The following is a 115,343-nucleotide window of genomic DNA, read 5'->3' as shown; positions in this document are numbered from 1 at the left end:
AAATGCTGATGAGTTGATAGTTTATCAAGTGGGTTCAAATAGCTATTTAAGATATAAATTTAAAAAAGGTATTGGCGGTAAAGGTTACGGTGACAATTATGAACTTATGCGTTTACATCAAGTCAAACCAATGGCAGACGTGATTACTTATGTTGATGCATCAAAAACTAAAAGCGGTACTGTTACACCAACGTGGGACTTCTCAGGTCCATCGAGTATTGAGCGTTCGGTTTTAGAAAACAAAGATTACAACAAAGAAGATCGTGATGCTTCAAAAGGTTCACGAGGTTTACAAGTCTATACATTAAAACCGGGTCAATCCGTTACTTATTCTGTGAACTTAAAAAGTAATAAAGATATGAACGTTGCTTTCTTTGCACGTTCTGGATACACAAATGCCGAAACTTTTGAGGTTCTTGTAGACGGAGCTAAGGTTTTTGAAGATACGATTACACAAGCCCCTAATCATTCTTACAGACGTTTTCCATTTAAAGTAGGTGAACGTAATGGAGATAATGACATTACTATTAAAAACACCTCTTCCAAAGATGTATATTTAGGCGGTATCAATGTCTATCACTTGAATGAGTATAATGGACAAGATTTTACAGACTTTGTAGCTTACGGAATGAATGATACCGTACCTTTCATTAACAGCGCAGGTGCTAGCGATTACGCTTTTAAGAACTTAGAAAATGGCTTGCAATTTGGGTCGTATCATGGAGGCGAAGTAGTTGATGATTTCAAATTAGATTACGCTCCAGTTTATTCAACATATGGTACTGAAATGTTAGCTTACTGGTCAGCAATTGATAATGGAAAAATTTGGGCATTAAAAAATTTCTCTATGCGTCAGATTTCTACATTGATTGATCGTGCTAATATGCTCTCTGACTTTTCGTTTAATAGCAACGGAACGCTTAATATGGATTTTAGTTACAACGTAATAGACGGAAAGGAACCTGTTCTTTTTGAAAACTTTTGGACGGCATTAACTTGTGGCCATCTTGCCCTAAAACGTATATTAGTACCTAAATTAATTACGTTTGATACAGAGGCCTCTGGAAGTCACAAATATTTTAAATCTACCCGTGGTTATGCCATTCAAGGCACATTAGATACAAAACAAGAAATGCATATAAGACATAATAGATTTGATGATTTACATGTTAATTCTCCAGAGGCACAATCATTCAGTGATCAGCCACAATACTGTAAATACTATTATGCACCGATTCGACAAAATAACGATGCAAATGTGGCTCCGACAGCTCTACAATTCGGTAAATCACTTGATTTCTATGTTAGATAACGAGGTGATGAAATGGCATTAGTTTTAACCGACACACTAGGTAATACTCATATGTTAGAAGCTGTTACAGAAGAAGAAGAAAATTATAACGCTGATGGCATGTTGAAATTTAAAATAATTGAAAACGAACAAACTGAAAATTATATAAAAGATGTTAAGCAATTGTGGACTGTTCAGAATATCACTGGACAGTCTACAGGTGCTTCAGATAGACGTGAGTATGTAGTAATTCTTGTAGAACCTTCTTTATGGAAGAATAAATTGGTTATAAGTGTTACAGCAAGATTGAAACATTTTGACTTTTTAGCTACACACCGTGTTTACGATGACATTACTGGAAGTTATACGAACACAGAATTTTTTAATAAAGTTTTTGAAAACACACCATACAATTACACATTTATAAACAACGCATATGCTAAGGAATTTGAAAATTCTGGTCAAGGTGAGACTAAATTAGATATGTTTTTAAAAGGCTGTGAACGATACGGGTATGATTGGAGATATGAATATCATTCTAAACAGTTTATATTATCTTCTAAAATTGAGCGCCGACCAGCATATTATTTTAGTAATAAACTAAATGCTAACAACGTAAAATTGGAAACAGATGCTACTGGTTTTTACACGTATATTAAGGGTTTTGCTGATTACAAAGATGATGAATCAGGATATACAAAAGCTAAAATCAAACGTGAATACCCGGCTAATGCAGAAAGTCCAATGATTGATTTATTTGGTATTCGAGAAGCACCGCCTATAAAAGATGGCAGAATTAAGCACATTGAAACTTTAGATAAGAAGATGAAAGAAACAGTCGAAAACTCCCTAAAATTTAGTATTGAATTTGATTTTGTAACATTGATCAACGAATATCCGTTTGCACAAGTAGAATTGGGAGATGTAGTACCTTTTAACATAAACAAATTAGGTGTTATACGAGATTTAAGGGTAGTTGGCGTTAAAACAAAACGAGACGCTAAACACCAAGTATTGAGCGTTAAGTTAACAATTGGTGATATATCAAGAGCAAAAAGGTACAAAAAGCAACAAGCAGGCGTTACTAAGGATATTAACCTATTTTAAATGGTACTGCTAAATTGCCATATGATGTGTTACCGCCAGCTATTAAAGAGTCATCTAATATGTTGTTAAGCACGCAATCTGAAATAGGTTGGACTGAAAACGGGTTGGTTTTAACTGATAAATCTAATCCAAATTACGTAACGCTTATCAATTCATCTGGTATTGGCGTTAGTAAAGATGGTGGGCAAACTTTTGAAGAAGCTATAAGACGTGGTGCCATTAACGCCAATCTTATAACAGCTGGTGCAATGAATGCCAACTATATTAGAGCTGGTAAATTAAATGCTGACTTAGTAGAAGTTGTAGGTGCTAAAAGTAGCGTTAGATTAAATTCATCAGGTTTACACATAAAACGTGGGCAGATTGATATACAACGTCCCGATGGTGCGACTTGGGTTCAAAATGGTATACCGAAATTTAGTTTAGCGGTTCAACGTAATCAATTCATGAGCCCGGACGTCGGTTTTTCAGGTCAAAGCTACTCAATACCTTCAGCATTCTTTTTAACTTATGAGAATTTCTATGTTTTCCATGATGCGCGTTATCTTGTCGTGTCGTTCGCTTGTGGTGTTGTTGATGCCGTTTCTGCTTGGCAAAGTATCCCGATTGAGTGCCGTGTCCTTGAGTTCGGTAAGAGTAGCGGCAATGCACAAGCAAGAACAACTATAACAGCCTATCAAAATAGTTCATCAAGTTTTGGTAGCGTAACGCTTGATTTAGGCGTGCCGACATACGAGCCTAGACAATTCTATTTACAAGCACGCGTCGCAAGTCAAGAGGCCGTGAAGCACAATACGGGATATGTAAGGACCAACCGCGTACACATGAAAGGGTGATTAGATAAATGAAATGGCTATTATTTTTAGTTAAGCAAGATGACAAATACTTTATAGAACAAGCAGGTATCGGAATTGTACCTGATAAAGCTTATGATAAAGTCTTACCAACAACAGAACAAATAGCTAGACAACCTGAAAAAGTCTACTTTGATGGCGAACGACTTAGGGTGAAAACAGGCGAAACACTATATAGTATCGAGAAATTAGACGAGTTAGATAATGCTTCTATCCCTTTAGAAAATAAAGGTGCTATAGATGACGTTCAAATTTACGATGTTGATTAAGTCACTATTAAATGCTGACATTGATATGCTCAATTCAATTGCCAGAGAGAGAAAGAGGGTGGCTTCATGAATGATGAGCGATACGACACTACTAACATGCGTTTGCGGCGTCTTGAAACTAAAACTGACGAATTGAAAGAAGATATAAATAGCATCAAAGATAAACAGCAATCTCAAGAAATAGTTAATCTAAAAATGAATTACACGCTTGAACAAATTGATGATGAAAGAAAGGAACGTAGAAATACATTCGGAAAATATAAATTCGGTTTGTATACCGCCTTGCTTTCATTATTAGGTACATTCATTTGGTCGCTTATTCGCATGATTACAGGCATTTAAGGGAGGTGATAGCCATGTTATTCGCACGTTTAGCAAGAGGTGCAGATATTTGGACATGTTTCTGGTTTGGCGAATGTAAGTAATATTTAGTTAGGCGTTACTACCATGTGTAGTAGCATCTTTTTAATTTGATTAAAGGAGATAAAGCAATGAATAAAATAAATTGGAAAGTCAGATTAAAGAGAAAATCGTTTTGGGTCGCTATTATTTCGGCATTAGCTCTATTTGTGAATAACATCACAGGTGCGTTTGGTGTCGATTATTCGCAACAAGTGGAACAAAGCGTTGATATTGCTTCAAGTGTACTAATTTTATTAGCTGGTTTAGGTGTCATCATTGACCCTACTACAAAAGGGGTTAAAGATAGCGCTATTGTTCAAACTTATGAGCATCCACGTGATGATAAGAACCCACACGATCAAGTAACTTACATTAAAAACGATGGAGGTAATGAACATGAATAAATTAAATGAAACAGAAGTATTAGAAGGCATTGGGGAACTTCCACAAGAAGATATTGAGTTACAAGAAACAGAAGATAACGTAATTGAGGCTTTAGAAGCAGATGAAGAGGTAGAACATGTACAATTAGAGGAGGTAGAATAATGTGGCTTACAAAATTGTAAATATGTGGACACCGCAGTCCTTATACGCGTTTAAATGCCCTTATGCCATGCAGCCAACGATGATTGCGGTTCATAACACAGGAAATAGCGCATCAGCACGTAATGAAGTTGCTTATATGAACAGTAATAGCAATTATGTATCGTTCCACGTTGCAATTGACGATAAAGAAGCAGTACAGGCCATCCCGTTTAGTCGTAACGCGTTTCACACAGGCGATGGTACGGCAATTGGTAGTGGGAACCGTAACGCGATCGGTATTGAAATTTGTTATTCATTAGACAACGGTTACGGTGGGCAAAAATCAGACCGTTATATTCAAGCAGAAAAGAACGCCGCTTTATATATTGCTTATGTATTACATGTTTACGGTTGGGGTACTGATCGTATGCACCCGCACCACTGGTACAGTGGCAAAGACTGCCCACACAAAATGCGTGCAACTGGAACGTATAATGATTTCGTTGTAATGGTTGAAGATTACCTAACAGACATTAAAGCAGGTAATAAACCAACTGTTAACACTAAAAAGTACAAGAAACAACCAGTCAAGAAGAAAGCGCCTCAAGGTTTCCAACGTAACAAATACGGCACATTATGGAAAAACCACCGCGGAACGTTTAAAAATGGTAACCAATCTATCCAAGCAAGATATGTTGGACCGTTCTTATTAACTAATAATAAGGCAGGTCGTTTACCAGCGGGAGCAGTTATTGAATACGATGAAATTTTATTCCAAGATGGTTATAAATGGATTGGTTACACGGGTTACGATGGTAAGCGTATCTATTTACCAGTTGGAACATGGAACGGTAACAGTGAATTAAAAGTTAGCGAATTATGGGGGACTATGTTATAGTTCAAATATCTTTCCCCATAAGAGATCATACTCGACATCATAATATTTTTTGTCGTTGGGCAGGCGTTTACATGCGTTTGCCCGTTTTTTTTAGGAGTATTCAAATTAAAGAGTTGACTCATCCATTTTACTATGATAGTTTGATAAAAGTCCCCACAGTATTTATATTAATTACAAAATAAAAAGGTATAATATTGCCAATTTTTAAAAAAATGTGATAAGTTATATTCATACCCTTGAAACACTGGTTTTAGTTATCATGCCCAAAATCCTTTTACGGACATACGCTTTATTGCGTTTGTTCGTTTTTGATTTTAAGTTAATTATGGTATGTTAACGTACTTATCAAATGTTTGTTGAAATTTTCATCAAATAGAGTTTAAGGTCTAACAAATGGGGTATGTGCTAAATAGTGTTCCGGAATCACTCTCTTTAATTCTAACTCTTAAAAAGGCTTGATGTAAAAAAATTACATCAAGCCTCGTTTTTTATATAAGAAAATCCTCTCACCACAAGATTAGAGGAAAAGATTCATATGTTTGATTAAGTTAATTGCATAGAATTCTGTATAATAATTGAGAGGAAAATTATTATAATGTAATTATAAATAATTTTAGCACGGAATTACAAATCTCATCCCTCCTTAAAAAGTGAGGGATGGTTAGACATATAATGAACATTTCTGTGGAGTGATCGTCAACAACATACACATTAGCATTAGCAATAATTCAGAATAGCAAAAGCCCCATAAAAAGGGGCCCTAGGAATTCGAAGTAAGTGTAGGTACTAAACAAATCAACTCCCACACAATCACTATAACAAAAAGGTGTTTAAACTTCAATGGTTTTAATTAGAATTTATTATCTTTTAAATCTTCTTTATATAACGCCATTAACCGATTGTGATTTTGTGTTATGTAACTGTTTAAATGGTAATTCTTAACCATGTAGTCATTTATTTGCTGGGTATCATTAGAATATTCAGGGAAATACCTATCTTTCTCAAGTGTGCGTGCCACATCTCCAAAGGGAGTCAAATCTTTATTGTATTCTTTAATATAAGTGTAAAATGTCATTATGATACCACCTTTTTTTAGTATAATCTTACATTAAAGTATAATTGTAAATTTTCAAACAATTTTCTATTAAAAAATTAAATAATACAACATAAAAGTACAGATAAACTAACGATGTTTTAAATTATTGACAAATGGTAAAATAAAATTAGACATTGAACACTCTCTTAACTATAAGCTTACATGTTTTATTGAGGGCAGGCACTATAAGTGTCTGCCTTTTTGGATAAAATAGCCCCAGAAAGGGGCTAGACTAAGAATGTGTCATAACAAATAGGCTGGGGAACAGGAAAATTATTTTATATAATTTCCCTAGTAATAATATAAAATACATCTAGAGCGATATCAACCATAACCCCCCCTAACCAAGAGGGGGAAAGAGGTCAAGTAGTATAACATTGAAAAAATTAATAGTCTTGGAGTTATAAGTGACTCCACATTTTTAAATTAACAGATACAAAAAGAATTATCAATAAATTTGTTAGGTTAAATTCTTTGATTTATTTTCATTCAGCTAGTACATTCGATATTAGAGGTTGAACACCTCTTCTTAATTTTTTTCATTAGAGTTTCTCACTTTGTGTGAAGGCTGGCGTTAAAAGCTGGCCTTCTTTTTTTTATAAAAAGTTAGTGCATTCAATATTGCACTAACCCTTCTCATTGACTAGTTTTAGATTATTAAAAAAATTAAAAAACTTAACAGTTTTTTTGATTAAGTCGATGAAGAATATTTTAATCACCTCTATTTATAAACTTATATTTATTATAAAATGAATATAATATAATTATATTTTTTTTCTAAATAATTAATATTAACTTCTATGTGTTAATTTATGGGTCAAATATAAAATTCATATGCCTAACTGTCTGTTAAATATAAATTTTGATACTATTTTATTTTATAGTCATGTTTCAGCTTAATTAAAATAAGGTTTTATTGATACCACTAATGATACCATTTTGATTTTAAAACAAAGAATTCAGAAAAATGCAATTGAGTTAAATGCCGTCATATCAACGTTTTGACTTTTGTGAATCCTGTGAATTGACATTTTTAATCGAAATGGAAGGTTCAATCGGTTAATAGATAGCGTGAGCGCTATTAAATATAGAAGCGGTATCGACAAACTTGTGTCGGTATCGCTTTTTATGTAGTCGAAAGTGTTTGTATAATTTCACACGACAAGGGCTAACAATGACTCAATTACTTTTTACATGTTAAGCGGTCGTGGTATAGTGAATACAAATCAAGGTAACGATGGAGGCTAAATATGTGGCATAACAATCGCGTAACTGAACGTTTAAAGATAGACTATCCAATATTTCAAGCAGGTGTGGCTGGGTCAACGACGCCTGAACTCGTTGCGGCGGTAAGTACGGCAGGTGGTCTTGGCCAAATTGGCGCTGGCTATATGGACGGTGACAAGACTAGGCAGGCTATAACTGACGTACAACGTTTAACCGACAAACCTTTTGCGGTTAACTTATTTATATCAGAGTATCCTGAAGCGACGGAAGACGAAATAACAAGCATGAGCCGTAAACTCAACCCTTACCGTGAGCAGGTAGGACTTGAAACTTTTGATGACGTACCTGAATTATCCTTTGATACAACGAAACATTTCGATGAACAAATTGATATTTTAATTGATATGAACGTGCCGATTTGTAGTTTTACTTTCGGTGTTCCGAGTGATGCGACAATCAGTAAATTGAAACAAGCACACATTACCCTTATTGGAACGGCGACGACTGTCAAAGAAGCTATTGTTCTTGATGAGAAGGGTGTCGACATCATTATTGCGCAAGGTAGTGAGGCAGGTGGTCATCGAGGAACCTTCTTAGGAAAAGCCCATGAAGGGCTTATCGGAACGATGTCGCTTGTACCTCAAGTTGTCGATAACGTTAGTGTGCCTGTTATAGCAGCAGGCGGCATTATGGATAGTCGTGGTATCGTCGCTAGTCTTTCGTTAGGTGCAGAAGGTGTTCAATTGGGGACAGCCTTTCTAACTTTAAACGAAAGTGGTGCTAAAGACGTTCATAAGTCTGCCATTTTAAAAGCCACGGAAGATGAAACGACTGTTACTAATGTATTTAGCGGTAAGTCTGCCCGTGGTATACGTAACTTATTCATTAACGAGATGTCTAAAGCTGACATCGACATATTACCTTACCCACTTCAGAATCAACTTACAAACCCGATTCGAAAAGCTGCAGGTGCTAAAGGCAATGTAGATATCTTACATTTATGGTGTGGGCAATCTCCAAGATTGAGTCAACGTGACTCAACAGAGCATTTTATGGAGAAACTGATTAAAGAAGTAAACGAAAAGATGTAATCATTTAATTAACGAAAGATGTGATTGAAATGGTATATCTATATCAAGACCATCTAGGTCGAATCTATACAGACCATTATTTTGATGGTGACATAACGACTTATGATGCATGCAACGGAAATGATGTGCTTATAGGCGAATTTAATGATCAAGCCACTTTATATCGCTTACTTGATCAAATTGAATATCACGAAGATCGAGCACGTTTATGGCATGGTATCAAGCAAGCTGAACAATTATAATAGATATAAAGAAGCGGGTTAGAAGTCTTTGAACTTTTAACCCGCTTTAATGTGTTTAATGTTGTATCCAATCAAGCATATCTTTCATGTGGAATGATTCAGGATTGATGCATTCTAAATGAGGCAACAACTTGTAGCCATATAAAGTGATGTTATTTTGGTCTTTCAAGTTCTTTGAAGCGTACGTTAATGTCGTTTCCATATGGACCTTTTCATCGTCAAACCCATGAATAATGAGTGTTTCGCTTTGAACTGGCGTTTGATGAATAGGTGACGCTTCTTTTAAGACATCGTCTCCTGCGTCTTTAAAGTATGCTTCAGCCGCACCATCGCCTAAATCGTGTTCCTTTGTATAAGGTACGTCTGTTACTGGAGCTAAAGCAATCGTACGGTCAACTTCGTTTGATGCTAGTAACGCAAGCTGGCCGCCTACTGAATGTCCGATTGAAATGAGTGTCTCATCGTAGTAGAAATCTGAGTCTTTAAATGCTTGAATTGCACTTGTCACGTCCTCAATAGGTGCAGGCCATTCAAACGTACCACGTCGATATTCAACGTTCACGACACTATAACCCTCATGTAACAGCGCGTTTAAGAACGTATCTAACATTGATTTCGAGAATTTTTGTCTCCAATAGCCACCATGAATTAAGATCAACCAAGTATTCGGTTTCTCCTGGTCCTCATTATGATAAATATCGATATGTTGATCTTCATGTTCGCCGTACTTAATTTGTTCCATGTTTACGCCTCCTTCATTAAAATACCATTTAAGTCTCAATAGCCTTTTTAAGGGCTTTTCACACATGACACATCTCACATAAAATACTGTGATACAACCAAGTTAAGTCATTATGAGTGCTTCAACCCGATGACATTGCTAAACACTTTGCCTTTAGACAATCATAAGCCTAAGCCATGAAGTGAGTAATTACCATGTGGTAAAATTAACATGGTGATTCAAATGATAAATATAGGACTTACAGGATGGGGCGACCACGATACATTATATGAAGATATTAAACAGAAATCGGATAAATTGAGTGTGTATGCAGGCCATTTTCCAGTTGTGGAACTCGATGCATGTTATTATGCGATCCAACCAGAACGTAATATCCGTAAATGGATTAAAGATACACCAGATTCGTTTAAATTCGTTGTGAAAAGCCATCAAGCTTTAACGCTTCATGCAGACTATAAAGATTTTGACGAGACACGTGAAGGGCTTTTCAAGAAGTTTAGAGAAATGGTGACGCCTTTAAAAGAGGAAGACCGCTTAGCGATGATTCTTGTACAGTTTCCGCCGTGGTTTGATTGTTCAACGAAGAATATTAATTATATGCGCTATGTGTTTGAGCAATTGAAGGGTTTCCCAATTTGTGTGGAATTTCGGAATAACACGTGGTTTACGGATGAGATGAAAGAACATACGTTGTCGTTTCTTACGGAGCAAGGTGTCATGCATTCGGTTTGTGATGAACCGCAAGTTGGCGAAGGGTCTGTGCCGTTTGTGAATCGAATTACGACGCGTAACGCGCTCGTACGCTTTCATGGACGTAATCGACATGGTTGGACGAAGAAAGATATGTCTGATCAGGAATGGCGCGACGTACGTTATTTATACAATTATAATGATGAAGAGCTTGAACAGCTTGCGTCATACGTTAAGATTCTCGATCAAAAGGCTAAAGATGTGTATGTCCTATTTAATAATAATTCAGGTGGGCATGCAGTCGATAATGCTAAACGATTTCAAGAAATCCTAGGCATTGAATATGAAGGTTTAGCACCTCAACAATTAAAACTCTTCTAGAACGATACGACATTCATCGTAACAATAACCAGGAGGTAACACATTGAGTATTCTTATTTTAGTCCTCGTCGGTCTTTTATCCGCAATTATAGGTGCGCTCGTCGGCATAGGCGGTGGCATTATTATTGTTCCGACGCTGATTTATTTCGGCATGGATATGGGTATCTTAAAGGGGATTACCCCGCAAATTGCGATTGGAACATCATCCGTAATCTTAATTGCGACAGGTTTATCCTCAACGCTAAGTTATATTAAAACGAAACAAGTGGATATCAAGAACGGGTCCATCTTCTTATTTGGTGTGATACCTGGTTCGTTTATAGGTGCGTTCTTAAGCAACTTTTTAACGATTGATTCATTTAATTTATATTTCGGTATCTTTTTAATATTTGTCGCGATCTTGCTTATGGTTCGTAACAAGATTAAACCGATTTCTTATTTTCAAAAGGAAAAGTACCTTAAATCCTACACAGATGCTAATAACGAAACATATCATTACGGTGTACCACCGATAGTCGCTATCATTTGTTCCTTTTTAATAGGTATTATTACAGGGCTTTTCGGTATTGGAGGCGGTGCTCTGATGACGCCGCTCATGCTAATTGTATTTAGATTTCCGCCTCATGTTGCGGTTGGTACGAGTATGATGATGATTTTCTTCTCAAGTTTAACGAGTAGTTTCGGTCATATTTTACAAGGCCATGTCGACTGGTTTTATGCACTCATCCTGGTCATCTCAAGTTATATCGGCGCTAAAATAGGCGTTAGAATTAATCGCGCTGTGAAATCAGATACGGTAGTATTATTACTACGAACAGTTATGATTATGCTAGGTATTTATTTAATCGTGAAATCATTTTTCTAAAAGGGAGGGCATTATATGAAAGTAACGTTATATCATACAAATGATATTCATAGTCACCTTCATGAATATCAGCGTTTAGTCCAATATATGCACGAACATAGACCAAAGCTTTCACATCCATCTCTATATTTAGATATTGGTGATCATGTGGATCTATCACTCCCTGTAACTGAAGGTACGTTAGGTAAACGTAATGTTGAACTATTAAATGATGCGAATTGTGATATCGCGACGATTGGTAACAACGAAGGCATGACGTTACCGCATGATGCTTTAAATACGTTATATGACGATGCTGATTTCGTGGTAACGTGTGCGAATATTTTCGATGAGGATGGTTATCCGCCGAACCGCATTGCGATGAGTTATACGAAAGATATTGAGGGTGTTAAATTTCTATTTATCGCAGCGACTGCGCCGTTCACCCCGTTCTACCGTGCGCTCGATTGGGTCGTTGTTGATCCCCTTGAAGCGATTAAAGATGAAATCGCGAAGCATAAAGGTCAGTACGATGTCTTAATCGTAATGAGTCATGTGGGCATCTTCTTTGATGAGCGTTTATGTGATGCGTGCCCTGAAATTGATGTCATCTTTGGTAGTCATACGCATCACTACTTTGAACGAGGTGAATATCGTAACGGCGTCTTAATGGCTGCTGCAGCGAAATATGGTTGGTACTTAGGCGAAGTTACGCTTGAAATTGAAGATGCTCAAGTACGTCACAAAGAAGCGGTCATTCATCCCCTTGAAGACATGCCGCAAGTCGAAACGGCTTTTGATGAAGAGGGCAAAGAGATTCTGAGCACCCCCGTTATGGAAAAGTCCATTCACCTAGAACGAAAGACAGATGTCGTTACAGAAACGTCTTATTTACTAGCTGAAAGTATTAACGAATTTACTGGTGCCGATTGTACGTTGATCAACGCTGGCCTTATTGTAAAAGACATTCAAAAAGACGTTGTCACTGAATATGATATCCATCAAATGTTGCCGCACCCAATTAACGTTGTGCGAGCAAATATTAAGGGTCACGTGCTTAAAAGGATTATAATGGAGAGTAGAAAACAAGAATATTTGAATAAACACGCGCAAGGATTAGGCTTTAGAGGAGATATCTTCGGCGGTTACATATGGTATCAAGCAGGTTACATTGAGTTAGAAGAACGCTATTTCGTAAATGGCGAAGAAGTCATCGATGACAAAACGTATACACTTGGTACTGTAGATATGTATACATTTGGCCGATATTTTCCTATACTGAAGGAACAACCTTTAGAATACGTGATGCCAGAATTCTTGAGAGATATATTTAAAAAGAAATTATTAAGTATGTAAATATGCTTTAGTGGATTTTAATTTTTATTAAAGTTCGTTATAATATATGGAGATTGAAATTACAGGAGGGTAAGCTTGGTATGGCTACAAAAAATGAAGAAATCCTACGTAAACCGGATTGGTTGAAAATAAAGCTTAATACTAACGAAAACTACACTGGCCTTAAGAAAATGATGCGTGAGAAAAACTTACACACAGTATGTGAAGAGGCTAAGTGTCCAAATATACACGAGTGTTGGGGTGAAAGAAGAACTGCAACATTCATGATTTTAGGTGCCGTTTGTACACGTGCATGTCGATTCTGCGCAGTTAAAACTGGTTTACCAAATGAACTTGATTTAGAAGAGCCAGAACGCGTAGCTGAATCAGTAGAACTTATGAACTTAAAACACGTTGTAATCACAGCGGTTGCTCGTGATGACTTACGTGATGCAGGTTCAAATGTATACGCTGAAACAGTACGTAAAGTACGTGAGCGTAATCCATACACAACTATCGAAATTTTACCATCTGACATGGGTGGTGACTATGAAGCATTAGAAACATTAATGGCTTCTAAACCGGATATCTTAAACCACAATATTGAAACAGTACGTCGTTTAACACCTAGAGTTCGTGCGCGTGCGACTTATGACCGTACGTTAGAATTCTTACGCCGTTCTAAAGAGTTACAACCAGATATCCCTACTAAGTCTAGTATCATGGTAGGTCTTGGTGAAACAATCGAAGAGCTACATGAAACGATGGACGACTTACGTGCTAATGACGTAGATATCTTAACAATTGGTCAATACTTACAACCATCACGTAAGCACTTAAAAGTACAAAAATACTACACACCACTTGAATTTGGTAAATTAAGAAAAGTAGCTATGGAAAAAGGATTTAAACATTGCCAAGCTGGTCCATTAGTCCGCAGTTCTTACCACGCAGATGAGCAAGTTAACGAAGCGGCTAAAGAAAAACAACGCCTTGGTGAAGAGCAATTAAAGAATAATTAATAAGGTGAACGCCATGATTAAAGTAGGAGAACAACATTTTGAACTTATCGAAGAATATAAAGACGGTTTCAACGAAGAGGACTTCGTAGCCCGTTATTCAGATATTCTTGATAAATATGACTTTATCGTCGGTGATTATGGTTATGATCAACTGAGACTGAAAGGTTTCTATAAAGATACGAATAAAAAGTCAGATATTAGTAAACGTTTTTCTACGATCCAAGATTATCTATTAGAATACTGTAACTTCGGTTGCCGTTACTTTATATTACGAAAGCTAACGAAAGACGAAGTTAAACAGTACTATCAAGAAGATTTAGATGAACTTAAAAGTGATAAACTACGTGACGTTAAAATAAAACCTTCTATTAATAATTAAAGAGAAACCGTGCTATCGTGTGATAGCGCGGTTTTTTCGCATTGAGGGGGGGTACGAGTTCTCTTTTTCGTATTGAGAGGGGGTACGAGTTCTCTTTTTCGTATTGAGAGGGGGTACGAGTTCTCTTTTTCGCATTGAGAAGGGGGTACGAGGGGGTGGGTGATAGCGTGAAAGCGTGGCGTATTTGTGTTAGGTGGATATGTGGGGCTTTAATATGGGGTGTTAGTTTAAAGTGGAATTTTAGCTATATGTGATAGTGCTAATTTATCGGCATAAGAGGGCTATAGAGATAAGTGATAGTGTGGATTTTTCTAGATTCAGGTGGGAAATACGTGAAAGGTTAGAGTGCGTTTCTTTGTTTTAAAAGGGCTATAGGAGATGGTGATTGATATATTGGGTTTGATTGCGTGTTGTAGCCAAGTGGAGTGGCGACATGGCTCTTATGATGGATTAGTAGCCAAGTGGAGTGGCGACATGGCTCTTATGATGGATTAGTAGCCAAGTGGAGTGGCGACATGGCTCTTATGATGGATTAGTAGCCAAGTGGAGTAGTGACATGGCTCTTATAGTGAATTAGTAGCCAAGTGGAGTAGTGACATGGCTATTATAATGGATTAGTAGCCAAGTGGAGTAGTGACATGGCTCTTATAGTGAATTAGTAGCCAAGTGGAGTAGTGACATGGCTATTATAATGGATTAGTAGCCAAGTGGAGTAGTGACATGGCTCTTATAGTGAATTAGTAGCCAAGTGGAGTAGTGACATGGCTCTTATAATGGATTAGTAGCCAAGTGGAGTAGTGACATGACTCTTATAGTGAATTAGTAGCCAAGTGGAGCCGCGACATGGCTCTTACAGTAGTTTTTCAACCAAGTGATTAAATAACATGGTTCTAATAAATAGTTATAGTATTTTAAAAATCATGAGTTACCAACTTGTTATGTAACGACAAGTTGCTAAGAGAGCCGTTACCAACTAGTGGAGATATCACAAGTCGTTAAGGGCGGTCTTATTCCTGCAAGTATTTAATAAGATTGTATTTATTTCAGCGGTATGTACTACCGAAACCGACGCTAGAACTGAATAGCGTCGGAATGAGCAAACGAAACCGACGCAATTCGGACCCATAATTACAACCCCTAAAATTAAAACGCCGAAGCGGTAACTTAACCTAACTTCGACGCTGTTATAATCTAATATTTTAACCGAAATACCCGAGGTTTATTACTAATCTAGATCGCATATTAGCGCTAAGAACGCCTAATATATTAGTTCGCCAGGAATGAAATTAGAGCTAGACCCTTTAAGCCGACCGAGCCCGCTAATCCAGCCACTATCGCTAGGCCCGTTAAGCCTACTAAGCCCACCTGCCCGTTAGTTAGCTAGAAACGTAGATCCTAGTAAGCCCACTAAGTCCTAACCATCATTCCTATTGAATAACCTCTGATAAATATTCCTTGATTTCGTCGGCTTCTTCGTCTGAAACCCCTAAAATATAAGCAATATAGCCTTCTTCCTCCATATCGTCCGTACCGATAATACCGAATTTATTCGTCTGCGTATTTAATACTAACGTTTTACCGAAATGGCGATCCGTCTGTAACAGTACTAAATCATAACGGCTGTGTTCGCCAACGAATCCCACAAATCGGACTTGAGCTGGGTCTACATCATCGTATAAAAACATATCTATCATAACCAAATACTCCTTTTCAAACGTAACTTTATCGACTTAATTCAGTATAACTAGAAATGAATCTAGACGCAAAATTGTGATATGATAAAGGTATTGAGGGGTGACAGCATGTATTTTGTAAATAAAGAACAATTATCCACAAAATTAAATTATTTATATCAATTAACTGAAGATTATTCAAGTCAACGCGATAATAAATATGCTTTCGAACGTATCGCGCATATGTTAATTGAAATTTCTGTCGATATCGGCAATATGATTATCGATGGTTTTATTTTAAGAGATCCAGGTAACTACAAAGATGTTATCGATATTTTAGAACTTGAAGGTGTCATTTCTAAAGAGACACAACAAGCGATTAACCGAACAGTTGAGGTTCGTAAGCAATTTGTGCATGATATTGTCGCACTGAACGTCGATGAACTTAAACCGCTTTTCGATGAGGCGCTACCGAAATATCGTCAATTCATTGATGAGGTTATGAACTTCCTTAAGAACGAGAACGTTCCCGTGACTGCTTTTGGAAAAGGAGAAGCTTAATGGTTAAACATTACAAAGGTTATTTAATCGATCTTGATGGCACGATGTATAAAGGATCAGATGAAATCGATGGTGCGAAACAATTCATCGATTACTTGAACGCGAACGATATTCCGCACTTATTTGTCACAAATAACTCGACTAAAACGCCTGAAGAAGTTACTGAGAAGCTTAAAGCATTCGATATCGAAGCGAAACCGAGCGAAGTCGTGACGTCTGCGATGGCGACTGCCGACGAAGTTTACAAGATGAATCCTAATGCACGCGTTTATATGATTGGTGGAAAAGGCCTTGAAACAGCACTCACTGAAGCAGGCCTTACACTGAAAGACAATGAAGACGTAGACGTTGTGACAATTGGGTTAGACGAACACATCACTTATGAAAAGCTCGCTATCGCGACGCTTTCTGTACGTAACGGCGCTACATTTATTTCAACGAATAAAGACGTATCAATTCCGAAAGAGCGCGGATTCTTACCAGGTAACGGTGCTTTAACGAGCGTTATCTCTGTATCAACAGGCGTAGCGCCTAAATTCATAGGTAAACCTGAAAGTGCCATTATGAATAAAGCGATGGATTTAATCCAGCTTGATAAAGCGGATGTTGCCATGATTGGGGACCTTTACGATACAGACATCCTTTCAGGCATTAATGCAGGCATCGATACCATTCACGTTCAAACAGGTGTCTCTACTAAAGATGATGTTTTAGGAAAAGACGTGCCACCGACATATAGTTATAAAGATCTCAACGAATTAAAGGAACAGCTAGAAATGGAGTGATACCTATGACAAAGGTATTAATTACACGTAAGATTCCAGATCGTTTTGTTAATGATTTGGAACAATTTGCAGAAGTAGAAATGTGGCCACACGACTTAACACCGATGCCGAGAGATCAATTCTTAGCTTCTATTAAAGATGCAACTGCCTGTATTACAACGTTAAGCGAGACGATAGATGAGACTGTATTAAGCCAAGCACCTCATTTAAAAGTTATCGCGAATATGGCAGTAGGTTACGATAATATTAACTTAGAACTTACGCGCACGCATAACGTCGTTGTTACGAATACGCCACACGTCCTTAGCGAAACTACCGCTGAGCTTGGCTTTTCATTAATGTTAGCTGTCGCAAGACGTATTGTAGAAGCGGAGAAGTATGTTAAAGACGGCAAATGGCAAAGTTGGGGACCGTATCTATTTGCGGGCAAAGACGTGTTTCAGTCTAAGGTTGGTATCTTCGGCATGGGCGAAATCGGTCAGGCCTTTGCGAGACGCTTGCAAGGTTTCCATTCAGACGTGTTGTACCATAACCGCTCACGTAACTTAAAAGCTGAAAAAACACTCGGCGTGCATTACACAGATTTCGATACGTTAATTTCTGAAAGTGATTTCGTAATCTGTACCGCACCGTTAACGCAAGAAACAGAGCGTCGATTTAATAAAGACGTATTTAAGAAAATGAAGCGCGATGCGATATTCATTAACATTGGTAGAGGTCCGATTGTCGTTGAAAAGGACTTAGTCGAAGCACTCAAACAAGGTGAGATATTAGGTGCTGGGTTAGACGTCGTGACAGAAGAACCGATAGATATGAACCACGAATTTCTAAAGCTCGACAACGTTGTCGTGGTACCTCACATCGGAAGTGCTACAGTTGTGACGCGAAATCGTATGATTCAGTGCTGCGTTGAAAACGTAAAAGCGATTCTGAATGATAAACCTCCTAAGACACCCGTTGAACTTTAGAAAACTTAAATCAATTATCGTATTAAAATGCTAACAGTTTACTGTTGGCATTTTTATTTTGTCGAAAAATTGACATGTGCGATAGATTTGTTTCATTTTTTGATTGTAAATATATATGAAAAAGATTATAATAAATTGAAATTATAACGAGGTGGTGCAGAATGCAACAAAAAGAGATACAAATAACCAAGCTTTGTCTTCAAACCGTCTTATACATCGTGATATTTATCGCGCTTTATCTCATCTATGGTTCTGGAGATACGCAAAACAATTTTATTTATAATGAATTTTAACTATAGGAGTCGAACATGAAAGAATTAATTTCAACTTTAGCTAAGTATGCTAATGCAAAGCCCGACTTCATTGCAGTGAAACATGAACAAGAAACATTGACATATCATTTATTAGAAACGTACTCCAATCAATTACGGTATCAATTAGAAGATAGTCAACGTCCGTTAATCGTATACGGTCATATGTCACCGCTAATGTTAGTAGGTATGATTGCATCAATTAAAGCCGGTTGTGGCTATGTTCCAATTGATATGGGGCTTCCAGAAAGTCGCGTCAAAGCTATTATTGATAAAGTACAACCACATTATATTTGGAATACATCGAACGATTTACTTAATTACGCATCATATGAAGAAATTCAACTAGACGATATACTTAAACATCCAACTACATCTAAAACATGTAACATGAAACCATCCGATTGTGTTTATACGATATTTACTTCGGGATCAACAGGCGAACCTAAAGGCGTTCAAATCGCTTATGACAGCTTACTCCAATTTACAAATTGGATGCTATCGCTTCATAAACTTGGGCAACATAATACTTGGCTCAACCAAGCGCCATTTTCATTTGATTTATCTGTAATGGCCATTTACCCATGTCTCATGTCAGGCGGAACATTACAACTTGTTGATAAAGATATGATTTATAAACCGATTCGCATCTACCAAATGCTTGAACGAGCGTCAGTTGATGTATGGGTCTCAACGCCATCGTTCATGGAAATGTGCTTACTATTACCAAACTTTAACATCGACACGTTCCCATCGCTAAGAGAATTCTTTTTCTGTGGGGAGATTTTACCTCATAAAAAGGCCAAGATGCTTAAGCAGCATTTCAACGCTGCGACGATTTACAATACGTACGGTCCAACTGAAGCCACAGTAGCCGTTACCAGTGTTGAAGTAACCGAAGCACTATTAGAGAAGTATGAAACGTTGCCAGTAGGAACGCCACAACCTCAAGCAACACTTACGACAACGGAAGAATCAGAACTTGTAATCGCAGGGGATTGCGTAAGTTTAGGTTATCTAAAGGACGAGGCTCGTTCTCGAAAAGTATTCAAAGCTATTGATAACACTCGAGCTTATCATACAGGTGACAAAGCTATATTAAAGGACAATTTATGGTTCATCACAGGGCGTATCGATTTCCAAATTAAACTAAACGGTTACAGAATGGAAATTGAAGAAATTGAAACGCATTTAAGAGATATTAAAGGTGTACGTGAAGCACTCGTCGTGCCGATATATAAACTCAATAAAGTTACACATCTACATGCAGCTATCATTTTAGAAGAGCAATCACAAGATCAATCCGTTAAAACAATTAAAGACGCTTTAAAAGAACGCTTACCTGAGTACATGGTGCCAAAGAAAATCACATTTATGGATCACTTACCTATGACGCTGAACGGTAAAGTCGATCGACATAAAGTTAAAGAGGCGCTTAACTCATGATTCCATACGGTGAATTTCAGTTCTTCTACATCGCATTAGGATTAATGATACCCGTTATAGTTCTAGGGCTTTTCGGTAAAAGAAGCCTCATATATAACGCTATCATCACGTTTATTATGATTGTACTCATCTTCTCAGATGAGACATTTAACTTATTTCAAATACCTTGGCTTAGCATTCAACTGATCAGTTTTATCATGTATGTTCTATGGCAACTCGGGCTCATTTACTATTACGTTCACGCGGTTAAACGCTCGAATACATTTCTTAAATTCGCGGCGGTTATCACGTTATCAATTCTGCCGCTCATAGTTGTTAAAGTACTACAGAGTTCGTGGCTAGGGGAGCACCAAATTCACTTACACGGACACAAACTTGTAGAGTGGGTTGCGTTCCTTGGTATTTCATATTTAACATTTAAAAGCGTGCAACTACTAATGGAAATTCGAGACAAATCGATTAAAGAAGTGGATATGTTAAAGGTGCTACAATTTATCACATTCTTTCCAACGATTTCGTCAGGACCCATTGATCGCTACAAACGTTTTATTAGAGACGATAAGAAAGTCCCGTCATCTGCGGACTATCAAGTTTTACTGCATCAAGCCATTCATAAAATCATGCTTGGCTTCTTATATAAATACATCATCGCGTACCTTATTAACCAATATGCGATCGTTCAAATGAAATACGATTACACGAAAGTACTCGATTTATGGCTTTATATGTATGCCTATAGCTTCTATCTCTTCTTTGATTTTGCAGGCTATAGCTTATTTGCGATTGCATTTAGTTATTTATTTGGTATTAAAACGCCAGAAAACTTTAAACAACCGTTTAAAGCGAAGCATATAAAGGACTTTTGGAATAGATGGCACCTCAGTCTATCATTCTGGTTTAGAGATTGTATTTATATGCGATTTCTATTCTTCATGTCTAAGAAGAAATGGATTAAAGATACGCTTGTATTATCGAATCTAGCATTCTTCATCAATTTCTTTATTATGGGCATTTGGCATGGTTTAGAGGTATTCTACATTGTTTACGGGCTTTACCATGCGGCGCTATTTATTCTATATGGCTACTATGAGAAGTGGCGTAAACAACATCCACCTAAATGGAATAATAAATGGACGCAAGCGTTGAGTATTATCATAACATTCCATTTCGTTGCGTTTGGCTTTTTAATCTTTTCAGGAAAATTAATTTAAGGAGATAACAATATGGACTTTAAAGCACAAGTTTTAGATATTTTAGAAAATGTAACTGAAGATGATCGTGTCAAAACGAATCCTGATATCGAATTATTTGAAGAGGGGATTATCGACTCATTCCAAACAGTAGGTTTATTACTTGAGATTCAAAACGAGCTCGACATCGAAGTTTCGATCATGGATTTTGATAGAGAAAAGTGGGCGACACCTAATAAAATTGTGGCAGCCCTCGACGAATTACGATGAACTTCAAATTGTTTCTACCCATTATCATTAGTGGGTGCGTGTTTATTATTTTCCTACTTCTACCAAGCTCCCTCTTTGAAAAGCCCCTTAAGGCTACAGACATTAAAGAGCGTCGGTTAAGTTTGGATGACGAAGTATTAAAAGGTACTTCAATTCAGAATCGCATGTGGGCATCAGATGCATACTATCCGATCTTTGGGTCTAGTGAACTTGAAAAGGACGACCCATTTAGTCCAGGTATTGTACTCGATCAACGACAAACGGGTTACACACCGTTCTTAGTTGGAGCAGGTGGGTCCACAGATTTAATTCAAATGATGTCTATCGGTGCACAGTATGACCAGTTAAAGGGGAAGAAGTTAGCGATCATTATTTCGCCTCAATGGTTCACACGAAAGGGTTTAACGAACGTGAACTTTGATGCAAGACATTCAAAACTTCAAATGAATCAGTTGTTTCAACAAGATAAGATGCCACTTGAACTAAAAATTCGTTTCGCTAAGCAAGTTTCACGTTTCAAAGCTATGAAAGATAATGATTATCTTCAAAGTTTAATTGAAACGAAGACCTTGCCAGAGGAACCATTCTTATCTTCGTTTGAAGCACACAATTTAAATAAGATTGATGCGATCAAGTCGAACTTTACGATTCATAATCAAAAAGCACCTGTTATGAAAGTTGAACCTGTTACAACGAAAGATATGCCTTATAAAGAGATGCAGCAACTTGCAGAAGATTATGGTCAAAAGCAAACGTCCTCGAACGCATTTAAAATTCGAGATGAATATTGGGATTTAATTAAAGCCAATAAACGTAAAATTAATCGTAATCATGAATTTCGTACGAAGTCCAAAGAATACGATGATTTAGCGTTACTCGTAGATACACTACATGAAGCTGAAGCGGATGCATTATTCATCGTCATTCTGACTAATGGTAAATGGTATGATCACATTGGGATTAAGAAAGAACGACGTGATAAGGTGTACGATAAAATTACATCTACGATTAAGAAACATCACGGCAAAGTCTATGATATGACCGATAAAGACTATGAGCCGTATGTAGTGAGCGATGCCGTACATATTGGATATAAAGGTTATGTATATATCAACGAACGCATCGAACAACATATGAAAGAAAAATAAAGAGGTAATATTTAAAGAAGGCATAAAAAATAAGGGTTTAGGACGAGTTACTCAATGTCCTAAACCCTTTAATCTATTTAGAATACTTGTTCAACTTCTACAACTCCAGGTACTTCCTCAACTAACGCTCTTTCGATACCTGCTTTTAACGTAATCGTAGAGCTAGGGCATGTACCACAAGCGCCATGTAATTGTAATTTAACGATACCGTCTTCCACGTCTACTAACGAACAATCGCCACCATCACGTAATAAGAACGGACGTAGCTTTTCAATAACAACCGCAACTTGATCATACATTGTTGTATTTTCAGTAGGCATATAAATGCCTCCTTTCAAGTAAAATATTTCAGTTTATGCTTATTAATTTATTATAATAGATACGTAAGAAAAAATCTATCATTCAAAAGGGGGAACTGTCATTGACTAAAGTGAGCGTCGTCGTATATGGTGCGGATGTCGTTTGTGCGAGTTGTGTAAATGCACCTACATCAAAGGACACATACGAATGGATTCAACCCGTTTTAGAGCGTAAATATCCTGACATTCAATTTGAATACACGTACATTGATATTCAGAAAGATCATGAACAATTATCTGACCACGATGTGCAATATATTGAACGAATCGAAGAGGACGAACTGTTTTATCCACTGATAACAATGGATGATGAATATGTAGCGGATGGGTATATTCAACTTAAGCAAATTACGAATTTCGTGGATCAACATTATGCCAACGCATAAAGCGTTTCTTTTTTTAAAAGGCCTTTTAAAATAACTCGCTAAATTATGCTTTAATCAAATTCAATAGTTTTAGGTTAGACTTTTACTAAATTTCCTCAACAGCATGCTTTCCTGTAAAGTTCAACTCGAATTTTTAATTCGTTAGTTGAACATACAAAGAAGCCAGAGCTTCTTTGCTCATAATATTGAAAGCCCCAGCTTGCATAGCTTGATAATTTGCTATCGCAAATTTCTATGCCGGGGCCCCACCCCTAGGAGTCAGCTGTTAGGAAATTAAGTTTTGTAAATTTATTTATAAGATATGTTAAACAAGGCACTTTTAGGAAGGTAGATTTAAGTAAATCTTTAGCTTTCTATAAGTTAGTTTTATCCTTAATTACTATCATTAAAATAATGAAATTAAAAACCTGATGTATGGTAAAGTTCTCTAATAGAACCGCAATACATCAGGTTATTTTTATATTCGAATTAACCGTTATGGTGTTTGTATAACCATAATACGCCGGATTTCAAGATTGAAGCTAAACGACCTGTAACTGTCGTATCCATCATGTAAGCGAAACCTTTCTTCTCGCCTAAAGAACCTAAGAAACCAGGAATTTTGATTTCAGGCATCTTATCAGGTAAAGCTTCACCTTTCCAAGTCTTTTTCATAACGTCTGAAATTTGATCAGCTTGAATTTCAGCAAGTTGCGCACTTGGCGCATGAGGTAATTCTGCACAGTCCCCAACTACATAGACGTTCTTATATGTTGGAATTTGATGATATTGGTTAACGATAACACGGTTACTCTTACTAATATCAACTGGTAAGTTACGTACAAGTTCAACAGGTTGAATACCTGCAGTCCAAACGATAAGGTCAAGTTTCTCAGTGTCCTCATTATTATGGATAAGACCTGGCTCAACTTTAACGATGTCTGAGTTAGGTACTACTGTAACATCATGTTTCTTAAACCATTTTTCAACGTAATCACTTAACTTCTCTGGGAAGTTTCTTAAGATACGTTCACCGCGATCATAAAGAATCACATTTAAGTCTGAACGACTCTCACGTAACGCACTCGCAAGTTCGATACCACTTAAACCAGCCCCTACAATACCTACTGATGAGTTCATCGGTAAGTTACTAATATCATGGTAAGTGTCTCTTGCTTTTTGAAGTGTTTGAATACTACGCGTATGTTCTCTCGCGCCTGGTACGTTGTGATACTTATCTTCACAACCTAAACCAATAACAAGCTCGTCATAATCAATGCGATTATTGCCAACTGAAACAATTTGTTGATCTAAATCAATGTCTGTAATCTCGCCATAAACGACGTTAATACGTTTTGAATCTGGAAATTGAACACGTACTTCTTTATCCGACTTAGAACCTGCAGCTAGTGCGTAGAACTCTGTTTTTAAGCCGTGATAAGGCATACGATCAATCAATGTAACACTATAATCCTCTGGCAATTCATCTGGCAAAATGCGCGATAAAATACGCATGTTACCATAGCCCCCGCCTAAAAGAACTAAATTTTTCATGTTGACTCCCCTTTATTAAACAGTTTCTAATGTGTACAAGACGTACAAATCAATGAACTTATTCATTTAATATTATAGAGCCTTTTGAATTAAACTACAATAAAAGTTGTAAATCTTATGTGTGTGGAACGACACGTTTACTAAGTCATGAGCATATGAAAAGCCCTTTAAATTTGTTATAATGTGGTCATTAAAACGACATGAGAGGGTGGACTATGAATCCAATAGTTGAATTCTGCATTTCTAATCTTGCACGAGGTGGCGATGTAGTTTTTCAAAAATTAGAGAATGATCCCAACGTAGATGTTTTAGACTATGGATGCCTGCAAAATTGCGGCATGTGTTCAAGTGGATTGTACGCCTTAGTTAATGGTGATATTGTTGAAGGTGAAACGCCTGACGACTTATTACAAAACATCTACCGTCATATAGAAGAAACATGGATATTTTAAGGAGGTAATATAATGCCAACAGTTATTTTAACAGAAGCAGCAGCTTACGAAGTCAAAGATATGCTTGAAAAGAACGGAATGCCAGATGGCTACCTAAAAGTGAACGTTAACGGTGGTGGCTGTACAGGTTTAACTTATGGTATGTCTGCAGAAGAAGAACCTGGTGAAAAGGACGAAGTCTTAGAATATTATGGACTTAAAGTATTAGTAGACGAATACGATAAACCGGTATTAGACGGCACAACAATTGATTTTAAACAATCACTTATGGGCGGCGGATTCCAAATTGACAATCCAAATGCCATTGCATCTTGTGGTTGTGGAACGTCATTTAGAACTGCTAAGGTAGCAGGTAATCCAGAAGATTGCTAATAACTCAAATCCCGAACAATGAAGCAACGTGTTAATCTACACGTTTGCTTGAATTGTTCTTTAAAAAACTATAAAATTAATATTGGATGATCATTGTCTCATTGTATATTATCGTAAGTTTAGGGTATACAAGAAGAAAGACATATAGGTACTACAAATATATGAAAGTATAGGTGAATAAAATGGCTCAAGATCGTAAAAAAGTTCTTGTATTAGGTGCAGGTTATGCTGGCTTACAAACTATTACAAAACTACAAAAGTTAATTTCAGCAGAAGATGCAGAAGTTACACTTATCAACAAAAATGATTACCATTATGAATCTACATGGTTACATGAAGCTTCAGCAGGTACGATTAACTATGAAGAGTTACTTTACCCAATTGAAACAGCAATTGACAATAGTAAAGTAAACTTCGTTAAAGCAGAAGTAACTAAAATCGATCGTAATGCTAAGAAAGTAGAAACTGACTCAGGTATTTATGATTTTGATATTTTAGTAGTTGCTTTAGGTTTCATTTCAGAAACATTCGGTATTGAAGGCATGAAAGATTATGCTTTCCAAATCGAAAACGTATTAACATCACGTAAACTATCTCGTCATATCGAAGATAAGTTTGCGAACTATGCGTCTTCAAAAGAAAAAGACGAAAATGATTTAGCTATTTTAGTTGGTGGTGCTGGCTTTACAGGTATCGAATTCTTAGGTGAACTTGTTACACGCATCCCTGAATTATGTAATAAATACGGCGTAGACCAAGAGAAAGTTCGCATCACTTGTGTTGAAGCGGCTCCTAAAATGTTACCAATGTTCTCAGACGAACTTGTTAACTATGCAGTTAGCTTCTTAGAAGACCGTGGTGTTGAATTCAAAATTGCGACACCAATCGTTGCAGCTAACGAAAAAGGTTTCGTAGTTAAAGTTGACGATAAAGAACAACAATTAGAAGCAAACACAGCTGTATGGGCTGCTGGTGTTCGTGGTAGTGAATTAATGGAAGAATCATTCGAAGGCGTTAAACGTGGCCGTATTGTTAACGAATCAGACTTAACAATCAAAGGTTACGACGATATCTTCGTTATTGGTGACTGCTCAGCATTCATCCCAGAAGGTGAAGAACGTCCATTACCTACAACAGCACAAATTGCTATGCAACAAGGTGAAGCAACTGCTAAAAACATTGCAAACATCTTAAATGGTAATCCAACAGATAAATTCGAATACATCGACCGTGGTACAGTTTGCTCATTAGGTGCACACGATGGTGTAGGTGTTGTATTCGGTAAAGATATCGCTGGTAAAAAAGCTTCATTCATGAAGAAAATTATCGATACACGCGCTATCTACAAAATTGGTGGATTCGGCCTAGCATTCAAAAAAGGTAAATTTTAATCTCAACCAATTTAAATCATTATAATTACTTATAAAGGGTCTAAGACTTATGACGATTCAATGATCAGATTGAATTGAACTTGTTTCCTTGAGAGCTCGCCAGTAAGTAACTGGCGAGCTACTAAGAAACAGGATAAATGTCTTAGACCCGTTATTTATATCAACAAAGGGGAGCGATATAAGTGAAATATTCTATCGATCAAATATACAATATTAAGACAGAAACGATGATTATTGGGATTCCAACGCATCTAAATCAAATGCCTCATTACGACGACATCAACGCTTTATTCGAAACATCCCTTCAAGATTTAAAACAACATCATGTGATTGAATCAGAATTAGGCCAGGTACGATCAACCATCGCGAAAGTTAACGATAACTTGGTTCGTTTGATTTCGGTTGGTGTAGGTAATCGTAATCACTTAACATATGCCGACTACTTAAAAATCTTTGGATATTTATTCCAATATCTTAAGGATAATCGCATCTCGTCTTACGATATCTTCTTCGATACTTTCTTATCCAACCAAGTTCCTGATGAAGAGGTAGCGGCGACGTTTGGCTTACAAAGCGAACAAGCGATTTATGAATTCGATAATTACAAATCAAATAAAAAGCCACCATTCAAAATGGATGTACATATTGCGTCAGAAGCGCGTAACCTAAGTGCTTCTATTGAAGAAGGAAAAGTCATCGGTGAATCTATTAATATTGCACGTAATTTCAGTAACATGCCGCCAAATATCCTTACACCGGACTACTTTGCCGAAGAGGTGAAAGGGCTTTTCAAAGGAGGAAATGTTGAAGTTGATATTAAGGATGAGCACGCGATTGAACAAGAAGGCTTCGGATTACTCCAAGCAGTGGGCAAGGGTTCCATTAACCCGCCTCGATTGGTGACGCTCACATACAAGGGTGCGAAAGACGACGTTGCACCTGTTGCCTTAGTAGGTAAAGGGATCACATATGACTCAGGTGGCTACTCGATTAAATCGAAACAAGGTATGCCTACGATGAAATTCGATATGTGTGGTGCGAGCAATGTCATCGGCATGATGAATGCGATCGCTAAACTCGAATTACCGATTAACGTTGTCGGCGTTATTGCGATGGCTGAGAACATGATTAGTAACCGCGCTATGAAGCCAGACGATGTGTTTACGGCATTAAGCGGTGAAACAGTTGAAGTGCCGAATACAGACGCTGAAGGGCGCTTAGTCTTAGGTGACGCCGTATTCTATAGCAATCAGTTTCAACCTCGTCTCATTCTAGACTTTGCGACGTTAACGGGCGCGTCAGTAGTCGCACTAGGTAGTGACAAGGCAGCTGTTATGAACCATCAAGCTCAAAACGAACGCGATGGCATTTTAAAGGAAGCCGCGTATCGCGATGAATTCTTATTCGAACTGCCGATTACATCAACAGAGCGCCAAGCGATTCGTCGTTCTGATGTAGCAGATTTAACCAATCACGTTAATGCCCATGGAAAAGCCCTGTTCGCGGCAGCCTTTGTAACGCACTTTAGTGGCGAGACGCCGCATTTACACTTTGATATTGCAGGTCCAGCTACTACTTCAAAAGCCTCTCATAAAGGTCCTAAAGGTCCAACAGGTTACTTAATTCAATTGGTTGTAAATTGGATAAAAAATGAAAGCCAACAGTAATCAAAAGGTTTATATTGAAGCACGGCGAGTGTCGGAGTCCAAGCGACTTCACACTCGCCTTTTTTAATAAAAAATCGAAGTTGACAGGTTGCTTGTAAATTGGTAGGATAAATCATAACGCTTTAGTACGATAATGAATTAAAGGAGTGGGCGTATGATCAATGCGGTTGTCATAGCCGTAATTTTAATGATTGTACTGTGTCTACTGCGCATCAATGTAGTGATTAGTTTGTTTATAAGTGCGTTAGTTGGCGGTATGATTTCAGGCTTAAAGATAAATAAAGTGATTGAAGTATTTAGTAAAAATATTGTCGATGGAGCAGAAGTGGCGCTAAGTTATGCCTTACTTGGTGGGTTTGCGGCGCTGATTTCATATAGTGGCATCACGGATTACCTTGTACTTAAGGTGATTCAATCGATTAAAGCAAAGGATAATAAAGCATCACGTATTAAAGTTAAAGTGAGTATTATCATTGCTTTACTCGCACTTAGTGTTATGAGTCAAAACGTGATACCCGTACACATTGCTTTCATCCCAATTGTTGTACCACCATTATTAAGTTTATTTAATGAACTTCAAATTGATCGTCGTTTAATTGCGATGATTATTGGATTTGGACTTTGTTTCCCATATGTACTCCTACCATTTGGGTTTGGTCATATTTTCCACGAAATTATCACAAAGGCTTTTCATAAAGCGAACCATGACATGAACATTACAATGGTTTGGAAGGCGATGTTAATCCCTTCTCTCGGTTATATCGCGGGGCTTATCATGGCGTTCTTTGTCTTTAGAAAGAAGAGAACGTATCACCAGAATGATGACAAATTAGATACGACGAATATTTCGCTGAAACCTAAAGTGATTGTGACAACTGTAGTTGCGATTTTAGCGACGTTTATTACGCAAATGTTGACGGATTCTATGATCTTCGGTGCGCTTGCAGGGGTGTTAATCTTCTTCATCTCTGGGGTGTACAAGTGGAAAGACTTAGATGACGAATTTATCAAAGGTATTCAGCTAATGGCGTATATTGGCGTGGTTATCTTAACTGCGAATGGCTTTGCGGGGGTTATGAATGAGACTGGCGATATTGATGATCTAGTAAAAGCCCTTACGACGTTATCAAGTGGAAATAAGTTATTTAGCGTTGTGTTGATGTATGTTATCGGATTAATCGTGACATTAGGTATTGGTTCATCCTTTGCGACGATACCGATTATTGCGGCATTATTTATTCCGTTCGGTGAATCTATTGGTTTAAGTACCATGGCATTAATCGCGTTAATTGGTACGGCGAGTGCGCTTGGTGATTCAGGTTCACCTGCAAGTGATTCGACGCTAGGGCCTACAGCAGGTTTAAATATGGATGGTCAGCACGACCATATTCGTGATACATGTATTCCGAACTTTGTATTTTACAATATCCCTTTAATTATTTTTGGTACAATAGCAGCGATGGTACTTTAAAGGTATATGTGAAATCAGGAGGACTTAAATATGGATTTTTTAAAGGCTTTTCAAATAGAAGTTGTGGAACAAGAAAGCGGATATATCAAGCTTAAGATGCCGATTACAGATATGGCGAAGCAACCTTTCGGATATCTACATGGCGGTGTGTCTATGGCACTTGGTGAAACGGCTTGTTCAATGGGATCGTTGAATATGATCGATTCAAATCAATTTATTCCCTTAGGTCAAGAAATGAATGCGAACCATATTAAGTCTGAACGAGAAGGTTATATATATTGTACTGCGCGCATTATTCATGAAGGACGCACGCAACATATTTGGGATATTCAAATTATGAATGAGGCTTCTGAATTGTTATGTGTGATGCGAGGCACGATTATGATTAAACCACTTCGAAAAGGACAATAAGCAACTCAATTAACTAAAAAAATTCCCGGTTTCAAGGCACGTCTCAAGCGTGCTTGTGAAACCGGGATTTTTCTTATTGGGCTTGAGATACATACCACACAATTCCCTTAAAACAGCATGCTTTCCTGGGGCGTGGCTGGAGCCTGTAGTCTCCAGACTCACGCTACTCCCCTAGGAGTCAGCTGTTTTAATAAATTGTGTATGTTAAAGCTAAATGCTCTATTTCACAAGTTATATCTCAAGCGCTTTAATCTTTATCTTTAATTTCGTCTAATTTAGTACGTTTGGTATAAGGTGTGCCTAGGTTATAAGCTGCTTTCATAACCAAATGGCTTGATAGTGGTCCTGTTATAAACACGAAGAATAAACCAATCAGAATTTGGAAATTCACGTAGCCTTCTTCGCCGATAAAGAATAAGAAGACACCGAGTAATAACAGCATTGAACCAAGTGTTGAAGCTTTACCTGCAGCGTGACTTCTAGAATATACGTCAGGGAGGCGAAGTAAGCCTATAGCTGAAAATGCGCTGAATAACGAACCTAAAATAACTAAGATAATTACGATACTAATTACGATCGTTGCGATCATTTTCAATCACCTGACCTTTCTGCATGTATTTGGCGAATACGGCTGTTCCTAAGAAGGCTAAGATACCGATTAACAGTATGGCTACAATCATATGGTGCGTATCGAGTAATATCGAGAATAAACCAACTGTAGCCATTAACTGAATACCGAGTGCATCTAGTGCTACGACGCGGTCGGCTAGGGTAGGACCAAGAATAACTCGAACTAAAATTGCTAACATGGACAGTGCAACAATAATCAATGCGATAACAATAAAAATTTTATAATCCATTATAGTTCGCCTACCTCTCTCACCGCTTTTTCAAGCGATGTTTTAATTCCTTCGACTTCTTCTTCCTTAGTACTAAAGTCTACGCAGTGAATATACAGTTTCTTGCGGTCATCACTAACGCCTAATACGACGGTACCTGGTGTTAACGTGATGAGGTTTGCAAGTAACACGATTTCCCAATCTTTCTTTAATTCAGTTTCATATTCGAAAAATGCGGGTTCGTTTTGAATCTTTGGTTGAAAGATGATACGTATTACATCGACATTTGCCTTTAATAGCTCAAGTAAGAATATCAAGATGAGCTTAAAGATGCGATATAACGTAATCATGTAAAAGCGTCCGGGTAAAATATGGCGCATTAGATACACAAATGCTAAAGAGAACAGGAATCCTAATACAAAGTTATTGAGTGTATAACTGTCTGATAAGAACATCCAAAATACAGCTAAAAAGATGTTAATGACGATTTGTATGGCCATATTATTTCACCCCCATTATGCTATCAATATATGATTGTGGATCATAGAATGATACGGCTGCTTGTTCAATAAGTGGATACAATAAGTCTGCACATAATCCAAATGCGACAGTAATCACAACGGATAGAACACCAGCTGTTAAGAGCCCTTTATAATGTAAGTTTGGATTAACCTTATAACCCCTTGGTTCTCCAAAAAAGCTCGCTAAGAATATGCGCATCACTGAATATAAAACGATTAAACTTGATAGTAAAATAATGATACCACTTACGTAAAAGCCTTTTTCAAAAGTGGCCTGAACGATATAGAATTTACCGTAGAACCCACTGAACGGTGGAATACCAGCTAAACTTAAAGCTGCGATAAAGAATGCCCAGCCGAGTAACGGATAGTGTTTGATCAGTCCACCTGACTTACGAATATCTGTAGATTTCGTAATCTTATACATGATACCGATTAAGAAGAAGAGTGATGCTTTAACTAACATATCATGAAGTGTGTAGTAAATGGCACCAATCATACCACTTTCGTTCATCATCGCGACACCGACTAGTATAACGCCAATCGCAATCATAATGTTATAAATGATAATCTTCTTCGTATCATGGTAAGCTACTGCACCAACACAACCGAATATGATTGTGAGTAGGGCGAGTGCCAATATTGTATAGTGTGAAAATGATACTGTCGTATCAAAGAATAAACTTAACGTTCTAGCAATCGCATAAACCCCAACTTTAGTAAGTAAGGCACCAAAGAATGCGATAATCGCAAATGGTGGTGCGTAATAAGCACCAGGTAACCATACGTACATTGGGAATACGCCGGCCTTCGTAGCGAATACAAATATAAATAAAATGAATACGATGCTTACAAGGCCTTTTTCATGTTGAGAAAGCTCGATTAAACGTTCACTAATATGTGCTAAGTTTAACGTTCCAACTACTGAGTAGAGGATACCTACACCAATAACGAAGAATGCGGATGACACAACGTTTACGAGTAGGTACTTTACACTTTCTTGAAGCTGAATTTTAGTACCACCAATCACAAGTAAGGCATATGATGACATTAGGAATACTTCGAAGAATACGAATAGGTTAAAGATATCGCCTGTCATAAAGGCACCAATGATACCTGTTAACATAAACATAACTGCGAAATAGTAGTAATAAGTCTCCCTATGTAACCCGATGGATTGGTATGAGAATAATATGATGAGGATTGTTACTAAAATACTTGTAACGATGAGTAATCCACTAAATAAATCAACTGCAAATACGATACTGTATGGTGCTTTCCAAGAGCCAAGCTCGAGCTTAAGCGTACCATTTTGATAAACGTTAATGAGATTCCAAATTGAGAATAGGAATGTAATGAGCGTACCAAGTAAGGCAACGTAACGTTTAACAAAAGGGCGTTTACCGATGAATATGAGTATAATTGCTGTAAACATCGGTACGAGTAATGTCATGATAAGCAAATTCTCTTTAATCATCATCTTGAGGCACTCCCTTCATTTTCTCTACGTTGTCGGTACCAAGCTCTTTATAACTTCTAAAAGCTAAAACTAAGAAGAAGGCAGTAACCGCAAATGAAATTACAATTGCTGTTAAAATCAGTGCTTGTGGAATTGGATCGACATAATCGGATGTATGTTTATCATAAATCGGCACAGCACCGTCTCTTAAACTTCCCATCGTAATTAAGAATAAATTCGCTGCATGTGACAATAGTGTCGTACCAATAACAATACGAATTAAACTCTTAGATAGAATGAGGTAAACGCTAATTGAAGTTAAGATACCGCAAACGAAAATCATTAATATCTCCATTACTCATTCTCTCCAATCGTTAATATTATTGTCATTACAGTTCCGACTACCGCGAATAAGACACCTAAATCAAAGAATACAGCTGTGTGTAAGTGCATAGGTTCAAGTATGAATAATGGTATGTCGAAAGATTTATGTGTAAAGAAGTTTTTGTTAAATGTGAAACTTACTAGTGGTGTTGCGACACAAAAGAATAATCCAACACCGATTAACTTCTTAAAGTCCCAAGGGAAGATTTTACGTAGTGTTTTAACATCAAATGCGACTGCAATCATGACGAGTGCACTTGAAACAAGTAAACCACCAATAAATCCGCCGCCTGGAGTGTAGTGTCCGGCTAGGAATAAAGAGAAACCGAACAGCATAATTAAGAAGAAGATTAATATGGAAGAAAATTGGAATATCATATCATTCTTCTGGTTGTTCATTTCTCTCAATCCTTTCATAGCCATTTTTATGCTTAGCCCGAAGACGAATAAGTGTGTAAATACCTAATCCTGCAATACCTAATACAGATGATTCGAATAACGTATCGGTACCACGGAAGTCAACGAGAATAACGTTAACCATATTTTTACCTTCTGCTAAGTCATAGACGTGCTTTTGGTAAAATTCTGCAATAGATGGGAAATGCTTATTGCCGTAAGCAATTAAACCAAGTATTGTTACGACTGCACCGACACCTATTGAAATGAGTGCATTTACCACTTTAAATGAACGATCTTCGTTGTAACGACTTAAGTTTGGTAAATGATAGAAACATAATAAGAATAGTGCAGTTGAAATCGTTTCAACGACAAACTGCGTTAATGCTAAGTCAGGTGCGTTAAAGAAGATAAAGAATATCGCAACTGAGTAACCGACCGCACTTAGCATAATGATACTGAATAGTCTTGAACGTGCAAATACAATCATGATACTAGCAATTGTAATCATGACAACTGTGATTGCTTCGAACGTTCTTACTGAACTTACCTTTTCAAAATCAAGTGAAAAGTCCACGAAAATTAATGTAACTGCAGTAATTAAGATCAGCATACTGAAGATGATCACTAAGTTGTTACGAATAAAGCCAGTCATGTATGTTCGTGTAAGTTTTGTTGAATAGAATGGTGTATATCTACCGATTTGATCATACCAATTGTTCAACATGAAACGTTCAGGGTGCTTGTGTAATTTACCAACCCATCTATGAAATGTAAGAATTAACAGAATACCAAGTACGTAAATAAATAATGTTGAGAAAAACGCTGGTGTAAATCCATGGAATAAATGGAATTCTGCGTGTGCTTTGTCTGAGTGAGATATAGCGTTAGCTGCCGGTTCAATGATTGGTTTAGATAAAATGTTTGGAAATAAACCAAAACCGATAACTAAGATTGATAAGATGGTTGGTGATAAAAGCATTAACCATGATTCTTCATGAGGCGTATTAGGTAGTTTGTCTGGTTTATATGAACCTAAGAAGATACTTCCTACAAATCGAATCGAATATACAAATGTGAATACACTACCAAGAATTGCGGCAATTGGAATAAGTAATCCAATTGTATTTAAGCTAAATAATGGTGCTTGAGTAACATGAATCATTGATTCTAAGAAACTTTCTTTAGATAAGAAACCGTTGAACGGTGGTACACCTGCCATACTTAAAGCCGTAATAATTGAAAGTGTAAATGATATCGGCATGATTGTAACTAATCCGCCAAGTTTCGTAATATCTCTCGTACCACAAGCATGGTCGACAGCACCCGTAATCATGAATAGGGCACCTTTGAATGTGGCATGGTTGATTAAGTGAAAGATAGCTGCCGTGTATGCTGCTAAGTAGAGTTGACTTTCATCGCCTTGGAAATGATAGCTTACTGCACCAATTCCAAGCATGGACATAATCATACCTAACTGTGAAACTGTTGAAAAAGCTAAGATACCTTTTAAATCTTGTTGCTTTGTCGCATTGAGTGAACCCCAGAATAAAGTTACAAGGCCAAACGCCGTTACGGCCCATATGAATCCTTGTGAGATTGCGAAAATTGGTGTTACACGAGCAATTAAATAGATACCAGCTTTAACCATTGTGGCTGAGTGTAGGTAAGCACTAACTGGAGTAGGTGCTTCCATAGCATCTGGTAACCAGATGTAAAATGGGAATTGTGCTGATTTAGACATCGCACCGATAATCACAAGTACCATTGCCATGATGAATGTAGGTGAATTGTGAATCTTATCAGCATTTGCGATTAATTCAGAAACACTTAACGTCTTGCCTGCAAGTGCAAGTAAGATAAATCCACCAAGTAAACATAATCCCCCAAATACTGTAATTAACATCGACTTTTGAGCACCATATAGTGATGCTTTCTTCTCTCTCCAATAAGAAATGAGTAAGAAACTTGAGAATGATGTTAACTCCCAAAATAAATATAAAACCATTAAATTATCCGATAAAACTACCCCTAGCATTGCACCCATGAATAAGAGCAAATAACAATAGAAATTGCCAAGTTGTTCTTTTTGACTTAAATAACCGATCGAATAAAGTACAACGAGGGCGCCAATACCTGTTATCAATAGTGTGAAGAGAAAACTTAAACCGTCTAGATGAACGGCGAAGTTCATACCAATTTGTGGCATCCATTTCGCTGTTTTCTCAATCGATTGACCTGACATAATATTTTGAATATAAGTAAGAAAATATATAAATAAAATGACAGGGACAGGTAAAACAAACCAACCTAAATGTATCCGCTTATAAAACCGATACAAAATAGGAATAATGAGGGCAAATAATAACGGTAGCAAAACTGCAATATGTATTATTCCCATTATGTGTCCTCCCTTTTACTTGTATTAATTTCATTATACATGATTAATTAACTTGATAAAAACACGAATTTAATCGATAATGATTATTTAAAAAGATTTGTTAAATAGGTAGAAAGTAGAAATGAGAAAGGTAAAATTTATTTGAAACTTTTTATATTTTCTCATTAAAACTTACGATTTGATAAAAGGTTGTCTGTCTATGTGTTCATTTAACTTACTAATTTGATGACTGAAACGATGAGAGTAATGAAGCAAGTCGCGATTAAAAGATATATCGTTATCGCTTGAATGACCTCAAAGTTGCCTACAACACTGACTGCATGGTGTTCCGGTTGGTATTTAGTTAGTACATTTGTAATTTTCTTTTTACAAGAACGTCGCGCGACACTGATATAAATTAAAGCAATGATGTTGATTAAACTCGTAATAGCTAACACGATGCCGCTATTCTTGTAATCAAAGATAACTGGTAACAATAAAGTAATGGATATTACTAAAAGTAATAAGGTATCAAAGCCTTCATATTTGTTGATTTGTTTTTTAAGTATTTGTTCATCCGCATAGGGGTATTGCTCGGGTTTAAGATCACTGATATTGATGTTTTCTTTCATGTCCTATCCTCCGTTGTTAAGCGTGAAGCATTGTCTTATTTAAATTCAGTCTTGTATTGACGACCATAATCTTCCTTTAAAGTATTTAAACATTTTAAAGAAAGCGCGCTATGTTCGGTGTCTTTAGTTTTAAGTTTATCTTCAAGCGCTGTTATCGCGTCTTGAAGTGACGCTGTATACGACTGCTCTTCACCTTCAAATGGTTTAAGTCGTGACTTTGGTGTATATCGCTTTTCAAATTGGCTTAAAGCACGACGTTCATGAAAGAATACACCTTCAACATCGTTCGGGTTGTGTAAGTCACCTTGTTTCGGGTGCTTTACAACTTGCTCAATCTGAACCAATGTTTGATCAGCCTTTTCCTCTACGATAGATACAGCGTATGTACCTGTTTTATGGCTAAATTGATATAACATGTTATAAACTTCCTTTCATAAATTATGTTAGAATAGTTAATACATTAATTTTATCATGAATGGAGAATGAAGATGACAAACTTTCCTCAGTTAAGTAAAGAAATCAAAGACAACGAAATTAAAGTTGTTATGCATACAAACAAAGGTGATATGACATTAAAATTATTCCCTGATATTGCACCTAAAACAGTAGAGAACTTTGTTAAGTTATCTAAAGATGGTTATTATAACGGAATCACGTTCCACCGCGTAATCAACGACTTTATGATTCAAGGTGGCGACCCTACTGGTACTGGTATGGGTGGCGAAAGTATTTACGGTGGTTCATTTGAAGATGAGTTCTCTATGAATGCGTTTAACTTATACGGTGCTTTATCTATGGCTAACGCAGGTCCAAATACGAATGGATCTCAATTCTTCATTGTTCAAATGAAAGAACTTCCAGGTCAAATGTTAAGTCAATTAAAAGATGGCGGTTGGCCTGAAGAAATCGCGGATGCGTATAAAGAGAAAGGCGGTACACCTTGGTTAGACCAAAAACATACAGTATTCGGTCAATTAATTGAGGGTGAAGATGTCTTAGAAGATATCGCTAGTGTTAAAGTAGGCCCAAATGACAAGCCTATGTATGACGTTGTCATCGAATCAATCGATATCGACGCATAATTTACGATTGAAGGAGTTTATTTATGAATAATAATGATTTAAACATCGAATTATATAAACTCATCGCAAATTGGAATCCAATGAACTTTGATGATCCTACGCTAGGTGACGCGGAAGTGTACGAAGTGATGGATCAGGTTCATCAGCTTGGTGAACCAGATAAGATTGCTCATGAGATTCAAAACATTTACCAATTCTCGTTTGAAACGACGATTCCTTATGAACGTTGTAAAGCAATTGCAGATCAAGCGGTTGCGTTAAAAAGTAGTTGTAAGGTTAATTAATTGTAACGTCCTAACTATCATAGCTTGTATAATTGCTATGTGCGTTAGGACTTTTTTCTTTCTTGAAAAGCCCTATAAGATGGAAGTGTTTGTTTTAGTGAATACGTCTTCCGCGGATGCAAAGTCTTGAAAGTAGAATACAAAATGAGCACTTATTAAATAATGCACTTTAACTAGCTTGCTTTTATAGGGACGTGGCTTTTACAAGAAAATTTGAATCAAGGTATTTAAATAAAAAATATATAAAGGCTTCTAAGCAAACGAAACCTGGCGTGGCTTTTAAAAATAGGGAAAAATAGAAAGCTGGTGAAATGGGAAGATGTTGTAAACAAATTTAATTATTAAATCATAATAATTACGATTTAAATTATTTCATTATAAATCAATATCGACTTAATAAAGATATGTTACAATTGTAATTAACAGAAAATTCAGACACATAATCAATTTAAAACTTTAGTAGGGGGAATTTATTATGCCAAAGAAGTTATTTAACGTTGATTTAAACAAAACTATGGACAAACAGGACCATCCAGGACATAACCGTTGGCACCCGGATATTCCAGCGGCGTTCTCAGTAGATCCAGGTGAGTCATTTAGAATGGAATGTTTAGACTGGACTGACGGTCAAATTTCTAACAATGACGACCCAAGTGATATCAAACACGTTAACTTAAATCGTGTACACGTATTAAGTGGTCCAGTTCATGTTAACGGTGTTGAACCAGGTGATTTATTAGTTGTAGATATCTTAGACATTGGTGCTTTCGATGAACATAAATGGGGCTTCAATGGTATCTTTGATAAAACTAACGGCGGTAGTTTCTTAGTTGACCATTATCCAAATGCGGCTAAATCTATTTGGGACTTTAACGGTATCTATGCGACAAGCCGTCACGTACCAGGCGTTGAATTTGCTGGTATTATTCACCCAGGTTTAATTGGTGTTGCACCATCTCAAGATATGTTAGATGAGTGGAATCGTCGTGAAAAGGCACTTGTAGATAAAGATCCTCACCGCGAACCACCTTTAGCTAATTTACCTGACACTGATGCAGTTGTTGCAGGTACTTTAAAAGGTAAAGACTTTGAACGTGTTGCTAAAGAAGGTGCACGTACGGTTCCGCCACGTGAAAATGGTGGTAACTGTGATATCAAAAACTTATCTAAAGGTTCACGCGTTTACTTCCCAGTATTCGTTGATGGTGCTAAATTATCAGTAGGTGACATCCACTTCTCACAAGGTGATGGTGAAATTACATTCTGTGGCGGTATTGAAATGCCAGGTTGGATCGAATTACGCGTAAACGTGATCAAAGGCGGCATGGATAAATACAACATCAAACGTAACCCAGCGTTTAACCCAGGTCCAGTTATGCCAAACTATCAAGATTACATCGTATTCGAAGGTATCTCAGTTAATGAATTTAGTGGTGATCAAACATACTTAGATGCAAACACAGCATACCGTAATGCTTGTTTAAATGCGATCGAATTCCTCAAAACACGTGGCTTTACAGGTGAACAAGCTTACATGTTACTTGGTTCTGCGCCTATGCAAGGTAACGTTGCAGGTATTGTTGATATTCCGAACTCTTGTTGTACAGTTGCTTTACCTAAAGAGATCTTCAATAAAGGCGTATTACCTGACATGGAGCCAGATGAGTAATGCCAAGTTACACATATGAATGTGCGAACTGCGGTTCATTTAACTTACGTCAGTCTATAAAGGATAACCACGAAGTTGCGAAGTGCCCGAATTGCGACGAAATGGCGAAACGTGTCTTTGTGCCTTTTCAGACGTATTCAATGGACCAAAATCTTAAAAAGCGTATTGAACGCGGTAAGACACCACGCGTCGTTAGTGGTGATAAACTGATGAAGAATAAGCCACGACGTAATAATAATGCGCAACGACCTTGGATGACAGGTCATTAAACCACTTCTTGAAAAGTAAAGCAATAAAAAGATTAAGATAAATTCAACGTATTCGTTCGTACTGCCTACTAATTTATGCTATGATTATTGTGTTAACATATCAAACGAGTTTAAGGGGTTATATTGTTGAATAATCAGTATAAAGTAGGTCAACATGTAAAAGTACGTGTTACTGGTGTTCAACCCTATGGTGCTTTTGTTGAAACCCCTGACAATACTGAAGGTTTAATTCATATTTCTGAAGTTATGGATGATTACGTCCATAATATTAAAAAATTATTGTCTGAAGGACAAATTGTAAAAGCTAAAATTCTATCTATTGATCATGAAGGAAAACTGAATTTGTCTCTTAAAGATAACGATTACTTTAAGAACTATGAACGTAAGAAATCAAAACGTTCAGTGTTGGAAGAAATCGAAGAAACTGAAGTTTATGGGTTTCAAACGTTAAAAGAAAGATTACCGAAATGGGTTAAACAATCAAAACAGCAGTGACATTAAAGCACGAAGATAAACCACTTACGTAGAGGAAGCGTAAGTGGTTTTTTTGTGTTTAATACAAAAATGCATGTTAAATAACTTTTCTTAGAGAAAACTTTATGCGTTATATGTAATGTATAGTAAGTATTTTCTTAATTAAATTTGAAGATTAAATCAGGGGAGTACTAGTTTAGAATAATGTAGTAATTAATAAAATCTCATATGAGGTTTTGCTTCTTTATAATATTTTATTCTATCATCAAGAGTCCCTGTGTGTAGTTCTAATTTATGACCATCAGGATCCGTAAAATAAATAGATTTCTTATCACGCTCGTCTCTTGTTCTTCCTTCAAGAATATTTACTTCGTTTTCAACTAACCATTCATACCATTCTTCAAAAGCATTTTCCTCAATTGAAAAAGCTATATGCGTATAAGAATACTTTATTTCATCGCGAGGTATGTCTTTTTCTTCATTCAATGCTAACCATATGCCTGCTAAATCTAAATATGCTGAGGAATGACCTTCTACTATCAATTTGGCTTTTAAAATGTGATTGTAAAAATAAATAGAGCGCTTTAAATCAGATACTGAAAACGTAATATGATTGATACCTTGCATAAGAAACTATCCTTTCTTAAGTAGATTCCAGGGTAGGTTAAAAAGTTATACTTTAAGATTGATAGTTTTAATGTATCACATAAATCTATGCGTTTAAGCCTCTAAATGATTTACACCTAAAAATACAATTTGCTCATTATTTGTCATATTAAGGTGATGTAGGTGTGTAATTTAACCCGATTTTTAAATCATTTAAATTTTCTGTGTTTTTCGCTTTTAATCGCTAATATTATATGTCATTATAAGTATGTAAGGGTTTTCCTAAAATAAAACAAGGGGGATTTAATAAATGATTCCATATAAACATGAACCATTCACAGATTTCACGAAACAGGAGAATCGTGAAGCCTATGAAAAAGCTTTAGAAAAGGTTAAGCAAGAACTTGGTAAAGAGTATCCATTAATCATTAATGGTGAACGTATCTATACTGATGACAAAACACGTTCTTACAACCCATCTAATAAAGAAGAAACAATCGGTTATGTTTCTAAAGCGAGTGCAGAGCATGCAGATAAAGCTGTTGCAGCTGCAAAAGAAGCTTTCCAAACTTGGCGCACAGTAGATCCTAAGACTAGAGCTGACATTTTATTCAGAGCGGCAGCAATTACACGTCGTCGTAAACATGAATTCTCAGCTTTATTATCTTTAGAAGGCGGTAAGCCATGGAAAGAAGCAGACGCAGATACAGCTGAAGCTATTGACTTTATGGAATATTACGGCCGTCAAATGCTTGAATTAAAAGACGGTAAGAAAGTTGAATCACGTCCAGGTGAATATAACCAATTCGATTACTTACCAATCGGCGTAAGTGTTGTTATCTCTCCATGGAACTTTGCTTATGCAATCATGGCTGGTACGACTGCAGCTCCAGTTGTAACTGGTAACACTGTAGTATTAAAACCATCTTCAAACACACCAGTAATATCTTACAAATTCATGGAAGTGTTAGAAGAAGCAGGATTACCTAAAGGTGTTGTAAACTGGGTACCAGGTTCTTCAAGAGATATTGGTGATGTATTAGTTGAGCATAAAGATGTAGGTTTAATCTCATTCACAGGTTCTAAGAAAGTCGGAACTGACATTATGCAAAAAGCTTCTAAAATCCAAGACGGTCAAGCTCACCTTAAGCGCGTAATCGCTGAAATGGGTGGTAAAGATACAATCGTTGTAGATAGCGAAGCAGACTTACAAGTCGCTACAGATGCGATCATCTACTCAGCATTTGGCTTCTCTGGTCAAAAATGTTCAGCTTGTTCACGTGTTATCGCTGACGAAAAAATCTATGACGAGTTAGTAGAAAAAGTTAAAGCTGAAACTGAAAAATTAACAGTTGGTGACGCTTCAAGCTACGATAACTTCATGGGTCCTGTTATCGATGAAAAATCAATCAACAAAATCAAAGAATACATTGAAATCGGTAAACAAGAAGGTCGCTTAGTTGCAGGTGGTAACACTGACGAATCTAAAGGTAACTTCGTTTACCCAACAGTATTCGCTGACGTTAAACACGATAGCCGTATCATGCAAGAAGAAATCTTCGGTCCAGTTGTAGGTTTCTCTAAAGCAAAAGACTTCGACCAAGCTATCGAATTTGCTAATGATACTGAGTACGGTTTAACAGGTGCTGTAATTTCAAACAACAGAATGAAATTAGAACAAGCGCGCCGTGACTTCATGGTAGGTAACTTATACTTCAACCGTGGTTGCACAGGTGCAATCGTTGGTTACCAACCATTCGGTGGTTTCAAAATGTCTGGTACAGACTCTAAAGCTGGTGGACCAGATTACCTTGTTCTTCACTTACAAGGTCGCACAGTTTCTGAAGCACTTTAATTTTAAATTAGAATTTACTAAACATTGTTGAATAGATAAATGACGTAGGGTAAATAAGCATTTAGAACGTCCTCGATTGTATCGCTGTAAATTTAAATTTGTAGTGGTACAATTGTGGTAACGTTCCAATAGGGTGTGACATTTACCCTACAATTTTGTAAAGGGGAGATATAATGACTAAGTCAGAACAAATTATTGAACAAACAAACCATTTTGGTGCGCACAACTACTTACCGCTACCAATCGTAATTTCAGAAGCTGAAGGGGTTTGGGTTAAAGACCCAGAAGGCAATAAATACATGGATATGTTATCTGCTTATTCTGCAGTAAACCAAGGACATAGACATCCTAAAATTATCCAAGCACTTAAAGATCAGGCTGAAAAAGCGACACTTGTTTCACGTGCTTTTCACAGTGACAACCTAGGTGAATGGTATGAAAAAATCTGTAAAATCTCTGGTAAAAACAAAGCATTACCAATGAATACAGGTGCTGAAGCGGTTGAGACTGCACTTAAAGCAGCACGTCGTTGGGCTTACGAAGTTAAAGGTATCGAGCCAAACCAAGCAGAAGTTGTAGCAATGAACGGTAACTTCCACGGTCGTACTATGGCTCCAGTTTCTTTATCTTCAGAAAAGGAATACCAACGCGGTTATGGTCCTTTATTAGAAGGTTTCGTTAAAGTTGACTTCGGTAACATCGATCAATTAAAAGAAGCAATCAACGAAAACACTGCAGCAGTACTTGTTGAACCTATCCAAGGTGAAGCTGGTATCAACATTCCACCAGAAGGTTACTTAAAACAAATCCGCGAATTATGTGATGAGCATAATGTATTATTCATTGCGGACGAAATCCAAGCTGGTTTAGCACGTTCTGGTAAATTATTCGCTACAGATTGGGATAACGTTAAACCTGATGTTTACATCTTAGGAAAAGCCCTAGGCGGCGGTGTACTTCCAATTTCTGTAGTATTAGCAGATGAAGAAGTACTAGGTGTATTCTCTCCAGGTTCTCACGGTTCTACATTCGGTGGTAACCCATTAGCATGTGCGGTTTCAATGGCTGCATTAGACGTTATTATTGACGAAGATTTAGCAGGTCGCTCATTAGAACTTGGTGAATACTTCAAATCAGAATTACAAAAAATTGAAAACCCAGTTATTAAAGAAGTACGTGGACGCGGCTTATTCATCGGGGTTGAATTAAACGAAAACGCAAGACCTTATTGTGAAAAACTTAAAGAACTCGGTATTCTATGTAAAGAAACACATGAAACAGTAATTCGTTTTGCACCACCACTTATCATTTCAAAAGAAGAATTAGATTTCGCAATTGATAAAGTTAAGCAAGTATTCGAACAATAATAAAGCGTTTTCATTTTCTTATGAAATTTGTAAAATTAAGCAATTAAATCCCTTTTAAAAAGGTGTGCTTATGTTACAATAGTTTTGAAAGCGAAAACAATGATAGGAAAAAGAGGCGAATAGGATCATGACTGAAAAGAACAATTTAGTGACTTCCACGCAAGAAATTATTAAAGAAGCAATGAATAAACTTGGCTTTGATGATGGGATGTATGATTTAGTCAAAGAACCTTTACGTTTCTTAACTGTACGTATCCCTGTGCGTATGGATGATGGTACAGTTAAAACGTTTACAGGTTACCGTGCACAACACAACGATGCTGTTGGACCAACTAAAGGTGGGGTTCGCTTCCACCCAGACGTTGATGAAGAAGAAGTTAAAGCATTATCAATGTGGATGACATTGAAGTGCGGTATCGTTGATTTACCATACGGTGGTGGTAAAGGCGGTATCATTTGTGACCCAAGACAAATGAGTATCCATGAAGTTGAACGTTTATCACGTGGCTACGTACGTGCAATTTCACAATTCGTAGGACCAGCAAAAGATATTCCGGCACCAGACGTATTCACTAACTCTCAAATTATGGCTTGGATGATGGACGAATACAGTGCTATCGATGAATTCAATTCACCAGGTTTCATCACTGGTAAACCAATTGTATTAGGTGGTTCACAAGGCCGTGACCGTTCTACTGCATTGGGTGTTGTAATTGCAATCGAAGAAGCTGCTAAACGTCGTGATATGAAACTTGAAGGTTCACGCGTAGTAATCCAAGGTTTCGGTAACGCAGGTAGTTTCCTTGCTAAATTCTTATACGACCGTGGTGCTAAAATCGTAGGTATCTCAGATGCTTATGGTGCATTACACGACCCAGAAGGTTTAGACATCGACTACTTATTAGACCGTCGTGATAGCTTCGGTACAGTAACAAACCTGTTCGATGACACAATTTCAAACCAAGAATTATTCGAACTTGATTGTGACATCTTAGTACCAGCAGCTATTGCTAACCAAATCACAGAAGACAATGCTAACGATATTAAAGCAAGCATCGTAGTTGAAGCGGCTAACGGTCCAACTACACCAGCTGCTACACGTATCTTAACTGAACGTGATGTATTATTAGTACCAGACGTATTAGCAAGTGCTGGTGGCGTAACAGTTTCTTACTTTGAATGGGTACAAAATAACCAAGGTTATTATTGGTCAGAAGAAGAAGTTTACGAAAAAATGAACGACAAGCTTGTAACAGCTTTCGATACAATCTACACATTAGCTCAAAACCGTAAAATCGACATGCGTTTAGCGGCGTATATCGTAGGTATCAAACGTACTGCTGAAGCAGCACGTTACCGTGGTTGGGCATAATTTAAATTCAGTAAAACCTGAACCCTATGTGGTTCAGGTTTTTTCTATTTTGCGCGGTTTTAGTGAAAATGGGTGATTTAGTAGGATTGGTTTAGTTTAAGAAGTAGGGGTTTAAGAGGTGCTGGCGGTTTATGCTGATGTATTTAGGTTTGAAGGGGGGTGGCCGGGAGCCGTTATGCGAAAGAAATTTGAAACAATCGTGTAAGGGGTCCGTTACGCGAAAGAAATTTGAAACAATCGCATAACGGGGCTGTTATGCGAAAGAAATTTGAAACAATCGCATAAGGGCGCCGTTACGCGAAAGAAATTTGAAACAATCGCATAAGGTGGCCGTTATACGAAAGAAAATAAAAACAATCGCATAACGGCTTAAGTACCCTATAGAGATCTAAAGCAATTTGTTCGCGAGCAATTCAACAATCAGAAATTTTCGATTACGAAAATTTTCCTTATTACAAAGACTGAGACAAACAATATAACAAGGGAGCCATGTTACAAAGACTGAGACAAACAATATAACAAGGGAGCCATGTTACAAAGACTGAGACAAACAATATAACAAGGGAGCCATGTTACAAAGACTGACTCAAACAATGTAACAAGGGAGCCATGTTACAAAGACTGACTCAAACAATGTAACAAAGAAGCCTTGTTACAAAGACTGACTCAAACATTGTAACAAGGGCACCTTGTTATAAAGACCTACCCAAACAATGTAACATGGCCACCGTACGCCTTACCAACCCCAATAAAGAAAAAGGCCGGTACTCAAACACCGGCCTCTCCCGCTATAATCACTAAAATGAAAAAGGTCGGATCACTACCTAGTGACCCGACCTTCCTTATTTATTAATTATTTACCTGAAACATCATTATATACGTCAGCGTAGTTAGTAAATACGCCGTTAACACCGTATTCATTTAGTTGTTTCATAGATTCCTTATCATTTACTGTGTAAGGGTGTAAGTCTAAACCGTGGTCTTTAATAATTTGAGTGTTCTTTTGAGTTAAATCTGTGTATTCAGGGCCTACACCAACTGCGTAGCTTTTCACAAAGTTCCAATCGTCTTCGTCTAAGTAAGGTACTGAAGCTTTATCTAATAATTGAACTAAAGGTACGCGACCATTTAAGTGGTTCATTTTTAATAAGCTTTCAGTTGAGAATGATTGAACTAATACGTGACCGTTTCTTAATTTATTGTTTTTAAGTAAACCGTGACGGTCTAAAGTGCTTAATAATTTTTCTTCCATACCAGGGTATACATCTGGAGATTTCGTTTCAATGTAGTAGTTGGCATCTGTACCGTAGTGGTTAATAATTTCATCAAGCGTTTGAACTTGAGCCCCTTTATATGAAGCTTTCGCATATTCAGGGTTCTCTTCGTTGAACCAACTACCAGCGTCTAACTGTTTTAACTCAGCTAAAGTGTAATCTTCAACACGGCCAGTACCGTTTGTCGTACGGTCAACTTCTTCATCATGCATTGCAACTAAATGACCATCTTTAGTCATTTGAAGGTCAATTTCAATGTAATCTGCATTTAACTGATTATGGCTCATGTCATAAGCTGGGAACGTGTGCTCAGGCGCATAACCACTTGCACCTCTGTGCGCTACAGTTACATGTTCTTGGTTTAATACGTTTTGTGGACTGTTATTTAATTGTGGGTGTTTATGTTCATGTTTATATTGACCTTTTCCTGCACCACTTGCGTCTGCTTGAGAAAATGAAGTAGGTAATACAAGTAATGCACTTGCTACAACACCGATTAAAACTTTATATTGTTTTTTCAATTGAAACACTCCTTAATAGTAGTTAATTTAAGTTTAAAAGTAAAAAAGTATTGCGTAAATTGCTTTTACTAAAATTTTATTAATTTTTAAACTAAAATTGACAATTACATTACTTTTCTTTAAATCACGCTTCATCTTTTATCAAAAACAACTAATAATTAAAAGTATCAAATACTAAAACTATATTTATAATTTAAAGCCATTATTTATAATGTTTATTTATTTTTAAAATCTAGTAAAAGCGGTCGTTATTTTCATGAAAATGATTTACGGTAAAGGAGGAAAGTAACCATTTAAATAAAGGAGATTTGTCTAATGAATTTAGTTCAACCGCGTTTTCGTAGAGTATTAGTATCTTCACTTCTATTTATTCCCCTTACTATCCAACTTTCAGGCACAACTTCTGCAGATGACACGACAGATGTAACGTTAGATCAAAACACTTCAGATAATGTTACAGTTGGTCATCGTGGTGCTAGCGCATACGCACCTGAAAATACTTTAGAAGCCTACGACAAAAGCTTCTATGAACAAAACTCCGACTACATAGAAATGGATTTACAATTAACAAGAGATGGTGAGCTTGTTTCGATTCACGATACAACATTAGGCAGAACTACAAATGGCAATGGTTTAGTAGGTGGCTATACACTTGAAGAGCTTAAACAATTAGATGCAGGTAGCTGGTTTAATCAAGCACATCCTGACCAAGCTAGACCAGAATATCAAAACGCTAAAATTCCTACTTTCGATGAAATCCTCTCTCGATATGGTAAAGACGCGCATTATTATGTCGAAATTAAAAGCCCAGAATTATATCCAGGTATCGAGGAAAAAATCCTTGAGAAACTTAAACAACATGGCATGTTAAATCAAACTTCTTTTGATAACAAAAACGTTATTATTCAATCTTTCTCTAAATCAAGCATGAAAAAAATGAACCAACTTAATCCAAACATCCCAGTCGTACAATTATTACCAGCAGGGCGTTTATCAATGATGTCTGACGCTGAATTAAATAGCATTGACCAATATGCAGATGGTATTAACCCGAACTATAAAGATATCAATCCTCAAACAGTTGAACGCCTGCATAACCTAGATATGCCAGTTCATCCTTATACTGTAAACAACCCTGAAGATATGAAATATCTCAATCAATCAGGTGTAGATGGTGCGATTACAAATAAACCTGACGTATATAACCAAGTTTCAGGTAAATAATACATGGACGTTCGCTCTATAAAAGCGTAGCGTCATAATTCGCGCATAATAAAAAAGGTTTAAGCAATGCTTTATACATTGTCTTAGACCTTAACTTTTATAAATATGTTTTTGCGACTTTTAACTGCTCGTAAACGGCTTCTTGGCCTGTAGAACCGTAGCTCTTACGACGTTTTAAACAGTTCGCAGGTTTTAAATATTCATAAACGTCTTCTTCAATTTTCTCATGATGCTTTTGATATTCCTCGAATGGCACGTCTAATAAATATTTATCATTTTGGATACACCATAGAACGATTTTACCTACAATTTCATGCGCATCTCTGAACGGGATGTCCTTTAACACAAGGTAATCTGCAAGCTCTGTCGCATTTGAAAAGTCCTGATGAACTGTCTCATGTAAACGATCCTCATTCACTTTCATCGTCGCAACCATACCTTCGAAGATTCGAAGTGAGCCTTTGATGGTATGAATAGCATCAAATAAACCTTCTTTATCTTCTTGCATATCCTTATTGTAGGCTAGGGGAAGTCCTTTAAGTGTCATTAACATGCTCATTAAGCTACCCGTTGTACGCCCAACTTTCCCACGGATTAATTCAGCCATATCCGGATTTTTCTTTTGCGGCATGATTGATGATCCTGTTGAAAAGGCATCTGATAACGTTACAAACTTCGCTTCGTCAGTTGACCAGAATATAATTTCCTCTGCAAAGCGTGATAAGTGCACCATTGTTAAAGAAATATTCGATAATGTTTCAACGACATAATCACGGTCACTTACCGCGTCTAAACTGTTCTCATAGACACTTCCGAAACCTAATTGTTCTTGCGTATCGAAACGATCGATCGGATACGTTGTACCACTAAGTGCTGCAGCGCCTAATGGTGAGATGTCGATACGTTTTAAGCTATCTTTGAAACGCGATTTATCACGTTCAAGCATCCAGAAGTACGTCATGATATGGTGAGCGAATGAAATCGGTTGAGCACGTTGAAGGTGCGTATAACCAGGCATGATTGTTTCGACATGTTCATTCGCAAGTTTTAAAATTGTGTGTTGGAAGAATTTAATCATTTCAATGATTGTTTCAACTTGATCTTTCGTGTAAAGGTGTAAATCTGTAGCGATTTGATCATTACGGCTACGACCTGTATGTAACTTACCGCCGACTTCGCCAATCTTCTGAATAAGTGCATGTTCGATATTTAAATGAATATCTTCTAAACTTTCGCTAAGTTCCATGTCGCCATTTAAATAATCCGCTTTAACATCATTTAAACCTTTAATAATTTGATCTTTTTCATCTTCCGTTAAAATGCCTTGATTCGCAAGCATCGTCACATGTGCAATGCTACCTCTAATATCTTCATGGATGAGTTCTTTATCAAAATGGATAGATGCATTGAATGCATCTACCCATGCTTCGGGTTTCTCCTCGAATCTACCGCCCCAAGCTTTATTACTCATTCTCTTCGCCTCCATGTAACATTGCGTTCACTTTAGTAGGTAAGCCATAAATTTCGATGAAACCTACTGCAGCTTCTTGGTTGAAGGCATCTTCTTTTGTATACGTTGCAAGTTTTTCATTATAAAGTGTATATGGTGATTTTCTACCATTTACAATTGCGTTTGCTTTGAATAATTTAACTCTTACTTCACCTGTAATATATTTTTGTGTCTCATCAACGAATGATTTTAAGCTATCTGTTAATGGTGAGAACCATAAACCGTTATATACATTTTCAGAGAATTGCTTTTCAATAACAGGTTTAAAGTGCGCAACGTCTTTCGTTAACGTAATTGTTTCTAACGCTTTGTGTGCTTGTAAAATAATTTCAGCACCTGGTGTTTCATAAACTTCTCTTGATTTAATACCTACTAATCTATTTTCAACGTGGTCAATTCTACCGATACCATGTTTACCACCAAGTTCGTTTAACTTTAAGATAAGTTCGTTTAATGGATAGCTTTCGCCATTAATTGCAGTAGGGATACCTTTTTCGAATGAAAGCGTAATTTCTTCAGCTTCATCTGGTGTATCTTCAATTTCTTGAGTTAAGTCGAACGCGTCTTTAGGTGGTGCTTGGTAAGGGTCTTCTAAGATACCACACTCGTTACTTCTACCCCATAAGTTTTGGTCGATTGAGTACGGTGATTCTTTACCGATTGGTACAGGAATATTGTGTTTCTTAGCGTACTCAATTTCTTCTTCACGGCTCCAGCCCCATTCACGTACTGGCGCTAGCGTTTTTAATTCTGGATCTAAAGCTTTGATTGCAACTTCGAAACGTACTTGGTCGTTACCTTTACCTGTACAGCCATGTGCGATTGCAACTGCTTCAGTTTTATGTGCAATTTCCACAAGTTTCTTAGAAATTAATGGACGTGATAATGCTGAAACAAGTGGATACGTATTTTCATACATTAAGTTACCTTTGATTGCATAACTTACAAAATCTTCGCTGAATTCTTTAGTAGCATCAATAATATGGCATTCAATTGCCCCCATATCTAATGCTTTAGAATGTACAAGGTCTAAATCTTTACCTTCCCCTACATCTAAACAACAAGCTACAACATCGTAACCTTGTTCAATTAAATAGTGTACGGCAACACTTGTATCTAAACCGCCTGAATATGCTAATACTACTCTATCTTTCATTAATATTCACCTCATCGAATTTTTAAACGTTTTTCTTTATATTCAGAATTATAGCACAAAGAATATGTAAATAAAACCATTTTTATTAATAAATATACAAATATTTGAATACTTAGTAATATGGGCGTTCAATTGAACCTCTTTTAAAAAATTAGTACAATAAAGGTATTCAAAGTACAGGAGGTCATCTTCATGACGCATATTAAATTAGATTATCAAAAGGCACTTTCATTCCTTGGTGAACATGAAATCTCTCAACAACAAGACATCGTGAATACAATTCATAAAATGATTCAAGAGGGAACTGGTGCAGGAAGTGATTACTTAGGTTGGGTAGATTTACCTGAGAATTATGATAAGGCAGAATTTAAGCGTATACTAGACGCTTCTGAACGTATTAAATCGAATTCAGACGTATTAGTCGTGATTGGTATTGGTGGTTCATATCTTGGTGCTCGCGCAGCGATTGAAATGTTAACGCCAATGTTTAAACAAAATGATAACTTACCAGAAATTGTTTTCGTTGGTAATCATTTATCTTCAACTTATATGCATGAACTTATGCAATATTTAGAAGGCAAAGACTTCTCAATCAATGTCATCTCTAAATCTGGTACAACAACAGAACCAGCGATTAGCTTCCGCTTATTTAAACAATTAATTGAAGATAAGTATGGAAAAGAAGAAGCGGTTAAGCGTATTTTTGCGACGACTGACAAAGAAAAAGGCGCTTTAAAACAATTAGCTACAGATGAAGGATATGAAACATTTGTGGTTCCTGATGACGTTGGTGGTCGTTATTCAGTGCTTACTGCGGTAGGGCTTTTACCAATAGCGGTGAGTGGTGTAAATATTGAAGACATGATGGAAGGTGCGAACTTAGCACGAAAAGAACTTTCAACAAGTGATCTTAATGAAAATATTGCATACCAATATGCAACAATTCGTAACGCTTTATACAATAAAGGGTATACGACTGAAATGTTAATCAACTATGAGCCAGCACTTCAATACTTTAACGAGTGGTGGAAACAGTTATTTGGCGAATCTGAAGGAAAAGACCAAAAAGGTATTTATCCTTCAAGTGCGAATTATACAACTGACTTACATTCGCTTGGTCAATATGTGCAAGAAGGGCGTCGTTTCTTATTTGAAACGGTTGTGAAAGTTGACGCACCTAAGCATGATATTGAAATTAAAGAAGATAAAGATGATTTAGATGGTCTCAATTACTTAGCTGGTAAAACAGTAGATGAAGTGAATACGAAAGCTTACGAAGGTACGTTACTCGCACATACCGACGGCGGCGTTCCTAATTTAGTCGTACGTGTGCCTAAGCTTGATGCGACAACGTTTGGTTATTTAGTATACTTCTTTGAACTTGCGTGTGCGATGAGCGGTTACCAACTTGGTGTTAACCCATTTAATCAACCTGGTGTTGAAGCATATAAACAAAATATGTTTGCTTTACTAGGTAAACCAGGCTTTGAAGATATGAAAAAAGAATTAGAATCAAGATTGTAATTTTTAGAAATGTATATAAAATGCATAAAACAGTCATTGAGGTTTCAATTAATCTCGATGTCTGTTTTTTTTAGTGCCAAAGTATCTGTACTTCCTCAGACTGATTTATGCAATTATTAATTAATTTCGGTTTTCAATTTAATACGACAGGATTATAATTAAACTATCAAGTTTGATGGGATGACGTGATTGTGACTCAACATGAACTATCTGAAATCTATAAAATGTTTAAGGGTACTGGCTTTGATTTATTGTTCGGCTTTCTGCTGACATTTATTGAGGCATTTCTACCCATACTGCCAATTATCGTGTTTGTCGTATTCAACGTGAATGCTTTTGGTTTAGGCTTCGGTATCCTCGTATCATGGCTAGGGACTGTAATCGGTAGCTTTCTTGTGTTTTTATGCTTTAAGAGGCTGAATCATATTTCCTACATCAAAAGGCTTAAAACGAAGAAACACGTCAAACGATTGATTTACTTTATTGACAGGCGCGGGGTAACGCCAATATTTATATTGTTGTGTTTTTCTTTTACACCAAGCGCACTTGTAAATATTGTGGTGAGTATGACACACATTCGTAAAGGCACGTATTTCGTCGCTTTATGTCTTTCAAAAGCGATTATGATTGGATCAATCGGTATATTAGGGCACGATATTACAACACTGCTACATAATCCCTTAAAACTTATCGCTATCATCATTGGTGTTGTAGTTCTGTACATGATTAGCAAACGCGTTGAACGTAATTACATGAATACGGTAGAGGAGGATGAAGTTGAGTCGCATCATTAAACATCTTATTACGATAGTCGTAAGTCTTATTATCGTATTAACGATTCAAGCTTTTGTAATCAGTGGCGCTGTTATTGAACATTCGCACATGGAACCGGCCTTTAAAAAAGGGGACCGCGTGATTTATAACAAGATTGATAACTTATTTAATTTAATCAATCGTGATGATGTCATTATGTACAAACATGGTGATGAGGCCTACACAAGCCGTGTAATTGGATTGCCAGGTGAAAGTGTTGCGCTTAAAGACCACCATTTGTATATTAATGATCGCAAGGTTTCGAATAATTCCTATGCAGTTGCACATTTAAATATGGAAGAAATTAAGGATTCCGAAACGAATATCGTGCCACCAGGTTCTTACCTTGTACTCAATGACGTGGCAGATGCCAAGCAAGATTCAAGAAGCTTTGGTTTTATTCAGAAAAAAGATATAATGGGGAATGTTAATGTTACATATTTTCCATTTAACCGAATGAAGACGAACTTTTAAATTTAATTGAGGTGTCAAAATGAAGAAGGAAATTTTAGAGTGGATTGCCTCCATAGTCGTCGCAATCATTATCGTTACACTCATCCATCAATTCATAGCTAAACCTTACACAGTAAAAGGTGATTCTATGGATCCAACTTTAAAAGATGGCGAAAAAGTTATTGTAAATGAAATTGGACTTAAATTTGGCGACTTAAAACGTGGTAATGTCATTGTGTTCCACGCGAATGAAAATGATGACTATGTGAAGCGTGTCATTGGTACGCCAGGTGACAAAGTTAAATATGAAAACGATAAATTATACGTGAATGGTAAGGAAGTTAAAGAACCTTATTTAGATTATAATAAAGAACATAAGCGCTCAGATAAAATTACAGGTGATTTTGAATCTAAAGAATTACTCGGCTCAGAAGGTAAGTCTGAAATTCCAGAAGATAAATACTTAGTGTTAGGTGATAACCGCGAAGTTAGTAAGGATAGTCGTGCTTTCGGTTTAATCGATAAAGATAAAATTGTAGGTAAAGTATCCTTAAGATTCTGGCCGCTAAGTAAGTTCAAGGTTAACTTTAATCCTGAAGAAGAATAGTAATATTTAAGAGCCTCGGACGGTGTTACATAGCACCGTTCGGGGTTTTCTTTATGAAAAGCCCTCTAAGTAATCGATCAACTTAAGGGTTGTACTTTGATTTTGAGTGTACGAGATTGCTAGTAAACGATATGCCGACGTACGCGTTGTTATATTGAAAGGGCTTTTCAAAGAGGAGAATGCGCAATTAAACATATGTTCAAATTGACACGCTAAAATCAATTAAACAGCTACAAAATCCTATCAATTAATACGTTTGATTCACAACGCATTAACATTAAATTAAACGTCGCTATGTTAAAATAGAGTAAAGGAGTGGGGACGACTATGAGATTAGAAGCATTTATAGGACGTGCTGGTACTGGTAAGACGTATGAAATGATGTCTGAAATTAAACAAGCGATGCAGACGTCACCAATGGGCGACCCAATTGTTGTCATTACGCCGACGCAAAGTACCTTTAAATTTGAACAAGCATTCGCTAAGGATGCCACGCTAAATGGAAGTTTACGTACTGAAATTCTACACTTTAATCGTGTGGCGCACCGATTGTTTCAGGAAGTAGGTGGCTTAACCGAAGATCGCGTGTCTCAAGAAGCGATGGAGATGATGATTTATGATTTACTTAACGAACATCAGCAATCATTGAAACTTTACCAATCTCAAGTTGGTTACTTTGGCTTCAGTGAAAAGCTAAGTGAGCAAATTCAAGACTTCAAAAAATACCACATAACGCCAACTGACTTAGATGACATTATCTCATCGAACTCGATCAACTTGCGCACGCGTGATAAGTTTCATGATATTCAATTGATATATGACAAGTTAGAAGCGCGTCTTAAGGATCACTTTGTGACGAATGAAGATATGTTGATGCGTTTCATTGAGAAGATTCCTGAGTCGAAATGGCTTCAAGAAGCGGATATATACATAGATGGTTTCCATAACTTTTCAACGTTGGAATATGAAATCATTCAAGCATTAACGAAGCATTGTAAGTCTGTAACGGTCTTACTTACAAGTGATGGCAATCAAGATATGTTCAGTCTATTTCGTAAACCTTCAGAATCCCTACAACATTTAGAAGACATCGCTCAAGATTTACAAATACCGCTTAAACGCCGTCATTTCACGCAAGTACAACGTTATCAAAATGAATCGTTAGCGCATTTAGAACAATCGTTTGACGCGCTACAAGTTGAACAACGCACGACTTCTAATGAAGTTAAGATTTTAGAAAGTTCGAATATGCGTGAAGAAGTAAATGAAGTCGCACGTGATATTTTACGTGATTTGCGAGTGAACCATTACCGCTTTAACGATATCGCGATTTTATATCGTGACCCAGCGTACGCGTATTTACTTGAAACGATTCTAAATCAATATGATATTCCATTTAATATTGATGTTAAGCGCAGTATGACGCATCACCCGTTTATGGAAATGTTGCGCTCATTAGTGGAAGTGATTCAAAAGAACTGGGCATTCGAACCGATGATGCGTCTTTTAAAGACGAATATTTTAACTTCAACGTTTAAAGACCATCGCTATTTAATAGATATCTTTGAGAATTATGCGATTGAGCGAGGTATCCATGGCTCGAAGTGGCTAGATGACCGTTATTTCACGGTAGATCAATTTGAGCGTTTAGGAATACGACACATCAAACTGAATGACGCGCGCCAAGCGCTTTTCGAAAAGGTGATCAAGCTTAAAGATGATGTTGTTAAGAAACTTCACGCCTTCGAACAAGCGCTTAGAGAAGGGCAACATGCGACAGCTTACGCGACAGCACTGTATAACTTAATCGAAGAATTTGAATTACCGCATCAGATGATGACGCAGCGTGATGAACTTGACTTAGATGGTAAGCATAAGGAAGCGGAAGAGATTGACCAAGTTTGGCACGGGTTTATTCGTGTGTTAGACGACATGGTGACGATCTTCAAAGATAAGGATATGGGGCTCACGCGCTTTCTTGAGATACTTGATATCGGGCTGAGCCAGTTGGAATTTAAGATGATTCCGCAAGGCGTTGATGAAGTGACGATTGGTACGATGGATTTATCTAAAGTCGCGAATAAAAAGCATATTTATATGATTGGTATGAACGATGGTGTCATGCCGCAAACGATAACGAATTCGAGCTTAATTTCTGATGATGAGAAGAAGCAATTTCAAACGCAATCGAATGTGAAGTTAAGTCCGACAGCTGACATTCTTCAAATGGACGAGGCATTTGTATGTTATATCGCGATGGCGCAAGCGACTGAGAAGGTCACATTCTCATATAGTTTAATGGGCATGTCAGGTGACGATAAGGAGAAGAGTCCGTTCTTAGACCAAATTGAAGCGTTGTATTTCAATTTAGAGGTACAAAATATTCATCATATGCATGAGCACGAGCCGTTACGTCTAATGGAACATCCGCATCAGACCAAGATTTCCTTATTCGAGGCTTTAAAAGGATGGTTAAATGATGAAATTGTGGCTGAAACGTGGTTAGATGCGTATCAAGTTATTCGCGATGATGAACATTTAAATCAAGGTTTAGATCACCTAATGACGTCGTTAAGTTATTCTAATGAAACCGTTCAACTCGATCAGTCTCTCACTGAAAAGCTCTACGGGACTAAGATCGAAGCAAGTGTGTCTCGATTCGAAGGGTTTAAGCAATGCCCGTTCAAACACTATGCGTCTCACGGTTTAAAATTAAACGAACGTACGAAGTATCAGCTTCAGAGCTTTGACTTAGGCTCAATATTCCATGATGTATTACGTTATATTTCAGAACGTGTTGAAGGGAATTTCAAACAGTTAACTGAACGTGATATTCAAGCGTTAACGAAAGAAGCGTTAGATCTGATATTACCAGAGGTACAATTTAATCTCTTGAATTCAACTGCGCATTATCAATATATGTCTCATAAAATTGGTGCGATTATTAAAGCGACGGTAAGTGCGATGCAGTACCAAGGTTCACATACGAAGTTTAAGCCGTACCGCTTCGAACAAAGCTTTAAAGTGAAGCCACGTCATAATCAAGAGTTAAAGGCAGATGTCTTATATACAAAGCAAGGGTACCCGATTTATATCCGTGGTCAAATCGACCGTATCGATACGTACCAATCTGAGACGGATAGCTTTGTGAATATCATTGATTATAAGTCGTCTAAACAAAGTGCTGAACTTGATTTGAAGAAAGTTTATTACGGCATGCAGATGCAAATGATGACGTACATGGATATCGTGCTTCAAAATTACAAAGCACTTAATTTAAGTGAAAGCATCCGACCAGGTGGACTTCTTTACATGCGTGTTCACGAACCGATTCAATCCTTTAAAAACTGGGTGGAACATCAAACGACTGATATCGATCAAGCGCGTTTAAAGAGTTTCCAAATGAAAGGTTTAATTAACCAAGATGAACGCGTGATTCAAGCACTTGATGTTCGTGATGAGGCGTCGTACAAATCAGACATCGTGCCGTTTAGTCGTAAGAAAAATGGCGGTTTTAGTTCGAATAGTAAAGTTGCCGATGAAAGCGTTATTCATAAACTCATTCAGAAGAATAAGGAAAACTTTATTGAAACAGCAAGCGACATCATGGATGGAGAAACGAAAGTCGCACCGCTTCAATATGAGAATACGCTACCATGCAGATTCTGTAATTATAAGTCTGTATGTCACGTTGACGGTATTATCGATAAACCTAGATATCGACAAGTTGATGAAACAATTAATCCGATAGCGTTACTTCAAGAAGATGGAAAGGAGGATAATCATGATTCCTAAGAAACCACAAGGCGTCTTATGGACGGATGACCAATGGAAGAGTATTTATGCGAAAGATCGCGATATTTTAGTTGCGGCAGCGGCAGGGTCTGGTAAGACGGCCGTTCTAGTTGAGCGTATTATTGAACGCATCATTCGTGATGAAATCGATGTCGATCGCCTGTTAGTCGTAACGTTCACAAATCTTAGTGCGAGAGAGATGAAACATCGTATTGATGCCCGTATTCAGAAGAAATCCTTAGAATTTCCAGACAACGAACATCTTAAAAATCAGCGTGTTAAGATTCATCAAGCTCAGATATCCACGCTACATAGCTTTTGCTTGAAGCTCATCCAACAACACTATGATGTGCTAGACATTGATCCTAACTTTCGAACGAGTTCTGAAGCGGAGAACGTGCTATTACTTGAACAGACAATTGATGATGTCTTGGAAAAGCACTATGCGACATTAGACTCTGATTTCGTTGATGTCGTTGAGCAGCTTGCGAATGACCGTTCAGATGACACACTACGCGATATGGTGAAGAAGTTGTATTACTTTAGTGTCGCGAATCCGAACCCAATCGATTGGCTTACGCATCTAAGCGATCCATATGCAGATGACACTAAACAAGAAGAAATGCTTGATCAATTAAAAGCGTATATGATGATTGATCTTAAAACGGCGCATCACTTTATAAAAGAAAGTACCGTGTTATTCGAAGATTTGTACGCAGTTGATAAGCATCTTGAGTTGCTACGCGGTGAACTGGCGTTTATGAATCAAGCGATTGAAGGCGGTGTCATCGATTTAGATATGCTTAGTCAGCACGAACTACCGAAACGATTCCCGTCTCAAACGAAAAAGGTTAAAGAAGAAAATGATGGTAACTTAGACGTTTATGACGCAGGCAAGGGTTATTATGATGCGTATAAAGCGTTGATTAAAGATGTTCAAGACAATTATTTATCTCGAGACGTAGAGCTACTAAAGTCTGACATGAAAGCGTTAGCGCCTCGAGTTCAATATCTCGCTACTTTAACGAAAGATGTCATCGAAACGTTTAACGATAATAAACGCAAGAAGAACGTGCTGGACTTTTCAGACTATGAACATTTCGCGTTAAAGATCTTGACAAATGAGGATGGTAGTCCGTCGCAAATCGCGGATATTTACCGTGATCAATTCGATGAAATTTTAGTGGATGAGTATCAAGATACGAACCGCGTTCAAGAGAAGATTATTTCATGTATCAAACGCGGTGCGGAACATAATGGGAATTTATTTATGGTTGGTGACGTGAAGCAATCGATTTATAAATTCCGTCAAGCTGATCCGAGTCTATTTATTGAAAAGTATGAGCGCTTTACAACGGATATTGACCGTAAGGATGCGGGCTTACGTATTGATTTATCTCAAAACTTTAGGTCACGTCCGGAAGTTCTTAATACGACAAACTTCTTGTTCCAACATATGATGGATCAAACGGTTGGTGAGATTACGTACGACGCGGCACAACAACTTTATTTAGGTGCGAAATATGATCCAGAACAACCGTATCCAATGCAGTTTGATGTCATGGTTGAAGATGACGAAAGTGAATTAACAGGAACGGAACAAGAAGCGGAACTCATCGCGCAACGGGTTGAACATATTCTTGAGCATCAACGTGTTTATGATTCTGATACTAAGCGCTATCGTAAGTCGACATATAAGGACATTGTGATCCTTGAGCGTGGCTACGGTAATGCGCGGATACTTCAACAGGTGTTTAAAGATAAGGACATTCCGTTTCATGTGAATAGTAAATCTGGTTACTTTGAGCAAACTGAAATTCGCTTGATGTTATCGTTTTTACGCGTGATTGATAATCCGTTTCAAGATATTTATTTAGTGGGGCTAATGCGTTCTGTTATTTATCAATTTACTGAAGATGAACTCGCGACAATTCAAGTTCATACTGAGAAGATGGATTATTTCTATCAGTCTATTGAACAATTTTTAGAGCATGATACGGAACATAAAGATTTAACAGATAAGCTAAAAGCCTTTTTAGAAGATATTCAATATTATCAAGACTATAGCCAGAATCATCCTGTGTATCAATTGATCGACCAATTCTACAATGATAAATATGTTATTCAGTATTTCAGTGGTTTAGTAGGCGGCCGTGGTCGTCGTCAAAACTTATACGGCTTATTTAATAAGGCCGTCGACTTTGAGAACATGAGCTTTAGAGGGCTTTTCCAGTTTATAAGATTTATAGATGAACTCATTGAACGCGGTAAGGACTTCGGTGAGGAAAATGTGATTGGTCCGAATGATGATGTGGTGCGTATGATGAGTATCCATAGCAGTAAGGGGCTTGAATTCCCGTTTGTGATTTATTCGGGGTTATCGAAATCGTTTAATCGTGGCGATATTCGTCAGCAAGTCATTCTAAATCAGCAGTACGGAATTGGGATGGATTATTATGACTTAGACGCAGAAGTGCGTTATCCGTCGTTAGCGTCTGTGCTGTTTAAGGCGATTGGTGAGAAAGAGCTCATCTCTGAAGAAATGCGTTTAATGTACGTTGCGTTAACGCGTGCTAAGACGCAGCTTTATTTGATAGGGCGTGTTAAGGCTGAGAAAGAACTTGATAAGCTTCTTGAAACACCCTTTGAAAAGGGGCTCATCTCAGCGAGTTCAAGACTGAGTGCGAAGTCACCGTTTGAGTTAATTTATAGCGTTTATGGTCAATATCATGCTAATGATACCGCGAAATCTTCGAATACTGAATCAAATCTTGATCGTGTAGATACATCTTTATCTCAGAATTTAGATATCTATATCAAGCACTTTTCAGAGATTCAATCGGATGATGCACTTGAATCGGATACGTATCGTACGTTAAACATGCTCGATCATATGAAAGGGCATGCGGATGTTCAGGCTCAAATTCAAGACCAATTACGTTATGAATATCCGTATCAAGATCAAGTGAGTCGTCATTCTAAGATCTCTGTTTCTGAATTGAAACGTCAACATGATACAGAAGAAACGAACACCAATTATGATCGCGTGCGTCAATATCGACTTGGCGTCTCGACGTTTGATCGTCCTCAGTTTATGCAAGAAGGGCGTACGCGTCGTGCAAATGAAATTGGTACGTTGATGCATACGGTCATGGAACATCTTCCTTTTGAAAAGGAAGGGATGACACATGAGGCATTGGAGCAATATGTGGATGGATTAGTGACGCGAGATATACTCAATGCCGATGAGAAAGATGTCATTAACTTAAAAGAAGTTTATGACTTCACGAAGAGTCGTTTATACGACGACATTGCGCATAGTGACAAGATCTATAGAGAAATTCCTTTTATCGTGAATCAGTCGAAAGTCGATGATATTGAGTGTGATGACGCGGCTGTTTCAATTATTCAAGGTATGGTAGACCTCATTTTTGTCAAGGACGGTTGTTATTACTTTGTTGACTATAAAACGGATTCATTCAGAAGACGACGCGGTATGACCGATGAAGAACTTGGTAAACAACTTAAATCGAAATACTATATTCAAATGTCGTATTATCAACAAACGCTCGAAGCGATATTAAATACTAAAGTGAAAGGGTACCTTTATTTCTTTAAATTTGGTCAATTGTCAATTGAGGAAGGATAGGTATGTCTACACAAAAGAAAGAGAGAATATTTGAATTAGACGCCCTTAGAGGTATTAGCTTGTTCGGCATTTTGCTTATGAACATTTTAAACTTTAGTTTTCCATATAAAAATGTTGATCTGACACACTTTTTAAGTCTGTCGGATCAGCATTTATTTAGCGTGATTTCGGTACTCGTTATCAGCTCGTTTTATCCCATCTTCTCATTCTTATTTGGGTGTGGGATGGTACTGATGTTAAAGCGCGATGAGGTACGTGGCTTAAAGGGCTTTTGCAGGGGGAGTCGGGTTAAACGCATTATCAATCGCTTGATGTAAGGTGACATAAGGTTATCGAACTTAAGGTAATAACACTTTGAATGGGGACCTATCATATATGAATGGCGTAATTAAGACGAATAATTAAAAAATTGTGATTTGTCTAAAAAATTCGTTATAATTGGTGTAAGTAACTTAGAGGAGCTGATACTGAATGAAATTCTTATCATTCAAACATAACGATGATATATCTTATGGCGTTAAAGTAAAACGCGAAGAAGCGGCTTGGGATCTAGGTAAGGTATTTAGAGATTTTGCAGAAGAAGACTTTAATCCTAAGACGTTATTAGAAGGTTTACAAATGAACCAAGTTGTTGATTTCCAAGAACAGGTTCGAAAAGCGGTTGTTAAAGCTGAGAATAGTGGCGATGCTGAGACGTATAAAGTTCAGTTCGCTGATATTGACTTCTTACCACCCGTTACGCCAACTAATAATGTAATCGCATTTGGTCGTAACTATAAGAAACACGCTGATGAGTTAAACCACGAGGTTGAGCGTTTATATGTCTTCACGAAAGCAGCGTCATCTTTAACAGGTGATAATGCTACGATTCCGAACCACAAAGATATTACAGACGAGCTCGATTACGAAGGCGAACTTGGCGTTGTAATTGGTAAGCATGGTGAGAAGATTCCGCGTGGTCTTGCTCTTGATTACGTATACGGCTACACGATTATTAACGACATCACAGACCGTACTGCTCAGAAAGCTCAAGACCAAGCCTTCTTATCAAAGAGTTTAACAGGTGGTTGCCCAATGGGTCCTTACATCGTGACGAAAGACGAGTTACCAACACCTGAAGCGGTTGATATCGTAACGAAAGTGAACAACGAAATTCGTCAGAACGGTAACACAGGCGAAATGATCCTTAAGATCGACGAATTAATCGAAGAAATTTCGAAATACGTAGCCCTTCATCCAGGCGATATTATCGCAACTGGTACGCCGGCTGGGGTCGGTGCAGGTATGAATCCACCGAAATTCTTACAACCTGGCGATGAAATCAAAGTGACGATTGACAATATCGGTACGTTAACGAACTACGTCGCGTCAGAAACTGAATAATTTTAAATGAGATTGAATCTGGAACAACCCGTCATGTATCGTGTTGCGGGACTTACCGAGTTCGTGCAAGATGCATTTTACCTCGGTAATTTGTTCCAGGTTTTCTTTTTTTTAAAAAAGCCAAATCGTTATAAGATTGTTAATGATTGGTTATCTTTAGTATTCTAACGATTCATCATATGATACTATGGATATGAGTTAATAAAGAAAAGAGGGGGGAATGACACGTGGTACATCTTCATATTGTAAGTTGGATCGTAACAATCATCTTGTTTATTGCAGCTTATCAAAACTTTTCAAATAAACAAGGACCAAGTCCATCTTTCAAACCATTACGTATGGCACTACGTTTATTCTTATTATTAACGTTAATTTCAGGTATTTGGTTAGTCGTTAAATCATTTGGCATGGCTGATGCTAACCATATGCTTTTAACACTTAAAATGATTGGTGGCTTAGCAGTAATCGCGCTTACAGAAGTAACGCTTGCTAAGAAAACGAAAAAACAAAACAGTCGTGGCTTATTCATCACGACGTTAGTAATCGCTTTACTAACAATGATCCTAGGTACAATCTTACCTCTAGGACCAATCACACAACTATTCGGTTTATCTTAATCGATTCCTGAAAAGCCAAGACAGTATAACAACGCCCTAACAACTTCCGCTAATGAAGTAGAAGTCGTTAGGGCGTTTTTTGATGGGCGGATAGAGGACTACTGGTTGATAGGATGATTATATTGCGGTCGTCGTTTGTAATACGGTAAGTAAGGGAATAGTTCGGTTGAAAGATAATTCCATTGATAGAACGGAAAAGTTTGACTGAAGCTTATTATGCCGGTTAGAAATGTTAGCGCTATTTGTAGTATTCTGGCTTCAGTAAAGATTTTATAGTTATTGTTTAGAGTCTTAAGCTACAATATTTAGGTTCAGTAGTATTATACCAGCTATTAAGCTAAGCGGTTTATCAAGAAAGTAGAAACGTGATAAACGTAGGGGCTTGGTTTATCAAGAAAGTAGAAACGTGATAAACGTAGGGCTTATACCTTCATTTACAAGAAATCGAAAACGTGTAAATGAAAGGGCTCTAAATTTACAAGAAATCAGAAACGTGTAAACCAAGGCCCTTTAAAATCACAAGAAATCAGAAACGTGTAAATCAAGGCCCTTTAAAATTACAAGAAATCAGAAACGTGTAAACCAAGGGCCTTTAAAATTACAAGAAATCAGAAACGTGTAAATCAAGGCCCTTTAAAATTACAAGAAATCAGAAACGTGTAAACCAAGGCCCTTTAAATTTACAAGACATAGAAAACGTGTAAATCAAATGCCCTTAAAATTACAAGAAATCAGAAACGTGTAAACCAAGGCCCTTTAAATTTACAAGACATAGAAAACGTGTAAATCAAATGCCCTTAAATTTACAAGAAATCAGAAACGTGTAAATCAAGGGCCTTTATAAATACAAGAAATCAGAAACGTGTAAACCAAGGGCCTTTAAAATTACAAGAAATTAGAAACGTGTAAACCAAGGCCCTCTAGATTTACAAGACTCAGAAAACGTGTAATTCTAACGGTTACCTCTATACTATCTAGCACGCCATCGCTAGCCCGAACTATCACGACCGAAAATACTCCAACCGAGTCAAACAAAATTAAAAATGCCTCCAAGCACACGCGCTTGGAGGCACACCGCATTGAAAGAATTAAATTTGTATCACTAACTTGTAAGGCTAACTGCCAATAGCTAAACCGTCTAAAAAGCAAACGGACGTCCAATAAAAAATGCCTCCAAAGCCAATCACTTGGAGGCATACCGCTTTAAGACCATTAAAAATATATAACTTAACATCAAAGGCTAACTGCTTGAGCTAAACCAGCCAAGTAGAAGTTAACGACGCTAAGATAGGAGGTACACCGCTCTTACCTGAAATCACTTTACTTGTTGCGAGCTTTATATCCGACCATGTTAATAATGTCTTTTGGATGGCTGTACGGCGGGGCGTAAGCTACTTCAAATTCTGTTAAATCGTCAATGGTTTGTTCCCCGATAATCGCCATCGTTATAACGTCGATACGTTTGTCAACGCCTTTTTCACCAACAGCCGCAGCACGCAAGATTTTACGAGAGGACTTTTCAAAATAGACGCGAATATGCATCTTAGAATTATCGGGATAGTAACCGGCGTGTGTATTGGAAGTATGATTAACGACGTCGTAATCGAATTGATCCAAGTCTTTAACGGTCACGCCAGTGCTCGCTAACGTATACTGGAAGAATTTCACAATGTTTGCGCCGACAAACCCTTTGAACACAATCTCAGAACGACCTTCTAATTGCTCAGCGATAATACTCGCAGCTCGGTGCGCTCCAAATGCAAGTGGTACGTGAGCTTTCAGATCGACATGTCGATAGAATGAAGTAATCACGTCGCCGAGCGCATAAATACCATCCGCGTTCGTTTCAAACTTCTCATTAACCGGGACGTATCCCTTATCATCACGTTCAACGCCGCTACCTTTCAAGAATTCGGAATTAGGTGCCACGCCAACGCCTTCAATAATCATATCGAACGATTCCGTTTTCCCAGATTTAAAGGTCACGTCATGACCCTCAATGGAATCAATTTCTTCATTTAAATAGTAAGGAATATCGCGTTCATCCATAGCATCTAAAATTACCTGATTCATATCCTGATCCATTAACTTATTCACTTGATCAGAACGGTGAATTAAAGTCGGCTTCAGTCCGCGGTGATACATATTCTCAAGCATCTCTAAAGAGATATATCCAGCACCAACCAATAATACGCGCTTTACATCATGCGCCTCAATATAATCATTAATTCGGTCAGTGTCTTCCATATTACGTAGTGTAAAGATAAAGTCAGCATCAAAACCTAACGACTTAGCACGGCAACCAGGACTTAAAATCAAATAATCGTACGTGTCCTCAAACGTCTCACCAGTTTGATGATTCTTAACCGTCACCGTCTTAGCTTGACTATCAACCGCAATAACCTCGTGATACGTATGCACATCAATATTTTTCTTATCCTTAAAATCTTTAGGTTCAATCGCAAGTACCGACTCACGCTTTTCAATAACGTCACCCAAATAATATGGTAAGCCGCAATTGGCGAAGCTCATATCACGGTCCTTTTCATAAATGGTAATCGCATTCTCATCATTTAACCTACGAATCTGACTTGCACACGTAGCACCACCAGCCACGGCACCTACAACAACAATCTTTGACATCCAAACCACTCCCAATTTAAAAGGTTTATTGCTCACGCGTCTTAGGCATATTTAAATTAAAGTAACGATTTAAGTATTCGCCAATACCATCGTCGTTATTCGACGCCGTTACATCATCAGAAACATCCTTCAATTCGCTTAAAGCGTTTGCCATCGCAACACCATTACGCACGTATTTAATCATTTCGATATCATTATCTTCATCACCAAAAGCAATGGTATGTGATTGATGAATTTGTAAGTAATCGCAAACAGACATGATACCGCGCGCTTTATTGATACCTTTAGCTACAATCTCAATAACAGGAAATGGCGCGCCCCAACGTCTATGCTCGATATGTTCAGTATAAAAATGACTTAACATGTCCTTAATGTCAGAAATAGACTCTTCTTTAGCTTCCACTAATAAGGAAGTCGGTGCCTCTTTCAAGTTCTCACGTAAATCACCCGTAATAATTTCAGGTTCTCCCATACTAAACCCTTCAAAAAGGCGATCATCCGGCGAATTGATATACACATGATCTTTAACTTCCGCTATCATATTCGTTACACCATGACGATGTAGAGACTTAATCACTTCTAAAGATAAGCCTAAATCAAGTACACGATGCGTCACTGGGAAATCTTCATTCTTAGGATGATGGACATAGGCGCCATTAAAATTCACAATAGGCGTATTAAGACCGAGTTCATCATAGTAAACCTTACTTGCTCTGTACGGGCGACCCGTCGCAATCATAACTTGGTGCCCGCGACGCATAACTTCATTTAAGATATCTTTCGTGTAAGGTGGGATTGTTTTTTCATCATTTAATAATGTGCCGTCTAAATCCAAAACGATTAAGTGCTGTTCCATATAAAACTCCTTATGTAAATACTTTTCATGTATCAATATCATAGCATTTTATTGGCGTTTTGTCGGATATTTGATATATTGTATTTATGATTAAAATTAAAAGAGGTGATATGGATGGATGAAGCATTAAAGGACAATATCCTAGGCGCTTTAGAGAACGTAATTGACCCCGAGTTAGGTATTGATATCGTTAACTTAGGTCTTGTATATAAAGTTGATTTAGACGATGATGGTTTATGCACTGTTGAAATGACATTAACTTCAATCGGTTGTCCATTAGGACCGCAAATCGTTGATCAAGTTAAGACAGCATTAGCTGAGTTACCAGAGATTCAAGATACTGAAGTAAATATCGTTTGGAATCCACCATGGAATAAAGATATGATGTCACGTTACGCTAAAATTGCGTTAGGTGTAAGCTAATCTGAATTTCATATAGATAGAGAAGACGTGAGGCGATTTAAGTCTCACGTTTTTATTTTTTGAAAAGGCCTTTTAAGACCGCACCGCTTACTCAGAATCACGCCACTAAACTTCCGCTTCAAAAGCCTTCTAAGATTATATTAAAGATTATTGCAAAAATATAACAAAAATATTACAATCATATTATTGCTTGTAAAGTTTATTATATAACATTCAAATTACATACCGTTCACATTGAATGCATCGCTTTATAAGAATGAACTCAATTTATTTTAGAAAGAATGAAAACCTCATGAATCCAAATCAATCATCCAATCACGGACAAAAACGTTATTTACCTGGTTTAGATGGTCTACGTGCAATAGCGGTTATTGCCATCATGGTGTACCATCTCAACGTAAGATGGTTATCTGGCGGGTTTGTCGGTGTCGATACATTTTTCGTTATTTCAGGTTTTTTAATTACAAGTCTTTTACTATATGAATATGATGCATCGCAGCGCATCGACTTAAAAGGATTCTGGCTCCGTAGAATCAAACGCTTATTACCCGCGAGCTTATTCGTAATAAGTAGTGTCGTCTTATACACGGTTCTCTTTGATGAAGGTCACATTCTCTCAATTCGTAAGGATGCAACGGCAGCCATTTTTTATGTATCCAATTGGTGGTACATCTTTCGAGATGTCGATTACTTCAATCAATTTGAATTGATGCCACTCAAGCATCTATGGTCACTTGCAATCGAAGAACAGTTCTACATTTTATTCCCGCTTATCATAGGGCTTTTACTAAAGAAATTTAAGAAACGACACAAAGTCATATTAATCTTATTCGGAGTTTCAATCATTTCCTTAATCGTGATGATGTCGTTAAAAGGGTTCGGCTTATCATTATCAAGACTTTACTTCGGTACAGATACACGCCTACAAACGCTATTACTCGGTGTACTCTTAGCATTCATTTGGCCGCCATTTCGGTTGAAAGCTAATCCGCCAAAGACGCTACAATATACTGTCGAAGGTCTAGGTATCTTCGGACTCATCGCACTTATCGCGTCAATGTTTCTTATAAACGATCAAATGCCTGTACTATATGTAGGCGGCTTTTATATCTTGTCTTTCATCACGTTATTCATTATTATGAGCGCTGTGCATCCAAGCACATACTTATCGAAAGTCTTAAGTTTACCGATACTCAAGTATATCGGTCAGCGTTCGTATAGTTTATATTTATGGCATTATCCGATTATGAGTGTCATGAGTTCTTATTTTGTACAAGGCCAAATCCCTTGGTACATCTACGTATCAGAGGTTGTGCTTACGTTTGCTTGTGCAGAAGTGTCATATCGATTTATTGAAACACCGATCCGAAGAGAGGGTTTCAAAGCGTTCAAAGTTCATCCTTTCAACTTTCGACGATATGGCCGCACAATCCTATCTGCGCTCATGATATTTATATTAACCGTTTCAGTGCTTGGTGGTTTTAATTCATTATCAAAGGTCCAAGCTGATGCGTCACATAACACGACGTTTAATACAAATAAGCTTGAAGATCAAATTGCCGTACCCATACACTTTGACCATATCGATCTAACCGGCGACAAACTGATCACGCAGAACGATACAACACTCGCGCCTCTGTTACTAGGTGACTCTATAATGGTAGATATCGGTTCATATTTTAAAGGCGAAATCCCTCTATCAGAAATTGATGGTAAGGTGGGGCGTAATTTAATTCAGGCCGTACCTTTAGCCGAGAAGAAGTATGCGTCTTACAATAAGAAGGGTAAGATCGTGGTGCTCGAGCTAGGGACGAATGGTGACTTTTCAAAGGCGCAACTCGATTCCCTCCTTGAAAAGTTCAATCAAGCTAACGTCTATCTCGTGAACACGCGCGTTCCTCGTAATTACGAAACGCACGTGAACCAATTACTCAAAGAAGCGTCCGAAGAACATGACAACGTCCATTTAGTAGATTGGTATAAGAAATCAGAAGGACATGTGGAGTATTTCGCATATGATGGCATACATTTAGAAGCACCAGGCATCAAAGCGTTGTCACGCGCAATCATTAGTGAATTGAATCAAACGAAGTAAATATAACGCGTTTCCTAAAAAGATTAAAAAATCTTGAAAGGGGAACGTGTTTTTTAGTTAAATCATTTGAAAGTCATGAGTTGTGGCGTTATACTAGTATTAGTCAAAGAAAGTCAAAGTCAAGACGATAACTGAGAGGTGAACGATATTGGACATAAATCAAATGACGCATGCTGTTCAAGGTGCCTTACAAAAGGCGATTGAAGAAGCTAAAAATCAAAAGATACAAAATGTCGAAATTGAATGTGTGTTAAAATCGTGCGTACTCGAACATGATAGTCTTTTCAAATCGATTCTTGAACGTGCGAAAGTTGATACGGATGAATTAATCGAAGCGTATAATAAGAAGTTAGCATCTTATGCAACGGTTAAAGGTGATAACGTCACATATGGTGAATACGTTGGGCCTAAAACGAACGAACTATTTACGAAATCAAAACAATACATGGAACAATATGAAGACGCATACATCTCAATGGAACACGTATTGTTAGCTGCAATGGAAATTGATCAAACAACTCAATCATTTGTTTCACATAAAGAAAAGGTCATCAAAGAAATCATTAAGAAAATTAGAGGAGGGAATCATGTGACATCTCAAAATCCAGAAGTAAACTATGAAGCTTTAGAAAAATATGGTCGCGACTTAGTAGAAGAAGTACGAAACGGTAAGATGGATCCCGTTATCGGACGTGATGACGAAATTCGTAATGCGATTCGTATCCTAAGTCGTAAAACGAAAAACAACCCAGTTCTTATCGGTGAACCTGGTGTTGGTAAAACAGCAATCGTTGAAGGTATCGCACAGCGTATCGTTAGAAAAGACGTGCCTGAAACACTAATGGATAAAACGGTATTTGAGCTTGATTTAAGTGCGCTTGTAGCCGGTGCGAAATACCGTGGTGAATTCGAAGAACGTTTAAAAGCAGTTCTTAAAGAAATTAAAGAATCAGAAGGTCGCATCTTACTCTTCATCGACGAGATTCATATGTTAGTTGGTGCAGGTAAAACAGATGGTGCGATGGACGCAGGTAACATGTTAAAACCCATGTTAGCACGTGGCGAATTACATTGTATTGGTGCTACAACTTTAAATGAGTACCGTGAATATATTGAAAAAGACTCTGCGTTAGAACGCCGTTTCCAAAAAGTAAACGTCAGTGAACCAGATATAGAAGATACGATTTCAATCTTACGTGGTCTTAAAGAGCGTTATGAAGTGTATCATGGTGTGCGTATTCAAGACCGTGCTTTAGTGGCAGCGGCAGAACTATCAGACCGCTACATCACAGATCGCTTCTTACCTGATAAAGCGATTGACTTAGTTGACCAAGCTTGTGCCACAATTAAGACCGAAATGGGTTCTAATCCAACAGAACTTGACCAAGTCAATCGACGCGTGATGCAACTTGAAATCGAAGAAAGCGCACTGAAAAACGAGTCTGACCAATCCAGTCAAAACCGACTTAAAGAACTTCAAGAAGAACTCGCGAATGAGAAAGAAAAACAAGCTGAAATTTCGTCTCGCGTAGAAAAGGAAAAAGAAAAAATTAAAGTCGTACAAGAAAAACGTACGGAACTTGATGAAAGACGTAAAGCATTAGAAGATGCAGAGAATAATTATAACTTAGAGAAAGCAGCCGAACTACAACACGGTAAAATTCCGCAATTAGAACGTGAACTCAAAGAGTTAGAGGAACAATTCCAAGAAGCGGATGGAAATAAAAACGATCACATCATTAGAGAAATGGTATCTGACGAAGAAATTGGCGATATCGTGAGTCAATGGACAGGCATTCCAGTTTCCAAACTCGTTGAAACAGAACGTGAAAAGTTACTCAACTTAAGTGATATCTTACATGAACGTGTGGTTGGACAAGATAAAGCAGTTGATCTTGTGTCTGATGCGGTTGTAAGAGCACGTGCAGGCATTAAGGATCCTAATCGACCAATCGGTAGTTTCTTATTCTTAGGTCCAACTGGTGTCGGTAAGACAGAACTTGCGAAATCACTCGCTTCTACATTATTCGATTCTGAAAAGCACATGATACGTATCGACATGAGTGAGTATATGGAGAAACATGCTGTGTCACGTTTAATTGGTGCACCTCCAGGCTATGTCGGTCATGACGAAGGCGGTCAATTAACAGAAGCAGTAAGACGTAATCCTTACTCAGTCATCTTACTTGATGAGATTGAGAAGGCACATTCAGATGTCTTTAACGTGTTACTTCAAATTCTAGACGATGGTCGTTTAACAGACTCTAAAGGTCGTAGCGTCGACTTTAAGAATACGATCATTATCATGACAAGTAATATCGGTTCTGACATTCTTCTTGATAACGTTCAATCAACTGGTGATATTCAGGAATCAACTGAGAAATCAGTCATGTCACGCTTACATGATTATTTCAAACCTGAAATCTTGAACCGTATGGATGACATTGTATTATTTAAACCATTAACGGTTGAAGATATGGAAATGATTATAGACCGTATTATCACAAACTTAAATATCAGATTAATGGATCAAGGTATTCAACTCGATGTATCTAAAGAAGCGAAAGTGTGGATGGGTCGCACTGCATATGAACCGCAATTTGGTGCACGTCCGTTAAAACGTTTCGTGCAAAAGCACATTGAGACACCTATAGCGCGTCTGATGATTAAAGAGAACTTTGATGAAGGTACTACAATTAAAGTTTCGCTTGAAGACGAATCACTTAATTTCGAAGTTGAATCATAATGAAAAAGGGTCAGAGTAACGTATTGAGAAATCAATAACGTCTCTGACCCAATTTTTATAAAATTATCTTTGATGTGAAACTTCAGATTTAGCATGTGAATCGCGTTTCGATGGTTTCATAATAGCATCTAAGATAGCGATAACGATCACGATTATAACAGCCATAACGATTGGTGTGAAGAAGTTAAGGCTGCCACCACCAGCAAGACTATTTAATACAAAGTTGATCATTTGCATTAAAAGCAGTGCCCAAATAAATGTAATGACGTATCTCATGACACAAGCCTCCATAATTTAATCTTTCTTTAAGTATAATGAATAGAAATCAATTTGTATAGTCTTACAAATATTATATAATGGTGGAGACTTGTATTTAAAAACAAGCTTATGTTAAATTAATACCTGGTATTAAAATTATTTTAAGAAGGTGTACAGTCATGGATGTAGGAATCAAAGGTTTTGGTGTACACGTTCCTGAACGTGTTATCGATAATGCCTATTTTGAATCATATCTTGATACGTCTGATGAATGGATTTCAAAAATGACAGGTATCAAAGAACGTCGTTGGGCTCGTGAAGATGAAGATACTTCTGATTTAGCATATGAGGCTTCTAAAAAAGCGATTAAAGACGCTGGTTTAGAACCTGAAGATATTGATATGGTCATCGTAGGTACAGCTACAGGAGATTATCCATTTCCATCCGTAGCAAACATTTTACAAAAGCGCTTAGGTCTACGTAAGGTCGCTTCAATGGATCAACTCGCAGCATGTTCAGGCTTTATGTATTCAATGATAACTGCGAAGCATTTTATCGAATCAGGCGACTATACAAACGTTTTAGTTGTCGGTGCTGAAAAGTTATCTAAGATTACAGATAAAAATGATCGTTCAACAGCTATTTTATTTGGTGATGGTGCTGGTGCAGCAGTATTAGGACCAGTATCAGAAGGACGCGGCATACTAAGTTATGAACTTGGTTCAGATGGCATCGGCGGTCAATACTTATATCAAGATTTAGATATGAATACGATTAAAATGAATGGTCGTGAAGTATTTAAATTTGCAGTAAGAATCATGGGTGATGCTTCTAAACGTATTGTTGAAAAAGCAAACCTTACACCTGATGATATTAGTATGTTCTTTCCACACCAAGCGAACATTCGAATTATGGAAACAGCTCGTGAGCGTTTAAATCTTCCTAAAGAGAAGATGAGTGTTTCCGTGAACAAATATGGTAATACTTCAACGGCTTCTATTCCGTTAAGTATCGGTCAAGAATTAGAAAATGGTAAAATCAAAGATGATGATGTATTAGTTCTAGTCGGTTTTGGCGGCGGTCTCACATGGGGCGCAGTTACTATCCGATGGGGTAAATAGGAGGATTAACATATGAGTAAAAAACAACGTGTTGTTATTACAGGATTAGGTGCTTTATCACCACTTGGTAACGATGTAAAAACAACTTGGGATAATGCATTAAAAGGTGTTAATGGTATCGATGAAGTTACACGCATTGATATGTCTAAATTTAATGTTAACCTAGCTGGTGAATTAAAAGACTTTGACATTCATGATCACATCGAGAAAAAAGATGCGCGTAAAATGGCGCGTTTTACACAATATGCGGTTGTAGCTGCTCGTGAAGCGGTTAAAGATGCGAAACTTGAAATCACAGACCAAAATAGTAGCCGTGTTGGTGTTTGGATCGGTTCAGGTATCGGCGGTATGGAAACTTTCGAATATGCACATAACCAACTTTTAGAAAAAGGTCCTAGACGTGTTAGTCCGTTCTTCGTACCAATGTTAATTCCTGATATGGCTACAGGCCAAGTATCAATTGACTTAGGTGCTAAAGGTCCAAACGGCGCAACTGTAACTGCTTGTGCTACTGGTACAAACTCTATTGGTGACGCTTTTAAAGTTATTCAACGTGGTGACGCTGATGCGATGATTACTGGTGGTACTGAAGCACCAATCACATACATGGCAATTGCTGGATTCAGTGCAAGCCGTGCCTTATCTACAAATAAAGATAGAGAAACAGCTTGCCGCCCATTCCAAGAAGGCCGTGATGGCTTTGTAATGGGTGAAGGTGCAGGTGTAGTAGTGCTTGAATCACTTGAATCAGCTAAAGCGCGTGGTGCACATATCTACGCTGAGTTAGTAGGTTACGGTTCAACAGGTGATGCCTACCACATTACAGCGCCAGCGCCTGAAGGTGAAGGCGGTTCTCGTGCTATGGAAGCAGCGATGGAAGATGCAGGTATTGAACCTAAAGATATCCAATACTTAAACGCGCACGGTACAAGTACGCCAGTTGGTGACTTATACGAAGTTCAAGCGATTAAGAATACGTTTGGCGATGCAGTAAAAGACCTTAAGATTAATTCTACAAAATCTATGACAGGTCACTTATTAGGTGCTACAGGCGCAATTGAAACAATTTTCTCAGCGCTATCAATTCGTGATAAGAAAATTGCGCCAACTATTCATTCTGACAATCCAGATCCAGAAATCGATATTGATATTGTTGGTAATGAAGCAATTGACCACGACATCACTTATGCGATGAGTAACAGCTTAGGATTTGGTGGTCACAATGCAGTACTTATTCTTAAAAAATATGATGAGTAATTAGATATAAATTAAAGAGTTTAGGATGTTCTTAATGAACATGCCTAAACTCTTTTTTTATAAATATATGTATATTTCAGGTGGACATACGTCTTTAGAACGTTAAGCTTATGATAATCGAATTAATGACATAAATGACGCTAATAATTAAACCGATTTTAACCCAAGGCTTAACAATATAAAATGCTTTCTTAGGAGATTTAGGGTTCATAAAATCATCATTCTCCCATTCAAGTCGTTTCTTTTTTGGAGAAAGCTGATAACGTAGTCGTCTAAACCCATAACTTGTCGCATCAAACACACCTTCTTGGACAATTAAGACTATAAATAATCCACAAGTAGTCAAAATACTAACTGAAAAAAACACATTATTAAAAACCGCTAAAGTATGTGAATTAAACAACCAAATTAATAAACTCAACATTGGTATGCCGATAACAAATATGATACAAGTTTTTAAATTTCTCATGCCATTACCTTCTTTAATTAAAGTTATTCTTATTGTATCTCAAATGCTTTTATAAGAAAATATTTATTTCTGAAAATTCTTTAAAATTAGGTTAATACGACACATTAGATAAATTTAAAAATAAAGTACTTTATTCTTTTAAAGTAAAACAATATTGCATTTAATATAAAAATTTGAGTATAATTGAAATAGTTGAATTCAGAAAATTTTGAAAGGGAGAATTTTTTGAAATCTTAAAGGGGGATTGAAAATGCTTAGGTATACTTTAAAACGGTTGTTATACATGGTGGTGTCATTATTTGTTGTAATGACAATCACTTTTTTCTTAATGAAATTAATGCCAGGGTCACCATTTAACGACCAAAAATTAAGTGAGGAACAAAAACAAATCTTAAATGAAAAGTACGGATTAAACGATCCTGTACCAGTTCAATACTTAAACTATCTAAAAAATACGTTAACGGGGGACTTTGGTAACTCATTTCAATATCATAACCAGCCTGTTTGGGATTTAATTCAGCCACGATTGTTACCATCACTTGAAATGGGACTAATCGCTATGATTATTGGTGTTGTTATAGGCGTAATTTTAGGCGTAATAGCTGCAGTTAAGCAAAATACTTGGGTGGACTATACAGCGACATTTATTTCAGTAATTGCAATCTCAGTACCATCATTCGTATTAGCTGTATTATTACAATATGTATTCTCAGTACGACTTCAATGGTTTCCAGTGGCAGGTTGGGAAGGCGTATCTACAGTTGTCTTGCCGTCATTAGCACTATCTGCAGTAGTTATTGCGACAGTGGCACGTTACATAAGGGCAGAAATGATTGAAGTGCTTAGCTCAGACTACATCTTACTTGCAAGAGCAAAAGGTAACTCTATGGCTCGTGTATTATTTGGGCATGCGTTACGTAATGCATTAATTCCAGTAATCACAATATTAGTTCCTATGTTAGCGAGTATCTTAACTGGTACCTTAACCATTGAGAATATCTTCGGTGTACCAGGATTAGGGGATCAATTCGTACGATCTATCCAAACGAACGACTTTTCGGTTATTATGGCGCTCTCCTTATTATTTAGTTTCTTATTTATCGTATCAATTTTCATAGTTGATATATTATACGGTTTAATAGACCCACGAATTAGATTACAAGGAGGGAAAAAATAATGCGAATTGATAATACTAACAAACCACATGATGATCACTCAAACGCTACAATGACACATACTTCTGAAGGCATTATGGATTCTGACTTCGTTCAATCAACAAGAGAACGTGTGAATGATAATGAAATTAAACGTGAAAGCCGAACTTTCTGGCAAGACGCATGGAGTCAACTCAAACAAAATAAACTTGCAATCGTCGGCATGATTGGTTTAATCATAATTATCTTGTTAGCACTTATAGGACCTATGCTCAATAGTCATAGTTATGCTGAACAAGATATAGATAGACGTAACTTACCACCTAAAGTTCCAGTTTTAGAACATGTACCATTATTACCATTTGATGGCGAAGGTGAAGATGGTAAGAATGCATATGAAGAAGCAAATGTTAAAGAGAACTTTTGGTTTGGGACTGACCAATTAGGTCGTGACTTATGGTCACGTACTTGGCAGGGTGCTCAAATCTCATTATTTATAGGTGTAGTTGCTGCATTACTCGATGTATTTATCGGTGTCGTATATGGCGCTATATCAGGATTTTTCGGCGGTCGAGTCGATGATATTATGCAACGTATTATCGAAATAATTGCTTCAATTCCGATTCTAATTGTTGTTATTTTATTCGTATTAATTTTTGAACCGTCTATTTGGACAATCATCCTTGCAATGACGATTACCGGTTGGATTGGTATGAGTCGTGTTGTTCGAGGTGAGTTCTTAAAACTTAAAGGACAAGAATTCGTTATGGCATCTAAAACATTAGGTGCTTCAAAAGGAAAATTAATTTTTAAACACATCTTACCTAATACATTAGGCGCGATCATTGTTACCTCAATGTTTACGGTACCTAATGCGATATTCTTCGAGGCGTTTCTAAGCTTCATTGGTATCGGTGTTCCAGCACCTAAAACGTCACTTGGTTCACTCGTAAATGATGGTCGACAATTACTATTAATTCACCCACATGAATTATTTATTCCAGCCGTTGTATTAAGTTTATTAATTTTATTCTTCTATCTATTTAGTGATGGTTTACGAGATGCATTTGATCCAAAAATGCGTAAATAAAGGGGGCTTTTAAAAATGAGAGAACGTGTGCTAGAGGTCAATGATTTGCATGTATCGTTTGATATCACTGGAGGTGAAGTTCAAGCGGTACGAGGTGTAGATTTCTTGCTTCATAAAGGGGAAACACTTGCGATTGTAGGTGAATCTGGATCTGGTAAGTCAGTTACGACTAAGGCTTTGACGAAACTTTTCCAAGGAAATACAGGACGTATTAAAAAAGGAGAAGTCTTATTTAACGGTGAAGACTTGACTAAAAAGAGTGAAAAGGAACTTATGAAATTGAGAGGTAAAGATATCTCAATGATATTTCAGGACCCGATGACATCACTTAATCCAACGATGAAGATTGGAAAGCAAGTTATGGAACCATTAATTAAGCATAGAGGATTTAATAAAGCAGATGCAAAAAAGCGCGCAATCGAAATTTTAGAAATGGTTGGATTACCTAATGCCAAGAAACGCTTTAATGCATATCCACACCAATTCTCGGGTGGGCAAAGACAACGTATTGTTATCGCAACAGCACTTGCATGTGAACCTAAAGTATTGATTGCGGATGAACCTACAACTGCTTTAGACGTAACTATGCAAGCTCAAATCTTAGACTTAATGAAAGAGCTTCAACAAAAGATTGATACGTCGATTATATTCATAACACACGACTTAGGTGTGGTCGCGAACGTGGCAGACCGTGTAGCTGTTATGTACGGCGGACAGATGATTGAACGCGGTAATGTAGAAGAAATCTTTTATGACCCACAACATCCGTATACATGGGGATTATTATCATCAATGCCTGATTTAGAAACAAATAATGATACTGAATTACTTGCGATTCCAGGGACGCCTCCTGATTTATTACACCCACCAACGGGAGATGCATTCGCGAGACGTAGTGACTATGCATTAGAGGTAGATTTTAAAGAGGCACCTCCATGGTTTAAAGTATCGCCTACGCACTTTGTTAAATCTTGGTTATTAGATGAACGTGCACCTAAAGTTGAACCGCCACAGATGGTTAAGCTTAAGCAACGACCGATGCCGAACAATTTCGACAAACCAGAACGTGTAGAAAGGGTGGCTTTAAATGAATCATGAAGATAATGTTTTATTAGAAGTTAAAAATTTAAAGCAATATTTTAACGTAGGTAAACCTAATGAAGTGCGTGCTGTAGACGATGTATCGTTTAAGATTTATAAAGGGGAAACGTTAGGTTTAGTTGGTGAGTCTGGTTGTGGTAAGTCAACTACAGGAAAAGCTTTAATTAAACTTAACCATGCCACGGCAGGCGAAGTGCTATATAACGGCGTTAATATCAACGACATTAAGAGCCGCAAAGCATCACTTAAATTTAATAAGAAGATGCAAATGATATTCCAAGATCCATACGCATCATTAAATCCACGTTTAAAAGTTATGGATATTGTGGCTGAAGGAATCGACATTCACAGATTAGTAGAAAGTAAGCGAGATCGTAAAAAACGTGTCTATGATTTACTTGAAACTGTAGGTTTACGTAAAGACCATGCGAACCGATATCCACACGAATTCTCAGGTGGCCAACGTCAACGTATCGGTATCGCCAGAGCCTTAGCAGTTGAACCAGAATTCATCATTGCGGATGAACCGATTTCAGCATTAGATGTTTCTATTCAAGCACAAGTTGTAAACTTGCTACAAAAGCTTCAGCGTGAGCACGGTATCACATTCTTGTTTATTGCACATGACTTGTCTATGGTTAAGTACATATCAGACCGCATTGCTGTCATGCACTTTGGTAAGATTGTAGAGCTTGGTTCTGCGGATGATATTTATAATCGTCCGTTGCATCCTTACACGAAATCTTTATTGTCTGCCGTACCTCAACCAGATCCTGAGAGCGAACGTACACGTAAACGTGTTACATATCAGGAAGATGCGAGCTTAAAAAATGAACGTACGTTGCAAGAATGCTTTGAAGGGCATTATGTTCACGCAACCGATCAAGAAATTGGGGACATCAGACAACAATTTAGTAGTACGGTGTAAGGGGGTAAAACGATGAAATCAAAAAGCTTTAGATTATTAGGCATATTTTTAGGAATCGTGCTTTTATTAAGTGCATGTGGAAACTCTGAAGGCTTATATAGCGATAAAGGTCAAACTTTACGTAAAGTCATTGCTTCAGATATGACATCACTTGATTCTGCAGCTGTGACAGATACGGTAAGTTTCTCTGTATATAAACAAGTTTATGAGGGTTTGTATTCTCTTGATAGTGATGATAAAGCAGTACCAGGCGTTGCTAAAGGTGAGCCTAAAGTAACGAATGACGGTAAAACGTATACATTTAAATTGCGAAAAGATGCTAAATGGTCAAACGGTGACCCAGTAACAGCTCATGATTTTGAATTTGCATGGAAGCGTGTATTAGATCCTGACACAGCATCTCAATATGCTTATATTATGTATGATATTAAAAATGCTGAAGCAGCCAACTTAGGTAAGAAACCGTTAGACAGCGTTGGTGTAAAAGCTTTAGATGACCATACTTTAAAAGTAGAGCTTAATAAAGCGATTCCATATTTCAAAGAATTAACATCGTTCGGAACTTATATGCCTCAAAACGAGAAGGTAGTTAAGAAGTATGGTAAAGAATATGGTTTAAAAGCAGATAATGTAGTTTATAACGGACCATTTGAGGTTAAAAATTGGAAGGTTGAAGACCGTATTCAACTTGTCAAGAACAACAATTATTGGGATAAAGACGTTGTTAAACTTGATAGAGTAAACTTTAAGGTTCTTAAAGATCAGCAAGCTGGAGCATCGTTATTTGATACTAATTCAGTAGATATAACTAAAATTGTAGCTGAACAAGTAGAAAAATATGAAGATAGCCCGGCTCTGAACAAACGTTTATTATCAAGTACTTTCTACATTAAGATGAACCAGAAAACAGTTCCTGCATTTAAGAACGAAGAATTTAGAAAAGCAATTGCAAAATCAATTAATAAGAAAGGTTATGTAGATTCGGTTAAAAATGATGGTTCTGAACCAGTAGATGTCTTTACAGCTAAAAAAACCGCTGATTCACCTAATGGGAAGGACTTTTCTTCTACTATAAAATCGCCATTGAAGTATAGTCCTAAAGAAGCTCAACAACATTTAGAAAAGGCTAAAAAACAGCTAGGTAAAGATAAGATTGTCTTTTCAATGAATACTGAAGATACGCCAGATGCTAAAATTTCTGCTGAGTTTATCAAAGCACAAGTTGAGAAAAATCTTCCTGGTGTTACTTTGAAAGTTAAACAAATGCCATTTAAACAACGATTAACATTAGAACAAAATGAAACTTATGAAGCATCACTATCTGGTTGGGGGCCAGATTATCCAGACCCACTAACATTCCTGAATATCATGACGACTGGTAACTCGAATAATAATACTGGTTGGTCGAATAAAGAATATGATCAGCTCGTTAAAGATGCGAATGGTAAATTGCTTACTAAACCTAAGGAGCGACAAGCAGCTATGAAAAAGGCTGAAGAAATGATGCTTAATGACGCTCCCGTAGCACCTATCTACCAAAAAGGACAAGCAGAATTAATTAACCCTCAACTAAAAGGTATTATCTACAACCAAATCGGTGGCGAATATTCTTACAAGTACGCATATTTTGATAAAAGTATTGACCGTGAAACAGGCGAAAAAAAGAAATAAATCATTATTGAGGCACTTCACATTGAAGTGTCTCTTTCTTAAAAAAGGGGAGAAAATATGAAATATTATAAATGGTTTAGTACTTTCATAATTATAATGATGTTGATGACTGCTTGCGGTAATAAGGAAAGTTTGTACGACTCGAAAGGACAAGTTTATCGAACTGTAATGGGTAGTGATATGCACTCACTTGATACTACGAAAGCATCAGATCAAGTTTCCTTTAACCAATTTAACCAAGTCTTCGAAGGGTTATATCGATTTGATAAAAATGATAAACCTAAGCCTGCTTTGGCAAAGGGCATGCCTAAAGTTACGAATGACGGTAAAACCTATACAGTTAAGCTTAAGCAACATGGCAAATGGTCTAATGGAGATGATGTAACGGCACACGACTTCGTTTATGCTTGGCGTAAAGTAGTTGATCCTAAGAATGCGAGTGAATATGCATTTATTATGTATGATATTAAAAACGGTAAGGACGTGAATGAAAGTAAGAAAGCGCTCGATAAATTGGGCGTCAAAGCGATAGATGATTATACGCTTAGAATTGAACTTGAGAAACCAATTCCTTACTTTACGAGCATGCTTGCGTTTCCGACATTCTTCCCTCAAAATGAAAAGGTTTCTAAGAAATTTGGTGATAAGTACGCCACTACGGGTGATAAAGCAGTATACAATGGGCCTTTTAAATTGGAGGAATGGAAACCTGAGGATAAAATTATCTTAGCGAAGAATGAGCAATATTGGGATAAGGAAGCGGTTCACTTGGACAAAGTGAAGTATAAAGTAATCAAAGACCCGCAAGCTGGCGCGGCGTTGTATGATACGGATTCCGTCGATTCTGCCGGTATTGTAGCTGAACAGGTTGATAAATATAAAGATAATCCTGGTTTGAAAAGTCGTTTGCTTGTATCATCTGCTTATATCAAGATGAACCAGAAGAAGGTACCAGCCTTTAGAAACAAAGACTTTAGACTCGCGATTGCGAAATCAATAGATAAGGAAGGGTTTGTAGATACTGTTAAAAACGATGGATCCACGGTGAATAATGCATTTACGGCTAAGAAGACGGCTGAAACAGTTGATGGTCAAGATTTCGCAGATACTGTTGATTCGCCACTTAAATATAATCCGAAGGCAGCTAAAGCCCATTTGGAAAAGGCCAAGAAAGCATTAGGCAAGGATGCGTTTACGTTTAGTTTAAACACAGAAGATACACCTGATACCAAACTTGCTGCAGAATACATCAAAGGCGAGATTGAGAAAAATCTACCTGGCGTAACTGTTAAAATTAAGCAATTACCATTTAAACAAAGATGGAATAATGAGCTTACGATGAATTATGAAAGTTCGATATCATTGTGGAATCCGGACTATCCAGACCCGATTTCTTATATGGATATCATGACGAAAGATCACCCAAATAATAATACCGGTTGGTCGAGTAAGCGTTATGATCAACTTGTGAAAGATGCGAATGGTAAGTTGCTGCAAAGACCAAAAGAACGTGAAGCAGCTCTACGTGAGGCAGAAGAATTAATGCTAAAAGAAGCACCTATTGCACCAATATATCAAAAGGGCTCGACCTATCTAGAAAATCCACAAGTAAAAGGCCGAGTAAACCATTCAATGGGTGGTAGCACGACATTAAAACATGTCTATATTGATAAAAGTATCGACAAGGAAACAGGTAAGAAAAAAGATAAATAAATCAATTTTATAACGATTGACCCACTAGGAGTAAATGTACTTCTGGTGGGTCTTTTTCTAACCTGCACAAATAAAATAAAACAATTGAATTATCGGTTAAATTATAAATATAGTTGTATCTAACTAAATATAGTTATATAATGTGTTAAACACAATAAAAGTTTAGGGGGAGGGAATTTTATTGATTAAATACTTAATCAAAAGGGTTATTTATATGTTTATTACTTTATTTGTAACTATGACTATCACTTTTTTTCTAATGAAATTAATGCCAGGGTCGCCCTTTAATGACGAAAAGTTAAGTGAAACTCAAAAAGCAATAGTTAGTGAAAAGTATGGTTTAAATGAGTCTTTGCCGAATCAGTATTTTATATATTTAAAGAACTTAACCCAAGGAGATTTTGGAGTCTCATTCCAATATGATAACCGAGAGGTATGGTCTCTAATTGAGCCTAGGTTAATACCATCTTTCGAAATTGGAGCATACGCTATGATATTCGGTGTTATCACAGGGATAATATTAGGTGTTATTTCAGCGATTCGAAAGAATAGTTATATTGATTATTCATCTACAGTTATATCAGTTATAGCCATTTCAGTTCCATCGTTTGTTTTAGCTGTAATGTTACAATATTTTCTTGCAGTAAAGTATCAAATATTCCCCGTGGGAGGTTGGCATGGTTTATCTTCAGCAGTATTACCTACATTAGCTCTAGGTTTAAGTGTCACAGCCACGGTAGCGAGATATATACGATCAGAAATGATTGAAGTTTTAAGTTCAGATTACATATTATTAGTTAAATCTAAAGGGTTACCGATGCGTAACTTAATTTTTAAACACGCGTTAAGAAATACATTAATACCACTTATTACTATTATAATCCCAATGTTAGCTAGCATTTTAACCGGGACCTTAACGATAGAAAATATATTTGCGATTCCAGGTTTAGGAGATCAATTCGTTAGATCAATTCAAACGAATGACTATCCTGTGATAATGGCTTTAACATTACTTTTTAGTTTCTTATTTATTGTATCCATTTTTTTAGTAGATATTTTATATGGTCTAATTGATCCAAGAATAAGAACGCAAGGTGGTAGAAATGAATGACAAAAGAAAACTTAAATAAACAAATTAATTCTATAGATTCACCATTTGAGTATGCTAAATTGGGACAAGTATTAGAAGAAAATAAAAGAGAGCAATTCTCTTTTATAAAAAATTTATGGTTACGCACTAGTAAAAATAGGATGTCAATTGTTGGTTTAGTAGGCTTAATTGTATTACTAATGTTTGCAGTAATAGCACCTACTTTGAGTCAATATAAGTATGATGAACAACACGTACATAAAGTAAACTTGCCTCCTAAAATTCAACTACTTGAATCGATAGAGATTCTACCGTTTGATGGTAAGGACAAAAATGGAAGGGACCTCTACAAGGAGAAAAATGTCAGTGAATATCATTGGTTCGGAACCGATCAATTAGGTAGAGATATATGGGCTAGAACATGGAAAGGTACGCAAATTTCTATTTTTATAGGAATCGTCGCTGCTATACTTGATATTTTTATTGGTGTTGTTTACGGTGCTATATCGGGTTTTATCGGTGGTAGAGTAGACGACATATTACAAAGAATAATTGAAATTCTAAGTTCTATCCCTAGCTTAATAATTTTAATATTATTTGTTTTAATATTTGAACCATCTTTATGGACTATCATTTTAGCGATGACTGTAACGGGGTGGATAAGTATGAGTCGAGTAGTCAGAGGACAGTTCTTAAAAATTAAGAATGAAGAATTTGTACTGGCTGCAAGAACTTTAGGTGTGTCGAATTGGAGTATAATTTTCAAGCATATTTTACCTAATACTACCGGGGCGATAATTGTAACCTCTATGTTCACGGTACCACATGCTATTTTCTTTGAAGCTTTTCTAAGCTTTATTGGATTAGGTATTCCAGCTCCACAAGCGTCATTAGGTTCTTTAGTAAACCATGGCAGAAAGTTTTTATTAATTTATCCACATCAATTATTCATACCGGCAATAGTTCTAAGCTTATTAATTCTATTTTTCTATTTGTTTAGTGATGGAATTAGAGATGCCTTTGATCCGAAATCAAATTAAATAGGTGGGTGGATTTAATTGGAGAAATATTTATTAGAAGTAAAAAAACTTAACGCAAAATTTAACCTTGATAATGGTGTAGTTCATGCTGTTAGAGATGTTTCTTTTAACTTAAAAGAAGGTGAAGTACTAGCTATTGTGGGAGAATCAGGTTCAGGGAAATCAGTTCTAACTAAGTCGTTAACTAATCTATTACCTCCTAAAATAACTGAAATAACGAGTGAATATTCAAGGCTCAATGGTAAGGACTTAGCTAAATTAAATTCAAGGGAAATGCAAGAAATTCGAGGAAATGAAATTAGCATGATATTTCAAGACCCTATGACTTCGCTAAATCCTACTATGAAAGTAGGTAAGCAAATTATGGAACAACTCGTAATAAAGAAAAAGATGTCTAAATTTTTAGCGAAAGAAAAAACGATTAAAATGTTAGAAGTGGTTGGTATTCCTAATGCTAGTAGGCGATTTAATTATTATCCCCATCAGTTTTCTGGAGGTCAGCGTCAAAGAATTGTTGTGGCTATGTCTCTAATTTTAGAACCTAAGATAATAATTGCTGACGAACCAACTACGGCTTTAGATGTTTCGGTTCAAGCACAGGTATTAGAGTTATTTAAAAAATTAAAACAAGAATTTAAAACTTCAATTATCTTCATAACACATGATTTGGGAGTAGTAGCTAACATAGCTGATAGAGTAGCTGTAATGTATGCAGGTGAAATAATTGAAAGAGGTACGGTTGATGAAATATTTTATAATTCTAAACATCCGTATACATAGGGACTAATTGGATCGATGCCTAGTTTAGATACTAGTAAAGAAGTAAAATTATCATCTATACCTGGATCACCCCCTGACTTGATGTTTCCACCTAAAGGTGATGCGTTTGCATTACGTAGCGAATACGCTTTAAAAATTGATTTAGAATTACCACCACCTACTTATAGATTTTCTGAAACTCATAGTGTTAAGTCTTGGTTATATCATGAGGATGCGCCTAAAGCAGAACCACCAAAGATTATTAAAGATCTATCAAAATACTTTGATAAGACATCAAGTAATTCTTAAGAAGGGGGACGATTAATTGGTAAACAATGTATTAGAAATTAAAGGTCTTTCGAAAATCTTTAATAAGAATAAATCCACTGAAGTGAAAGCTGTAAACGATGTAAGTTTTACAATAAAAAAAGGTGAAACTTTTGGATTAGTTGGGGAATCAGGGTGTGGTAAGTCAACTTTAGGAAGAACAATTATTAATTTATACTCTCCCACGGATGGAGAGATAATAATTGATGGTCAAAATATCCTTGAGCTAAGTAAGTCTAAAAGAAAAACTTTTTTAAATAATAAGGTTCAAATGATCTTTCAAGATCCCTATGCCTCTCTAAATCCTAGGTTTAAGGTCATGGATATTATTAGCGAAGGGATTAAAGTACAAAAGAAATTAAAATCTAAAGAGGAGATTAGGAACAAAGTTTATGAACTTCTTGAATTAGTTGGTTTAAGTGCAGAGAACGCTAATAGATTCCCGCATGAGTTTTCAGGCGGACAAAGACAAAGAATAGGAATAGCAAGAGCACTAGCTGTCGAACCTGAAATCATTATAGCTGATGAACCAATATCGGCATTGGATGTATCTATTCAAGCTCAAATAGTTAATTTATTACTTGAGATACAACGGAAAAAAGGATTAACTATTTTATTTATAGCTCATGACTTAGCGATGGTCAGATACATTTCAGATACTATTGGTGTAATGTATAAAGGTAAAATAGTTGAAATTGGTGAGGCTGATAATATTTATAAGAAGCCCTTACACCCATACACTCAGTCACTATTATCTGCAATTCCAATAGCACATCCTCAAATTGAAAGAAATAGAAAGAGGTTTAGTTATGACGCTAATATTGATGGGTTCAAAAATGAAGAGAATCTTTCTCTAAATTATATTTCTCTAAACCATTCTGTATTGTGTACAGAGGAAAAAGCTCGTAATTTACAACAAAAGTTTTCTTAATATTCAGATATTAAATTAAATTTAATATATATCCTATAACGAAATGAGGTCAAAATTATGGCGAAGAAAAGAAAATTATTTTCAATGCTGTTAGCATCTACTTTAGTTTTAAGTGCTTGTAGTGGAAGTGGGGGATCTAAAAGTTCAGGAAATGAATTAAAGCTTATGGAATCTGCTGATATACCAACGATGGATCCATCTTTAGCTACAGATGCCGTATCATTTACTCAGTTTAATCAAGTTTACGAAGGTCTTTATGTATTTGATAAAGATAACAAACCAGTACCTGGGGTTGCTAAAGGCGAACCTAAAAAGTCCAAAGATGGTAAAACGTGGACTATAGAATTACGTGATGATGCTAAATGGGCTAATGGAGACCCAGTAACTGCAGATGACTTTGTATTCTCATGGAGACGAACAGTTAACCCTGAAACAGCAGCTGAATACGCTTATATGTTCGAAAATATTAAAAATGCTTCTCAAATTACAGAAAGAAAATTAAAGCCTGAAGAATTAGGGGTTAAAGCTAAAGACAAACATACTCTAGTAATTGAATTAGAGAAAGATTTACCTTATATGCAATCTTTATTAGCTTTTGGTAGCTTTTTACCTGAAAATGAGAAGTTCGTTAAAGAGCACGGTAAGAAGTTTGGTACTACAGCCAAGGCTACATTAGCGAATGGTCCTTTTAAACTTGAAAATTGGAAAAATGAAGACTCATGGGAACTTGTAAAAAATGACAAGTACCATGATAAAGATAAAGTAAAATTGGATAAAGTTAAATACAAAGTGGTTAAAGAAGCACAAACAGGTTTAAATATGTTTGAAACAGGTGATGTAGATGTTGTACGCAGTATTCCACCTGAGTCGATTGATAAGTATAAAGATCATGAAGCATATAAAACACTTGCTGAACCAACAGTATTTTTCTTAAGAATTAACCAAACTAAGAATAAAGATTTAGCCAATAAAAACCTTCGCTTAGCAATATCTAAAGCTATAGATAAAGATACTTTTGTAAAGACGAACTTAAATAATGGTTCAAAAGCTACTGATATTTTAACAGCAAAAGACTTTATTAAGATGGAAAATGGCAAAGACTACACAGACGGTGTTAAATCAGAAGTTAATTTTGATGTTAAAGAAGCTCAAAAATATTACGAAGCTGCTAAGAAAGAATTAGGTAAAGATAAATTTGAAATTGAGTTTTTAACTTACGATAAAGATACATCTATTACAGACGCTGAATTTATCAAGGGTCAAATTGAGAAGAATTTACCAGGCGTTAAATTTAAGATTAAGCAACTTCCTTTCAAACAGAAATTAAAGGTTGAAACTGATAAAGACTATGATATATCTTATGCAGGTTGGGGTCCTGACTATCCAGACCCAACAACTTATATTAGCTTATTTACAACAAATAATCCGCACAACCAAACTGGATATTCAAACCCTGATTACGATCAAGCATTAAAAGAAGCTGACTCAGATAAGATGTTAAAAGATCCTCAAAAACGTTATGAATTACTTCAAAAATCTGAAAGTAGCTTGCTTGAAGATGGTGTTATTGTCCCTATGTATCAAAGAGGTTTAGCTCAGTTAATTAAAAAAGACATTAAAAATTGGACTCCTCTTAAATTAAGTGGAGATTACGCACTTAAAGAAGTAGAAGTAAAATAATGCATAAAGCCTGCTAACTTAGTTAGCAGGCTTTATTGATATTCGAAAATCAATGTATTAAAAATATACATTTAAAATCGTTGAATAAGAGGATAACTTTTATCGCTTTCTCTTACGACCTAATCCCATTGCACGTTCCATCTTAGTTAACGTTTTATTAGCAACAAATTGCGCTTTATCGCGACCATTATCTAAGATTTCATCAAGTTCTTCTGATTCATAGAATTGATTATATTTCTCTTGGAAATCCGTTAAGAATTGCTCAACAATCTCTGCTAAATCACCTTTAAATTGACCATAGCCTGAATCCGCATATTTCGCTTCTAAAGCTTCAATAGTTTCATCAGTTAAACTAGAATAGATTGTTAATAAGTTAGAAATACCTGGCTTGTTTTCTTTATCAAATTTAATGATGCCGTCAGAATCAGTCACGGCACTTCTAATTTTCTTAGCCGCTAATCTAGGTTCATCAAGTAATGAGATAAAGTTCTTTTGATTATCATCACTTTTACTCATTTTGCGCGTAGGATCTTGAAGACTCATCACGCGGCCGCCAACTTTAGGCATTTTAACTTCAGGTTTAGTTAAGATATCATTATATCTTGAATTGAAACGTTCAACTAAGTTACGTGTTAATTCCATATGTTGCTTTTGGTCTTCACCAACTGGCACAATGTTTGTGTTATATAAGACAATGTCTGCTGCCATTAGTGGTGGATATGTTAAAAGCCCTGCAGGTATACCATCGTTTTGTTTAGAGGCTTTATCTTTGAATTGAGTCATACGTTCAAGTTCACCAATAGACGAAATCGTAGTTAACATCCAACCAGCTTGAGCATGAGCAGGTACTTCTGATTGAATAAATAAAGTAACCTTATCTGGATTTAAACCAGAAGCAAGATATATAGCTGCTAGTTGTCTTGTTTGTTTACGTAGTTTTAAGCGATCTTGTGGTACTGTAATAGCATGTTGGTCAACGATACAAAAATAGCAATCGTATTCATCTTGAATATCAGTAAACTGCTTTAAAGCACCAATATAATTACCAATCGTAGGAATACCACTTGGCTGAATGCCTGAAAATAATGTTTCCATTTAAATTACGCCTACTTTCTTTAGAATAGTTCATTTTCTATTGTAACAGTATTTCACTTAAATGTAAGGTATGATATAATTTAATTGTATACGCGCACAAGGGATTGAGGTATCTTTTTATATTTACTGAAAAATCACTAAATTATCACGATATTCTCATTTAATTTTAATCTTCAGTGTATATAATAGCTTATGTAAAGTTAAAAGATTGAAAATTTAGTTAATACACGAACCTTTCGAGATTTTGACTACATAAGATTGAGTTTTTAACTAAGTAATTCAATGAATTTATTCATTAACTAATAGGAGAGTGAGATGTATGGTAACATTATTTACTTCACCAAGTTGCACATCTTGCCGTAAAGCGAAAGCATGGTTACAAGAACATGACATTCCGTATACGGAGCGTAATATTTTTTCTGAACATTTAACAATTGATGAAATTAAACAAATTTTAAAAATGACTGAAGATGGAACTGATGAAATTATTTCTACGCGTTCTAAAACTTATCAAAAATTAGACGTAGATATTGATGCATTACCACTTCAAGAATTATACACAATTATCCAAGATAACCCAGGACTTTTACGTCGTCCTATTATCTTAGACGAAAAACGCTTACAAGTTGGTTATAACGAAGACGAAATTCGTCGTTTCTTACCAAGAAAAGTTCGTACTTTCCAATTACAAGAAGCGCAACGCATGGTAGACTAAATTAAAAATCTGATTAAATAGTAATTTAATCCTTGAAATCGATCACATGACGGTATTTGACCTTAGACATAGGTCAAGTACCGTCTTTTTCTATAAATAATGGTATAATAAAGATATACATATCATGATTAAGGCATATGATGATTTGTCAGCAACTATGTATAATCCTTGCAAAATATGTTAGAATTATGATTTAAATACGAAGGAAACAAATAGATTGTAATTTTCTATTTGATTTAATACAATGTGGGTACTATTCATCGACTGTAAGGAGTGAGATGATATGAGAATAGAACGTATAGATGAAACAACGGTCAAGCTTTTTATAACTTATGGCGATATCGAGTCTAGAGGTTTCAAGCGTGAAGATTTATGGACGAACCGTAAGCGTGGCGAGGAATTCTTCTGGACAATGATGGAAGAAATTAATGAAGAAGAAGACTTCGTTGTTGAAGGTCCGTTATGGATTCAAGTTCATGCCTTTGAAAAGGGTGTTGAAGTAACTATTTCTAAATCTAAAAACGAAGATATTATGAACATGGCTGAAGATTCAACGAATGAACAGCTTGAGTATCAAGTTAATGAGTTACTTTCACAATCTATGGACTCTGAAGAACGTCTAGACAATATGTTCCAACAAGGTGAGCGTCAAGCGAACGAAGATCAAGCACAACAAACTAAAAAGAAACGTCCAGTTTCACGTGCTATTGTTGTGAAGTTCGATGATTTAGAATCAGTCATTAATTATGCGCATCATCATGACTTAAAAGTTGAAGCTTTTGAAGATTTATTATATATGATTGATAATACGTACTACTATTTCGTTCAATTCGATGATCGTGTAGACGAAGACGTTATTAATGACTTCTACGGTCAACTACTTGAATTCGCAAATCCTACTGACCGCTCTCAATATTATTTAGACGACTATGGTAAAATTATTATGAGTTATAACGTGACTGAACAAGTAAAGCGTTACTTTAAAGCTTAATATAGATAGGCTACATTTTAATCCCTTCAATGCATTTTTAGATGTGTTGAAGGGATTTTTTTTAAAAGCAATTTGGCAATAACGGGCGTATATATGTATGAAGGAGTAAAACAATGTTTGTAGCAAAAGATTCTAATGAAGTACTCATCCATGCAAGTCACGGTATTAAAAGCCATTCATATTTTTGTCCCTATTGCCATCATAAAGTTAAATTAAAGCAAGGTAGTCAGAAAGCCTGGCACTTTGCGCATGAAAGTTTAAAACTATGTAACCCAATTGAAACGATTGCGCATCAAGATTCAAAGTTAATTTTAGGTGACATGTGCCATAAAGCTAATTTGTCGTATCAAATCGAACCATACTTAAAGCCGATAAATCGTTATCCAGACTTACTGATTGAAAGCCATACTGTCCTCGAAGTGCAATATTCCAAGGTCCCAATTTCCACGATTCAAGAACGTACGCGTGATTATCATAAACTCGGTCTAAATGTGATTTGGTTAATAAAACTTTGTAACAAAAAGGGGCCTATTATCAATTTATCTACGTTTGAAAGTGCGTTTATTAATCCAAAATCTTTGAAATTATATGCATTCTCACTTGAAAGTCGTGAAATAATAGCCTACGAGCATCTTCAACACATCGGTGGTCGGAAGTTTATCGGTCATCGTCAAGCCGTTCCGTTGAAGCATATATTGAAGTCGGAAGAAACACCTCATTCAGATACCTATAAACTGAGTTCAAATGAAATATTAAACTTGATTAAGACGTGTAGGAGAAAGAACGACGTAAGGGAAGAGAATCTATCACTCATGTACCAAGCGCGTCTCAGTGACAAAGCAGTCGTTAAGCACTGTGGCTACATATTCCCAGAACAAATCTATATTAGAACGCACCCGGTGACCTGGCAATTATTTGTTTATAAATTACATCAAGAGGATCGCTTCGATATGTATGCTTTCATTAAATTCTTGAGGTTTCGTGATTTTTATATGAAAAGACCTAAAAAGGGCGAAATTGCGTCAAAACTCGCGCAAGCGTATTTAAACATGCTTAAACAGACACTCAAACGTGCAAATTCCTTAATTAAATGAGAAAATATATATAATCGAAATTTAAGGAGGTTTACTAGGATGAGTCAACAGTTAACTAGAGAAGAACAAGAACGTAAATATCCTGAGTATACATGGGATCTAACTACTATTTTTGAGAACGATGAGGCTTTTGAAGCGGCGTTCAAAGAAGTGGAAAATAAGTTAGGTGTGGAAGAAAAATTCAAAGGTCACTTAGGTGATAATGCTGAAACATTATTTGATGCACTTAACACGGAGAATGAGATCCAAAATGAACTCGAACAAGTTTATGTCTATGCACACTTAAAGCAAGACCAAGATACAAGCAATGATAAATACACAGGCTATGAAGCACGTGCGCATCAACTCATTATTAAATTTATTTCAAGTTGGAGTTTCATGGTGCCTGAATTACTACAAATTGATGAATCTAAGATTAATGAGTTTGTTGCTTCCCATGAAGGGTTACAACAATTTAAGTTCGACTTAGAACTCATTAACAAACAAAGACCACATGTGTTAGATGCAGACACAGAAAAATTATTAACAGAAGCACAAGATGCACTATCTACTGCCGGTAATGTCTTTAGTATGTTCGATAACGCAGATTTAACATTTGAGGATGCAGTTGATAAGGATGGCAATAAACATCCATTAACACAAGGTACATTTATCAAATATTTAGAATCTGACGACCGTGAATTAAGAGCATCTGCATTTAAAAATGTATATAAGGCTTATGGCTCTTATAATAATACGCTAAGTGCTACATTAGCTGGTGAAGTTAAGAAGCATGTGTTTAATGCACGTAGTCATCGCTATAAAACTGCGCGTGAAGAAGCGCTTAAGACAACCCATATTCCTGAAGAAGTTTATGATAATTTAATCAAGACGGTTCATGATAACCTTCATTTATTACACCGTTATACGAAACTACGCCAAGAGTTATTAGGCATCGACGACTTAAAAATGTATGACGTATATACACCATTAGTTAAAGATGTGAAATTCGAAATGCCTTATGAAGAGGCTAAAGATTGGATGCTAAAAGCACTTGAACCAATGGGCGAAGAATATATGGAAGCGGTAAAAGAAGGCGTAAATAATCGTTGGGTCGACGTTTATGAAAATAAAGGTAAACGTTCAGGCGGTTATTCTTCAGGTGTTCATAATACCAACCCATTTATATTATTAAATTGGTCAAACACAATTTCAGACTTATATACACTCGTTCATGAGTTTGGTCACTCTATTCATAGTTACTTCAGTCGTAAATATCAACCATCAAACTTAAGTGATTATACGATCTTCGTAGCCGAAGTAGCATCAACTTGTAATGAAGCGTTATTAAGTCATTATATGGACAAGCACTTAGACGACGACAAACGACTTTTACTTCTGAACCAAGAATTAGAGCGTTTCCGTGCTACATTATTCCGTCAAACAATGTTCGCAGAGTTCGAACATAAAATTCATACTATTGAAGAAAATGGTGAACCGTTAACTTCAGCGCGTTTAAATGAAGAATATGCGAAGTTAAACCGTTTATACTTCGGTGACGCAGTAGAAACGTGTGACGATATTAGTAAAGAATGGTCACGTATCCCACACTTCTATATGAATTATTATGTGTATCAATATGCGACGGGTTACAGTGCTGCACAAAGTTTAAGTAAGCAAATCCTTGAAGAAGGTGAACCTGCTGTAGAACGTTATATTAATGAATTTCTAAAAAAAGGTGGTTCAAATTATCCAATTGAACTTCTTAAAAATGCAGGGGTAGATATGACAACACCTCAACCAATTGAAGAAGCTTGTCAGGTATTTGAAGAGAAATTAGACGCTTTTGAAAAGCTTATGAAAGCAAACGGTTAATGTATCCGTTTTCATTATGACGAGTTTGTGACAAATTTCATTTAATTAAATTTTATGGTTGAAACCCTAATATCCACGTGATATATTATGAACATGAAATTAATCACATAACAAACATACCCCTTTGTTTGAAGTGAAAAATTTCTCCCATCCCCTTTGTTTAGCGTCGTGTATTCAGACACGACGTTTTTTTTATGTCTTATTTTAATAGAAGAAACTGGTCATTTAAAAATAGCAAAAACCTTAATTTACATGGCGCCAAGTAGTTCAGTTACGGCAAATTTACGCGTTTAAAGAGAATGAAGTTTAATGCTATATCCCTAAAATAATCGCAAATAATGAACATATGTACTATTTTAACTGATCAGAAAACATTTTTATTATAAATACCACTTGATCCTCAATATTTTCCTTCTGATTATTATCCTTTAAATAATTATTAATTAATTCAATTATGCCACTAGCTAAGAAATTAAGAAATAGTTGATAATCTAAATTTTTTGCTATTAAGTATTCTTCGTCAATATATTGATTAAGCTCGTTTACAATAAATTTTTGCAGTTGATGTTTGTATTTGCCAGAACATTGAATATTAAACAGTTGGTTAAAAAATGACTTGTTGTCTTTAAAATAATCAAACCAAACTACAGTTCCCTCTTTTAAACCTAACTCTTGTTTGGAAATACATATTTGTTCGAGTTCATCAAATTTACCCTTAACAATTGTATCTAATAAATCGTATTTATCTAAATAATGTAAATAGAATGTTTTACGACCTATCTGTGCATGTTCAGTTATGTCTTTAATCGTAGTTTTCTCAAATCCCTGAGTATTAAACAAATGCATAAAGCTTTCATTAATTAACTTTCTAGTTTTAACTATTCTTAAATCCATGTTAATTATCCCCCAATTCTATAACCCATCTTTTAAAGAGTGGGTATTAATTCTCAAATAAAACATCATAAGAATTGTTCCTATTAAAGTATTTGATAATATAAGATTATACACACAAGAGTATTATGTTTCTAGAGAGATTTAAAAATTAGAAGGGAGTATAAGTTTTATGATAGAGAATAATTTAAAATTTAAAACAAGAAATATTTATACTAAAGGTATACTAAGAATACCTGATAATGTTGAAGGGACGAAACTACCCACAATTGTTGTTGCTCACCCAATTAGTAGTGTGAAGGAACAAACGGCAAGTATATATGCTAAGCGGTTAACTGAAGAAGGGTTTGTAACTTTCGCTTTTGATGCAGGACATCAAGGTGAGCTTGCTGAAGAACCCGATTACTTAGAAAACCCTTATTATAGAGTTGAGGATATAAAGTTTGCAATTGATTATTTAAATACCCTTGATACGGTAGATAATGCTCGAATAGGAATATTAGGAATTTGCGGTGGTGGTGGCTACGCAGTTAACGCTAGTCTAACAGATAAACGTATTAAAGCTATAGGATCAGTAGTAGGAGCCGATTTTGGTGCTTTAACAAGAGAAGGTGATTTGTCGCCTAATGCAGCTTTAAACACGTTGCATTCGATTGCTAAACAACGTGAAGCTGAAGCAACGGGGGCAGATACAGCATATACAAAGTATATCCCTGATTCAGAAGAACAACGACAACAGGCGAAAGCTAATGATATAGATGTAGTGCAAGCTGTAGACTATTATCGTACTGAGCGCGGTAGTCATCCCAATGCTATAAATAGATTCCGTGTTACAAGTACGGGAGAAATTGCAGGGTTCGATGCGCTAAATTTAGCTGATCAATTATTAGATCAACCATTGTATATTGTGGCAGGTAATATTCCGGGTGCATTTGGTTCATACCGCTTTGCATATCAACTATTCGATAAAGCCTATACTAAAGATAAAAAACTTCACATTGTAGAAGGTGCTTCACATTACGACTTATACGATCAACCAAAACCTGTCAATGAAGCACTGTCAGGATTAATTCCTTTCTTTAAAGAAAAATTGTAATAAACTTTGACATTTATATATAGTCTTAAACATTAATGAAGGGTCTGAGATTAAAGTCACGAAATAAAGCATTTAAGCTTTAATTTATACAATTCTCAAAGCAGGCGCCCCCTAGGAGGGCCTAGCACAATTTAACTCACAAAGAAGCCTAAGCTTCTTTGTGAGTTCAACCAATGTATTAGAAATTCGGGTTGAGCTTTATACGCAAGCAAATTATCAAGCTATGCAAGCTAGGGCTTGAGCGTGGTACAAAGTAGCGATGATACTTTGTAAGTACAACTAACGTATTTAAATTCGAGTTGTTCTCACTAGGAAAGCGTGCTATTTAAGGGAATTGTAGTATTATGTCTCAGACCCTTAAATCTATAAGATTATAATTATTCGATTAACCTTACCTTTATCATTTAACAAGTACGTGCTCACATGTATTTAAAATATTCTCATAAGTATATATGTATGCGACAACCAAAACTTCCTCAACCCGCATAAAAAAAGACCGATAAACGTGTGTTTATCGATCAGCACCCCAATTATATAACGCATTAGTTCTTAGCTCTCCAGAAATAACCGTCTTCATATTGAATTTCTTCAACCTTTTGCTGAAGGGTAAGCTTCTTAAGTTCTTTCGTCATAACCTTCTCAGGCCATTCATAAATCGTAAGTAATTCTTCAAATGTTACTAAGTGTTGCTGTTGGATATAATCTTCTAATTTAGGTGGCAATTCTTTTTCGATTTGAGTACCCATTAATTCGTTAATAATATATGTGTAGATGTGGTAAGGGTACAACCCTTCAACTTTAAGCCCTTCTTCTTGAATATCTTCATTAAAGAATACTAATGAAGGTGATAGGTTGATATCCATTTCACGTGCGATGTGTAAGTCGACCTTTAAGCTTTCCGTTAAGTTACGGTTTCTAAGGTCGTCCATAAATACCTCGTGATCAAGACCTGCACATTCAATGCAATGGTCGACCATTTGTTCAGTTACAATATCACGCTTAGGAATAATCTCATTTTGAAGTAAATGGATGAAACGTTCTGCACGTACACGACCTTGAAGCTCTGCCGCTTTATAAACAAGTGCAACGTTGTCGTAATTAGACGTGCTCTGAGCTTGGCACTTCGTTAATACACGTAAAGAAGGATTGAGAATATGTCTAATTCTTATATATTTATGATATTCGATGCGTAATTTAGATAAGATTGCTGAAAGTTTGAAGCAATCCTTACTAAATGGATCAAAGAATGAATAGATTTCAATTTTACTCACAGGTGAAAGATTTGTATCTTCACGACGTGCTTCTGTTAACGCATTTAATTCTTCAGTCATGTCAATTTCACCTACAATTATATTTCAGAATTAACCATATGATTAGCTGTCATCTTTAATCTCTCGAATAAATAGTCACCCGTACCATGAGGAAATTCTGCTTCATGGATGGCTTGTTCCATGTTTTCTAACCATGCATCGCGTTCTCGTGGTGTAATTTTGAATGGTAAGTGTTTGTACTTGAGCATAGGATGCCCATGTTCTTCAGTGTATAGCTTTGGGCCACCGAGAAATTGTGTGAGAAACTGCTTTTGCTTTCTGCTCGTTTCTTTAAAGTCTCCAGGGAAAAGGTGATTGATGCGATCATCTTGTTCAACTAACATGTAGAAATGATCAATCATCTTATATAAAGCTTCTTTACCTATGATTTCATATGGTGTCTTTTGCATGTTATCACCGTATTCAATTTAATATATATACTAATATAACATGTATAATTTCATTTGGAAGTAATAAGACTTATGACCGATTGAAATGACCTATTTTAGGAGTGCTTTCTTGCGGTCGAAGAAACGTTTTACTTTGTTATCAGGTATTTCGTGCGTAATATCGAATGCTTTTAGTATCGCTTGAAAAGCCTCATAGCCTTTAACAGCATCAACCACTTCGTATTCAAGTTCGAAATCTTGTTGATCAAGATACGTACTTTGATCTAATACGATTAAGTTATCTTGATGGCGTGTTTCATAACGCTTTGTTTCGAGTGAACCTAGGACTTTTAAAGCAGACAAATCGATGTCATGCGCTTTAAGTTTGTTAGAGATATCTTTTGGCAACTGATCTTCAGAAATAGCTGCATCAATTTCCGGTTTCTCATCGACTCTAAAGTTAAATTCTGTTAAACCAACTTCTGCAGGTACTTTTAATGTCATTTCGTAATTACCGTTCTTTTCACGGATGCGAAGTGCTAATAACTGATTTAATAAATCTAAGTTCTCCGTATCGATATAATAGTTAACTTGTGTGAATGACGTTTCGTCTGAAAAGTAGGCCGCTAACAATTGGTTGTATTCGTCTTCATTTAAAAGCTGTTTATACTCGATTTCTTTTTCGATAGCCATCTTATCACTCCTTTACTTATATTATGACGTATTTGAATCTAAAAATTAAAGTATTACCTATCGAAAAGGGCTTTTCAAAGAAGGGGAAAGTGAATCAAAGCCTTGATAATACACAATTTACACGATGTCTTGAGACGGTGTTTGCAGTGGGCGATGAGATTTAAATTATGTTAAACTATGATATGAATAAGGAGGTTCTATTATGCGAATTTATGTTACAGAAATAAAAATTGAAGAGGATAGCATTCTTTGCTATACAGATAAGCCTACTGAAGGTTATGAAGAAGGGAATCAAGTTTTAGTAGATAGTGATAATTATGCGTTCGTTGCGTTACTTGACGATGGACAAGCATTCTCTTATCTTAACTTTGTTCAAGAAACTTGGTCTATGATACATAATCATCGCGGTAAGCGTTTAATTATAAATGATGATTTAGAACTTAAACAATTCTGGGATGAACTTGACTACTTATTAGAAAACATCGAAGGTAATTCTAATTACGGCAAGGACTTTGTTAAAGAAGTTGAAGAGGCCTTTGAATTAGAATAATTTATGTGTATGAAAGCGAAGTGAGGAACGATGAATCAATGGGATCAATTTTTAACACCTTACCAACAAGCTGTTGAGGAATTAAAAATTAAATTAAAGGGGCTTCGTAAACAATATGAACTCATAGAGCACGCTTCTCCAATTGAATTTGTGACAGGGCGTGTTAAGCCGATAACGAGTATTATCGAAAAGGCGAATAAGCGTGATATTCAATTTGACCGATTACATGAGGAAATGTATGACATTGCTGGCTTACGTATGATGTGTCAGTTTGTTGATGATATTGATGTGGTTGTTGAATTACTGAGACAACGTAAGGATTTCAAAGTGATTGAAGAACGTGACTATATTAATAATATGAAGGAAAGTGGCTATCGTTCGTATCATGTTATTATTTCATATCCAATCGAAACGTTAAGTGGTCAAAAAGATATTCTAGCTGAAATTCAAATTCGCACGTTAGCGATGAATTTCTGGGCAACTATTGAACACACGTTACGTTATAAATATGACGGCGATTATCCGCCTGAAATTCAGAACCGCTTAGAACGCGCTGCTGAAGCGGCGTATTTACTCGATGAAGAAATGTCTGAAATTAAAGAAGAAATTCAAGAGGCTCAGAAATATTACTCTAAGAAACGTGCGAAAAAACATGAAAATTAATGGGGTGGCATGATGCGTTATACGATTCTTTCTAAAGGGGATTCTAAATCAAATGCGTTAAAGTACAAGATGATGAATCATATGCAAGATTTTAAAATGATTGAAGATGATGAAAATCCTGAGATCGTGATATCTGTAGGCGGTGACGGTACGCTATTACAAGCGTTCCATAAGTATAGTCACCGTTTATCAGACTGTGCGTTTGTCGGTGTACATACTGGGCATTTAGGGTTTTATGCGGACTGGTTACCGCATGAAGTTGAGAAACTAATTATTGAAATCAATAACTCTGAATTCCAAGAGATTGAATATCCGTTACTTGAAATTGTCGTAAGATATAATGATAACGGTTATGAAACGCGATATCTTGCATTAAATGAAGCAACGCTTAAAACTGAAAATGGTACCACGCTTGTGGTAGACATTGATATCCGAGGTAAACATTTTGAACGCTTCAGAGGTGATGGGTTATGTATTTCAACGCCATCAGGTTCTACTGCTTACAACAAGGCATTAGGCGGTGCGTTGATTCATCCATCTTTAGAAGCGATTCAAGTAACAGAAATTGCGTCAATTAATAACCGTGTGTTCCGTACGGTCGGGTCACCGCTCGTGTTACCGAAACACCATACATGCCATGTAACCCCTGTAAACCATGATACGATTTTAACAACGATTGACCACGTGAGTGCGAAACATCGTAATGTTAAAGCGGTACAATATCGTGTCGCTAATGAGAAAATCCGTTTCGCACGCTTTAGACCGTTTCCGTTCTGGAAACGTGTGCATGATTCATTTATTTCAAGTGATGATGAAGCATGATTTTCACATATACAATTGAAGAGGATGAATTGTTAAAGTCGTTCTTATATCGACATGACTTTTCAAAGAAGACAATTAGCGCCATAAAACAAGATGGCGCTTTACTTGTAAATAACGCGCATGCCACGGTTCGTTATCAACTGAGTCCGGGAGACTGTTTAGAAGTTCGATTACCGCGTGAACTGCCGAGCCCGAATTTAATCCCCTTTGAAAAGCCACTTAACATATTATTTGAAGATGATTTCATATTAATTGTTTCGAAAGCACCTATGCAAAATAGTGCGCCGTCACGGGAACACCCTCATGAAAGTTTAGTTGAACAGGCTTTGAACCACATGAATAATCAAAATGAAACGGGTATACCACATATTGTAACCCGTTTAGATCGAAACACGTCAGGTATTGTCGTCTTTGCGAAGTCACGGCACATACACCACTTGTTATCAGAAGCGCCGATGCATAAGAATTACGTTTGTTTATGTGAAGGGGAAACGTCGCTTGAAGGTGACATTATCAAACCGATTATGCGTCATCCGGACAGTATTATAGAACGCATGGTGCACCCAGATGGTAAGTACGCGCATACGTCGTTTAAGCGACTAGGATATAAGCATGGTGTGAGCTTATGTGACGTTAGGATACATACAGGACGTACACATCAAATTAGAGTACATTTTAAAGCAATTGGCCATCCGCTACTTGGTGACGGTTTATATGGTGGTCAAACAGACCAATTTCAATATCATATGCTTCACGCCGAAAGAATCCTTTTCACACACCCGATAACACTTGAAAAGCTCGATATTGTCGACCAATTTTCAGATATCAGAAATCGGTTTAATGCATTATAATGATTATGGGAGGGTGAGATAGATGTCTGTGGACAAAGAACTTAATGATTACAAAGAAGAACACGTTTATGATAGCGCGTTACTCGATGATTTACTTGAAAAAGGTGATATAGACCGATTTCGTGAAGAATTTCTATCTATGCATAATTACGAACAAAGTGAATACTTTGAAGATAGCACAGATGAACTACGCCAAAAAATCTATGAATTCTTATCTCCTGAAGAAGTAGCTGGCTTTTTTGATAATTTAGAATTTGATGACGAAGAATATGAATCGTTATTTGATAATATGAACGCGACTTATGCGAGTAAGGTTTTAGAAAGCATGTCTTACGATAACGCGGTTGATATTTTAAATAACTTATCGCGTACGAAGATAGCGAGTTTATTAACGCTTATGAATCGCGAAGATGCTGGTGAAATTAAGGCCTTACTTCATTATGAAGAGGATACTGCCGGTGGTCTGATGACAACCGAGTATATTTCACTATTAGAGACGACGCCAGTTAAAGAAGCGTTAATGCACGTTAAAGAACAAGCACCACAAGCAGAGACGATTTATGTCATCTTCGTTGAAAATGAAGACAAACAACTTGTAGGTGTCTTATCACTACGTGACTTAATTTCTGCAGAAAATGATGCTTACATAGAAGATATCATGAATGAACGTGTTGTAAGTGCGAACGTTGCAGAAGACCAAGAAGATGTTATGCAGACGATGAAAGACTACGACTTTATCGCAGTACCTGTAGTTGACTATCAAAATCATCTGCTCGGTATTATCACCATCGATGATATCTTAGACGTTATGGACGAAGAGGCAACAGAAGACTACTCTCGCTTAGCCGGGGTATCAGATGTTGACTCTACAAATGATTCTATTGTGAAGACTGCGATGAAACGTTTACCGTGGCTCATTATTTTAACGTTCTTAGGTATGATTACTGCGTCTATTCTAGGGTCGTTTGAGGCAACTCTAGAAAAAGTGGCGCTACTTGCTGCGTTTATTCCGATTATTAGTGGTATGTCCGGTAACTCTGGTACACAATCACTTGCGGTATCGGTACGTAATATTTCTACAGGTGAAATTGATGAACAAAGTAAATTTAAGATTGCTTTAAGAGAATCCGGTAGTGGTTTCTTAACCGGATTGATTTGTGCGACTGCTTTGTTTATGATTATTGTATTGTTATACCAAACACCTATTTTAGGCTTGATTGTTGGCGGCAGTTTAACGATTGCCATGACAGTCGGTACGTTAGTAGGTTCTTTGGTACCGTTAGTAATGAATAAACTCAATATTGACCCTGCTGTTGCAAGTGGTCCATTTATTACAACGATTAACGATATAGTAAGTATGCTGATTTACTTTGGATTAGCTACCACATTTATGGATTACCTAATCCATTAGGGGGAACAATATGGAATTTGTCTCATTAGTAGTCGTTGTACTTGTCGCATTTATAACGCCTATCATTGTAAATAGATTAAAGATCAATTTTTTACCGGTTGTTGTAGCCGAAATTCTAATGGGTATTTTAATCGGTAGTTCAGTACTCGACTTAGTACATAGAGACGACATGCTCAATATTTTATCGACATTAGGTTTCATCTTCTTAATGTTCTTGAGTGGTTTAGAAATTGATTTTAATGCTTTTAAGAAAAGTAATGATGACAAGGATAAACAAGGTCCTGGACATCTCAAACTCGCGCTAATCATTTTTATGTTGATTATGATCGTGTCAATCGTACTCGCTTACGGTTTTAAATGGCTCGGCTTAATTGATGACGTCTTATTAATGGTCATTATCATTTCGACCATTTCACTTGGCGTCGTGGTGCCTACTTTAAAAGAAATGAACATCATGCGTACGACAATTGGTCAGTTTATGTTACTGGTTGCTGTGTTAGCTGACTTAGGTACGATGTTACTCCTAACTGTGTACGGTACCTTGCATGCGAAAGGCGGCGGTACGTTATGGTTAATCGGTATCCTTGTTGTATTCACGATACTGTTTTACTTACTTGGCGGTTACTTTAAACGTTCGCCGTTATTACACAAGTTGATGGATGGTACGACTCAAATAGGTATCAGAGCTGTATTTGCGTTAATCATTCTTTTAGTTGCCTTAGCTGAAGGTGTAGGGGCTGAAAATATTTTAGGTGCCTTCTTAGCAGGTTGTGTTGTATCGCTACTTGGTCCTGAACAAGACATGGTTGAAAAGCTTGATTCATTTGGATATGGCTTCTTCATACCGATATTCTTTATTATGGTTGGGGTAGATTTAAACATTCCTTCCTTAATTAAAGAACCAGCGCTACTCATTATTATTCCGATCTTAATTCTGTCATTTCTAGTATCGAAATTAATTCCGGTTGCTTTGATTCGTAAATGGTTCGATTTCAAGACAACGTTATCCGCAGGGTTCTTATTAACGTCAACGTTATCACTTGTTATCGCTGCGGCTAAAATAGCGGAGAAGTTAAATACGATTACCCCTGAGATTTCAGGTATCTTAATCTTAAGTGCGGTCATCACATGCGTGTTCGTTCCGATCGTATTTAAAAAGACCTTTCCAATACCCGATGAAATGTCGCGAAATATCCGCGTCGCGATTATCGGTAAGAACCAATTGTCGATTCCAGTAGCTCAGAATTTACATTCATCTTTATATGATATCTCTTTGTTCTATCGCAAGGATTGTTCCGATAATCGTACGTTAGATGAAGGTATCGCGATGATGGAAATTTCGGATTATGATGAAGAGATGCTAGACTATCTCGGCTTATTTAAGAATGAAATTGTCGTTTGTTCAACTAATGAAGACGACATTAACCGCAAAGTTGCTTTAATGGCTAAAGAAAAAGGTGTTAAGCGTGTAATTTGTCGTTTAGAATCTGGTGAAAATGTAGCTGAGTTAAAAGAACAAGATGTAGAAATATTCAGTAGTTTCTTAAGTAATAAAACGTTACTTAAAGGTTTAATTGAAACACCTAACATGTTAAACATCTTAAGTAATGTTGAAACGTCACTATACGAAATTACAATGTTAAATTATCAGTACGATCAAATGGAATTACGTAACTTCCCGTTTGGTGGCGATATTATCTTCGTACGTATTATACGTAATAATGAATCTATCGTGCCGCACGGTGATACACAGTTACACTTCCAAGACCGTTTAATCGTGACTGGTTCAAAAGAATACGTAGACCAATTAAAACGTGAATTAGAATTACGTTAAATATTAAATGTCGGGTATAGGACATTAATCTTGAAATAGAGCATTTAAGCTTTATTTCATACAATTCTCAAAACAGTTGACTCAGAGGGCGGGGCCCCAGCACAGAAATTTGCGCAAGCAAATTATCAAGCTATGCAAACTGGGACTCTTTCTCATGAACAAAGTAGCGTCGCTACTTTGTAAGTCCAACTAACAAACTTAAAGTTTGAGTTGGACTTTACAGGAAAGCATGCTGTTAAAGAGAATTGTAGTATTTAGTCCTAGATCCGGCGTTTTTTTAGTTTTAGGGTGTATGTCCGATGATATTACATGGGACTCGAGGGCAACTAGGTTTAAGGCGTCATTTACTTATAAATGCGTAGCGGATCGTGAAGGGCTTTTCAAGGAGGGGAAGCGTGAAACGAAAAACCGCTATAAGTAATAGGGTCGATGTATATGTCAGTTGGCGTACCTATAAATTGTGCTATCGTAAAATTAATGTTAAACTAAAATTAATCTATATATTTTATATAAAAGGAGTCGTTTGAATGTTAAATTTAGAAGGAAAAACGTATGTAATCATGGGGATTGCGAATAAGAGAAGTATTGGATTTGGTGTGGCTAAAGTGCTTGACGAATTAGGCGCGAAGCTTGTATTTACGTACCGTAAAGAGCGTAGTGCGAAAGAACTTGATAAGCTACTTGACACTTTAAACCAATCAGAAAAACGTATGTACCAAATTGACGTTCAAAGCGATGATGACGTTATCAATGGTTTTGAAAAGATTGGACAAGAAGTAGGTAAAATCGACGGCGTGTACCACTCAATCGCGTTCGGTAATATTGAAGAATTACGTGGCCGTTATTCAGATACGTCACGCGACGGTTTCTTATTAGCGCAAGATATTAGTTCTTATTCACTAACAATTGTTGCGCGTGAAGCGGCTAAAATTATGAACGAAGCGGGTAGTATCGTTGCGACATCTTACATCGGCGGCGAATTCGCTGTTCAAAACTACAACGTGATGGGTGTTGCGAAAGCAAGTTTAGAAGCAAATGTGCGTTACCTTGCGCAAGACTTAGGTAAAGACAATATCCGTGTGAATACGATTTCTGCAGGTCCTATCCGTACATTAAGTGCGAAAGGTATCGGCGGTTTCAACACAATCTTAAAAGAAATCGAAAGCCGTGCACCACTTCAAAGAAACGTGGATCAGGAAGAAGTTGGTAAGACTGCAGCTTACTTATTAAGCGATTTATCAAGCGGTGTTACTGGCGAGATCATTCACGTTGACGCTGGTTACCACGCTATTAAGTAGTAGGGTTTAGTAGTACTTGAGCGCGTAGAGTCGGATCGCGTGGTTCGAGTACGTTTAATCGCGCGTGAGACGTTTGCGTTTAGTTGATCGAGTTAGCTCATCGTGTAAACCATATGTTTATAAATAATTAGTTAAGCGTTGCCAGTTGAAATTACTTGCGCGTTTCCTTTTTGAAAAGTCGAGGCCTAAGGGCTTCGGCTTTTTTTGTGGTTATATAGGATTTATGTGGTGTAGCAGAACAAGGGGGTTAGTCAGTTTAGTTAATCAAACAGCAATAGGTTTACACGTTTTTATTGTCTTGTAAATTTAATGGGGCTTGGTTTACACGTTTTTAGAGTCTTGTAAATTAGAGGGGCTTTTAATTACACGTTTTCGAAGTCTTGTAAATCTAGGGGCATTTGAATTACACGTTTCTAAAGTCTTGTAAAATAGAGGGGCTTAGGTTTACACGTTTCTAAAGTCTTGTAAATTAGAGAGGCTTTGTTTTACACGTTTTCGAAGTCTTGTAAATTAGAGAGGCTTTGAATTACACGTTTTTGCAGTCTTGTAATTTTGAGAGGCTTTGTTTTACACGTTTTCGAAGTCTTGTAAAATAGAGGGGCTTAGGTTTACACGTTTCTAAAGTCTTGTAAATTAGAGAGGCTTTGTTTTACACGTTTTCGAAGTCTTGTAAATTAGAGGGGCTTTGTTTTACGCGTTTCCGAAGTCTTGTAAATCAAGAGGCATTTGAATTACACGTTTCTAAAGTCTTGTAAATTTGACGAGTCTAAAATTCAAAAAGACTATGAAGTGACTCTTTTCGAAATCACTTCATAGCCTTTAACTTACCAATTAATCCTTCACATCGCTGTTAGCTTTCAACATAATTTGTTGTCTATATCTGAAGATATGACGAACAATTGTCTTAAGTACGGCATATAATGGAACCGCCACAAGAATCAATGCGAAGCCGCCTAAGTTACCGGCTGCTAAGATAACAACGATGATTGTAAGTGGGTGAATGTTTAATGATTTACCCATGATGTTTGGTGTAATCACGTTACCTTCAAGTTGTTGTGCGATTAACGTGATGATACATACCCATAAGAATGTAGTAGGGCTTTGGATAATACCCATAATACCTGCTGGTAAGAATGCCATCCATGGACCTAAGAATGGAATCATGTTTGCTAAAATGGCGAATAACACAAGTAATAATGAATATTTTAATCCAATGATTGAATAACCTAAGTAAAGTATTGCACCTAGGATTAAACTTACGAGCACTTGACCTTGGATGTAGCTCATTAATGTATGGTTGATGTCCTTTAATAAATTAACGACGAAGATCTTGCGCTCTCCTGAAAAGATACCTGCAATCGCTGGGATAAAGCGTTCATGGTCTTTTAACATATAGATTAAGAAGAACGGTACCATAATTAATAAGAATAATGTAGAGACAAAAGTTGTTAAATAAGATAATGAATTTGAAAGTAACTGAGTTACTGTTGAACCAGCCTTAGAAATGATTTCGTTAATCTTGTTCGTTACGTCAGCTGGAAGACGATTCATTTGATCTAGCGCGAAGTTAACTAAACGTTGAACTTCATGTTGAATAGCTGGAATTTGTGTAATTAAATTCTCGATTTGAGATGCGACAAGTGGACCAACTATTAAGAAGAATACACCTATAATAAGTACTAATCCGAGTACAATAATCGTTATACTTCCCCAACGCGGTATGCGTCGTTTCTCGAGTAACTTTTGAAAAGGGAGACATATGTAGAATAAGAATCCACTTAACAATAATGGCAAGAGTACAGATTGAATGATGATGACCACAGGCATGAATACAGATTGAATCTGCATAAACAGTTTAATAAGTAGGAACAGGATGAGTAACATTATGCCTGTACGGAACCATACTTTGTTTACCATACTACAATCCTCCTATATATGTAATTTCATTCATTATAAATCATATACCCCATTACGAAAAGAATTAAAGCGATTCGAAGAAACTCATATCACAAATTTACATTGTTTCAAAACATTTGATACTCTATTAATTTTAATAAAAATTACATTGCACGGAACAAATTAAATGTGTATACTGAATAATGAGAATTATCAGAAAATTAATAATCTTTAAGTGAGGTTATTTAGGGGGAATGCTAATGCTTGAAAATGTGGTCAACAGTTTACTCGACATCATTTGGAGTAAACCGTTAGTTTATGGTCTGTTAATAACAGGTATTTTATTTTCATTAATGTTAAGGTTTGTACAAGTTCGTCATTTTAAAGAAATGATTCGTTTAATGTTCCAGGGTGAAAAGTCACCTACGGGTATCTCGAGTTTCCAAGCGATTGCTTTATCTTTAGCAGGTCGTGTAGGTACAGGTAATATCGTCGGTGTATCAACGGCTATCTTCATCGGTGGTCCAGGTGCCGTATTTTGGATGTGGGTTACAGCGTTTTTAGGCGCGAGTACAGCGTTCATTGAATCTACACTCGGTCAAATATTTAAGAAGGAAGATAAAGGTGAATACCGTGGGGGACCAGCTTATTACATAGAAGCAGGTATCAAAGGTAAAGTCGGTAAAATCTATGGTATCGTGTTCGCGGTTGTAACGGTTCTATCACTTAGCTTCTTATTACCAGGTATCCAATCTAATGCGATTGCGAACTCTATGAAAAATGCATTCGGTATTCCGACTTACGTTATTGCTATTGTACTCGCAATTATTTTAGGTCTTGTTATTTTCGGTGGGGTTAAATGGATAGCGAATGTTGCAACAGCAATTGTTCCATTTATGGCGATTCTGTACATCTTATTAGCGGTTGTTATCTTAGTGATGCATATCCAAGAAGTTCCAGCTATGTTTGCTTTAATCTTTAAATCAGCATTCGGTATGGAACAAGCTTTTGGTGGTATCATCGGTGCAATGATCGAAATCGGTGTAAAACGTGGTTTATACTCTAACGAGGCTGGTCAAGGTACGGGCCCTCACGCAGCAGCTGCTGCAGAAGTTTCACACCCAGCTAAACAAGGTTTAGTTCAAAGTTTCTCAGTTTACGTAGATACATTATTCGTATGTACTGCGACAGCTTTAATTATCCTTATCTCAGGTACATACAACACGACTGACGGTAGCACAGATAAAGGCGGGGCACCAGGCTTAATCAAAGAAGGCGACGTATACATGCAAGCAGCTGACGGTTCTAAAGACTACTCAGGTACAGCCATGTATGTTCAAGCAGGTATTGATAAAGCATTAAAAGGCGATAATTATCAATTCGATCCAGCATTCTCAGGTTTCGGTTCATACTTTATTGCCATTGCGTTATTCTTCTTTGCTTTCACAACAATCTTAGCGTATTACTATATTGCCGAGACAAACGTGTCTTACCTTACACAAAATCGTAACAAAGGCTTCACGAAGATTTGCTTCAACGTAGCTCGAGTAGTATTAATCCTTGCTACGGTATATGGTGCAATTAACTCAGCAGACTTAGCATGGAGCATGGGTGACTTAGGAGTAGGTTTAATGGCGTGGTTAAACATCATAGCAATTTGGATCCTCTTTAAGCCAGCTATGAATGCTTTAAAAGACTACGAGCAACAAAAGAAAGCCAAAGGTTCAGGTCGCTATGCCATTTATAAACCTGATCCAAATGAATTACCAAACGCGACATTCTGGTTAAAAGATTACCCAGAGCGTTTACGAAAAGAAAAATTTGAAGAAAATCAATCTTAAATTGAATAAATAGCATTAAGCTTAAAATTTAGTGCGTCTCTTGATACAATGGGGTTAACAGTATTAGGGGGCGCATTATTGTGTTAGAAGATTTAAAAGTAGGCGAAATCACTAGAGTGCCTTTTCAAAGTGAGATATTAGATAGAGAAGTAACACTATCGATTTATCTCCCGAAAGACTATAGTGATTTATTTAAGAGTAAAGTTGTTATTTGTTTCGACGGCCGAGACTTCTTCCAGTTCGGTCAAATTCATCGATCTTATGAAAAGCTAAGACAAGAAGACAAAGTTTCACGTGCCATATTCATAGGCTTTCATTACGAAAGCGTTCAGAAAAGACGTGAAGAATTCCATCCGCAAGGCGAGCGCGCTTCTAAAACTGTTCAAGCGGTAGCGAATGAGTTATTGCCTTTCATAGATTCAAACTTCCCAACATACAAAGTCGGGAATGCGCGTCTATTACTAGGTGATAGCTTAGCAGGCAGTATCGCATTCTTAACAGGACTGTCTTATCCGCGCGTATTCAGTCAGGTTGGCATGATGAGTCCACATTCTGATGAAGTTGTCGAAACATTATTAGACCGTTGTCAGTTCAAAAGCGAGCTTAACGTTTGGCATACGATAGGTCTTGAAGAAGAGGATTTCAAATTACCTACGAACGGTAAACCTGCTAATTTCCTCACACCGAACCGTCATTTAAAAGACCTTATCAATCAAACCGATATGACGTATCACTACGAAGAACTCGATGGTGGTCACAATTGGAAAACTTGGAAAAATAAAATTGATGAATTATTAATGTACTTTTTAACTAACTAATTTTCAGAAATTTTGTTATAATTGTACATAGGGATAAACAAAGGAGGAATATCAATGAAATTAGGTTTAGCATTAATTCCATCAAAAGAATTGCAAGATGAAGTAAACGCATACCGTAAACGTTATGATACTCATTTTGCTTTAATTGCACCACATATCACGATTAAAGGTGAATTCGAAGCATCTGAAGACGAGCTTGATAAAATCAAAGGCGACATTGAATCAAAACTTCAAGACAAAAAGCCTGTTGAAATTCACGTTACAAAAGCTTCAAGCTTCGCACCTACAACTAACGTTATTTACTTCAAAGTTGATAAGACAGATGTATTAGAAGAACTATTCAACGAATTTAACGATGGTAGCTTCTTTGGTAAACCAGAACACCCATTTGTTCCACACTTCACAATCGCTCAAGGTTTATCTAGCCAAGAGTTCGAAGATATTTACGGCCAAGTTAAATTAGCTGGCGTGGAACACAAAGAAACAATCGACCAACTTTCTTTAATGCGTTACGACGACGAAAAAGAAAAATGGGTTGAACAAGAAACATTTAAATTAAACTAATCACTTGATGAGACGTCTTCCAATTGCATAAGCTGTTGGGTACGTTCATCCCATACTTTGTTTGCATATACAGTCCATTCGACTTCGGTTGAATGGGCTTTTTTAGGTTTGGCTGGATGAGGGATTTTGAGGTTTTGGTTAGGTGATGACTTAGTCGTATACACTAAGAACGAATTTGGGCCGGATTAGTCTGGTTAATTGAAGGGGGGGGGTGGCAGAAACTATTAGACTCTAGTATGAACTTATCTTAATTCTTGAAAAGACCTTTAGAATCTATGTCAGTTGAGGTTAATTGTATCGGTGGCTCGAATAATAGGTCTTGATGAGGGAGATGCAGTAGTAATTATCGATCATAAACGTCACAGGGTAGTGCTAATTTATCAAGAAAGTGAAAACGTGATAATCAGAGGGCTTCAGTTTATCAAGAAAGTGAAAACGTGATAACCAAAGGCTTCAGTTTATCAAGAAATCGAAAACGTGATAACCAGAGGGTGTTTGTTTATCAAGAAAGTGAAAACGTGATAACGAAAGGGCTTTAGTTTATCAAGAAATCGAAAACGTGATAACCAAAGGGCTTTAGTTTATCAAGAAATCGAAAACGTGATAACCAGAGGGTGTTTGTTTATCAAGAAATCGAAAACGTGATAACGAAAGGGCTTTAGTTTATCAAGAAAGTGAAGACGTGATAATCAGAGGGCTTCAGTTTATCAAGAAATCGAAAACGTGATAACCAAAGGGCATCAGTTTATCAAGAAAGTGAAAACGTGATAATCAGAGAGCTTCAGTTTATCAAGAAATCGAAAACGTGATAACCAAAGGGCATCAGTTTATCAAGAAATCACAAACGTGATAACCAGAGAGTGTTTGTTTATCAAGAAATCGAAAACGTGATAACCAAAGGGCTTTAGTTTATCAAGAAACTGAAAACGTGATAACCAAAGGGCTTTAGTTTATCAAGAAACTGAAAACGTGATAATCAGAGGGCTTCAGTTTATCAAGAAATCGAAAACGTGATAATCGCCAACTACCCTAGGTAATCTACCTCGGCGAAACCAAATTATGATTTTCTCACATTCACTATACCACACAGGCCGCTTTTATACATAACTATAACGAGAGACGATTTACCGTAACCACATCAAATTGATTAACTGTCGTCATACAACAACCTAATCCAAGATCCCACTATCCCTGAAACTAACCACCGCCGACAGCCACCATCAATCCATACCTCAAATTCCCCAAAAAAAGAACACCATCGAAAAGCCATGTCAGCTTTCGATGGTGACCCTCATTTAAAAAATTATAAAATTTTACGAAGCTTCTTTAGAACCCCATATCTGCTTCATGAAATATGAACCGTAGAATACGGCTAAGAACAAGATCGTAAATCCAGCGAAGTAAAAGGCGAACATCACGTTGTGCGTGAATTCCGTAATCCAACCGCCTACCATAGGTCCAATCATAGCACCGATACCTTGAAGACTGTTGAATACGCCCCATGTTTCTTCTTGTTCGTGAGATAAAATGAAACTTGCCATAAATGTATTCCAAGCAGGTAATAAGAACCCGTAAACTAAACCAATAAATAAGGCTAAGATTCCTGCGATAATAACATTTGATAAGAACGATAGACTTAAAATACTACTACCGTAGATTAAGAAACCGATAAAGATAACCAAGTACATAAACTTACGACTATTATTATCGATAATTTTAGAAAGTACTAACATTGAGAACGTACAGCCAATACCACCTATAATAAGCGCTAGCGTGTACTCTAAAGTCGAAACTTTCATAACTTCCTTCGCATACTTAGGTAAAATCGGAATTAATGCGCTAATCGCAACACCTTGTAAGACAATACCAGGAAATAAAATTAAATGACGTTTCGTAACTTCAAAGATTTGTTTAAGCTGCTCGCCAACTTTCTTCGTATTATAATCCGTTAACTTAACAGTTACGAAGTAATAGAGCACCCATGAAATGAGTACACAAAGTGGCATTAAGAAATTAAAGCCAAGCGGTTTAACTTTAAACAGTAAGTTCATTGAAATCATACCAATCATTAAACCAGCTAACCATCCGAAATATACATAGCCCATTTGCTTACCACGGCTTTCCTCGTTCACACTAGCAAGCATGATAACCCAAATAGGACTAACGGCAATCCCTAGAATTAATGCACTGATAATCAATACAACAGGAGAAGTAGGGAACCAAATGACTAAGAATAAACTTAAGAATGCAAGTGCAAATCCTATCGTTAATACCCATTTAGGACCTACACGTTTTAGGATAAAGCCAATCACAAAATTCGTAATCGCATCAGCGATAAAATGTAATGATATTGCAGTTGCCGTTAAACCAATTGAAATCTTAGCGTAGTTCGGCAACAGCGATAAATAACT

Annotated in this window: 107 protein-coding genes and 1 pseudogene (2 of these 108 cut by a window edge); 79 read left to right on the top strand and 29 right to left on the bottom strand. The window is 36.7% G+C overall.

Annotated features, from left to right (window positions below):
- From ACF3N8_RS11335 to ACF3N8_RS11300, 8 genes are all read left to right on the top strand, one after another.
- On the top strand, positions 1 to 1,312 hold the 3' portion of the coding sequence (locus ACF3N8_RS11335; RefSeq protein ID WP_009383409.1) for a phage-like protein. Its footprint begins 917 nt before the window's first position; only the last 1,312 of its 2,229 coding nucleotides appear in the window; its start codon lies off the left edge, out of view; it ends in the stop codon at positions 1,310 to 1,312.
- Positions 1,313 to 1,324: 12 nt separating this feature from the next.
- Entirely contained in the window at positions 1,325 to 2,398 is a 1,074-nt protein-coding gene (locus tag ACF3N8_RS11330) for a phage tail protein (RefSeq protein ID WP_009383410.1), read from the top strand.
- 59 nt (positions 2,399 to 2,457) lie between these two features.
- Positions 2,458 to 3,234 (top strand): hypothetical protein, encoded by a 777-nt coding sequence (locus ACF3N8_RS11325; protein WP_009383411.1) that lies wholly within the window; start codon positions 2,458 to 2,460, stop codon positions 3,232 to 3,234.
- A gap of 8 nt (positions 3,235 to 3,242) precedes the next feature.
- Positions 3,243 to 3,521 carry a hypothetical protein gene (locus ACF3N8_RS11320; RefSeq protein WP_009383412.1) on the top strand — a complete coding sequence of 93 codons (279 nt, stop codon included), beginning with the start codon at positions 3,243 to 3,245 and terminating at the stop codon, positions 3,519 to 3,521.
- Positions 3,522 to 3,587: 66 nt separating this feature from the next.
- Positions 3,588 to 3,863, top strand: a complete 276-nt coding sequence (locus ACF3N8_RS11315) for a hypothetical protein (RefSeq protein ID WP_009383413.1) — start codon at positions 3,588 to 3,590, stop codon at positions 3,861 to 3,863.
- A gap of 149 nt (positions 3,864 to 4,012) precedes the next feature.
- Complete coding sequence (locus tag ACF3N8_RS11310; protein ID WP_009383414.1) at positions 4,013 to 4,327, top strand: phage holin; 315 nt, start codon at positions 4,013 to 4,015, stop codon at positions 4,325 to 4,327.
- Complete coding sequence (locus ACF3N8_RS11305; protein WP_392449978.1) at positions 4,320 to 4,469, top strand: hypothetical protein; 150 nt, start codon at positions 4,320 to 4,322, stop codon at positions 4,467 to 4,469. Before ACF3N8_RS11310 ends, ACF3N8_RS11305 begins: the two co-directional genes overlap by 8 nt.
- A 1-nt stretch (position 4,470) precedes the next feature.
- Positions 4,471 to 5,346 (top strand): SH3 domain-containing protein, encoded by an 876-nt coding sequence (locus ACF3N8_RS11300; RefSeq protein WP_009383415.1) that lies wholly within the window; start codon positions 4,471 to 4,473, stop codon positions 5,344 to 5,346.
- An 850-nt stretch (positions 5,347 to 6,196) separates the two neighbouring features.
- Here the strand turns inward: ACF3N8_RS11300 and ACF3N8_RS11295 are convergent.
- Positions 6,197 to 6,421 (bottom strand): YozE family protein, encoded by a 225-nt coding sequence (locus ACF3N8_RS11295; protein WP_009383416.1) that lies wholly within the window; start codon positions 6,419 to 6,421, stop codon positions 6,197 to 6,199.
- A 1,271-nt stretch (positions 6,422 to 7,692) separates the two neighbouring features.
- On the opposite strand from ACF3N8_RS11295, the gene ACF3N8_RS11290 reads away from it, so the two are divergent.
- Both ACF3N8_RS11290 and ACF3N8_RS11285 read left to right on the top strand, forming a co-directional pair.
- The gene (locus tag ACF3N8_RS11290; RefSeq protein ID WP_392449976.1) at positions 7,693 to 8,760 is read left to right on the top strand and encodes an NAD(P)H-dependent flavin oxidoreductase; all 1,068 of its coding nucleotides are present in this window, start codon (positions 7,693 to 7,695) and stop codon (positions 8,758 to 8,760) included.
- 29 nt (positions 8,761 to 8,789) lie between these two features.
- Positions 8,790 to 9,002: a hypothetical protein gene (locus ACF3N8_RS11285; RefSeq protein ID WP_009383418.1), complete on the top strand. Its 213-nt coding sequence runs from the start codon at positions 8,790 to 8,792 to the stop codon at positions 9,000 to 9,002.
- A 55-nt stretch (positions 9,003 to 9,057) separates the two neighbouring features.
- Here the strand turns inward: ACF3N8_RS11285 and ACF3N8_RS11280 are convergent, their stop codons facing one another.
- Positions 9,058 to 9,744 carry an alpha/beta hydrolase gene (locus tag ACF3N8_RS11280; RefSeq protein ID WP_009383419.1) on the bottom strand — a complete coding sequence of 229 codons (687 nt, stop codon included), beginning with the start codon at positions 9,742 to 9,744 and terminating at the stop codon, positions 9,058 to 9,060.
- A 222-nt stretch (positions 9,745 to 9,966) separates the two neighbouring features.
- Here ACF3N8_RS11280 and ACF3N8_RS11275 point away from each other — a divergent pair, with 222 nt between their 5' ends.
- The 5 genes from ACF3N8_RS11275 to ACF3N8_RS11255 all read left to right on the top strand — a co-directional run bounded on the left by ACF3N8_RS11275 (position 9,967) and on the right by ACF3N8_RS11255 (position 14,395).
- Entirely contained in the window at positions 9,967 to 10,815 is an 849-nt protein-coding gene (locus ACF3N8_RS11275) for a DUF72 domain-containing protein (protein ID WP_009383420.1), read from the top strand.
- Between the two features lie 43 nt (positions 10,816 to 10,858).
- Positions 10,859 to 11,680, top strand: coding sequence for a sulfite exporter TauE/SafE family protein (locus ACF3N8_RS11270; RefSeq protein WP_009383421.1), 822 nt, complete (start codon positions 10,859 to 10,861; stop codon positions 11,678 to 11,680).
- Between the two features lie 15 nt (positions 11,681 to 11,695).
- Positions 11,696 to 13,015 (top strand): bifunctional UDP-sugar hydrolase/5'-nucleotidase, encoded by a 1,320-nt coding sequence (locus tag ACF3N8_RS11265; RefSeq protein WP_009383422.1) that lies wholly within the window; start codon positions 11,696 to 11,698, stop codon positions 13,013 to 13,015.
- 80 nt (positions 13,016 to 13,095) lie between these two features.
- Positions 13,096 to 14,016, top strand: a complete 921-nt coding sequence (gene lipA, locus ACF3N8_RS11260; RefSeq protein WP_009383423.1) for a lipoyl synthase — start codon at positions 13,096 to 13,098, stop codon at positions 14,014 to 14,016.
- A gap of 13 nt (positions 14,017 to 14,029) precedes the next feature.
- Positions 14,030 to 14,395 (top strand): YutD-like domain-containing protein, encoded by a 366-nt coding sequence (locus ACF3N8_RS11255; protein WP_009383424.1) that lies wholly within the window; start codon positions 14,030 to 14,032, stop codon positions 14,393 to 14,395.
- A gap of 1,427 nt (positions 14,396 to 15,822) precedes the next feature.
- Here the strand turns inward: ACF3N8_RS11255 and ACF3N8_RS11250 are convergent.
- A complete protein-coding gene (locus ACF3N8_RS11250) occupies positions 15,823 to 16,089 on the bottom strand; it encodes a DUF3055 domain-containing protein (RefSeq protein ID WP_009383425.1) in 267 nt (88 codons plus the stop codon).
- A 108-nt stretch (positions 16,090 to 16,197) separates the two neighbouring features.
- On the opposite strand from ACF3N8_RS11250, the gene ACF3N8_RS11245 reads away from it, so the two are divergent.
- The 8 genes from ACF3N8_RS11245 to dltD all read left to right on the top strand — a co-directional run bounded on the left by ACF3N8_RS11245 (position 16,198) and on the right by dltD (position 22,747).
- Positions 16,198 to 16,629, top strand: a complete 432-nt coding sequence (locus ACF3N8_RS11245) for a DUF86 domain-containing protein (protein WP_009383426.1) — start codon at positions 16,198 to 16,200, stop codon at positions 16,627 to 16,629.
- Complete coding sequence (locus ACF3N8_RS11240; protein ID WP_238101866.1) at positions 16,629 to 17,414, top strand: TIGR01457 family HAD-type hydrolase; 786 nt, start codon at positions 16,629 to 16,631, stop codon at positions 17,412 to 17,414. Before ACF3N8_RS11245 ends, ACF3N8_RS11240 begins: the two co-directional genes overlap by 1 nt.
- Before the next feature lie 5 nt (positions 17,415 to 17,419).
- On the top strand, positions 17,420 to 18,382 hold the full coding sequence (locus tag ACF3N8_RS11235) for a D-glycerate dehydrogenase (RefSeq protein ID WP_238101058.1): 963 nt from the start codon (positions 17,420 to 17,422) through the stop codon (positions 18,380 to 18,382).
- A 161-nt stretch (positions 18,383 to 18,543) separates the two neighbouring features.
- Positions 18,544 to 18,675 (top strand): teichoic acid D-Ala incorporation-associated protein DltX, encoded by a 132-nt coding sequence (locus ACF3N8_RS11230; protein ID WP_009383429.1) that lies wholly within the window; start codon positions 18,544 to 18,546, stop codon positions 18,673 to 18,675.
- Between the two features lie 15 nt (positions 18,676 to 18,690).
- On the top strand, positions 18,691 to 20,139 hold the full coding sequence (gene dltA / locus ACF3N8_RS11225; RefSeq protein ID WP_009383430.1) for a D-alanine--poly(phosphoribitol) ligase subunit DltA: 1,449 nt from the start codon (positions 18,691 to 18,693) through the stop codon (positions 20,137 to 20,139).
- Positions 20,136 to 21,350: a D-alanyl-lipoteichoic acid biosynthesis protein DltB gene (dltB, locus tag ACF3N8_RS11220; protein ID WP_009383431.1), complete on the top strand. Its 1,215-nt coding sequence runs from the start codon at positions 20,136 to 20,138 to the stop codon at positions 21,348 to 21,350. Before dltA ends, dltB begins: the two co-directional genes overlap by 4 nt.
- Before the next feature lie 12 nt (positions 21,351 to 21,362).
- A complete protein-coding gene (gene dltC, locus ACF3N8_RS11215) occupies positions 21,363 to 21,599 on the top strand; it encodes a D-alanine--poly(phosphoribitol) ligase subunit 2 (protein ID WP_009383432.1) in 237 nt (78 codons plus the stop codon).
- Entirely contained in the window at positions 21,596 to 22,747 is a 1,152-nt protein-coding gene (gene dltD / locus ACF3N8_RS11210; protein ID WP_081502233.1) for a D-alanyl-lipoteichoic acid biosynthesis protein DltD, read from the top strand. Before dltC ends, dltD begins: the two co-directional genes overlap by 4 nt.
- 77 nt (positions 22,748 to 22,824) lie before the next feature.
- Here the strand turns inward: dltD and ACF3N8_RS11205 are convergent, their stop codons facing one another.
- The gene (locus tag ACF3N8_RS11205; protein WP_009383435.1) at positions 22,825 to 23,067 is read right to left on the bottom strand and encodes a NifU family protein; all 243 of its coding nucleotides are present in this window, start codon (positions 23,065 to 23,067) and stop codon (positions 22,825 to 22,827) included.
- Between the two features lie 101 nt (positions 23,068 to 23,168).
- Here ACF3N8_RS11205 and ACF3N8_RS11200 point away from each other — a divergent pair, with 101 nt between their 5' ends.
- Positions 23,169 to 23,492, top strand: coding sequence for a YuzD family protein (locus tag ACF3N8_RS11200; RefSeq protein WP_017176624.1), 324 nt, complete (start codon positions 23,169 to 23,171; stop codon positions 23,490 to 23,492).
- A 468-nt stretch (positions 23,493 to 23,960) separates the two neighbouring features.
- Here the strand turns inward: ACF3N8_RS11200 and ACF3N8_RS11195 are convergent, their stop codons facing one another.
- Positions 23,961 to 25,025, bottom strand: a complete 1,065-nt coding sequence (locus ACF3N8_RS11195; protein WP_009383439.1) for an NAD(P)/FAD-dependent oxidoreductase — start codon at positions 25,023 to 25,025, stop codon at positions 23,961 to 23,963.
- Between the two features lie 215 nt (positions 25,026 to 25,240).
- On the opposite strand from ACF3N8_RS11195, the gene ACF3N8_RS11190 reads away from it, so the two are divergent.
- From ACF3N8_RS11190 to ACF3N8_RS11165, 6 genes are all read left to right on the top strand, one after another.
- On the top strand, positions 25,241 to 25,477 hold the full coding sequence (locus tag ACF3N8_RS11190) for a YuzB family protein (RefSeq protein ID WP_009383441.1): 237 nt from the start codon (positions 25,241 to 25,243) through the stop codon (positions 25,475 to 25,477).
- Between the two features lie 12 nt (positions 25,478 to 25,489).
- Positions 25,490 to 25,849 carry an iron-sulfur cluster assembly accessory protein gene (locus ACF3N8_RS11185; RefSeq protein WP_009383443.1) on the top strand — a complete coding sequence of 120 codons (360 nt, stop codon included), beginning with the start codon at positions 25,490 to 25,492 and terminating at the stop codon, positions 25,847 to 25,849.
- A 182-nt stretch (positions 25,850 to 26,031) separates the two neighbouring features.
- Positions 26,032 to 27,240, top strand: coding sequence for an NAD(P)/FAD-dependent oxidoreductase (locus ACF3N8_RS11180; RefSeq protein ID WP_392449971.1), 1,209 nt, complete (start codon positions 26,032 to 26,034; stop codon positions 27,238 to 27,240).
- 182 nt (positions 27,241 to 27,422) lie between these two features.
- Complete coding sequence (locus tag ACF3N8_RS11175; RefSeq protein ID WP_009383447.1) at positions 27,423 to 28,907, top strand: M17 family metallopeptidase; 1,485 nt, start codon at positions 27,423 to 27,425, stop codon at positions 28,905 to 28,907.
- 154 nt (positions 28,908 to 29,061) lie between these two features.
- A complete protein-coding gene (locus ACF3N8_RS11170) occupies positions 29,062 to 30,378 on the top strand; it encodes a Na+/H+ antiporter family protein (protein WP_009383449.1) in 1,317 nt (438 codons plus the stop codon).
- Positions 30,379 to 30,408: 30 nt separating this feature from the next.
- Positions 30,409 to 30,789 (top strand): PaaI family thioesterase, encoded by a 381-nt coding sequence (locus ACF3N8_RS11165; RefSeq protein WP_009383451.1) that lies wholly within the window; start codon positions 30,409 to 30,411, stop codon positions 30,787 to 30,789.
- A 247-nt stretch (positions 30,790 to 31,036) separates the two neighbouring features.
- Here ACF3N8_RS11165 and ACF3N8_RS11160 read toward each other — a convergent pair whose 3' ends face one another.
- From ACF3N8_RS11160 to kapB, 9 genes are all read right to left on the bottom strand, one after another.
- Entirely contained in the window at positions 31,037 to 31,378 is a 342-nt protein-coding gene (locus tag ACF3N8_RS11160) for a Na+/H+ antiporter subunit G1 (RefSeq protein ID WP_009383453.1), read from the bottom strand.
- Positions 31,356 to 31,649: a Na(+)/H(+) antiporter subunit F1 gene (locus tag ACF3N8_RS11155; protein WP_009383455.1), complete on the bottom strand. Its 294-nt coding sequence runs from the start codon at positions 31,647 to 31,649 to the stop codon at positions 31,356 to 31,358. The genes ACF3N8_RS11160 and ACF3N8_RS11155 overlap by 23 nt, the downstream gene beginning before the upstream one ends.
- Positions 31,649 to 32,128: a Na+/H+ antiporter subunit E gene (locus ACF3N8_RS11150; RefSeq protein WP_009383457.1), complete on the bottom strand. Its 480-nt coding sequence runs from the start codon at positions 32,126 to 32,128 to the stop codon at positions 31,649 to 31,651. Before ACF3N8_RS11150 ends, ACF3N8_RS11155 begins: the two co-directional genes overlap by 1 nt.
- 1 nt (position 32,129) lies before the next feature.
- Positions 32,130 to 33,626: a Na+/H+ antiporter subunit D gene (locus ACF3N8_RS11145; protein WP_009383458.1), complete on the bottom strand. Its 1,497-nt coding sequence runs from the start codon at positions 33,624 to 33,626 to the stop codon at positions 32,130 to 32,132.
- Entirely contained in the window at positions 33,619 to 33,963 is a 345-nt protein-coding gene (gene mnhC1 / locus ACF3N8_RS11140; RefSeq protein ID WP_009383459.1) for a Na+/H+ antiporter Mnh1 subunit C, read from the bottom strand. Before mnhC1 ends, ACF3N8_RS11145 begins: the two co-directional genes overlap by 8 nt.
- Positions 33,963 to 34,391, bottom strand: coding sequence for a Na(+)/H(+) antiporter subunit B (locus ACF3N8_RS11135; RefSeq protein ID WP_009383460.1), 429 nt, complete (start codon positions 34,389 to 34,391; stop codon positions 33,963 to 33,965). Before ACF3N8_RS11135 ends, mnhC1 begins: the two co-directional genes overlap by 1 nt.
- The gene (locus tag ACF3N8_RS11130) at positions 34,372 to 36,789 is read right to left on the bottom strand and encodes a Na+/H+ antiporter subunit A (RefSeq protein WP_009383461.1); all 2,418 of its coding nucleotides are present in this window, start codon (positions 36,787 to 36,789) and stop codon (positions 34,372 to 34,374) included. Before ACF3N8_RS11130 ends, ACF3N8_RS11135 begins: the two co-directional genes overlap by 20 nt.
- 209 nt (positions 36,790 to 36,998) lie before the next feature.
- Positions 36,999 to 37,400: a hypothetical protein gene (locus ACF3N8_RS11125; RefSeq protein ID WP_009383462.1), complete on the bottom strand. Its 402-nt coding sequence runs from the start codon at positions 37,398 to 37,400 to the stop codon at positions 36,999 to 37,001.
- Between the two features lie 35 nt (positions 37,401 to 37,435).
- Positions 37,436 to 37,816, bottom strand: a complete 381-nt coding sequence (gene kapB, locus ACF3N8_RS11120; RefSeq protein ID WP_009383463.1) for a sporulation phosphorelay system protein KapB — start codon at positions 37,814 to 37,816, stop codon at positions 37,436 to 37,438.
- Between the two features lie 72 nt (positions 37,817 to 37,888).
- Between kapB and ACF3N8_RS11115 the strand changes: the two genes are divergently transcribed.
- From ACF3N8_RS11115 to ygs, 5 genes are all read left to right on the top strand, one after another.
- Positions 37,889 to 38,482, top strand: a complete 594-nt coding sequence (locus tag ACF3N8_RS11115; RefSeq protein ID WP_009383464.1) for a peptidylprolyl isomerase — start codon at positions 37,889 to 37,891, stop codon at positions 38,480 to 38,482.
- A gap of 23 nt (positions 38,483 to 38,505) precedes the next feature.
- Positions 38,506 to 38,766, top strand: a complete 261-nt coding sequence (locus ACF3N8_RS11110) for a DUF1871 family protein (protein ID WP_009383465.1) — start codon at positions 38,506 to 38,508, stop codon at positions 38,764 to 38,766.
- A 475-nt stretch (positions 38,767 to 39,241) separates the two neighbouring features.
- Positions 39,242 to 40,435 (top strand): formamidase, encoded by a 1,194-nt coding sequence (gene fmdA / locus ACF3N8_RS11105; RefSeq protein ID WP_009383466.1) that lies wholly within the window; start codon positions 39,242 to 39,244, stop codon positions 40,433 to 40,435.
- A complete protein-coding gene (locus ACF3N8_RS11100) occupies positions 40,435 to 40,704 on the top strand; it encodes an FmdB family zinc ribbon protein (RefSeq protein WP_009383467.1) in 270 nt (89 codons plus the stop codon). The genes fmdA and ACF3N8_RS11100 overlap by 1 nt, the downstream gene beginning before the upstream one ends.
- A 126-nt stretch (positions 40,705 to 40,830) precedes the next feature.
- The gene (gene ygs, locus ACF3N8_RS11095; RefSeq protein ID WP_009383468.1) at positions 40,831 to 41,199 is read left to right on the top strand and encodes a S1 domain-containing post-transcriptional regulator Ygs; all 369 of its coding nucleotides are present in this window, start codon (positions 40,831 to 40,833) and stop codon (positions 41,197 to 41,199) included.
- Positions 41,200 to 41,391: 192 nt separating this feature from the next.
- Here ygs and fosB read toward each other — a convergent pair whose 3' ends face one another.
- A complete protein-coding gene (gene fosB / locus ACF3N8_RS11090) occupies positions 41,392 to 41,805 on the bottom strand; it encodes a FosB/FosD family fosfomycin resistance bacillithiol transferase (RefSeq protein WP_009383469.1) in 414 nt (137 codons plus the stop codon).
- Positions 41,806 to 42,094: 289 nt separating this feature from the next.
- On the opposite strand from fosB, the gene pruA reads away from it, so the two are divergent.
- From pruA to ACF3N8_RS11075, 3 genes are all read left to right on the top strand, one after another.
- Positions 42,095 to 43,639: an L-glutamate gamma-semialdehyde dehydrogenase gene (gene pruA / locus ACF3N8_RS11085; RefSeq protein ID WP_009383471.1), complete on the top strand. Its 1,545-nt coding sequence runs from the start codon at positions 42,095 to 42,097 to the stop codon at positions 43,637 to 43,639.
- A gap of 173 nt (positions 43,640 to 43,812) precedes the next feature.
- Positions 43,813 to 45,006: an ornithine--oxo-acid transaminase gene (locus ACF3N8_RS11080; protein WP_009383472.1), complete on the top strand. Its 1,194-nt coding sequence runs from the start codon at positions 43,813 to 43,815 to the stop codon at positions 45,004 to 45,006.
- Between the two features lie 127 nt (positions 45,007 to 45,133).
- Entirely contained in the window at positions 45,134 to 46,378 is a 1,245-nt protein-coding gene (locus ACF3N8_RS11075; RefSeq protein ID WP_009383473.1) for a Glu/Leu/Phe/Val dehydrogenase, read from the top strand.
- A gap of 853 nt (positions 46,379 to 47,231) precedes the next feature.
- Here ACF3N8_RS11075 and ACF3N8_RS11070 read toward each other — a convergent pair.
- Positions 47,232 to 48,173: a glycerophosphodiester phosphodiesterase gene (locus tag ACF3N8_RS11070; RefSeq protein ID WP_009383474.1), complete on the bottom strand. Its 942-nt coding sequence runs from the start codon at positions 48,171 to 48,173 to the stop codon at positions 47,232 to 47,234.
- 315 nt (positions 48,174 to 48,488) lie between these two features.
- On the opposite strand from ACF3N8_RS11070, the gene ACF3N8_RS11065 reads away from it, so the two are divergent.
- Positions 48,489 to 49,397: a glycerophosphodiester phosphodiesterase gene (locus ACF3N8_RS11065; protein ID WP_009383475.1), complete on the top strand. Its 909-nt coding sequence runs from the start codon at positions 48,489 to 48,491 to the stop codon at positions 49,395 to 49,397.
- A 97-nt stretch (positions 49,398 to 49,494) separates the two neighbouring features.
- Here the strand turns inward: ACF3N8_RS11065 and argH are convergent, their stop codons facing one another.
- Positions 49,495 to 50,868 (bottom strand): argininosuccinate lyase, encoded by a 1,374-nt coding sequence (gene argH, locus ACF3N8_RS11060; RefSeq protein WP_009383476.1) that lies wholly within the window; start codon positions 50,866 to 50,868, stop codon positions 49,495 to 49,497.
- A complete protein-coding gene (locus tag ACF3N8_RS11055; protein ID WP_009383477.1) occupies positions 50,861 to 52,063 on the bottom strand; it encodes an argininosuccinate synthase in 1,203 nt (400 codons plus the stop codon). Before ACF3N8_RS11055 ends, argH begins: the two co-directional genes overlap by 8 nt.
- A gap of 192 nt (positions 52,064 to 52,255) precedes the next feature.
- Here ACF3N8_RS11055 and ACF3N8_RS11050 point away from each other — a divergent pair, with 192 nt between their 5' ends.
- The 9 genes from ACF3N8_RS11050 (at position 52,256) to ACF3N8_RS11010 (ending at position 64,904) form a co-directional block, all read left to right on the top strand.
- Positions 52,256 to 53,587, top strand: coding sequence for a glucose-6-phosphate isomerase (locus ACF3N8_RS11050; protein ID WP_392449963.1), 1,332 nt, complete (start codon positions 52,256 to 52,258; stop codon positions 53,585 to 53,587).
- 191 nt (positions 53,588 to 53,778) lie between these two features.
- Positions 53,779 to 54,381, top strand: coding sequence for a TVP38/TMEM64 family protein (locus ACF3N8_RS11045; protein WP_017176622.1), 603 nt, complete (start codon positions 53,779 to 53,781; stop codon positions 54,379 to 54,381).
- Positions 54,359 to 54,874 carry a signal peptidase I gene (lepB, locus tag ACF3N8_RS11040; protein WP_235044503.1) on the top strand — a complete coding sequence of 172 codons (516 nt, stop codon included), beginning with the start codon at positions 54,359 to 54,361 and terminating at the stop codon, positions 54,872 to 54,874. Before ACF3N8_RS11045 ends, lepB (ACF3N8_RS11040) begins: the two co-directional genes overlap by 23 nt.
- Before the next feature lie 19 nt (positions 54,875 to 54,893).
- Positions 54,894 to 55,460, top strand: a complete 567-nt coding sequence (gene lepB / locus ACF3N8_RS11035) for a signal peptidase I (RefSeq protein WP_009383484.1) — start codon at positions 54,894 to 54,896, stop codon at positions 55,458 to 55,460.
- Positions 55,461 to 55,787: 327 nt separating this feature from the next.
- The gene (addB, locus tag ACF3N8_RS11030; RefSeq protein WP_009383486.1) at positions 55,788 to 59,255 is read left to right on the top strand and encodes a helicase-exonuclease AddAB subunit AddB; all 3,468 of its coding nucleotides are present in this window, start codon (positions 55,788 to 55,790) and stop codon (positions 59,253 to 59,255) included.
- Positions 59,242 to 62,904: a helicase-exonuclease AddAB subunit AddA gene (gene addA / locus ACF3N8_RS11025; protein ID WP_026048965.1), complete on the top strand. Its 3,663-nt coding sequence runs from the start codon at positions 59,242 to 59,244 to the stop codon at positions 62,902 to 62,904. The genes addB and addA overlap by 14 nt, the downstream gene beginning before the upstream one ends.
- A gap of 2 nt (positions 62,905 to 62,906) precedes the next feature.
- Positions 62,907 to 63,221, top strand: a complete 315-nt coding sequence (locus ACF3N8_RS11020; RefSeq protein WP_009383490.1) for a hypothetical protein — start codon at positions 62,907 to 62,909, stop codon at positions 63,219 to 63,221.
- 154 nt (positions 63,222 to 63,375) lie between these two features.
- Positions 63,376 to 64,287, top strand: a complete 912-nt coding sequence (locus ACF3N8_RS11015; protein WP_009383492.1) for a fumarylacetoacetate hydrolase family protein — start codon at positions 63,376 to 63,378, stop codon at positions 64,285 to 64,287.
- A gap of 227 nt (positions 64,288 to 64,514) precedes the next feature.
- On the top strand, positions 64,515 to 64,904 hold the full coding sequence (locus tag ACF3N8_RS11010; RefSeq protein WP_009383494.1) for a YisL family protein: 390 nt from the start codon (positions 64,515 to 64,517) through the stop codon (positions 64,902 to 64,904).
- A 1,320-nt stretch (positions 64,905 to 66,224) separates the two neighbouring features.
- Here ACF3N8_RS11010 and ACF3N8_RS11005 read toward each other — a convergent pair.
- Both ACF3N8_RS11005 and ACF3N8_RS11000 read right to left on the bottom strand, forming a co-directional pair.
- Positions 66,225 to 67,547, bottom strand: a complete 1,323-nt coding sequence (locus ACF3N8_RS11005) for a CoA-disulfide reductase (RefSeq protein ID WP_009383496.1) — start codon at positions 67,545 to 67,547, stop codon at positions 66,225 to 66,227.
- A gap of 25 nt (positions 67,548 to 67,572) precedes the next feature.
- Positions 67,573 to 68,403 carry a Cof-type HAD-IIB family hydrolase gene (locus tag ACF3N8_RS11000; RefSeq protein WP_238101039.1) on the bottom strand — a complete coding sequence of 277 codons (831 nt, stop codon included), beginning with the start codon at positions 68,401 to 68,403 and terminating at the stop codon, positions 67,573 to 67,575.
- A 114-nt stretch (positions 68,404 to 68,517) separates the two neighbouring features.
- Here ACF3N8_RS11000 and ACF3N8_RS10995 point away from each other — a divergent pair, with 114 nt between their 5' ends.
- From ACF3N8_RS10995 to clpB, 3 genes are all read left to right on the top strand, one after another.
- Positions 68,518 to 68,826: a metal-sulfur cluster assembly factor gene (locus ACF3N8_RS10995; protein WP_009383499.1), complete on the top strand. Its 309-nt coding sequence runs from the start codon at positions 68,518 to 68,520 to the stop codon at positions 68,824 to 68,826.
- A 256-nt stretch (positions 68,827 to 69,082) separates the two neighbouring features.
- Positions 69,083 to 70,921, top strand: coding sequence for an acyltransferase family protein (locus ACF3N8_RS10990; protein WP_392449959.1), 1,839 nt, complete (start codon positions 69,083 to 69,085; stop codon positions 70,919 to 70,921).
- Positions 70,922 to 71,069: 148 nt separating this feature from the next.
- Complete coding sequence (gene clpB / locus ACF3N8_RS10985) at positions 71,070 to 73,667, top strand: ATP-dependent chaperone ClpB (RefSeq protein WP_009383501.1); 2,598 nt, start codon at positions 71,070 to 71,072, stop codon at positions 73,665 to 73,667.
- A gap of 63 nt (positions 73,668 to 73,730) precedes the next feature.
- On the opposite strand, the gene ACF3N8_RS10980 is transcribed toward clpB, so the two are convergent.
- Positions 73,731 to 73,943 (bottom strand): DUF2929 family protein, encoded by a 213-nt coding sequence (locus ACF3N8_RS10980; RefSeq protein WP_009383503.1) that lies wholly within the window; start codon positions 73,941 to 73,943, stop codon positions 73,731 to 73,733.
- 161 nt (positions 73,944 to 74,104) lie between these two features.
- Between ACF3N8_RS10980 and ACF3N8_RS10975 the strand changes: the two genes are divergently transcribed.
- Positions 74,105 to 75,046, top strand: coding sequence for a beta-ketoacyl-ACP synthase III (locus ACF3N8_RS10975; RefSeq protein ID WP_009383505.1), 942 nt, complete (start codon positions 74,105 to 74,107; stop codon positions 75,044 to 75,046).
- A gap of 12 nt (positions 75,047 to 75,058) precedes the next feature.
- Positions 75,059 to 76,303 carry a beta-ketoacyl-ACP synthase II gene (fabF, locus tag ACF3N8_RS10970; RefSeq protein ID WP_009383507.1) on the top strand — a complete coding sequence of 415 codons (1,245 nt, stop codon included), beginning with the start codon at positions 75,059 to 75,061 and terminating at the stop codon, positions 76,301 to 76,303.
- 94 nt (positions 76,304 to 76,397) lie between these two features.
- Here fabF and ACF3N8_RS10965 read toward each other — a convergent pair whose 3' ends face one another.
- Positions 76,398 to 76,772: a DUF3899 domain-containing protein gene (locus tag ACF3N8_RS10965; RefSeq protein WP_009383509.1), complete on the bottom strand. Its 375-nt coding sequence runs from the start codon at positions 76,770 to 76,772 to the stop codon at positions 76,398 to 76,400.
- 250 nt (positions 76,773 to 77,022) lie between these two features.
- Between ACF3N8_RS10965 and opp3b (ACF3N8_RS10960) the strand changes: the two genes are divergently transcribed.
- The 11 genes and pseudogenes from opp3b (ACF3N8_RS10960) (at position 77,023) to ACF3N8_RS10910 (ending at position 90,256) form a co-directional block, all read left to right on the top strand.
- Positions 77,023 to 77,949 (top strand): oligopeptide ABC transporter permease, encoded by a 927-nt coding sequence (gene opp3b, locus ACF3N8_RS10960; RefSeq protein WP_009383511.1) that lies wholly within the window; start codon positions 77,023 to 77,025, stop codon positions 77,947 to 77,949.
- Positions 77,949 to 79,016, top strand: coding sequence for an oligopeptide ABC transporter permease (gene opp3C / locus ACF3N8_RS10955; RefSeq protein ID WP_009383512.1), 1,068 nt, complete (start codon positions 77,949 to 77,951; stop codon positions 79,014 to 79,016). Before opp3b (ACF3N8_RS10960) ends, opp3C (ACF3N8_RS10955) begins: the two co-directional genes overlap by 1 nt.
- Positions 79,017 to 79,031: 15 nt before the next feature.
- Complete coding sequence (locus ACF3N8_RS10950) at positions 79,032 to 80,114, top strand: ABC transporter ATP-binding protein (RefSeq protein WP_009383513.1); 1,083 nt, start codon at positions 79,032 to 79,034, stop codon at positions 80,112 to 80,114.
- Positions 80,104 to 81,045, top strand: a complete 942-nt coding sequence (locus ACF3N8_RS10945; protein ID WP_009383515.1) for an ABC transporter ATP-binding protein — start codon at positions 80,104 to 80,106, stop codon at positions 81,043 to 81,045. Before ACF3N8_RS10950 ends, ACF3N8_RS10945 begins: the two co-directional genes overlap by 11 nt.
- A gap of 12 nt (positions 81,046 to 81,057) precedes the next feature.
- Complete coding sequence (locus tag ACF3N8_RS10940; RefSeq protein ID WP_009383516.1) at positions 81,058 to 82,716, top strand: peptide ABC transporter substrate-binding protein; 1,659 nt, start codon at positions 81,058 to 81,060, stop codon at positions 82,714 to 82,716.
- A 57-nt stretch (positions 82,717 to 82,773) separates the two neighbouring features.
- The gene (locus tag ACF3N8_RS10935; protein WP_009383517.1) at positions 82,774 to 84,429 is read left to right on the top strand and encodes a peptide ABC transporter substrate-binding protein; all 1,656 of its coding nucleotides are present in this window, start codon (positions 82,774 to 82,776) and stop codon (positions 84,427 to 84,429) included.
- A gap of 181 nt (positions 84,430 to 84,610) precedes the next feature.
- Positions 84,611 to 85,540 (top strand): oligopeptide ABC transporter permease, encoded by a 930-nt coding sequence (opp3b, locus tag ACF3N8_RS10930; protein WP_009383518.1) that lies wholly within the window; start codon positions 84,611 to 84,613, stop codon positions 85,538 to 85,540.
- Positions 85,537 to 86,559, top strand: a complete 1,023-nt coding sequence (gene opp3C, locus ACF3N8_RS10925; RefSeq protein ID WP_009383519.1) for an oligopeptide ABC transporter permease — start codon at positions 85,537 to 85,539, stop codon at positions 86,557 to 86,559. The genes opp3b (ACF3N8_RS10930) and opp3C (ACF3N8_RS10925) overlap by 4 nt, the downstream gene beginning before the upstream one ends.
- An 18-nt stretch (positions 86,560 to 86,577) precedes the next feature.
- Positions 86,578 to 87,627: pseudogene (locus ACF3N8_RS10920) on the top strand (ABC transporter ATP-binding protein).
- Between the two features lie 16 nt (positions 87,628 to 87,643).
- A complete protein-coding gene (locus ACF3N8_RS10915; RefSeq protein WP_009383522.1) occupies positions 87,644 to 88,576 on the top strand; it encodes an ABC transporter ATP-binding protein in 933 nt (310 codons plus the stop codon).
- Positions 88,577 to 88,633: 57 nt separating this feature from the next.
- On the top strand, positions 88,634 to 90,256 hold the full coding sequence (locus ACF3N8_RS10910) for a peptide ABC transporter substrate-binding protein (protein WP_009383523.1): 1,623 nt from the start codon (positions 88,634 to 88,636) through the stop codon (positions 90,254 to 90,256).
- A 99-nt stretch (positions 90,257 to 90,355) separates the two neighbouring features.
- Here ACF3N8_RS10910 and trpS read toward each other — a convergent pair whose 3' ends face one another.
- The gene (gene trpS / locus ACF3N8_RS10905; RefSeq protein WP_009383524.1) at positions 90,356 to 91,351 is read right to left on the bottom strand and encodes a tryptophan--tRNA ligase; all 996 of its coding nucleotides are present in this window, start codon (positions 91,349 to 91,351) and stop codon (positions 90,356 to 90,358) included.
- A 319-nt stretch (positions 91,352 to 91,670) separates the two neighbouring features.
- On the opposite strand from trpS, the gene spxA reads away from it, so the two are divergent.
- The 4 genes from spxA to pepF all read left to right on the top strand — a co-directional run bounded on the left by spxA (position 91,671) and on the right by pepF (position 96,005).
- Positions 91,671 to 92,066, top strand: a complete 396-nt coding sequence (gene spxA / locus ACF3N8_RS10900) for a transcriptional regulator SpxA (RefSeq protein ID WP_009383526.1) — start codon at positions 91,671 to 91,673, stop codon at positions 92,064 to 92,066.
- Between the two features lie 283 nt (positions 92,067 to 92,349).
- A complete protein-coding gene (mecA, locus tag ACF3N8_RS10895; RefSeq protein WP_009383528.1) occupies positions 92,350 to 93,057 on the top strand; it encodes an adaptor protein MecA in 708 nt (235 codons plus the stop codon).
- A 113-nt stretch (positions 93,058 to 93,170) separates the two neighbouring features.
- Positions 93,171 to 94,151, top strand: a complete 981-nt coding sequence (locus ACF3N8_RS10890) for a competence protein CoiA (RefSeq protein ID WP_009383530.1) — start codon at positions 93,171 to 93,173, stop codon at positions 94,149 to 94,151.
- Positions 94,152 to 94,190: 39 nt separating this feature from the next.
- Positions 94,191 to 96,005: an oligoendopeptidase F gene (pepF, locus tag ACF3N8_RS10885; RefSeq protein WP_017176621.1), complete on the top strand. Its 1,815-nt coding sequence runs from the start codon at positions 94,191 to 94,193 to the stop codon at positions 96,003 to 96,005.
- A 351-nt stretch (positions 96,006 to 96,356) separates the two neighbouring features.
- Here pepF and ACF3N8_RS10880 read toward each other — a convergent pair whose 3' ends face one another.
- Positions 96,357 to 96,899: a TetR family transcriptional regulator gene (locus tag ACF3N8_RS10880; protein WP_009383533.1), complete on the bottom strand. Its 543-nt coding sequence runs from the start codon at positions 96,897 to 96,899 to the stop codon at positions 96,357 to 96,359.
- 169 nt (positions 96,900 to 97,068) lie between these two features.
- Here ACF3N8_RS10880 and ACF3N8_RS10875 point away from each other — a divergent pair, with 169 nt between their 5' ends.
- A complete protein-coding gene (locus tag ACF3N8_RS10875) occupies positions 97,069 to 97,992 on the top strand; it encodes an alpha/beta hydrolase (RefSeq protein WP_009383535.1) in 924 nt (307 codons plus the stop codon).
- Positions 97,993 to 98,534: 542 nt separating this feature from the next.
- Here the strand turns inward: ACF3N8_RS10875 and yjbH are convergent.
- The 3 genes from yjbH to ACF3N8_RS10860 all read right to left on the bottom strand — a co-directional run bounded on the left by yjbH (position 98,535) and on the right by ACF3N8_RS10860 (position 100,384).
- Positions 98,535 to 99,323 (bottom strand): protease adaptor protein YjbH, encoded by a 789-nt coding sequence (gene yjbH, locus ACF3N8_RS10870; RefSeq protein ID WP_009383536.1) that lies wholly within the window; start codon positions 99,321 to 99,323, stop codon positions 98,535 to 98,537.
- Between the two features lie 17 nt (positions 99,324 to 99,340).
- Positions 99,341 to 99,712 carry a truncated hemoglobin YjbI gene (locus tag ACF3N8_RS10865; RefSeq protein WP_009383538.1) on the bottom strand — a complete coding sequence of 124 codons (372 nt, stop codon included), beginning with the start codon at positions 99,710 to 99,712 and terminating at the stop codon, positions 99,341 to 99,343.
- 90 nt (positions 99,713 to 99,802) lie between these two features.
- On the bottom strand, positions 99,803 to 100,384 hold the full coding sequence (locus tag ACF3N8_RS10860; protein ID WP_009383540.1) for a CYTH domain-containing protein: 582 nt from the start codon (positions 100,382 to 100,384) through the stop codon (positions 99,803 to 99,805).
- 202 nt (positions 100,385 to 100,586) lie between these two features.
- Here ACF3N8_RS10860 and ACF3N8_RS10855 point away from each other — a divergent pair, with 202 nt between their 5' ends.
- The 7 genes from ACF3N8_RS10855 (at position 100,587) to fabI (ending at position 107,813) form a co-directional block, all read left to right on the top strand.
- Positions 100,587 to 100,934, top strand: coding sequence for a hypothetical protein (locus ACF3N8_RS10855; RefSeq protein WP_009383542.1), 348 nt, complete (start codon positions 100,587 to 100,589; stop codon positions 100,932 to 100,934).
- Positions 100,935 to 100,964: 30 nt separating this feature from the next.
- Positions 100,965 to 101,597, top strand: a complete 633-nt coding sequence (locus ACF3N8_RS10850) for a GTP pyrophosphokinase family protein (RefSeq protein WP_009383545.1) — start codon at positions 100,965 to 100,967, stop codon at positions 101,595 to 101,597.
- 12 nt (positions 101,598 to 101,609) lie between these two features.
- Complete coding sequence (locus ACF3N8_RS10845) at positions 101,610 to 102,419, top strand: NAD kinase (protein ID WP_009383548.1); 810 nt, start codon at positions 101,610 to 101,612, stop codon at positions 102,417 to 102,419.
- Entirely contained in the window at positions 102,416 to 103,270 is an 855-nt protein-coding gene (locus ACF3N8_RS10840; protein WP_009383550.1) for an RluA family pseudouridine synthase, read from the top strand. The genes ACF3N8_RS10845 and ACF3N8_RS10840 overlap by 4 nt, the downstream gene beginning before the upstream one ends.
- A gap of 22 nt (positions 103,271 to 103,292) precedes the next feature.
- Positions 103,293 to 104,681, top strand: coding sequence for a magnesium transporter (gene mgtE, locus ACF3N8_RS10835; RefSeq protein ID WP_009383551.1), 1,389 nt, complete (start codon positions 103,293 to 103,295; stop codon positions 104,679 to 104,681).
- 10 nt (positions 104,682 to 104,691) lie between these two features.
- Positions 104,692 to 106,515, top strand: a complete 1,824-nt coding sequence (locus ACF3N8_RS10830) for a monovalent cation:proton antiporter family protein (protein ID WP_009383552.1) — start codon at positions 104,692 to 104,694, stop codon at positions 106,513 to 106,515.
- A gap of 527 nt (positions 106,516 to 107,042) precedes the next feature.
- Complete coding sequence (gene fabI, locus ACF3N8_RS10825) at positions 107,043 to 107,813, top strand: enoyl-ACP reductase FabI (protein ID WP_009383553.1); 771 nt, start codon at positions 107,043 to 107,045, stop codon at positions 107,811 to 107,813.
- Positions 107,814 to 108,644: 831 nt separating this feature from the next.
- On the opposite strand, the gene cozEa is transcribed toward fabI, so the two are convergent.
- Positions 108,645 to 109,730: a lipoteichoic acid biosynthesis protein CozEa gene (cozEa, locus tag ACF3N8_RS10820; RefSeq protein WP_009383554.1), complete on the bottom strand. Its 1,086-nt coding sequence runs from the start codon at positions 109,728 to 109,730 to the stop codon at positions 108,645 to 108,647.
- A 239-nt stretch (positions 109,731 to 109,969) separates the two neighbouring features.
- Between cozEa and ACF3N8_RS10815 the strand changes: the two genes are divergently transcribed.
- The 3 genes from ACF3N8_RS10815 to ACF3N8_RS10805 all read left to right on the top strand — a co-directional run bounded on the left by ACF3N8_RS10815 (position 109,970) and on the right by ACF3N8_RS10805 (position 112,932).
- The gene (locus ACF3N8_RS10815; protein WP_009383555.1) at positions 109,970 to 111,550 is read left to right on the top strand and encodes a sodium:alanine symporter family protein; all 1,581 of its coding nucleotides are present in this window, start codon (positions 109,970 to 109,972) and stop codon (positions 111,548 to 111,550) included.
- An 80-nt stretch (positions 111,551 to 111,630) separates the two neighbouring features.
- Positions 111,631 to 112,368, top strand: a complete 738-nt coding sequence (locus tag ACF3N8_RS10810; RefSeq protein ID WP_009383556.1) for an alpha/beta hydrolase-fold protein — start codon at positions 111,631 to 111,633, stop codon at positions 112,366 to 112,368.
- 54 nt (positions 112,369 to 112,422) lie between these two features.
- Positions 112,423 to 112,932 (top strand): YjcG family protein, encoded by a 510-nt coding sequence (locus ACF3N8_RS10805; protein ID WP_009383557.1) that lies wholly within the window; start codon positions 112,423 to 112,425, stop codon positions 112,930 to 112,932.
- Positions 112,933 to 114,245: 1,313 nt separating this feature from the next.
- Here ACF3N8_RS10805 and ltaA read toward each other — a convergent pair.
- Positions 114,246 to 115,343, bottom strand: partial view of a lipoteichoic acid biosynthesis MFS flippase LtaA gene (ltaA, locus tag ACF3N8_RS10800; RefSeq protein ID WP_009383559.1) — the 3' portion only. Its footprint extends 111 nt past the window's final position; only the last 1,098 of its 1,209 coding nucleotides appear in the window; the start codon falls outside the window, past its right edge — the gene reads right to left on this strand; it ends in the stop codon at positions 114,246 to 114,248.

It is taken from the genome of Staphylococcus massiliensis (assembly GCF_043186315.1).
Classification (GTDB): Bacteria; Bacillota; Bacilli; order Staphylococcales; family Staphylococcaceae; genus Staphylococcus; species Staphylococcus massiliensis.
The sequence above is the reverse complement of the archived record's forward strand: the minus strand, read 5'-3'. Positions and strand labels throughout refer to the sequence as shown.

Bases quoted from the DNA above. Each gene is read 5' to 3' on its own strand.
- ACF3N8_RS11330 (WP_009383410.1), top strand. From the start codon at position 1,325: ATGGCATTAGTTTTAACCGACACACTAGGTAATACTCATATGTTAGAA.
- ACF3N8_RS11325 (WP_009383411.1), top strand. From the start codon at position 2,458: ATGTTGTTAAGCACGCAATCTGAAATAGGTTGGACTGAAAACGGGTTG.
- ACF3N8_RS11320 (WP_009383412.1), top strand. From the start codon at position 3,243: ATGAAATGGCTATTATTTTTAGTTAAGCAAGATGACAAATACTTTATA.
- ACF3N8_RS11315 (WP_009383413.1), top strand. From the start codon at position 3,588: ATGAATGATGAGCGATACGACACTACTAACATGCGTTTGCGGCGTCTT.
- ACF3N8_RS11310 (WP_009383414.1), top strand. From the start codon at position 4,013: ATGAATAAAATAAATTGGAAAGTCAGATTAAAGAGAAAATCGTTTTGG.
- ACF3N8_RS11305 (WP_392449978.1), top strand. From the start codon at position 4,320: ATGAATAAATTAAATGAAACAGAAGTATTAGAAGGCATTGGGGAACTT.
- ACF3N8_RS11295 (WP_009383416.1), bottom strand. From the start codon at position 6,421: ATGACATTTTACACTTATATTAAAGAATACAATAAAGATTTGACTCCC.
- ACF3N8_RS11290 (WP_392449976.1), top strand. From the start codon at position 7,693: ATGTGGCATAACAATCGCGTAACTGAACGTTTAAAGATAGACTATCCA.
- ACF3N8_RS11285 (WP_009383418.1), top strand. From the start codon at position 8,790: ATGGTATATCTATATCAAGACCATCTAGGTCGAATCTATACAGACCAT.
- ACF3N8_RS11280 (WP_009383419.1), bottom strand. From the start codon at position 9,744: ATGGAACAAATTAAGTACGGCGAACATGAAGATCAACATATCGATATT.
- ACF3N8_RS11275 (WP_009383420.1), top strand. From the start codon at position 9,967: ATGATAAATATAGGACTTACAGGATGGGGCGACCACGATACATTATAT.
- ACF3N8_RS11265 (WP_009383422.1), top strand. From the start codon at position 11,696: ATGAAAGTAACGTTATATCATACAAATGATATTCATAGTCACCTTCAT.
- lipA (WP_009383423.1), top strand. From the start codon at position 13,096: ATGGCTACAAAAAATGAAGAAATCCTACGTAAACCGGATTGGTTGAAA.
- ACF3N8_RS11255 (WP_009383424.1), top strand. From the start codon at position 14,030: ATGATTAAAGTAGGAGAACAACATTTTGAACTTATCGAAGAATATAAA.
- ACF3N8_RS11250 (WP_009383425.1), bottom strand. From the start codon at position 16,089: ATGATAGATATGTTTTTATACGATGATGTAGACCCAGCTCAAGTCCGA.
- ACF3N8_RS11245 (WP_009383426.1), top strand. From the start codon at position 16,198: ATGTATTTTGTAAATAAAGAACAATTATCCACAAAATTAAATTATTTA.
- ACF3N8_RS11240 (WP_238101866.1), top strand. From the start codon at position 16,629: ATGGTTAAACATTACAAAGGTTATTTAATCGATCTTGATGGCACGATG.
- ACF3N8_RS11235 (WP_238101058.1), top strand. From the start codon at position 17,420: ATGACAAAGGTATTAATTACACGTAAGATTCCAGATCGTTTTGTTAAT.
- ACF3N8_RS11230 (WP_009383429.1), top strand. From the start codon at position 18,544: ATGCAACAAAAAGAGATACAAATAACCAAGCTTTGTCTTCAAACCGTC.
- dltA (WP_009383430.1), top strand. From the start codon at position 18,691: ATGAAAGAATTAATTTCAACTTTAGCTAAGTATGCTAATGCAAAGCCC.
- dltB (WP_009383431.1), top strand. From the start codon at position 20,136: ATGATTCCATACGGTGAATTTCAGTTCTTCTACATCGCATTAGGATTA.
- dltC (WP_009383432.1), top strand. From the start codon at position 21,363: ATGGACTTTAAAGCACAAGTTTTAGATATTTTAGAAAATGTAACTGAA.
- dltD (WP_081502233.1), top strand. From the start codon at position 21,596: ATGAACTTCAAATTGTTTCTACCCATTATCATTAGTGGGTGCGTGTTT.
- ACF3N8_RS11205 (WP_009383435.1), bottom strand. From the start codon at position 23,067: ATGCCTACTGAAAATACAACAATGTATGATCAAGTTGCGGTTGTTATT.
- ACF3N8_RS11195 (WP_009383439.1), bottom strand. From the start codon at position 25,025: ATGAAAAATTTAGTTCTTTTAGGCGGGGGCTATGGTAACATGCGTATT.
- ACF3N8_RS11190 (WP_009383441.1), top strand. From the start codon at position 25,241: ATGAATCCAATAGTTGAATTCTGCATTTCTAATCTTGCACGAGGTGGC.
- ACF3N8_RS11185 (WP_009383443.1), top strand. From the start codon at position 25,490: ATGCCAACAGTTATTTTAACAGAAGCAGCAGCTTACGAAGTCAAAGAT.
- ACF3N8_RS11180 (WP_392449971.1), top strand. From the start codon at position 26,032: ATGGCTCAAGATCGTAAAAAAGTTCTTGTATTAGGTGCAGGTTATGCT.
- ACF3N8_RS11170 (WP_009383449.1), top strand. From the start codon at position 29,062: ATGATCAATGCGGTTGTCATAGCCGTAATTTTAATGATTGTACTGTGT.
- ACF3N8_RS11165 (WP_009383451.1), top strand. From the start codon at position 30,409: ATGGATTTTTTAAAGGCTTTTCAAATAGAAGTTGTGGAACAAGAAAGC.
- ACF3N8_RS11160 (WP_009383453.1), bottom strand. From the start codon at position 31,378: ATGATCGCAACGATCGTAATTAGTATCGTAATTATCTTAGTTATTTTA.
- ACF3N8_RS11155 (WP_009383455.1), bottom strand. From the start codon at position 31,649: ATGGATTATAAAATTTTTATTGTTATCGCATTGATTATTGTTGCACTG.
- ACF3N8_RS11150 (WP_009383457.1), bottom strand. From the start codon at position 32,128: ATGGCCATACAAATCGTCATTAACATCTTTTTAGCTGTATTTTGGATG.
- ACF3N8_RS11145 (WP_009383458.1), bottom strand. From the start codon at position 33,626: ATGATTAAAGAGAATTTGCTTATCATGACATTACTCGTACCGATGTTT.
- mnhC1 (WP_009383459.1), bottom strand. From the start codon at position 33,963: ATGGAGATATTAATGATTTTCGTTTGCGGTATCTTAACTTCAATTAGC.
- ACF3N8_RS11135 (WP_009383460.1), bottom strand. From the start codon at position 34,391: ATGAACAACCAGAAGAATGATATGATATTCCAATTTTCTTCCATATTA.
- ACF3N8_RS11130 (WP_009383461.1), bottom strand. From the start codon at position 36,789: ATGGGAATAATACATATTGCAGTTTTGCTACCGTTATTATTTGCCCTC.
- ACF3N8_RS11125 (WP_009383462.1), bottom strand. From the start codon at position 37,400: ATGAAAGAAAACATCAATATCAGTGATCTTAAACCCGAGCAATACCCC.
- kapB (WP_009383463.1), bottom strand. From the start codon at position 37,816: ATGTTATATCAATTTAGCCATAAAACAGGTACATACGCTGTATCTATC.
- ACF3N8_RS11115 (WP_009383464.1), top strand. From the start codon at position 37,889: ATGACAAACTTTCCTCAGTTAAGTAAAGAAATCAAAGACAACGAAATT.
- ACF3N8_RS11110 (WP_009383465.1), top strand. From the start codon at position 38,506: ATGAATAATAATGATTTAAACATCGAATTATATAAACTCATCGCAAAT.
- fmdA (WP_009383466.1), top strand. From the start codon at position 39,242: ATGCCAAAGAAGTTATTTAACGTTGATTTAAACAAAACTATGGACAAA.
- ACF3N8_RS11100 (WP_009383467.1), top strand. From the start codon at position 40,435: ATGCCAAGTTACACATATGAATGTGCGAACTGCGGTTCATTTAACTTA.
- fosB (WP_009383469.1), bottom strand. From the start codon at position 41,805: ATGCAAGGTATCAATCATATTACGTTTTCAGTATCTGATTTAAAGCGC.
- pruA (WP_009383471.1), top strand. From the start codon at position 42,095: ATGATTCCATATAAACATGAACCATTCACAGATTTCACGAAACAGGAG.
- ACF3N8_RS11080 (WP_009383472.1), top strand. From the start codon at position 43,813: ATGACTAAGTCAGAACAAATTATTGAACAAACAAACCATTTTGGTGCG.
- ACF3N8_RS11075 (WP_009383473.1), top strand. From the start codon at position 45,134: ATGACTGAAAAGAACAATTTAGTGACTTCCACGCAAGAAATTATTAAA.
- ACF3N8_RS11065 (WP_009383475.1), top strand. From the start codon at position 48,489: ATGAATTTAGTTCAACCGCGTTTTCGTAGAGTATTAGTATCTTCACTT.
- argH (WP_009383476.1), bottom strand. From the start codon at position 50,868: ATGAGTAATAAAGCTTGGGGCGGTAGATTCGAGGAGAAACCCGAAGCA.
- ACF3N8_RS11055 (WP_009383477.1), bottom strand. From the start codon at position 52,063: ATGAAAGATAGAGTAGTATTAGCATATTCAGGCGGTTTAGATACAAGT.
- ACF3N8_RS11050 (WP_392449963.1), top strand. From the start codon at position 52,256: ATGACGCATATTAAATTAGATTATCAAAAGGCACTTTCATTCCTTGGT.
- lepB (WP_235044503.1), top strand. From the start codon at position 54,359: ATGAAGTTGAGTCGCATCATTAAACATCTTATTACGATAGTCGTAAGT.
- lepB (WP_009383484.1), top strand. From the start codon at position 54,894: ATGAAGAAGGAAATTTTAGAGTGGATTGCCTCCATAGTCGTCGCAATC.
- addB (WP_009383486.1), top strand. From the start codon at position 55,788: ATGAGATTAGAAGCATTTATAGGACGTGCTGGTACTGGTAAGACGTAT.
- ACF3N8_RS11020 (WP_009383490.1), top strand. From the start codon at position 62,907: ATGTCTACACAAAAGAAAGAGAGAATATTTGAATTAGACGCCCTTAGA.
- ACF3N8_RS11015 (WP_009383492.1), top strand. From the start codon at position 63,376: ATGAAATTCTTATCATTCAAACATAACGATGATATATCTTATGGCGTT.
- ACF3N8_RS11005 (WP_009383496.1), bottom strand. From the start codon at position 67,547: ATGTCAAAGATTGTTGTTGTAGGTGCCGTGGCTGGTGGTGCTACGTGT.
- ACF3N8_RS11000 (WP_238101039.1), bottom strand. From the start codon at position 68,403: ATGGAACAGCACTTAATCGTTTTGGATTTAGACGGCACATTATTAAAT.
- ACF3N8_RS10995 (WP_009383499.1), top strand. From the start codon at position 68,518: ATGGATGAAGCATTAAAGGACAATATCCTAGGCGCTTTAGAGAACGTA.
- ACF3N8_RS10990 (WP_392449959.1), top strand. From the start codon at position 69,083: ATGAACTCAATTTATTTTAGAAAGAATGAAAACCTCATGAATCCAAAT.
- ACF3N8_RS10980 (WP_009383503.1), bottom strand. From the start codon at position 73,943: ATGAGATACGTCATTACATTTATTTGGGCACTGCTTTTAATGCAAATG.
- ACF3N8_RS10975 (WP_009383505.1), top strand. From the start codon at position 74,105: ATGGATGTAGGAATCAAAGGTTTTGGTGTACACGTTCCTGAACGTGTT.
- fabF (WP_009383507.1), top strand. From the start codon at position 75,059: ATGAGTAAAAAACAACGTGTTGTTATTACAGGATTAGGTGCTTTATCA.
- ACF3N8_RS10965 (WP_009383509.1), bottom strand. From the start codon at position 76,772: ATGAGAAATTTAAAAACTTGTATCATATTTGTTATCGGCATACCAATG.
- opp3b (WP_009383511.1), top strand. From the start codon at position 77,023: ATGCTTAGGTATACTTTAAAACGGTTGTTATACATGGTGGTGTCATTA.
- opp3C (WP_009383512.1), top strand. From the start codon at position 77,949: ATGCGAATTGATAATACTAACAAACCACATGATGATCACTCAAACGCT.
- ACF3N8_RS10950 (WP_009383513.1), top strand. From the start codon at position 79,032: ATGAGAGAACGTGTGCTAGAGGTCAATGATTTGCATGTATCGTTTGAT.
- ACF3N8_RS10945 (WP_009383515.1), top strand. From the start codon at position 80,104: ATGAATCATGAAGATAATGTTTTATTAGAAGTTAAAAATTTAAAGCAA.
- ACF3N8_RS10940 (WP_009383516.1), top strand. From the start codon at position 81,058: ATGAAATCAAAAAGCTTTAGATTATTAGGCATATTTTTAGGAATCGTG.
- ACF3N8_RS10935 (WP_009383517.1), top strand. From the start codon at position 82,774: ATGAAATATTATAAATGGTTTAGTACTTTCATAATTATAATGATGTTG.
- opp3C (WP_009383519.1), top strand. From the start codon at position 85,537: ATGACAAAAGAAAACTTAAATAAACAAATTAATTCTATAGATTCACCA.
- ACF3N8_RS10910 (WP_009383523.1), top strand. From the start codon at position 88,634: ATGGCGAAGAAAAGAAAATTATTTTCAATGCTGTTAGCATCTACTTTA.
- trpS (WP_009383524.1), bottom strand. From the start codon at position 91,351: ATGGAAACATTATTTTCAGGCATTCAGCCAAGTGGTATTCCTACGATT.
- spxA (WP_009383526.1), top strand. From the start codon at position 91,671: ATGGTAACATTATTTACTTCACCAAGTTGCACATCTTGCCGTAAAGCG.
- mecA (WP_009383528.1), top strand. From the start codon at position 92,350: ATGAGAATAGAACGTATAGATGAAACAACGGTCAAGCTTTTTATAACT.
- ACF3N8_RS10890 (WP_009383530.1), top strand. From the start codon at position 93,171: ATGTTTGTAGCAAAAGATTCTAATGAAGTACTCATCCATGCAAGTCAC.
- pepF (WP_017176621.1), top strand. From the start codon at position 94,191: ATGAGTCAACAGTTAACTAGAGAAGAACAAGAACGTAAATATCCTGAG.
- ACF3N8_RS10880 (WP_009383533.1), bottom strand. From the start codon at position 96,899: ATGGATTTAAGAATAGTTAAAACTAGAAAGTTAATTAATGAAAGCTTT.
- ACF3N8_RS10875 (WP_009383535.1), top strand. From the start codon at position 97,069: ATGATAGAGAATAATTTAAAATTTAAAACAAGAAATATTTATACTAAA.
- yjbH (WP_009383536.1), bottom strand. From the start codon at position 99,323: ATGACTGAAGAATTAAATGCGTTAACAGAAGCACGTCGTGAAGATACA.
- ACF3N8_RS10865 (WP_009383538.1), bottom strand. From the start codon at position 99,712: ATGCAAAAGACACCATATGAAATCATAGGTAAAGAAGCTTTATATAAG.
- ACF3N8_RS10860 (WP_009383540.1), bottom strand. From the start codon at position 100,384: ATGGCTATCGAAAAAGAAATCGAGTATAAACAGCTTTTAAATGAAGAC.
- ACF3N8_RS10855 (WP_009383542.1), top strand. From the start codon at position 100,587: ATGCGAATTTATGTTACAGAAATAAAAATTGAAGAGGATAGCATTCTT.
- ACF3N8_RS10850 (WP_009383545.1), top strand. From the start codon at position 100,965: ATGAATCAATGGGATCAATTTTTAACACCTTACCAACAAGCTGTTGAG.
- ACF3N8_RS10845 (WP_009383548.1), top strand. From the start codon at position 101,610: ATGCGTTATACGATTCTTTCTAAAGGGGATTCTAAATCAAATGCGTTA.
- ACF3N8_RS10840 (WP_009383550.1), top strand. From the start codon at position 102,416: ATGATTTTCACATATACAATTGAAGAGGATGAATTGTTAAAGTCGTTC.
- mgtE (WP_009383551.1), top strand. From the start codon at position 103,293: ATGTCTGTGGACAAAGAACTTAATGATTACAAAGAAGAACACGTTTAT.
- ACF3N8_RS10830 (WP_009383552.1), top strand. From the start codon at position 104,692: ATGGAATTTGTCTCATTAGTAGTCGTTGTACTTGTCGCATTTATAACG.
- fabI (WP_009383553.1), top strand. From the start codon at position 107,043: ATGTTAAATTTAGAAGGAAAAACGTATGTAATCATGGGGATTGCGAAT.
- cozEa (WP_009383554.1), bottom strand. From the start codon at position 109,730: ATGGTAAACAAAGTATGGTTCCGTACAGGCATAATGTTACTCATCCTG.
- ACF3N8_RS10815 (WP_009383555.1), top strand. From the start codon at position 109,970: ATGCTTGAAAATGTGGTCAACAGTTTACTCGACATCATTTGGAGTAAA.
- ACF3N8_RS10805 (WP_009383557.1), top strand. From the start codon at position 112,423: ATGAAATTAGGTTTAGCATTAATTCCATCAAAAGAATTGCAAGATGAA.